The following is a 115,343-nucleotide window of genomic DNA, read 5'->3' as shown; positions in this document are numbered from 1 at the left end:
GGTGGCGACGAGCTCGTTCTGGATGACGCCGACCGCTTTGCCGGAGTCGCCCGCGATCAAGCGCCGTACCGCGAAATCGCCTAAGCGGCTTGCGAGAATCCGATCGTTGTGCGTCGGCGAGCCGCCGCGTTGGATATGACCGAGGACGGTCACCCGGCACTCGATGCCGCTCGATTCGGTGATGCGGTTGGCGATGTCTTCGCCCTTGCCCACGCCTTCGGCGACGAGGATGATGCTGTGCCGCTTGCCGCCGGCGAAGTGATGCTTCATCGAAGCCGAGATCTTGTCGAGGTCGAACGGCATCTCCGGCACGAGAATCGCTTCGGCGCCGCTCGCGAGGCCCGCGTACAACGCGATATCGCCGCAATGGCGGCCCATGACCTCTACGACGGACGAACGTTCGTGCGACGTCATCGTATCGCGCAGCTTGTTCACCGCGTCGACGACGATGCCGACCGCCGTGTCGAAGCCGATCGTGATATCGGTGAACGGGATATCGTTGTCGATCGTGCCCGGCAGCCCCATCGTCTTGATGCCCTGCAGCCGAAGCTTGTTCGCGCCTTGGTACGAACCGTCGCCGCCGATGACGACGAGGCCGTCGATGCCGCGCTTGCGCAAGTTCTCCGCGCCGATCTGCTGCCCTTCGAGCGTCATGAACTCCTTCGAACGAGCCGTCTGCAGAATCGTGCCGCCCCGCTGAATAATATCGCCGACGCTGCGCAAATCCATCTCGCGGATGTCGTCGTGAATCAACCCGTGATAGCCCCGCTGCACCGCGTACACCTTCAATCCGTGGAACAACGCGCTGCGCACGACCGCTCGAACGGCCGCGTTCATTCCCTGGGAGTCTCCTCCGCTCGTTAATACCGCTATCGATTGTACAGACATGGTCTCCGCCATCCTTCCTTACCTCTGTTTAAGATCTTGCGTCTTGAATTTGCGGCCGGTCGATGCCTTGCCGCTTGCGGATCCATACGCTGTTCGCCCAGAAGAACATCCGCGTCAACGGGCTGTTCCGCATCAGCCGCTTCGTGACGCCGGCGACGTCCTCCTGCCGCCTCACCTTCGGATCCGATAAATACAAAGCGAGCAGCCCTTCGACGATCATGCCGTGAAACCGCCGGTCGTCGAGCTCGCGTACGCGCTCCCGCGCCGTTCCGGCGATCCATTCGATGCGCTCCGCCGTCCGGCGGGCGTCGTCGAAATACTCGCAGAAGTTCAGGTCGCCCCCGATGCGATCCTCCTCCATGTCGATCAAGTAATCGAGCAGGATGTGAAGACCGCAGACGTACGGAAAATAAGCGTCTCGAGCGCGCTCCGCTTGCCCTACCGTAACGCCTTCGCCCGCCGCGACGGCGAACAAATAAAACATGCCGAGCGTGGAGCCGGTCGCCGCGGCGAACTCGTTCCAGCCGAGCTCGGGACACTTGTCCCGATGCGCCGACCACCAGCCGGTCAGCGCCGGCTCCCGGTCCTCCCGGCGAATGTGCTTATGCACCTGAAGGTCGCCGTACAGGCCGACCAGCTCCTTCACGTACGGCTTGACCGCCTCGTACGACGGCAGCGTCGCGATATTGCCGCGACATGTCTCGACGAGGCGGCGCAAATATCCGCCGTCTTCCCGCTCCGCGCGCAGCGCGTAATAATCCGACGGCGGCAGCTCCGGATCGACCGCTTCGTGCATCGCGAGATGCAGCTGGCGGAAATCCGCCGCATCCATCGACGTCGACCGATCGCACAGGTTGTCCAAATAATCGCTGATCGTCTGCAGCGCCACGATGAGCGGGATGAGCGCGCCCCGGCGCTCCGGTCGCAAGAGCGCGTAGACGGAGCCTCCTTCGCAATGGAACCGCTTCGTCGACAGACTGGCGATCGCCTGCGCGCGCAGCTCCGCGTCGGGAATCGCGGCGGCCTCCGCCGTCCATCGGTCCAGCTCCCGGGCGACTTCCGGAAGCACCTGCCGATATACTCGCAGCATGAGCGACAGCGGCCCTCGCGGCGCGGCGGCCGCCTCGCGTCTGGAATCAACCAAGCGACGTACCTCCGAAGCATTGATGCAAGCAATAGCGGGCGACGGCCGTCATCTCGGCTCGCTGCAGCCGCTCAAGCTTCCCGATCTCGGCCGCGTCGCCCCCTTGCAGGGCGCGTTCCACCGCTCGGTTGAAGGCGGACGGGTCCCAGTCGCCGCGGACGACGAACGCGCCGACGCCCTCCGCGAGCGCCGCTTCGCGGGCGATGTCCGCGTAACACGGATGCGCGCCGACGCGGCGGAACCAGTAGTCCGCGTTCCAATAATCGCCTTCCATCCGATGCATGATGCCGTGAAGCAGACTGCCCGTCGGCGTATGCAGCTCTTGCGACAACGCGTGCGAGCCGTCCAGATCGTCGTTCCACAGCAGCAGCGCGGAGCGAAGCGCCCTCGCCTCCGGCGCGTCCCCCGGGGTCAGCCGGCGGATCGCGGCGGAAACCGACTCGTCCGGCGGCCGCTTGGGCGACAGCGCCTGCGGCGGCTCCCGGTCTGCAAGCGCGGAAATCAAGCCGCGCGCTTCCTCTATGCTCATGCGTACGCCTCCGTCCGTCCGGAAAATTCTCCAACCAGTATAGCTAATGATGGGCTTTCACCGCAACGTCTTGGTTTAAACGGAAATATAAATGCAAATCGTTGATGCGGCTCGCCCGCTCCGCGATATCCCACGTCAAAGCGCAGACGATCTCGAAGTCTTCCTCGTCGTCGAGCCGCGCCTGCAGAGCGACGATTTCCCTCTCGAAAGCGAAGATGCGGTCCGGGATCGCTCCGCGCACCGTCTCCCAATAATACAGTATGGCCGACTGCTCCGCCGCGGTAAACTCGTTCCATTCCCGCCGCAGCTCCGGCGTCGGGATTCCGAGGCGAGCGTCGAACGCGAAATGCGCTTCCGGCGCGAAAGGCTCCATGGGCTCCCTCCTTCTCCGCTGATTCCGCAATCGTTGTTATCCATCATAGCACGTTCGATCGTCCGACAGAAGCGCGCTTGACGCCCTGTCACAGAACGTTATAATTGTGATATGGTATTAGTACCAACTACTAAAAATATGAAACCGTGAGGCGTGAACTTCTAATGTCCTATCCTTTAATTAAAGCCAACATGCACGAACGCAGAAGCGTGCGGAAATATACGGACGCGCCGGTCTCCGTCGAAGATATCCAAGAGATTATCGACTGCGCCCGCTACGCCCCGAGCGATACGAACTCCCAGACGTGGGAATTCGTCGTCGTGCTGAACCGCGAGAAGATCGCGCGCATCGAAGAGCTGACGTGGGAGGCGTTGAACCGCCGCGCGGCGGAAGCGACCGAGCGCGGGCTCGAGAAGGAAGCGCGCTTGCTCGTTCGTTCCTTCGGTCCTTACGCGACCGCGTTCCGGGACGCGCCGGCGCTGATCGTCTGCCTCGCCACGCCGTACGCGTCCAAGTTCCGCGAGAAAATCTTCGATCCGATCGGGCTCGTTCCCGACGAGGTATGGCGCGAGGAAGGCATCAAGTCGAGCTGCCTCGCCTCGCAAAACCTGATGCTCGCCGCGCATGCCCGCGGACTCGCCACTTGCCCGATGACCGGTCCCGTCCTGCTCGCCGAGGAGGCGCTGAAGGAATACCTCGGCATTCGCGACGAAGCGCAGGTCAACATGGTCATCGCGCTTGGGGTACCGGCGGAGACGCCCGCCAAGCTGCCGCGCAAGCCGGTGGAAGACATCCTTACGATCATCGAGTAAGACGGCAAGAAACCGCCCTGGACATTCCCGGGCGGTTTCTTTCGTGTAGGCGGCTTATGCTTCGGCAACCCCTTACCCGAACTAGGCGCAGATGGCGGTTATAGGCGGAAAATTCCGCTTCTGTCGACCGTTTAGGCGCAGATGTGCGGCTATAAGCGGAAAATCCCGCTGACGTTGACCGTTTAAGCGCAAAAGTGCGGCTATAGGCGGAAAATTCCGCTTACGTCGACCGTTTAGGCGCGGAAGTGCGGCTATAGGCGGAAAGTTCCGCTTACATCGGCAATTTAGACAGGGTCAGCTCTTGCCGCTCGCCGGCTTGCGGATCAACAATAGCCGCGTCGAGCCGGGAATGAACGTCAACCGGGACGGCGGCAGCCGGACGTCGGCGCCCGCCGCTTCGAACTCGCGAACGATGTCGTCCAAGCCCGGATACCTCTCGTGCTTTAACGTATACAGCGGATAAATCCGGACCTCGCCTCCCGGGCGCGTAACGCGGTACAGCTCCCTCAACGCGTCGCGGTGAAACTCGGTTCCGAATTGTTCTTCATATAAGAAGAGGAAATGACTGCACAACGTCAACGCGAACGCGCCGTCCTCGAACGGCAGCCGCGGCAGCGAAGCCGCCGTATACGCGCCCGATCCGGCTTCCGCCCGGTAATCCGCGATGAACCGCTCGAGCGACGCCTCCCGATTCTCCCGGTGCGCTTCCGGCGAACCGTAGAACGTCCAGTCGAACCGCTCTCTCGCCCGCTCCAGCTTCGCGGTCGACGCCGCGATCTCCTCCGCGCTCTCCGCGTAGAGCGCCTCCGCGGTTTTCGCGTAGCGCGGATCCGCGGACACGACCCGCGCGCCGCGCCGGCGCGCCTCCGCCGCGAACGACGACGCGCCGCCGGCGACGTCGAGCGTCGGCCCGCGGAAGGGCGCATCGTCCTCCAGCGCGAACATCGCCTCGTATTCCCGGAACGAACGGCATGTCACGGCTACCCCAATCTGCGGATAGAAGGCTTCCTTTTCCCCATGATTCCCTTGATTCCCTTGTTTCTCTCGGCTCATCTTCCTCATCTCTCCTCGCTCGGCTCTTCCCGGCCGCCTCCGCGACCGGCTTGACGGTATTGTAGCATACCCGTTTGCATTTAGGGCACATTTTTTGTATGATGGCGCGGAAAGGGTGATGGACGGACATGGCGACGAAAAAAGTGCAGATTTGGAAGCGCGACAAGTGGAATATGATCAACGCCGAAGTGCGGGGGCGCGAGATCGAGGTTATCGAAATCAGCGATCAATGGGGCGAGGAATCCCGGACGTTCTATAGCCGCGCGGAGCTGAAGCATTGGGTGGAGCAGCGCTTCGCGCCGGAGCGGTTCAACGGCACGGAAGAAGAACGCGCGCACATCGTCGAGCAATTCGAAGGATTGTAAACAAGCACGCATTCGATGGAAAAGGCTGCTCGATGCGCGATGACGCGCTTCGGGCAGCCTTTTTCCCGTTTTATACTCGGAAACGTCCGACCTGCTCCTGCAGCTCCGCCGCCATCTTGCTCAGATGGGTCGAAGACGACTTCATCTCCTCCATCGTCGCCAGCTGCTCCTCGGTCGCCGCCGACACGTGCTGCGTGCCGGCCGCCGCTTGCTCGGCCACTTCGGCGATCTCCCGGAAGTTGTTCAGCATCGCTTCGAACTGCCCCATGATCGCATCCAAATCCTCGGTGACGGACGCCGTGTCCGTCTCGACGCGAGCGGCCGAATCGGCGATCTCGCCGAACGCCGCCACGGACGCGTTCACGCTGTCCATCCCTTCCCGCAGCTGGCCGGTCGCGCTCGTCATCGAACGAGACGCTTCGGCGATGCCGCCGCGGATGCCTTCCACGTGGACGGCGACCTCCTTCGCGGACGCGCTCGACTGCTCGGCGAGCTTGCGCACCTCGTCGGCGACGACGGCGAAGCCGAGACCGTGCTCGCCGGCGCGAGCCGCCTCGATCGCCGCGTTCAAGGCGAGCAGGTTCGTCTGCGACGCGATGTCGGTAATGAGGCGCATGACGCTGCCGATCTTCTCCGACTTGTCGCCGAGCCCGCCGATGACGGTCGACAGTCCGTCGATGGCGCGCCCGAGCTCGTCCATCTTCGCGCGCAGCTCGTCCATGCGGCCGAGCCCGTCCCGCGATTGCTCCGCCGTCGCGACGGCGGTTTCCTTCATGCGGTGCATATTGCCGTTCATGCGCTCCGCCGCCGCCGCGATGTCGTCGGCCAGGGCGACCGCGCCGCGCACGCCTTCCGCTTGGCGCTCCGAGCCGATGGCCAGCTGCTGCGCCACCTCCGTAATCATCTCGCTCGATTGGCCCGTCTGCTCCGCGCTCGCCGTCAGCTGCTGCGAGGAAGCGGCGACCAGCTCGCTCGACGCCGCGACCTGCCGCAGCACCTCCCGCTGCGCTTCGAGCATGCTGCGGAACGAGCGGGCGAGATCGCCGAGCTCGTCCTTCGAGGCGATGTCGACGTTCACGGTCAGATCGCCCTTCGAGGCGACGTTCATCATATACTGCAGACGCTTGACCGGATAGTTGATCAATCGGGACAGCCAGAGGCCGATGGCGATCGTGATCGCGGCCGCGACGACGATGATCGTCACGATCAGCGCGATCGAGCCCGTGTACGCCTTACCGAGCTGCTCGTTCGTCCGTTCGGCTTTCGCCGCGGTCTTATCGGCCCATTGCACTAGAATCTCATTAATTTGGTTCAGCTCCGGTTCGGCGTTCTGCTTAAAATAACGGAACGCGCGGTCGGTGTTGCCCGAACGCTCCAGCTCCATATCGAGCGCTTCTTGACTCGCGGCGCGGTATTCCGCGAGAAGGCCGTCCAGCTGACGGACGAGCTCCGCCTCCTCCGCGTCCAGATGACTTGCTTTAAGATTGGCGAACGCTTCGTCGAACTTCGCGCTCCGCTCTTCCGTTTCCTTCACCATATCCTTCTGTTCGATGGGATCGTATGCCACCATAATATGGTACATATTCGCCTCGATGGCGCGCGAATGCGCGCGCAACTCGTTGATCCACTTGATCGGGAGCACCCGTTCGTCGTACATCTCCTTGACGCCCGAATACGTGACGCCCGTCTGCGCGACGCCGATCACGCCTACGACCACCGTAAACAAAACCGACGCGACGATTAGCGATAAGAGCTTATAAAACAACTTCAGGTCGGACACGAACGCCAACCGTTTCAGGACGCGCTGCAACAACGAAAGATCATCCCTTTTCCTTTATGTAATCAGGCCTCCAAGCCTAGACCTATATTACCACGGTTTTCTTGAACAGTGGTGAAAAAACGGAAAAAACGCCTCACACGACGTGTAAGGCGCTCCAAGGTTTTCCATGCGGGGGAACATCCCTCGCAATCTCGTTTCACAGCTTCGTGTGCGGCAGCACCGTCGGCTCGGTCGCGACGTCGATCAGGAGCGGCGTCCCGACGCGGGTCGGATCGAATGCCGCGGCCAGCGCGGCGCGGAACGCCGCCTCGTCGTCGGCCCGCACGCCGAACCCGCCGCACGCCGTCGCCATGGCGGCGAAATCCGGGTTGTCGAGCTTCGCCTGCGACGCGTCGAGCCCGGCGAGACGCATCCGGTTGTATTCGATCGCATACGACCCGTTGTTCAGGACGATAAGCGCGATCGGCAGCCCCAGCTTCGACGCCGTCTTGAATTCGATCAACGTCTGCTGCACGCCGCCGTCGCCGGCGACCGCGACGATCGGACGGCCCGGCGACGCCAGCGCGGCCGCGATCGCCGCCGGCAAGGCGAAGCCCAGCGTCCGCAGCGTGCCCGAGACGAGCAGCCGCTGCCCGCGGTTCTCGAACGCGCGTCCCCACCACAGCGAGTGGTCCCCCGTGTCGAGCGCGACGATCGCCTCGGGCGGAATCGCCTCCGCCAGCAGCTTCATGATCCGCGGCGGCGTCATCGGCGCCCCGGTCTGCGCCGCCTCCGACTCGAGGCGACTCATCCAGTCCATGCGCAAATCCGTTACGCGTCGCTGCCAGGCCGCCATGCGCTTCTCGTCGCGCGCGAGCGTCTTCGCGAACCCGGCGAACCGCGGCATGATGTCCGCTAGATCGCCGACGAGACCGCGGACGATGCCGTGGCCGATGCCGATGTTCTCGCGGACCGCGTCGATCTGCACGACGCGCGCGGTCGGCGGCGTATATTCGTCCGGCCACCAGGTCGCGCCGCAAATGACGACAAGGTCGCTCTCCGCCATCGCGACGCTCGCCGCCTCGCTGCCCGCGAGGCCGAAGCCGCCGACGAACAGATTGTGCCCGTTCGGGAACACGTGCTTCGCCGGCAGCGTCGTCGCCACCGCTGCGCCGAGCGCCTCGGCGAGCGCGAGCGTCTCGCGCTCGACGCCTTCCACCCCGCGCCCGAGCAGCAGCATCGGCCGCTCCGCCTCCGCGATCAAGCGGAACGTCGATTCGATGTCCTCGGCCGGCGCGAGCAGCGGCTGGTGCAGATGCGCCGTATACGGCAGCGGCGCGCCCTTCACCGGTTCGAGGAACATCTTCTTCGGAACCGACAGATGCGTGACCGCGCCGCGAACCGAGCTGAGCGTAAGGCATCGCTGCAGCATCTCCGGCAGCGCATCCGGATGCGCCAGCAGCTCGCTGAACGCGGCGAACGGAGCGACGGTCAGCTGCTGCTGCAAGTACTGCTTCGCGCTCGTGCCGATTTTCGCTTCGTCGACTTGCCCCGTAATCGCCAGCACGCCGGCATGATCGGCGTACGCGTCCGCGAGGCCGTTCATCATATTCGTGAGGCCCGGACCGCATGTGCCGAGCACGACGCCGACCCGGCCGGTCAGCTTCGCCTCGGCCGCCGCCGCGAGCGCCGCGGCGTTCTCGTCGAGGAAAGGAACATATTGGATTTTCCCATGCTTTGCTATATCATCTAAGAAGAACAAATTCGCGTCTCCGAGCACGCCGTAGATGCGTTCGACCCCCCAAGCGGACAGCTGCTCCAGGATGAATCGGCCGACCGTCAGACCGGCGTCCGGCTTCCTCGCGTCGGCGTTGACGGGTTCGTTCTGCAATCGATCGATCGTGCGTTCTAACAGCGTTGGCGCCATGCGTTCACTTTCCTTTCATGTTTTGGGTAGTGTACCCGGAAAGCGAGGTTTGAACTCCCTATGCAATCGTCCGGCGCGCTCGCGGTGTTTCTGGTCGTGTCCTTCTGCCTCGCCGCGGTCGTCATCCTCAAGCGCGAGTCGATCCCCGACCCGCTCCGCCGCCCGATCGCGATCGCGACGCTCGTCATGATCGTCGCCGCGTTCGTCATGCTGCTCGCCACATTTTTTACGATGGGTTCGGAATAAGCTATAATATGGTAACCCTTGGCGCATACTAGCCGAATGGACTTCCGCTTCGAAGGAGGCATTCGTGCGATGCGCCGATCTCGCATTCGGCTTTTCGCGTCGGTCTCGGCGCTTGCCGCGGCCGCCGCTTTATGTTTCTTACCAATACATACTTGGAGGGATACGATGGCTACGACGACGACGACAACCGCGCTTCCGAAGCGCGCCGACATGCCGGCCGAGCATCTGTGGAAATTGGAGGACTTGTATCCGTCGCAGGACGCTTGGAACAAGGAATACGAAGAAGTGAAAGGACTGCTCGGCGAAGCGGCCGCCTTCCAAGGCAAGCTGACGGACGCCGCCGCGCTGAAGAGCTGCTTCGAGCTCGAGGATCGGATTTCGCTGCTGACCGAGCGGCTTTACGTGTACTCCAACATGCGCCACCATCAGGACATGGCCGATCAAGCGTATCAAGCGCTGTCCGACAGGGCGAAGAAGCTGTCCGTCGACGTCGGCGAAGCGCTCTCGTTCGTCACGCCGGAAATTTTGTCGCTCTCCGAGGAGCAGCTGAAGGGCTTTATCGCCGATCCGACGCTCGCGCCTTATAAGCATACGCTCGAGGAGATGCTTCGCCAGAAGCCGCACGTCTTGTCCAAGGCGGAGGAAGCGCTTCTTGCGCAGGTGGGGAACATTTCGCAGGCGCCGGGGAACATTTTCGGAATGATCAACAACGCGGACATGAAGTTCCCGACCATCAAGAACGATAAAGGCGAGGACGTCGAGCTGACGCACGGCCGATACATACAGTTCTTGGAGAGCCGTAATCGCGAGGTCCGGGCGAATGCCTTCAAGGCGATGTACGCCACCTACGCCAAGCAGAAAAACACGCTCGCCGCGACGCTCGCCGCGAACGTGACGAAAAATCAATTCTACGCGAAGGCGCGCAAGTATCCGTCGGCGCTCGAAGCGTCGCTGTACGGCGACAACATTCCGAAGGACGTCTACACGAACTTGATCGCGACGATTCACGAATCGCTGCCGCTGCTGCAGCGGTACCTCGAGCTTCGCAAGAAGCTGCTCGGCGTCGACGAATTGCACATGTACGACCTGTTCACCCCGCTCGTCGAAGAGGTCGACATGGAGATCTCGTACGAGGAAGCGAAGGCGAAGGTGTTGGATTCGCTGAAGCCGCTCGGCGACGACTACTTGAAGAACCTGCAAGCAGGCTTCGAAGAGGGTTGGATCGACGTGTACGAGAACGAAGGCAAGCGATCCGGCGCATACTCGTGGGGCGCTTACGGCACGCATCCGTACGTGCTGCTCAACCATAAGGACAACTTGAACTCGATGTTCACGCTGACGCACGAGATGGGCCATGCGTTGCACTCGCATTACTCGGATACGAACCTGTCGTACCGCGACGCGCAGTACACGATCTTCCTCGCCGAGGTCGCGTCCACGCTGAACGAAGCGCTCCTCATGGACTACATGCTGAAGAAGACGACGGACCCGAAGGAGAAAATGTACCTGCTCACCTACTACGCGGACCAATTCCGCACGACGGTGTTCCGCCAGACGATGTTCGCCGAATTCGAGATGATCATTCACGACAAGTCGGAGGCGGGCGAATCGCTGACGCCGCAGGTACTCAGCGAAATCTATTACGATTTGAATAAGAAGTACCACGGCGACGGCATGGTCGTCGATCAGGATATCGAGATGGAGTGGGCGCGCATCCCGCATTTTTACACGAGCTTCTACGTGTACAAGTACGCGACGGGCTTCTCCGCGGCGACGTCGTTCGCGAAGCAAATTCTCGACGAAGGCCAGCCGGCCGTCGACCGCTACCTCGGCTTCCTGAAGAGCGGCGGCAGCGACTTCTCGATCAATATTTTGAAGAAGGCGGGCGTCGACATGTCCTCGCCGGCCCCGATCCGCGACGCGATGGAAGTGTTCCGCGGCTTGGTGGAAGAGATGGAGCAGTACGTGAAGTAAGGTTTGTTATAGTTGGAACATGAAGCCCCGCCGATGATCGCCATCGGGGGGGCTTTTTTACGTTGCGCCGGAGATGGGCGTATATCGAAAATTAAGTGCTAGATGACTGACCTAATATAAAATACACCGGCAGCAGGCTCTGTGTTTCGCATACATTTCCATTTATCTGCAAATACTGACAGCACTTAAAGCCTTTCAAAAACGGGGGCTTCTCATGTCGTGGAGAAAGTTTTACCGGATTGCGCAACGTAACAAAAGAACCAGAAACCGGGCAGCTTTCATCGTGTCCAACGCCCCCGAGCCGAGCGAACCGCTGCAACCGGAGCTGGATCAAACGCTGCGGCGCATCAAAGAGACCTTAGGCGACAGTCCGGATGTGACGGTCCGTACGTTCCCGGCGGGACGCGAGCCGCACATTCGGGTCGCAGTCGTCTACATGGAGGGGCTGACGAACCAAACGTTCGTCAACGATTTCATCGAGCGCACGTTACGGTTGGAATCGGTACGCTTCGATCCGGCGGATGCGGAAGCGCGCAAGCGACTGTACGATGAAATAGTAGACAACGCGCTGAGCGTCGGCGACTCCGATTCGGTCGCCGACTGGGATGGCATGCTGCGCCGATTGCTATCCGGCGAGATCGTCATCTTCGTCGACGGTTATCCGAGCGCGATCGCCGGCAATGTCCGAGGGGGCGAACGACGAGGCATCGCGGAGCCCAAAACGGAAGTCAACGTCCGCGGCCCGAAGGACAGCTTCAACGAGTCGCTCGCGACGAACGTCTCGCTCATCCGGCGGAGACTTAGAAGCCCGAACCTTTGGTTGGAAACGATGGGAATCGGGGCCGTTTCTGAGACCGAGGTAGCGCTCATGTATTTGAAAGGGATTGCGGAAGACGCGCTGGTCGAAGAGGTGAGAAGTCGGCTGAACGACATCCGCATCGACGCCATTATCGAATCGGGCAACGTGGAAGAGCTCATACAGGACCGGACGCTGACACCTTTCCCGACGGTGTACAACACGGAACGGCCGGACGTAGTGGTCGGGAACCTGCTGGAAGGACGGGTTGCGGTTCTCGTCGACGGAACGCCGAACACGCTAGTATTGCCGACCACGATTTCACAGTTTTTCAAAGCTGCGGAAGATTACTACCAACGGGTGGAGTTTGCCGTTTTCATGCGCTTTATCCGGTACTTCAGTTTTTTCCTGCTGCTCGTGCTGCCATCCGTCTATATCGCCGTAACGACCCATCATCAAGAGATGATTCCGACGACGCTGGCGATCAACTTACTGGCGCAGCGCGAAGGGGTGCCGTTTCCCGCTTTTATCGAAGCGCTGATCATGGAAATTACGTTCGAAATTATGCGGGAGGCCGGCACGCGCATGCCAAGGGCGATTGGGCAGGCGGTCTCGATCGTCGGGGCCATCGTGCTGGGGCAAGCGGCGGTCGAAGCGGGCATCGTGACGGCGATGATGGTCATTATCGTCGCGTTAACAGGAATCGCGAGCTTTGCGACGCCGGGTGTAACCTTGTCCAATTCAGTGCGTCTCGTCCGCTTTCCGTTGATGGTTGCGGCGGCTACCTTCGGCTTTTTTGGGGTGATTATTGCGATGATCCTGATCGTGGCGCATGTGACCGGCCTGCGATCCTTCGGCACGCCGTATTTTGCTCCATTCGCGCCGTTTCGGCTCAAACACCACAAGGACGCCCTCTGGCGCTCGACCCTAAAATCGATGCCGGCGCGATCGCGCATGTCGGATGCGTATGAGAACAGACCGTCTGCCGGCGGGAACGGAGGGGATGGCCGTGAACCGTAAGCCGCTACTTTTAGCGCTGCTCCTTTCGGCCATGCTGCTGCAGGCCGGTTGCTGGAATTACCGGGAGCTGAACGAGCTGGCCATCGTATCGGCGATGGGCGTCGATAAAACCTCGCGCGGCGAGTACCGCGCTTCGGTCCAGATCATTAACGCCAGGGAAATCGCCGGACGGAAGGCGACCGGCAATGCGATGCCCGTTACGGTGTACGCCGCGACGGGGCGAACGTTGTTCGAAGCGATCCGCAAGACGGGGAATATTGTGCCGCGTCGAATTAACGTGCAGCATATGCGAGACTTCGTGATCGGAGAAGAACTGGCTCGGGAAGGAGTCAAGGATATCTTCGATTTGATGGAGCGCGACCATGAGATGCGCCTGACGACGCGGGTGTTCATCGCTAGGGGAACCAGCGCCGAATCGATCCTCGGCACGCTGACCGCGATCGAGAGCATCCCGGCCATCGCCTTGCTCGGTAAGCTGAAAGTATCGGGTGGGGTGATGGGTGAGCATTTCGAGACGAAAGTCGACGATGTAATCCGCAGATTGCAGGTAAAGGGCGGCGGTCCCGTCATCAGCGGCGTTATGCTCGTCGGGGACGAGTCTATGAGCGAAGTGAAAGCGAATGTCGAAAGAACCGCCCTTCCGGCAGTGCTGATGATCAACGGCATGGGGCTTTTCAGGGAAGGGCAGCTAGTGGGATGGATCAAGGGCGACCCGGCGAAAGGTCTGACGTGGATCTCGAATAAAATGAAAAGCTCGATTGTCGTACTGGACTGCGAGAAGCGGGAAGGGAAGGTGGCGATCGAAATTCTCCGCTCTTCTACGGTTGTCGAAGCCAAGGTGCGAAACGATAAGCCGTCGGTCGACATCGCTGTGCGGGAGGTCGGCAACGTAGGCGAAGCGATGTGCCCGATCGACCTGAACAAATCGGCGGAAATCCGCGAGTTGGAAAAACAGTGGAGCGACGCGACGGAGCGGGCGATTCTGGCTGCAGTCAAGGAAGCGATGAAGCTCAAAACCGATACGCTCGGCTTCGGGGAAGCCGTCGAGCGGGCGGATCCGAAGGCTTGGAAGCGGATGGAACGAGATTGGGGACGGATATTCCCGACATGCGACGTTACGGTACGGGTGGAGGCGAGTATCCAGCGAACGGGAATGCGGACGAGTCCGTTTTTCTTCAAACAAAAATAATTGGAATCAACGGCGGTGGATGCGGTGGAAAAGGCGAGAATCACACCGGGACAATTGTTTGCGATTTTCTTCCTGTTCGACATGGGGACTGCGATCATACGCGTGCTGGGCATCAGAGCGGAAAAGGACGCCTGGTTGGCCGTGCTGCTTGGCTTGCCGGGCGGAATTGCCATGTTCCTAGTGTACGCTGCGCTCTACCGGATGTATCCGAGTCTCCCTCCGACCGGCTATATGCGCGCGATATTGGGCAAATGGCTCGGATGGCCGCTCGGGCTGCTGTACGTGCTCTTCTTCATTAACGGCGCGGCGCGTGACGTGCGCGAGGGGAGCGACCTGCTGGTCAGCTCGGTGTTGGATCAGACGCCGGTGATTGTGGTGGCCGCCATTCTGGTCATGTCGATCGGGTATGTTCTGTCCCAGGGCGTCGAAGTGCTGGTTAGAACGGCGCAATTCTACTTCTTCGTCATGGCCGTCGCCGGTCTGTTCGGCGGCACCCTTCTAGTGCTGGCCGGCGTGCCGGATATGAATCGGCTCTTGCCGGTATTGGGGAACGGATGGCCGCTGGTCATCACGACGACGCTGCGCCAAACGATCGAATTCCCCCATGTCGAGGCGGTGTGCTTCGCAGTGTTGTTGCCGTATTTGGATCAACCGAAGCGCGGCGTACGCGCGGGGGTCGCGGCCGTAATCGTCAGCGCACTCGTCCTTGCCGCGTCCACGGCCCTGAACATCAGCGCCCTTGGCGTAGACATTGCGACCAGGGCCACGTTTCCACTAATGTCCACGATCAGCCTGATCAACATCGGCGAATTTATTCAGCGGCTTGACGCCATCGTCGTGCTGATGCTCATTATCGGCGACTTTTTCAAGGTGGCGGTTTACTTTTATGCCGCCGTCATGTGCGCTGCGGACTTGTTTCGTATTCGGGATTATCGCAGGATCGTCTATCCGATCGGCGTCATTATTACGTTTATCGCCATGATGATCGCCGGGAATTTTCTGGAACAGATCGAGGAAGGGGATTTGCTGCTTTATACCGTTTGGTTGCTGTTCGGCGCGGGCTTTCCGATACTACTGGTCACGGTGGCCGGAATTCGAAGACGGCTTCAGGCCCGAGGTTGATTCTGGAACGACTGCCACATTCGTTTCGCAAGGCGGTAGATATACGGCCTGAAGAACGCATACAGTACGATTATAGTCATAATAACGATTTCCTGCTTCATCATATAACGGAACGGCATCGTCATGTTGTGTAACGAGGATCTCAGATCGTATTTCAGCAGCAGGTCGAGGCCGACGGCAAAGCAAGCGCTCAATGCAAAGAGGATGAGGGATAGGAACAGTATGCGCATCTGTAACGGCCTCCATTTTATCGATTCGCGGCGGTCAGCCGGCGAATGTCGATGTTATTATACGAGCCGTCCGGCGATTCCATTCGTCTCTAGATCTAGACGTTTAGGGCGGTGTCGTCCGCTTAGAACTCATCTATCGGCTCTCTTGCCCGTGCGGCAATTACCCAGCACCCCAATCGGCAAAATTACCGTCCCATCGCGCAAACCGACCGCCGGACTTTACATTCGTAACTCTCCTCAGCCCCTAGACTTGACCGAAACTGCAACCTCCGGGTGCAACATCCCGTCCATAAGGGAAAGGATTTGCACGTATAGGAGGAATGACCATGATCTTACACAAAATCGCGGCGCTCGCTCTCACAGCTGCGTTGGCGGCGAGCCTTGCCGGTTGCGGCGCGAACGGCGCCGAGCCGGCGGACGGCGAGTCGCAGCCGGCGGCACCGACCGTCACCCCGTCGCCGAACGGCGGCGAACCGACGGCTCCCTTGCAACAAGCCCGCTTCGCGCCGGCAGACGTCGACCCCCGGCTTATCGAAGCGCAGACGCGCTTCGCGTTCGACGTCTATCGCGAGCTGTCGGCGCGGGAGGCGGGCAACCGCTTCTTCTCCCCGATCAGCCTCTCGATCGCGCTCGCGATGACGATGAACGGCGCCGAGGGCGAGACGCTCGACGCGATGAAGCGCACACTGGCCCTTGACGCGCTTGAAGACGACGAAATCCAGTCCGGATACGAGGCGCTGGCCGACGTGTTGATGCGCGGCACGGACGGCATACAGGTCGCGCTCGCCAACTCTTTATGGGCCGATGAAGGCGTGCCGTTCCGCGAGGCGTTCCTTGATACGAATCGCGCCCGATACGACGCGGCCGTCGAGACGTTGGACCTGCAATCCGCGGAAGCGCCGGAGCGGATCAACGATTGGGTGCGAGAAAAGACCAATGGCAAAATCGACAAGCTGCTGGATGATCCGTTGGACGACAATTCGATCTTGCTGCTGCTGAACGCGATCTACTTCGACGCCAACTGGGCTTCCCCGTTTCGGGAGGATCGGACCGCCGTCCGTCCGTTCGACGGCCCGAACGGCGTCGTCGACGCGTCGATGATGTTCCAAGAAGAGACGCTCCCGTATTTGGACGGCGACGGCTTCCAAGCCGTCCGTCTCCCCTACGCGGGCCACGAAGCCAGCATGGTCGTCTTCGTTCCCGACGAGAACGTCGCGCTGGACGACTGGATGAAGACGATGAACGCCGCGTCGTGGACTCGACATATGAACGCGTTCACACCGACCCATGGCGTCGTCGGTCTGCCTAAGTTCCAGATGGAACAGGACTTCCCGTTGAACGACGCTCTCAAGAACCTCGGCATGGGCGTCGCGTTCGATGACAAGGCCGCCGACTTCTCGCGGATGACCGAATTGACCGGGAACAACACCGTATTTCTCAAGCAAGTCCAGCAAAAGACCTTCGTCGACGTCCAAGAGCAAGGCACCGTCGCCGCCGCGGTCACCAGCGTCGAGGTCGGCGTCGTCTCCGCTCCGGTCGTCTCGTTCGAGCTCGAGGCGAATCGACCGTTCTTCTTCGCGATCCGCGACGACCGAACCGGCGCGATCTTGTTTATGGGCGCCGTTTACGACCCGGCGACAGCCTAACGACGGAAACGAAGACCGTCCGGCAACCCAAAGCCGGACGGTTTTCCGGTTCCGACGCCACCCCCTCGCATCTCCACACCGAACTACTCAAATTTTGATCTCTTTCTCGCGAACTGCTCAACATTTGACACCATCTCGCGCTACCGCCCGCCGCAACGGAAAAAGAGGTTGCCTTCGTCAACTAGGACGCAGGGCAACCTCTTCTGGTAGAAGCCTTACTAATTCACTGTCGCGTACGAGGACGCGATCGCGCGGTTGATGCGCTGCCGCGCGCGCAGCAGTCGCGCCGGGTCCGGCGCGCCCATCCGGAACGAGATGCCTTCGTCGCCGCCGAGCTCCTCCTCCGCGATCGCGAGCGCGGCGTCCCGGCCGATCCGGGACTCGAGCAGCTCGAGCGCGCGCAAATCTTGCAGCGCCTCCCGGAACACTTCCCAGCGGATCGAATCGATCGGACCGTCCTCGCCCGGATAGACGACGAACGCGTCGCCGGAAGGGAACGCGCCGCCCGCGTCGGTCACGCGGAACGGGTCGATCTCCCGCTTGGAATATTGGGAGTACCAGAAGTTATACCCCCATTGCAGGAAGCCCGCGATCCGGAATTTGTACAGCTGAACGCCGAGCACCCGGTTACGGGAGGACGGCATCGCGAAAAACCGGTTGGCGACCCCGTCTCGGTTCTGGCTGCAGCAATAGTACGTCCAGAGCGGTTCGACGCCGCCTTCCAGGAACGGCTCGATGTGATTGTTCGCCGGCACCGGGATCGGGACGAGGCCTTGCTCGTAGAAGCTGTAGTCCGACAGCGCCTCGAAGAACGCGAAGCCGTCCAAATGCCGCATCAGCACCTGCTTCGCCGCGCGATAATGCTCCAGATTGTCCGGAATCGGTTCGTCGGATACGTGGAAGTAGACGTTCTTTTCCAGGCCGTTCTCCTTCAAATACGCCACTAACGCCGGAAGGAACTGATCCAAGAAGCGCCCGTACGACTCGCCTGCCGCTTCCGTATCCCAGCCGAAGATGCGCTTCTCTTCCCCGTCGCGCACGGCGACGATCTTCGGCGCGTGCTTCGCCCCCCACTGCGTGAACAGATGGGACATCTCGAAGTGCCGGATGCCGACCCGATGGCACGTCTCGACCCAGCGGTTCAGCCGCGAGAAGTCGAAGCGGTACTCGCCTTCGCCGGTCTCCTCGACGCCGACCAGCTGCATCGTCGGCCGTTCGCCGCCGATCGCCGTATCGAGCGGCGGCGTGAAGAGCGGCGTCAAGATCATGTTGATGCCGTGGCTGCAAGCATTGTCCAGATACGTCTCGAGCAAGCGCCAATGCGCCTCGCTGAACGCCTCGACCCCGTACCGCGTCGCGATGCAGTCGGCGTGGAACCATTCCGTATGCAGCAGCCGCTGCTCCGGCAGTTCCGCCCTGCCGACGACGAGCTCGAACGTCTCGGCGCCGAGGCGATTGCCCTCCGCGTCGGTCAAGACGATTTCGATCGGGAACGCAGCCTCCGGTCCGCTGCCCGCAAGCGCGGCGGCCTCCGCTTCCGCCAGCGCCGGCAGCGACACCGTCACCCACAGCGATCGCCATTGCTTCGGCAAGGCGCGCAGGTCGTCTCCCGCAGGAAACAGCGGGTCCGGGTACAGTCCCGGCGTCGTCCGCAAGTACCCCTCGTCCGGGTTCGAGTATGCCGGCAGATCGGAAGGCGACAGGCCGACGGCGCGGACGGCGATATAAGGCTCAAGCGGCGAAGCCGCGCGAATGCGGAGCGCCGGAAGCAGCGTTTCGGAGCGGTAGGCGACTTGGAAGCTGAACGTCTCCCCCCAAAGCGCGGAGCCTTCCCGCACCGGCGCGTCGGTCAGCGCCTCGTCGGCGAATACCTTGCTTAACGAGCTGAGACATCTGGTTTCGAACATGATTCCATCCCCTTCGAGTTCATCGGTTTCCTGCTCTCATCGTAGCAAGCCCGACTCCCCGCCACAATCCGAAAATCGTAACCGAACTATAACGATATTGACCTTCCGATTGTACGGCGCCGCTTTTCGGGTACTCATTTTCCGGCGATCATGCTACAATTTCATCACCGCATTGACCTGCGTCGAACGATGAAGGGAGCCCTCTCGAAAATGAAACAAGGCGCCTACGCCTTCCGCTACGCCGAAGCCGTTCCGTTCCTGCGGCTCGACTCGATCGGCTGGCAATATACGGACGATCCCGGCTACGGGCATCACGGCATGACGAGGCCCGACCGCGGGCACGTGATTTTCCAATACACGCTCAGCGGCGAAGGGAAGCTCCGGTACGGCGGCGACACCTGGTCCGTGCCTCCCGGCTCGGGCCTGCTGGTGACCGTGCCCGGCGATTACCGATATTATTGGGAGCAGGAATCGGGCTCCCCTTGGGAATTCTTATGGATTAACCTCGCGGGCGAAGACGCCGCCCGCCTTGCGGAGCGCATCCGCGGTCGGCACGGCCCCGTCGTCCGGCTGTCCCCCCGCTCCCGCACGATTCGAAGAGGCTGGGAGCTGTACCGGACCGTCTCGGAGGACCGGGTCACGGACGCCGTCGAGCTGTCCACGCAAGCGTACGGCTTCCTGATCTCCATGCTCGAGCCGGAAGCGGCCGACGCGCCGGCGCCCGATCTGCCGGCGCCGCTGCGCAAGGCGACCCGACTCATGAAGGAGCGGTTCCGCGAGCCGCTCGGCCTCGAGGAGATCGCCGCCCATAGCGGCGTATCCGCGGCGTACTTGTGCCGCTTGTTCCAGAGCCGGCTCGGCGTATCGCCGCTCGAATACATGCGGCGCCGGCGCGTGGAAGCGGCCGTTACGCTGCTGCGGCGCACCGACGAGAGCGTCTCGCGCATCGGCGAGCTGTGCGGCTTCGAGAGCCCCAGCTACTTCGGCAAGGTGTTCCGTCAGTACCTCGGCCTCTCCCCGCGCCAGTTCCGGAACGATACGAACGACCACCCGTACGAGACGGTGTTTTTGGAGTAGCGGCGCGCTTACGGCTCCAACGCATCGATGCGGGCGCAGATCGTCTCCTCGCTCCATTGCGGATTCGCATAACCGAACGGCGAATTCAGCGGCGGCAGCCAGCCGGCGTCGTACCCGGCGGCTTCCTTCGCGGATGCGCAGGCGGCCTCGCGGCTTTCGCCGGATTCGACGCGCTTCAGCAGCTCCAACCGGAAGCCCGCGAACGCCTTCGCCGCGGCCTCGAACGCGGCTTCTCGCTCCGGCTCCGAGCCGCCCTCGACGAAGTCGTGCGTTTCCGTCTCGAATTGATACCCTTCATACGATGCGCCTTCCATCTCGATCGCTTCGGCGAACGACCGCTTCGCCCGGTCCGTATGTCCGAGCGCTTCGGACCATAACGCATCCAAGAGGCGGTGGTACGGCGTCGGCGATGCCGCGAACGTGCGGTCGACGCGAACGAGGGCGCCTTCCGCGACGACGTATTCGTCCGTATACTCGCGCTGCCACGGCCCCGCGCCCGCCGAACCGATCAAGCCCCCGGTCAGCGCCAGCTTCCCGTCTTCCGCCGTTGCCCTCGACACGTTCGGGATGTCCGCCGTGCCCTGCACCATGCGCAGCTTTCCGTCCGCCCAAGACGATACCGTGAAAGCAGCGTGCGACGTATGCGCGCCGACCAGGAAAGACGCCCATACGATGTCGGGTCGTTCGTCTCCCGTCAGCTCCGCGACCGTCTCGAGCTTCGCTCTGCCGTAGCTCTCCTCCGGGAACTCGAAGCTTTGCACCGAATACCGACCGTCCGCGTACGCGAGGACGATGCCGTAAGCCGCTCGCCGCAGCGTCTCCTCCGTTCCCGGCACGAGGATGTCCTCGAACAGCACGGCGGCCCACTCGTTCGCCGCGCCGTCCGCGTCGAGATCCTCCCGAACGATCGTCACCGGCTCCTGTTGCGCGTCGCGCCCCGCCGCGAACGCCGTTATGCGTTCCGACGCATCGTCGGGGAGCACGCTTTCGTCGTTCAGGATCGAGGCCAACGCCTCCGGTAACGGAAGCTCCTGACGATCGCGGGACACAGCCGTTGGCCTCTCCGTCTCGGAGACCGGCGTTTCCGGCGTTTCCGGCGCTTCCTGCGCTATGGCACTCGTCTCTCCCTCCCCTTCCCATCGATCCGCCATGACGGCGGAAAGCGCCACGGCGAGCGCCCCGATGAAGACCAGTCCTTTTTTCAACAAACTAAGCACTCCTTCACTTGGTTGTCCTCATTGTAGACGCGAAACCTCGCCATAAAGTTCCTTGGTGCCGTGCCATAAGCAGAGTTGCGATTGGGGCGCCATGCCCTAATTATCGATGCGTCACGCCGCGAAAATCGTCCCGTCGCCAAATAGAAAACGCCGCCTTGCGAGTCCAGCTCGCAAAACGGCGTTGCCTTGACGGGGGATCCCCGGTTTACTTGTTCATCTGATGCACGCTGTGTCCGAGCGCGCCTTCCGCCGCTTCCATGACGATCTCGCCGAGCGTCGGATGCGCGTGAATCGTCAGCGCGATGTCTTCGAGCGTCGCGCCCATCTCGATCGCGAGGCCGAGCTCGGCGATCAGGTTGGACGCCTCCGGTCCGACGATCTGCGAGCCGACGACGACGCCCGTATCCTTGTCGGCGACGATCTTGACGTACCCATCTGGGTTGTCGAGCGCGAGCGAGCGGCCGTTCGCGCCGAACGAGAAGCGGCCGGTCAGGACGTTGAAGCCCTTCTCCTTCGCTTCCGTCTCGCTGAGGCCTACGCTTGCGATCTCCGGATCGGAGAATACGACGGCCGGGATAACCTTGTAGTCGATCACGCTGTCCATGCCCGCGATCGCTTCCGCGGCGATCTTGCCTTCGTACGACGCCTTATGCGCGAGCGCCGCGCCCGGCACGATGTCGCCGATCGCGTACACATGCTCGAGGCTCGTGCGGCATTGGTTGTCGATCTCGATCAGACCGCGGTCCGTCATCTTCACGCCGATCGACTCGAGGCCGATGTCGTTCGTGTTCGGCCGACGGCCGACCGTAACGAGCACATACTCCGCCGTCACCGACTTCTCCTCTTCGCCGACCTTGAACGTCACGGTGACGTCCTTGTCGGTCTGCTCGGACTTCTGCGCGAGCGCGCCGGTGAAGATGTCCGCGTCGAGCTTCTTGAGATTCTTCGACACGAGCTGGCTCAGCTGCTTCTCGAAGCCCGGCAAAATATGATCCGCGCCCTCGAGAATCGTCACCTTCGAGCCGAACTTCGCGAACGTCTGACCGAGCTCGACGCCGATGTAGCCGCCGCCGATGACGACCAGGCTCTTCGGAATTTCCGTCAGCGCGAGCGCCTCGTCGGAGGACAGGATGCGTCCGCCGAACGGGAACGGCTTCAGCTCGATCGGGCGGGAGCCCGTCGCGATGACGCAGTGCTTGAACTCGTACCGCGTCGTGTTGTCGTCGCCGCTCGTGACCGTCACGATGTTCGGCGCGTTGAAGAACGCTTCGCCGGAGACGATCTCGACTTTATGCCCTTTCAGCAGCGAACCGACGCCGCCCGTCAGCTTGTTGACGACGGACTGCTTCCATTCTTGCACCTTCGAGAAGTCCACCTTCACGTCCAAGGCCGTAATGCCGATGTGGTCGCTGTGCTTCGCTTGCTCGTAGCGGTGCGCCGCGGAGATAAGCGCCTTGGACGGGATACAACCCCGGTTGAGGCAGACGCCGCCGACTTCGCGGCGGTCGACGATGACGACCTTCTTGCCGAGCTGCGCGGCCCGGATCGCGGCGACGTAACCGCCGGGGCCCGCGCCGATGACGATGACGTCGACTTCCGTACTGAACGTTCCGACTACCATCTCGCGTTACACCTCCATGATCAAGAGCTCCGGATCTTCCAGGAGACGCTTGATGTGATTCATCGCGTTTTGCGCCGTAGCGCCGTCGATGAGGCGATGGTCGAAGCTGAGCGACAACGCCATCAGCTGGCCGACGACGATTTCGCCGTTCTTGACGACCGGCTTCTCCGAGATGCGGCCCGTACCGAGGATCGCCACTTCCGGGAAGTTGATGACCGGCGTGAAGAACATGCCGCCCGCCGAACCGATATTGGTGATAGAGAACGTGCTGCCCTTCATCTCGTTCGGCGCCAGCTTGCCGTCGCGTCCGCGCGTCGCGAGGTCGCGGATTTCGCCCGCGATGCTGTAGATATTCTTCCGATCGGCGTCGTGCACGACCGGTACGATGAGACCGTTGTCGGTGTCCGTCGCGATGCCGATGTTGTAGTACTTCTTGTAGACGATCTCGTTCGCCGCTTCGTCTAACGTCGAGTTGAGGATCGGGTATTCGCGAAGCGCCGCGATGAGCGCCTTGACGATGAACGGCAGGTACGTCAGCTTGACGCCGCGCTTCTCCGCCATCGCCTTCGCGCGGGCGCGAAGCTGCACGAGCGCCGTGACGTCGACTTCGTCCATGATCGTGACGTGCGGAGCCGTATACACCGACTTGACCATCGCGGCCGCGATCGCCTTGCGGATGCCCTTGAACGGCACGCGCTCTTCGACGCGTTCGCCCGCGACGACGGTCTTCGCGGCGGCTGCAGCCGCCGGTGCGCCCGCTTCCGCAGCCGCGGACGGAGCCGCTGCCGCAGGCGCCGCGCCTGGAACGAAGCCCAGGACGTCTTCCTTCGTAATGCGGCCGTGCTTGCCCGTCGCCGTAACGAAGCCGAGGTCTACGCCTTTCTCGCGCGCCAGCTTGCGTACGCTCGGCGTCGCCAAGACGGCGCCCGGAGCGACAATGTTGCCCGGCGTGCCGCCGTCAGCCACCGAACCCGGCTTCACGGCTTCCGCCGCCGCCGGAGCCGCCGCAGGGGCGACCGGTGCCGGAACGACCGGCGCGGGAGCCGCTGCGGGCGCGGGAGCCGCCGCCGGCGCTTCGCCGTGACCGCCGCCATGCGCGGAGACCGGCAGCTCGCCTTCCGCGTCGATGACCGCGAGCAGGTCGCCGACGACCGCTACGGTGCCTTCCGACACCTTCACTTCCTTAACGACGCCGGTGACCGGCGAAGGCACTTCGACGACCGCCTTGTCGTTCTGCACTTCCATCAAGATGTCGTCTTCCTTGATTGTGTCGCCGGGCTTTACGTGCCACTTCACGATTTCGCCTTCGTGGAGTCCTTCGCCGAGCTCCGGCATCCGATATTCGAACGTTGCCATACGGTTTGCGCGCCTCCTTTTCCTTAAATTAGAAGTCCAGTACTTGGTTCAAACCTTCGATGACGCGCTTCGGATTCGGCAGCCATTCGTCCTCGATCTGTCCGAAGGCGACGACCGTGTCCGGAGCCGCGACGCGGAGCACCGGCGCTTCCAGGTGGAGAATCGCTTTCTCGTTGATCTGAGCGATGATTTCCGCCGCGGCGCCCGCCGTCTTCTGCGCTTCCTGCACGACGATCGCGCGGTTCGTCTTCTTGATCGACTCGACGATGGTGTCGATGTCGATCGGCATGATCGTGCGCAGGTCGATGACCTCGACGCTCACACCGCGCGACTTCTCGATTTCTTCCGCCGCCTTAAGCGACGTGTGCACCATCGCGCCGTACGTAATGATCGTGACGTGTTTGCCTTCCTTGACGACGTTCGCCTTGCCGATCGGCACCGTGTATTCGCCTTCCGGCACTTCGGCGCGGAACGAACGGTACAGCTTCAGATGCTCCATGAAGAAGACCGGATCGTTGTCGCGGATCGCCGAAATCATAAGACCCTTCGCGTCGTAAGGATTGGATGGAATAACGACCTTGATGCCCGGCGTCTGCAGGAACAAGCCCTCGAGGCTGTCCACGTGCAGCTCCGGCGCCTTGACGCCGCCGCCGAACGGCGTGCGGAACACGATCGGCGCTTGGTACGCGCCGCCGGAACGATAGCGCATGCGCGCCGCTTGCGATACGATCTGGTCCATCGTTTCGAACACGAAGCCGATGAACTGAACTTCCGCGACCGGGCGGAAGCCCTGCACCGCGAGGCCGACGGCGAGGCCGCCGATGCCCGACTCCGCGAGCGGCGTATCGAATACGCGCGTCTCGCCGAATTCCTTCTGCAGCCCTTCCGTCGCGCGGAATACGCCCCCGACGTGGCCGACGTCTTCCCCGAACAACAATACCTTCGGATCGCGAGCGAGTTCGACTCTAAGGCCGTCGCGAATCGCTTCGATCAATGTCATGTTTGCCATGCTTATTTCTCTCCTCCCGCGCTATACAACTCGATTTGCTCGCGGATATGAACCGGAGGCTCTTCGAACATGCTCTCGAGCAAGCCCGCGATCGTCATCTTGTCGACGGACTCCGCGCGCTTGATTTGCTCCGCAACGTGCTCCTTCGCTTCTTCGATCGTCTTGTTCTCGTCTTCCTCGGACCAGAGGCCCTTGGACTCGAGGTAGCGGCGGAAGCGCACGAGCGGATCCTTCACTTCCCACTCGCCCTGTTCGTCCTTCGTCCGATACTTCGTCGGATCGTCGCCGGACATCGAGTGCGGACCGAACCGGTACGTGATCGCTTCGATCAACGTCGGACGGCCTTCCAGCGCGTGTTCGCGCGCTTCCCGCACCGCGGCCGTCACCGCGAGCACGTCCATGCCGTCGACCTGCACGCCGCGGATGCCCGCAGCGACAGCCTTCTGAGCGATCGTGCCGGCCGCCGTCTGCTTCGCGATCGGCGTCGAAATCGCGTATTGGTTGTTTTGCACGAAGAAGATCGCGGGCAGCTTGAACGCGCCGGCGAAGTTCATGCCTTCGTAGAAGTCGCCCTGCGAAGAACCGCCGTCGCCCGTGTACGTGATCGCGACGTTCTTCTTGCCCTTCAGCTTGAGGCCCATCGCCACGCCCGCCGCTTCGACGATTTGCGCGCCGATGATAATTTGCGGCATGAGGACGTGAACGTCTTCCGGAATTTGACCGCCGTGCTGGTGGCCTCTCGAATAGAGGAACGCCTGATACATCGGAAGACCGTGCCAGACGATCTGCGGCATATCGCGGTAACCCGGGCAGATGAAGTCTTCCTTCTCCAGTACGAACTCGCTCCCGATCATCGCCGCTTCCTGGCCGGATACCGGCGCGTAGAAGCCAAGGCGGCCTTGACGGTTCAGGCTAACCGCGCGCTGGTCCCAGACGCGGGTGAACGCCATGCGGCGCATCAGTTCGCGAAGCTGCTCGTCCGTAAACTTCGGCAGCATCTCTTCGTTAACGACCTTGCCTTCCGGCGATAACACTTGCAACGGCTCGATCTTGTCGAGCTTCACTTCGTAAGCGCGATTCATGGTTTTGCTGCTCACGTGGTGGTACACCTCGCTTAATAGTATATGAAACAGTTACTTGCATCAGGGAATACTGATGATGAAACAGCGTTAATAAATTATATAATACAATTTTCGAATTGGCTACTTTCCACGCGATAAAATTGATTTTTGCTGTTATAATAACAATATTGCATCCAATAATACAGATGGAACAACAGTGAAACAGAAGGGGTGATCCGCATGGCCGCGAACGACTACGCCCGCCGCACCGTGCTGAAAGAAGCGGTATTCTCGCAGGCGCTGGGCAAGGAACGAACGCTTCGGGTGTTCTTGCCGCCGGGCTACAACGAGCTGGTCTCGCACCGCATCGTCTACTGTCAGGACGGGGAGGAATGCTTCAACTTCGGACGCATCGCGACGCATGCGACCCGGCTTATTTTGGACGAAGGGTTCGAGCCGTTCCTCGTTGTCGGCGTCGACGTCGACATGCCGAACCGGACCGACGAATACGCGCCGGACGGGAGCCGTTTCGAGGCGTACAGTCGCTTTTTCCTCGAGGAGCTGATGCCGTTCGTGGAATCGCGTTACCCCGTCCGCACAGGCCCCGGGGATCGGGTGCTGGTCGGCGACTCGCTCGGCGCCACGGTCTCCTTACATCTTTCCCTACAAGTTCCTCATTCCATTCAGCGAGTGGTGGCATTGTCCGGGGCATTCCTCGGTTCCTCGTTGTCCGCGATCGAATCGACGGGGGCGGGGGAGTTGTCCTGGCTGCGGCTGTACCAGCTGATCGGCACGGAGGAGACGGCGGTGACGACGAGTCGGGGGACGTTCGATTTTCTCGAGGCGAACCGTCGGATGAGGACGTTGCTTGAGGCGAGAGGCGCGGGCGTGCATTATGTGGAAAAGGCCGGCAAGCATATTTGGGGCTTCTGGCAAGACGAACTCCCCGAAGCGCTTCGTTGGGCGCTCGGGGAGTAGCGGACTTCTATATAAGGGTCTTGTCTTCGATGTCGATCAGGCTTCTTCCCAGAAGCGGCGTACGTTGTCCATGGCGATCTTGGAAGCGGCCTTGCATTCCTCCATGCCTTCGAACTCTACGGTGATATTCCCGTCGTAGCCCGACGCCTTGACGAGCTTCACGATTTTGCGGATCGGGAGATCGCCGTGGCCGACGATCGCTCCGCGCAGGAAGTTGTCGTTCGCCGTCCGGAACCAGACGCCTTCGCCGGGATGCTCGTCGTACGGTCGGATGTAGAAGTCCTTGAAATGAATCAAGGACGCGTAAGGCAGGTTTTTCTTCACGCCGACGATCGGATCTTCGTCGACGCACAGGAAGTTGCCGATATCGAGCGTCGTCTTGAAGTTCGGACGGTCGACCGCCTGCAGCACGCGCTGTACGCGGTCGCTCGCCTGGACGCTGAAGCCGTGGTTTTCGATCGTCGTCGTGATGCCGAACTGCGCGGCGTAATCGGCGATGATCCGGCTTCCCTTAACGATCAGCGGCAAGCTCTCCTCGAACCAACGAATCGTCATGCATTCCTTCGGCAGCGTGAACGCCGTCACGTCGTGCCGCATATGCTTCACGCCCATGCGATGCACGACGTCGACGTGGCGTTTCACCCGAGCGATCTCCGCATCGAACGCCTCTTCCGTGTCCTGCACGAAGTTGGCGGGCATCGAATAGTTGGACAGCTCGATGCCGGCCGCTTTCGCCCTCTCGCGGATCGCGTCGGCGAGCTCGTGATTGTCCTCCACCGTATACCCGTACGGCACCATCTCCATATGCTCCCCGCCGTTCGCCGCGATCCAATCGACGACGTCCAAGACGGTCATCTCCCCGGACTTCAAAGCGTTCAGCAGGCTGTACGTGCTTAACCCGACTTTCATGCTTCGTCACACTCCCTATTTTGAAAATGACGCGAGATTCGCATTACAAATTCCGGTATAACGCATCGAGCAGCCGACCCGTCGGGTCGCATTTGTATTCCCAAAACATAACGCCGGCAAGCCGTTCGCGCTTGACGTAATCGCACTTCTCCCGCAGCGACTCCTCGTCGTCGTACGTGATGAACGTGCTTCCGTCGAATAAGTACGGCGCCTTCGCCTCGTCGTCCCAATAGCGGACGAAGCCGTTCTTATCGATGTACCGCTCGGCCAATTCGCCGTAGTCGGGTCCGTATCCGCCCGAGCCGGGGGTCATCTGAAGCAGTCCCCGGTTGACGTTCGGGACATCCTTCCACATGCGGGAATAAAACGCCGCGCCGATCGCCAGCTTCTCCCGCGGCACGCCCGCTCTCTCGAACAACCGAACCGACGCATCGACGCTGATGCGAAACAGATCGCCCGTAGGCGTATATAAATTCGTATGATGGCCCGTTAACGTCTGGAAGCCGCCCCGCATGTCGTACGTCATCAGCTGCACATAATCGAGGTACCGCTGCGCCTCGTTCATCTCGGTCCCGTCGACGTAATATTGATCGGCGCCCGCGGCGATCGTCAGCATGTACGCCCTGCCGTCCGACGCCGCCTTCCGGTCGAGCGCTTCGCGCATGTCCCGCAGCAGCAGCGTGAAGTTGCGCTTGTCGTCCGGAGAAGCGGCGATGCCGGCTTCGGCGTAACACGGATATTCCCAATCAAGGTCGATGCCGTCGAACGGGAACCGCCTCAGCACATCGACTGCCGACTCCGCCATCCGGCGCCGGCCGGCCTCCGTCGAAGCCGCCTCGGAGAAGCCGCCGGCGCTCCAGCCGCCGACGGAGAGCAGCATCTTGAGGGACGGGTGCTCGCGCTTCAACCGTTCGAGCTCGAGCAGATGTTCGAGATGGTCGATCCGGATTTCGTCGTCCCGGACATGACCGAACGCGACGTTCATATGCGTCAGCTTCCGCGCCGCGTCGCCCGTCAGCTCGGGCAGCGCGCGATCCCCTACGTATCCGATCAGGTAACTCATGCGCTCTTCCCTCCTTCTCCGTCCAATAAGCCCTTCCCCATCGCGCGGAGCACGAGCTGCGCGAACAGACTGTTCGACCAGGCGAACCACGACCGGGTGAACTTCGACGGATCGTCGGCGTGGAACCCTTCGTGCATGAAGCCGGTGTCGGCGTCGGTCGCTTCCAGCGCGGCGATCATCTCCAGCATCTCCGCGTCGTCGGCGGCGGTCAGCCCTTGCATCGACAACGCCATCGGCCAGATGTAATTCGGCGGCGTGTGCGGACTGCCGACGCCCTTGGCTGCGGTTCCTTCATAATAGAAAGGATTTTCCCGGCTCAGGACGAACCGCCGCGTGTTCAGATAGGTTTCGTCGTTCGCGTCGGCGTAGCCGAGATACGGGATCGAGAGCAAGCTCGGCGTCCCGGCGTCGTCCATAAGCGCGTAGTTGCCGAATCCGTCGGTCTCGTACGCGTAGATCTTCCCGTAGACCGGGTGGCGATACGTGCCGTACAGGTCGATCCCGTGACGAACGTCGTCCTCGATGCTCCTCATCTCGGCGACGAACGCTTCGTCGCGGTACACCCAGCGCGCGATGTCCTGCAGCTGCGCGAGCGAGACGGCCGCGAACATGTTCGACGGAATGTTGTAGTGGAACTCGCAGGCGTCGTCGCTCGGCCGGAAGCCGGACCAGATCATGCCGGTATAGTTGACCGGCATGCCGAGCCCGTCGTTGCGCAGCGTGTCGATCGCCGGACAGTTCCGGCGCATGAACCGGTACGGGGAACGTTCGAAGTGGCGCTGCTCCGTTTTCCAGACGTCTACGATGTTCCGCATGGCAAGTTTAAAGGATTCGTCGAAAATGTCCGTCAGGCCCGTTTCCTTCCAGTACGTATACGCGAGCCGCACCGTAAAGCAGAGCGAATCGAGCTCGAACTTCCGCTCCCACACCCACGGAGACATGTCGGTTTCGTCGTTCGCGTCCCAATGCCAGTGATTCGCGGCTTCGTTGAAGGCGTTCGCGTATGGATCGATGTTGATGTACATCGCATGGCGCCGGACGAGGCCGGCGACGAGGCGAGCCAGCTCCGGATCGTCCTTCGCGAGCGGCACGTAATGAATGAATTGCTCGACCGAGTCGCGCAGCCACATCGCGGGGATGTCGCCCGTGATGACGAACGTCGTGCCGTCGTCCATGCGCTTCGTCGTCGTCTCCAGCGTGTTCGGGAAGCAGTTGCGGAAGAGCCGCTGCAGTTTCGGGCGACCGGCTAATCTTCTCTCCGCCTCCGCCAGCGTCCGCCGAATCGCGTCCGGGAGCTCCAGGTCGGGGATGTTCGCCTTCGGCAGTCTGAATTGTTCCATGGGTTCGCGTTCCTCCTAAACCGCTGTATCCGGCGAAACGAGCTTCACCGTCTTGATTTCGAACGGGACGAACGACAGCTCGAACGCGCCTTCGTTATGCGTCAGCGCCTCGAGGTCGTCCTCCAGCAAGTTGACGACGGACGCCTTCGCGAGCGGCTGCGCCCACTGCACGCGGACCGTCTCCCGGCCGCCCGACGATTCGTAGAACCGCAGGATCGTGCCCGAGCCGTCTTCGGCCGCCTTGATCGCGTCGAGCACGACGTGTTCGGCGTCGAAGCGGATCCACGCATGCTCCGATGGCAACTCGCCTGCGTGCGCGGCGGCGCCGATCGCGACCGCCGGATGGTTCAGCTCCATCGCGCGGCGCGCGACGTGCGCGTCCCGCCAATCGCCTGCGTGCGGCAGCAGCGAATACGTGAACTCGTGCTCGCCTTGGTCTGCGTTCAAGTCCGGCCACGTCGGCGCGCGGAGCAGGCTGAGGCGCATCGTGCGGCCCTTGATGTCGTAGCCGTATTTGCAATCGTTCAGCAAGCTCACGCCGCCGTTCCGCTCGGATACGTCCGCCCACCGGTGGCCGCATACTTCGAATTGCGCTCGCTCCCAGCTCGTGTTGGTATGCGTCGGGCGCTCCAGAGCGCCGAACGGAATTTCGTACGCGGCCTTCGCGGCGACGAGGTCGACCGGGAAGGCGACCTTCAGCAGCTTGTGGCGCTCCGCCCAAGACACCTTCGTCTTGAAGTCCACCCGCCGCGAGTGGCGATACAGCACGACGTCCTGTCGGATGTCGGAGTCGTTCAGCCTCCAATGGAAGCGAAGCACGTCCTGCGTCTCGCCCCGCAACGCGACCTCCTTCGAGATCAGTTCGACGCCGCCCGCGCGCTGCGCTTCGAAGCGCGGATCGATGTCCCACGCATCCCAATACGTCGGCTTGTCGTGGAACAGCTGCAGCTCGTTCGCCTTGTCGCCCGGACGCAGCCACTCCCGCTTCGCGTCCTTGTCGTACCACCGGACGATCTCCCCGGCATCGTTGAATTCGAGCGTGTAGAAATCCGTCTCCCACGCGAGCGGGAACGCGCGATCCGCCGCGTCGTCCGCAGCCGCCGCCTCGGGCGCCGGGCGAAGCCAGATCGTCTTGTGGCCGAACGCGGGGATCGCCGGCACGTATACCGACAGCGTGCGCGATTCGCCCTCGACGCGCAGGTCGGACGCAAGACGTTCGCCTCGCGCGTCGTAAGCGGCAAGGCCGGCGAGCGCCGCGTCGCCCGCGATGTCGACGACGTCGCCGCGCGCCCAGCCGAGTCCGTTGAACACGACATAGGGCCGCCCTTCGCCGCGCGTGTCGACGCCGGCGGCAATCGCCTCGATCGACCCCTTCAGCGCTCCGTCTCCCAATGCGAACACTTCCTCGTACTCCGCCGCGGACGTGACGTACGCCTCAGGAATCGACGTACCCGGGATGATGTCGTGGAACTGGTTCAAGAGAATCAGCTTCCAGCCCGCGTCGAGCCGCTCTTTCGCTTCCCGGCCGGCCGCGCCGGCGAACCGTCCCCACAGCTCCGCTTCCCGGTACAGCGCTTCGGCCTTGCGGTTGCTGCGCTTATTGCGCGCGTGCGTCGTGTACGTGCCGCGGTGCAGCTCGAGGTACAGATCGCCGTGCCACTGCGGCAGCCGCGGCCGTCGTTTCCCTATACTATCGAAGAAGGCCGCCGCCGTGCTGAACCGGCTGACCGGCTGGCCGACCGCGAGCTCCGCGCGTCGGACGAATTCGACCATCTCGTCCGTCACGCCGCCGCCCCCGTCGCCGTGCCCGTACAGCAGCATTTGCTCCGGATGAACGTCCTTCTGTTTGTAAGACTTCCAGTGCTCGTCGACGTCCTTCGGCCGCGTATGCTCGTTCAGTCCGTGGTTGAGGTAGGCGACGACGGACGTGCCGTCGATGCCGACCCAGTCGAACAGATCGTACGGGAACGGGTTCGTGTCGTTCCAGTTCAGCTTCGTCGTCATGAAGTACGGAATGTCGGCGAGCTTCAAGATTTGCGGGAGCGACGCGCAGTACCCGAACGTATCCGGCAGCCACTCGATATTGGAACGCTTGCCGAATTCCGCTTCGTAGAACCGTTGTCCGTACAGGATTTGGCGGACGAGCGACTCGCCGCTCGGGATGTTGAGGTCCGGCTCGACCCACATGCCGCCGACGAGCTCCCAGCGACCTTCCGCGACGCGCGCCTTGATCTTTTCATACAATTCTGGGTACCGCTCCTTCGCGAACGCGTACAGCTGCGGCTGGCTCTGCGAATACGTGAACTCGGGGTATTCCTCCATTAACGTGCATACGGTAGAAAACGTCCGGCTCGTCTTGCGCACCGTCTCTCGCACCGGCCACAGCCAGGCGACGTCGATATGCGACTGCCCGACCATGTGCATGAAGCCGTCGCGCGCGTCCTCCGGCGCATCCTCGCGGACCTTCGCGAAGAGCGCCTCCTCGAACGACCGCACCCATGCGCCGTCCGTCCAGCGCTTCGGTTCGGCATACATCGCGTCCATCGCGTCATGGATCGCGCGCACAAGCCTCCCCCGCGTCAGGTCCTGCTCCGGCAGCGCCCGCAGCGCCTCGGCAAGCACGGCCACGCTGTATTTCAGGCTCCGCAGCGGCGCGTTGACGCGGACCAGCGCGGCGCGGACGCCGCGGATCGGCGGCTGGATGACGGCTTGCCGGTTCAGCGGATCGTGCGGCTCGGGGATCGGATCGTACAGTTCGATCTCGAGCTTCGGCGACGATCCGACCCGCTCCGGCGGCAGCGGCACGAACGTATGGTTCCGGTCGAGCCCGTGGTACGGCACGCCGTCGACGCGCAGCAGCCCTTCGCCGCCTCCCTCGAAGACGAGGCCGACGGGGTCGCCGGTCCATGTTGAAGGAATGTCGACGGTCTTGCTCATGAAGTACGTCGTGCCGTGCTTGCCGTCCAACGCGCCGATCGGCTGTACGCCGGCGTTCGTCTCGTCGAGCTCGTATTCGCCGGGGCGGAGATAGCGGGCTCGCTGCAGATGCCATTCCGGCAGCTCGACGACGTCCAGCCACATCTTCTCGGCTAGATCGGTTAGGAATCTATGGATTCGGATCATAGCTTCTTCTCCTCTTCCGTCACATATAGGCTGCAAGCCGTCAAATCGCGCGAGTGGCGGCCGACGAGCAGCCGGAATTCGCCGGGCTCGACGACGGGCTTCAAGTTCTTGTCGAGCAGCTGCAGATGCTCCGGTCCGACGCGGAACGTTACGGTTTGCGTCTCGCCCGGCGCAAGGCGTATCTTACGGAACCCCTTGAGCGCGATCTCGGGCCGCGTCACCGACGCCGTCACGTCCGACACGTACAGCTGGACGACTTCGTCGCCGGCGACGGCGCCGGCGTTCGTCACATCGACGCTGACCGTCGCTTCGCCGCTTGGCGCGATCCGCTCCGGCGAGACGCGGACGTTGTCGTATCGGAACTCGGTGTAGCTGAGCCCGAAGCCGAACGGATACGCCGGCTCGAGGTCCGCCTCGAGGTACCGCTTGCCCCGCGTGCGCTTCGAATGGTAGTACGCCGGCAGCTGGCCGACGCTCTTCGGAATCGTCACCGTCAGCCGTCCGGACGGGTTCGCATCGCCGAACAACAGGTCCGCGATCGCGTTGCCGCCCTCCTGGCCCGGGTACCACGCTTCAAGAATCGCGTGGACGTTCTCGTCGATCCACGGCTCCGCGATCGGACGGCCGTTGATGTAGACGACGATGACGGGCTTGCCGAGCTTATGAATTTCCTGCGCCAGCTCGAGCTGGACGCCCATCAGGTTCAGCGTCGAGCGGTCGATGCCTTCGCCGCATTCCATGTCGTTCCACGGATTATCCGACACGACCGAGGCGCCCGTCTTCAGGTCGATCGTGCCTTCGCCGAAGTCGCGCGCGCTCGACCCGCCGAGCACGAGGACGACGGCGTCCGCTTCCGCGGCGCACGCGAGCGCCGACTCGAAGCCTTCCCTGGAGTCGCCCTTAATGCGGCAGCCCGGCGCATACAGCACGCGGTCGTCTCCGAGCTTCGCGCGAACGCCGTCCAGCACGGTGACGATCTGGCCGCGCGGCTGCGGCGACGTATAATCCCCGAGCTGATTGTACGTATGGTTCGCGTTCGGGCCGATGACGGCGACTTTGCCGATTTCCTTGCGTAGCGGCAGCGCGCCGCCTTCGTTCTTCAGCAGGACGACGCCTTCCGTCGCGAGGCGTCTTGCAAGCCGCACATGCGCCTCGGAGCCGATCGAACGCTCGGCGAGGTCGGGGTCGACGTACGGACGCTCGAACAAGCCGAGCCGGAATTTCATCTCCAGCACGCGGCGGACGGCGGCGTTCAAATCGTCTTCCGACACGAGTCCTTGCTCCATCGCCGCGTTCAAGTGCTTGCGGAACATAAAGCCGGACATCTCCATATCGACGCCCGCCTTCAGCGATTGCGCCACCGCCTCTTCGCCGTTCGCCGCCGTATTATGGCCGTGGACGAGCATCTGGATCGCGCCGAAGTCGGTGATGACGAAGCCGTCGAAGCCCCATTCCTTCCGAAGCAGGTCGTTCAGCAAGTACGCGTCGGAGGTGCAGGGCACGCCGTCGATTTCGTTATACGCCGTCATGACGGAGGCGGCGCCCGCCTCGACCGCCTTCTTGAACGGGTACAGATCGATTTCGTGCAGCTCGCGTGCGCCCATATGGACGGGCGCCGCGTTGCGGCCGCCTTCCGAGCTGCCGTACGCCGCGAAGTGCTTCAGCGTCGCGACGATCGTCCGGTCGCTGTCGAGCGTATCGCCCTGCAGCCCTTTCATCGCTTGAACCGCGTACTCGCCGATCAAGTACGGATCCTCCGCGAAGCATTCCTCGGTCCGGCCCCAGCGCGGGTCGCGCACGACGTCGAGCACCGGGGAATACGTCGCCGCGCCGCCTTGACTGCGCGTCTCGAGCGCGGTCGCTTCGCACATCTCGCGGTACAGCTCGGGATTCCACGCGCTGCCGACCGACAGCGGCACCGGGAACACCGTCGCGCCGATCGCCATATGGCCGTGCGAGCACTCCTCGCCGAATAGGATCGGGATGCCGAGGCGCGAGTTTTCGATCGCATACCGTTGGATTTCGTTCGTGGCGATCGCGCCCTGCTTCGGCGACAACCCGGTTTCGAGCGTCACCTCCGTCCACGGGTCGGCGCGAAGCGCCCCGTAGAGCGAGCCGACGCCGCCCGCGGCGATGTCTTCCTTGAACGAATCCGTCACCGACACGGTGCCGTCCGCTTCCTTCTTATATGTCTTCCAGCCCATCGGCTGCACGAGCTGGCCGATCTTCTCTTCCCGCGTCATCCGGCCGAGCAAGTCGTCGACGCGATCCTGGATCGGCAGCGAGGCGTCCTTATATTTCATCGCGTGCATACAGAACCTCCTACAATAGGCGTTGTTATTTTTGTTATGTTATTATACAATAACGTTATCATAATCCCAGTCTATACCTTCGCCTCTCGACACGTCAACCGCTTTGTTATTATAGTCATTTCAATTGTTAGGTTCGTTATCATCCTATTCGAATCAGGAGAATTCTAATGCCTAAGAAAGTATCGATCCAGACGATCGCCGACCAGCTCGGTTTATCCAAATACGCCGTCTCCCGGGCGCTCAGCGGGAAGTCCGGCGTCAGCCAAGCGACGCGAGAACGGGTGCTGAAGCTCGCCGAGACGCTAGGGTACGGGTTGCCTACGCAGAAGGCGACGCCGCCCGCTTCCGGAACGGCCTCCTTCGTGCTGATCTGCATCAACCAATCGAACCGGGGCGACCCTTCCTATTGGCAGCGCGTGCTGGAGGGCATTATCGCCGGCTGCCGGGAGAAGGGATGGCAGCATGCCATCGTTTCCCAACCGCTATCGTTTCCGAAGGGTTCGGCGCTCAGCCCGCAGGAGACGATCGCGCCGCATCTGGATTGGAACGGATGCCTCGGACTCGTCGTGTTGGGCGCTTACCCGTACTCCGCGCTCCAGCTCATGGCTCGCACCGGCAAGCCCCTCGTGCTTCTCGATCATAACGAACCGATGCTGGACTGCGATGCGGTCAACCACGCCAACATCGACGCGGGCATCACCGTTGCGCACCACCTGATCGCGGCGCGGCGCTGCCGAAGCGTCGTCTACCTGGGCGACGACGGCCGGTCGACGAGCTTCTCCGAACGGCGCATCGGCGTCCGCATCGCGGCGGAGCGGTACGGCGACGAACATACGAAGCTCCGGGAATGGGAGCTCCCTTACGAGGAAGGGGAATGGTTGGAGGAAGCCCAAGCGCGCTTCGAACGATTGGCGCCGGACGATCGGCCGGACGGCTTCATCTGCGCCAACGACGACATCGCCATTCGGTGGATGCGGAAGCTGCAAGAGCTCGGCGTCTCGGTTCCGGAGCGGGCGCTCGTCATCGGCATCGACAACGTCGAAGGCGCCGCCCTCGCGTCGCCGCGGTTGACGACGGTCAACCTATGCAAGGAAGAATTAGGCGCTCGAGCCGTCGAAGCGTTGGATCGCCGGATCCAACGACCGGGCTCCCCGGCGGAACGCATCCAGCTGCGCTCCACGTTCATTCCGCGGGATTCCGCGTAACGCCGGCCCCGCATATGAAAAACCGTCAGGCCAAGCCTGACGGTTACATTGCGTTCGAGCGTATGCACCAAGCGTGCGTGAAATAGAGAAAACCAATGTTCCCTATTTGCGCTCCCTCCCCCGAATTTGCACGAATAGAGAACATAAAATTTCTCTATTTCGCTCGAAATCCCCGTTTCGAAACGCCTCAACCGCGAATAAGGAACTTTGGTGTTCCCTATTCGTCTCTTCTTGCCATGTTCGCCGAAAATAAGGAACTTCCATGTTCCCTAACAGCTGCCGAGCCTAGGAAGTTACTCTCACAGCTGCTTCCGGAAGTCGCTCGGCGACACGCCGACGACGTTCTTGAACGCTCGGTTGAACGAATTGTAGTTCGTATATCCGACCTTCTCGCTGATGTCCTGAATCGGCTGATCCGTCTCCTGCATGAGCTGCTTCGCCTTCTCGATTCGGTAGCTGATGAGAACGTCCAGAAATTTCTCGCCGATCTCGTCCTTGAAGAGCTTGCTCAAATATTTCGGATTGATGTCGAATTTATCGCTCAGATAGTTCAGCGACAAGTCCGGATTGCCGTAGTTTTCCTCGATGTACTTCCGAATTTGCAAAATCAAGCTCCGATGCCCTTTCGACTGGCGGATCGTCTGCATCTGCTCCGCAAGGTCGCGGAACACGTCCAGGCAGCGTTCCCGAAGATCGTCCACGGTCTCCCAATCCTCGAGCCGGCGCAGAAGACGATCCAACGATTCCGCCCACAGCTCTTGATATTCGCGAGACAGGTCCGCGAATTCGCGCTCGTAGTGCTGTACCAGAAGCTGCATCGTGTTCACGATTTCCTGTCGGGACAACACGGAATCGGCGATCTGCCGGAACAGCCGGTCGAAGTGCGCTTCCCACTCTTCGTCGGAGAGGCGCATCGCCTGAACGAACTGAGAGATCGTCTTGAGCAGTTCGAATAGATCGTTATTCGCCTCCGGCGCGTCGTCGCGCAGGATGACGCGGTTCATGCCGAGCGCCGCTTTGAATTCCATGGCGTATGCGGCTTCCTTGAAGGAGAATCGAAGTCCCTCGAGGTCCGAGGCCGCCAGCCCGACGCCGATCGTCACCGTAAGATTCAGATTTTGTTCCACCCAATCCTTATAACTCGAGAACAGCTTCTCCTCCAGCTCCTCGGCCTCCCGGTCGTCGGGAAGCCACACGATCGCGTAGAGCCGCCGGTCCGAAATCCACTCCGCCCATGCGTCCGTCCCTTCTTGCTGGGCCACCTCTTGGAGAACGCTGGACAAAATAAACTTCAGCAAGGACTGGTCCTGCCGGTGGTACTCTTCCGTAAATTTGCGGTACCGGTCGATCTCCACGACGGCCACCGTCCAACGGTCGCCGAGAACCGGGAGATTGAGCTTCTTCATCTCCGCCTTCCATTCGGCCTCGTCGTACCGCTTCGTCCCCTCCAGCAATTCTTGGAAAAAGTACTTCTTCTGCAAAATCAAATTATCCGCGTATTGCTGCTGGAACTGCTTCGTCTGCTGCATCATGCCCTCGAGCGTCGTATGGATGAAGCGCAGCTCGTTCCCCTGCGCTTGTCCCCCGTTCGATTTCTTCTGCGTCGCGAACGTCTCGATCAGCGTGACGATTTGCTCGATCGGCTTGTAATTCCGGCGGGTGACGTATACGACCCACGCCACGCCGATAAAGACGACCGCGATCGCGACGGCGAACCATACGCTGTAGAACTGAAGCGCGAACTTCACCACTTTGCCGTTGTTGAGGCCCGTCTGGACTTTCCAGCCGGTGTAGCTCGACGTGAACTCCGAGAAGATCTCCCCGGCCCCGGAGCCCCGGGTCCCTTCGTCGGTCGCCGCCTCGCTCCACAGCCGTTCCCCTGAAGGACCCAGCACATCCACGAACGTATATCCCGGATCGTACATCCGCGTAATCGAGCTCTTGAGCGAAGCAAGCCCGACGTTGACGACCACGAGCCCGTCCGCTTCGCTGCCCATGGGGCGGACCAGGGTGACGACGGGGACTCCCGCCTCCGAGCTGAACGCTTGGAAATTCCGCGACCCGGTCCATTTCCGCGCGTTTTGCTTCCGGCTCTCCTCGATGAACGCCGCGTCCGGGAACGCGTCGATCGGCACCGTCTTCCCGTTGCTCAGCACGGTCCCGTCATAGTAGCGAACCAAATAAATCGAATGAATCAACGGGAAGTCGATCTTCAGCTCGTCGATGACGTCGACCGCTTGAATCGCGCTGAAGACGGGATTGCCGACGCCCGGCGTGTAGTAATTTTTCAAATGTTGGTTCGTCAACATCTCGCGCAGCACTTTATAATCGATCGAGCGCAGCGAGTTGTCCAAGTACTGCACGACTTGGGACGCCAGAAATTCATTCGCCTTGAGCGCTTCCCTGCGATTTTGTTCGTTGAACGCTTGAATGAACAAGAAGAAGAGAATCGAAGTCACGATAAAAAAGACGGGCAGGTAGGACAAGAGCAACCGCCGAAACCAACTTGCATTCATCATCGAATATCCCCCGCGAATGTTTATATGAAGGCGACCACCTTATCTCGCTTCTTTCATGCTATGAACCAAGGATAACATGGATCGGGGAATAACGAAAAAACGAAACCGCCCCCGGTCATGTCTGACCGAGGAGCAGTCCCGTCGAATCCGTTTCGGCTTGCCGGAAATTTCGCCTGCGCGCTTACTTCGACTCTTTTTCGATCGCGCGCTGGTAAATCTCGAGGTATGTCTTGAGGTTCAAGCCGTCGAAGCCCTTCACGTAGGCGTCCCAATCCTTCTCGATGCTCTTGCTGCCGATGATGAATTGCGCCATATTGGATTGAACGTAGTCCTTAATCGCCGTCGTCAGCTGCGCCGCCGTCTCGGTGTCCTCCGGCAGGATAAAGACGTTCGTCGGATACACTTCCTTCGGAGCGTAAGGCGCGTACAGGTTCGTCGCCTGCGCGAGACGCGTGCCGTAGCCTTCCGCCGCCAACGGATCCTGACCTTCCGCGAACAAATCCCGGAACGTCTTGGACAAGTCGTGCGCGCCGATCTGGGACCAGCTCTCGTTGACGACGACGTTCGGATCGCGTTCCGGCAAGTTGTAATAGCTGTACTTCGCCGGCTGGCCGTCGATGTTCTTCTCGTCCGGCTCGGCCTTCTTCCAGCCTTTGCCTTCCGTCGGTCCATATTCCGCGTACAACGCGCCTTCCTCGCTAAACATGTAATCCACGATTTGAATCGCCGCGATCTGCTGCGCTTCCGTCGCTTTGTTCGTGATGGCGAATTCGAATTCGCCGACGCTTTGCGTTACCCCTGCAAGCTGCACGCCGTTCGGACCTTTGAGCGGAGCGACGATATCCCAGTGCTGGTGACGCGTGATCGTCTTGTCGTACGTGTTCACCAAGTAGCTGACCAACGCCGTCGTGATCGAACCGACGACTTCGTCGCCTTCCTTGTTGCCGAGCTGGCCGACCGCTTGATCGTTCTGCGTGAACGAAGCCGGATCGACGAGTCCTTCCGCGTACAGCTTGTGCATGTACTCGAGGCCTTGCTTCCACTCGTCCTTGTTCGCGGCGAAGTCGACCTTGCCGTCGCTCACGATAAGGTATTTGTCGTTGTCGTTATAGATGAATGCATTCATCAAGTAGGCGTCGATGTTGCCGTTCCATACGTATTTGTTCGGCGCGCCCGTGAGCGGAATTTCGTCCGCCTTGCCGTTGCCGTTCGGGTCTTGTTCCTTAAACGCTTTCAGGACCGTATACAGCTCGTCGGTCGTCGTCGGCTTCTCCAAGCCGAGCTTCTCGAGCCATTCCGTGTTGATCCAGTACTTCTGCGCGTACGTGCAATGGTAGCACTCGTTGAAGATCGGGAGCGCGTAGATGTTGCCGTCCGGCGCCGTGATCGCGTCTTTGAAATACGGCTTCTCCTCCATGATCTTCGTGAGGTTCGGACCGTGTTCCGCGATCAAGTCGTTCAGCGGAAGGAAGACGCCTTGCTTACCGTAATTTTGAAGGTCGGACGTCGTGAATTTGCCGTGGAGGAACACCTCCGGGTAGTCGCCGCTCGCGAGAAGCAGCTGTCTCCGGTCTTGCAGCGCGTCCGTCGGCGCCAAATCCCACTTCAGCTTGACATTGAATTTATTTTCGATAAATCGCGTGAACTCGTTTTCTTCCATCGGCGCTTTGCCCTGCGGCGCGAAGAACGTCATCTCTACGGGACCCGCGTTTTCGCTTGTCTCCCCGCTTCCCGTACCGTTTCCTTGCGCAGATCCTTCCGTACCGGCATTGCCGCCGCAAGCCGAGAGAACCGCGGTCGCCGCAATCACCGTCGCTAGCATCGAAACCCACTTTTTCAACGTTGACTCCTCCTTTTTCTTAAACGAAGCATCCTGCCGTGTCACCTTACTATATAGAGCCCGCCTATCGAAAGCAATGAACGTCCGTCACCTCCTTCCCATGCTTCCCGGCGGGAATGACAACCCGATTTATCCTTTCAAAGAACCGATCATGACGCCTTTGACGAAGTGCTTCTGCACGAACGGGTACATGATCAGCACCGGAATGCTCGCGACGACGATAAGCGCGTATTTCAGCACCTGCTCGAAGCCCTGGTCTCGCAGCTGTTGGCTCGTATTGGCGAGCATCTGCGGATCGGCCGCGTTCAAGATGAGCAAGTTGCGAAGCACGTACTGCAGCGGGAACAAGCTTTCGGACCGCAAGTAGATGAGTGCGTCGAAGTAGGCGTTCCAATGTCCGACCGCGTACATGAGCGTCATGACGGCGATGATCGGCGCGGACAACGGGAGCACGACGCTGACCAGGTAGCGAAGGTCGCGGCAGCCGTCCATCTGCGCGGCTTCGCCCAATTCTTCCGGGATCGAGGTCTGGAAGAACGTTCTGGCGACGATGACCTGGAATACCGCCATCGCTCCCGGAAGCCACATCGCCCAGCGGGTATCGAGCAGCTCGAGGTCCTTCACCAGCAAGTACGTCGGGATGAGACCGCCGTCGAAGAACATGGTGATCATGAGAAGGATGATGAGGAAGCCTCGGCCGTAGAACGTCTTCTTGGAGATCGGATACGCGATCATGATCGTCAGCGCGACGTTGATGATCGTGCCGAACACGGTATAGATGATCGTGTTGTAGTATCCCAACATCAGCTGCGTGCTTCGGAAGATCGAAGCGTACGCTTTGAGATTGAACTCTACCGGCAGCAGCCATACCTGTCCGGCGATGACCGCTCGCGACGAGCTGAAGGACGAACTGACGATATAGAGCAGCGGGTAGAGCACGACCAAGAGAATCAGCGTCAGAAACAAGTAGTTGAAAGCCATGAAGACGCGGTCGCCGAGCGGGTCTTTGATCCGGTTTTGACGTAATAGCATAGCTGCTCCCCCCTTACCACAAGCTGTTTTCGGAAACTCTGCGAGAGATCGAATTGACGATCACGAGCAGGATCAAGTTGATGATCGAATTGAACAAGCCGACGGCGGACGAGAAGCTGAAATTCGCTCCGATCAAGCCGACTTTGTACACATATGTCGAGATGACTTCGGAGGCGCTCGTGTTCAGCGGGTTCTGCATCAAATAAATTTTCTCGAAGCCGACGCCCATAATGCTCCCTAGACTAAGGATCAACATAATAATCGTAATCGGGACGAGCGCCGGGATGTCGATATGCCAGATCTTCCGAAGCCTCGACGCCCCGTCCATGCGGGCGGCTTCGTATAGCGACGGATCGACGCTGGCGAGCGCCGCGATATAGATGATCGAGGAGTACCCCATGCCTTGCCAGACGCCCGACCACACATAGATGGATTTGAAATATTCCGGGATGCCCATGAAGTTCGTCATCGGCAGCCCGAACAACGCGAAGAGCCGATCGACGACGCCGACGTGCGGCGACAGCATCAAGATGATGATGGACACCATGACGACCGTCGAGATGAAGTGCGGGGCGTACGTGACCATCTGCACCGTCTTCTTAAAATACCCGTTGCGCAATTCGTTCAATGCGAGCGCCAACAGAATCGGTACGGGGAAACCCGCCAACAGCGAGTAGAGGCTGATGCCGATCGTGTTTTTAATTAGCAGCCAGAAGTTCGGCGATTGGAAGAAGGTGACGAAATGCTTCAGCCCGACCCATTCGCTGCCCCAGATGCCTTGAATGACGCTGTAATTTTTGAACGCGATCTGCACGCCCGCCATCGGTATATATTTGAAGATGAGGAGGTACAAAACCGGCGGCACCACCAGCAAGTATAGCTCCCAATGCCGTTTGAAGCTCTTGACGAGGGGGCTCTCCTTCTTCCTCGCGACCCGGTTCCTTTCGTTCCGGAAGTTCGCTTGCGCTTGTATGGGTTCCGATGTTTGACTCATCCCCGTCACTCCCTTTCCCTATCCGCGGTGTTCTCTTGCGATTGTCTGAGCCGGTTGTCCGGTTGTCCGGTTGCCCGGTTGTCCTGTCGGCGGACCGGCTTGCAACGTATCGTAACGCGGGTCGGCCGCGGCGTTCAATTTGTAATTTTCCCGCACCTCTCGTTATTCCGAAAACCCTGATTCACTAGGGGATAAAGGCGTTATTCCGGTCGCTTCGCAATTTTCTCCCGGTTGCAAAAAATCCTCGAAGGGCTCATTCGCCCCTCGAGGATTCGGTGTTTCGCGTACTATTTGGAAAACAGTCGGAACGCGTGCGCGATCGGCGCCTCGTCCGCGATGCCGGATTCCGGCAGGGTCACCTTGAGGCCGCCTTGCACGGCTTCGAAGGGAATCGTCTCGTTCGTTCCGACGAGCTCGATCCGCTCCACCGGTCCCGGATACGGAATGACCTGCTGCCCTTCCGCCTTCGCTCGTTCGTTCTTATACAATCGGAAGGCGTACTTCACGTCGCCCTTGGACGTGAACGCCCACTCCCCGGTGAAGTGCGGCTCGCAGATGCGAGTGCCGTAGATGCCTTCGCCGTACGTCGCAAGCCATGCGCCCAGCTCCTTCATGCCGCGGATGGCGCCCTTCGGGAGACGACCGTCCGGCTGCGGGCCGACGTTGAGGGCGAGATTGCCGCCTTTGGCGACGACCTCGAGCAGGATGTGCGCGAGCTGTCGTCCCGTCTTGTACTTGTCTTCGAACCCGAAGGAGAACGACGTGCCGAGCGTAATGCAGCTTTCCCACGGAATGTTCATCGCGCGCTCGGGGATCGTCTGCTCCGGCGTCACGATGTTCTCGTAAGGACCGCCGACCGTCCGGTCCGCGACGAGCAGCCAAGGCTGGTGCTTGCGATTTTTCTCCACGACCTCGCCGAGGCGGATGTCCTGGCCGTAGCGGCCTGCGCGCACCCAGCCCGCGTCCAGCCACAGACAGTCGATGCGGCCGTATTTCGTCAGCAGCTCCGTAATTTGCTCATGGGTAAACTCGACGAACTTCTCCCACAGCCACGGGTATTCTTCAGGATTGTACGACGGCCCCCGCCACATATGTCGGCCTCGCTCCATCCCCGGCGCCCAATAGTACGGCGTATGCCAGTCGGCCTTGGAGAAATACGCGGAGATGGCGAGCCCCTTGTCCCGGAACGCGTCGAACAGCTGCTTGCAGATGTCGGCGTATTTATGCGTATGGAACGGCGTCTCCGGTCCCGTAATGCGATAATCGGTCGTATGCGTGTCCCACATGCAGAAGCCGTCGTGGTGCTTCGTCGTGAACAAGAAATACTTGAAGCCGTTGTCGGCCGCGAGCGACGCCCACTCCTCCGGCTGGAAGCGAATCGGGTTGAACGTCTTGTTCAGGTCGAAATACTGGCGCTTGAACTCCTCCATGTCGTCGATCCAATCGATATCGTTCCGGGACCACTCGTCTCCGTCCTGGTCGCTGAGCGCCCACGATTCGACGAGGCCGAGCTGCGAATACGGACCCCAATGCATCATCAGGCCCAGCTTCTGATCCTTGAACCACTCGAGCCGTTCGAGCAGGAGCGGATCCTCCGGCTTCACCCACTCGTCTTCTTTGCTGAAATTATGAACGCCGGTTTGGACGACTTGTTCCTCTTGCGGTTGTCCTTGCTCCGTCGTTTCGCTCATCGTCGTTCGTCCTCCTTAGAAAATAGTTACGCGTCCGGAACATCGATAGAGATGTACATCCTCACGTATATCGCTTCCCCGCGAATCGCGCAATTGACAATAATCGCGCGCTTGTCTATTTTCCGTATGCCGAAATTCGCGAGCTTCCCTAATTTCCTTCCGGCTTGTCCAGCGCCGGCTCGTCGACGAACGTTACCGCCGGACGATCGCCGGCAGCTCCGTGCAGCTCGAAGATCGCGATCTCGTTCGCGCCCGTTCGAAGCAGCGGGCCGGGCACGTATAACGTGAGCTGAGGTCCCCGATTCCAATAGCGCCCTAGGTTGAAGCCGTTGACGAAGGCGACGCCCTTCGTCCAGCCGTCCAGACGGAGGAACGTGTCCTTCGCTTCATCCGCGTGCAGGGTGCCTCGGTAGAAGGCAGGCGCCTCGCCCGTCCTTCCTTCCCCGGCTTCGAGCGGCTCGAATCGAAGACCGGACAAATCCTCGAGCGGCAGGCAATGAATCGTCCAGTCGAATAAAAACTGGAAGCCGTGGCGAACGCCCTCCGTAATGCCCTTCGGGTCCTTCAAATACGGTCCGTAATTGATCCGCCCCATATTCTCGACGAGGATCGAGAGCTTCGCGCCTCCCGCCGGCACCGCGAACGACACCGTCTTCCCGGCGTCGCCCCGCTCGAGGACGCCCTGCAGCTCGCCGTCCAAAAATACGAGCGCCCGGTCGCGCACCTCCTGCACGACCAGCTCCTGCCGCTCCCGCGGGCCCGACATCGTCGTGCTGTATAAGATGAACCCGTAATCTTGTCCCAGCTTCTCCATCGGCTCGGGGCACGCCGTTCTTATCGGCGCCGCCAGCCGGTCCGCCTGCGCGAGCAGCTCCGCGCGCTCCGTTAACGGCACGCGGCCGTACGCCTTCCGTTCGATCGGCGCCGGCAGCGGCGGGAAGCTCGCGTCCGGGACGTGCCGCGCGATCGCTTCGCGCACCGCATGAAACTTCGCCGTCGGCTCGCCGGATTCGCTCAGCGGCGAGTCGTAATCGTAGCTCGTGATCGTCGGCTCGTACCGGTCCTTCTCCTGGCAATTCGCCCCGTTGTAGAACCCGAAATTCGTCCCGCCATGAAACATGTAGAAGTTCACGGACGCGCCTTCCTCCAGCATGTCCTCGAGCACGCGGGCGGCGTCCGCCGCGTCGCGCGTATGATGCCGCTCGCCCCAATGGTCGAACCAGCCGTTCCAGAACTCCATGCACATGAGCGGCGCGTCGCCTTGGTATTCGCGCAGCTTCGCGAAGGCGTCCTTCGCCCCGGAGCCGAAGTTCACGGTCGCGAGCGCCCCCGGCACCGAGCCGCCCTGCAGCATCGCGTCCGTCGGCCCGTCCGACGTGAACAGCGGCACGTCGACGCCGCGGCGGACGAGACCTTGGCGCAAGTGCTCCAAGTAAGCGGCGTCGTTGCCGTAGCTGCCGTACTCGTTTTCGATCTGCACCATCACGATCGGACCGCCGTTCGTGCAGAGGAGCGGCGTCAGCCTCGGGAGAAGCGCGTCGTAGTATGCGTCTACCCGTTCCAGAAACTTCGGATCGGCGCAGCGCAGCCTCAGGTTCGCATCCGCGAGCAGCCACGACGGCAGTCCGCCGAATTCCCACTCGGCGCAAATGTACGGGCTCGGGCGGACGATGACGAACAGGCCGAGCTCGCCGGCGATCCGGATGAATCGCTCCAGATCGGCCATCCCGTCGAACCGGAATACGCCGGGCTTCGGCTCGTGCACATTCCACGGCACGTAAGTCTCTACCGTATTGAGGCCGCAAGCCTTCAGCTTCCGGAGCCGATCCTCCCAATACTCGGGCACGATGCGGAAATAATGGATCGCCCCGGACAGCAACCTCACCGGCCTCCCGTCGTACACGAACTGCTTGCCCCTAACTTCGAACGTCGCCATGACGCGTACCTCCTTCTGTTTTCGGACTGCAGTATACTTCGATCGCCGAAATCGTAGGACACCATCTCGACTCCTCGATCGTCAGACGGATCTTCCTGGCGGTTACGGGCGGGAAGCGGCAAATCCGCTTATACCCGACGATCGTGCCGCGCGTCAATTCCTTCCATCCCTCGCCGTCGGCGTAATCGAGCGAGAAGCGCTCGATGCGCTGCCCCGACCGAATATGCTCCATGAGCACGATATGGTCGAACGTCCGTGCTTCCGGCAGCTCGACCTCGAGCCCCGCCCGTTCCGTCCCTTCGCGCGGCCGCCAGAACGTCTCGCGGTTCGTCTCCGTCGCGCGGCTCGCCGCGTGCGCCTCGTCCGCTTCCTCCGTCGCGCGCGCTTTCGCGCCCGCCGCCAAGTTGTCGCGGAACGTCGCCCGCAGCGCGTCGCCCAGCTCCTTCAGCCGCGCCGCGTCCCGCTCGTGCACGAGACCGCGCGGATCCGGCGGCACGTTCAGCAGGAAGCTGCCGTTGCCCCCGACGGAGCCGTAATATACTCGAAGCAACTCCTCCAGCGACTTCACTTGATCGTCCTCGGCCGCGTGATAAAACCAGCCCGGCCGGATCGACGTGTTGACCTCGGCGGGATACCAGATCAGCCGGTCATGCCCGTCGATCACGTCGCGGCTCCCGAGGTCCTCGTCCATCGTGTCGACCCGCTTCGCGAATTCGCGGTCGTCCGCCTGCTGGGACCGATCTTGAATTTTCTCGTTGTCCTGCAGATGAGCGGGAACGACGCTCCATTCCGAAGCCCGCGTATGCCCCGCCTCGTTGCCGCACCACCGCACGTCCGGCCCGCACACCGAGATGACGGCCCCCGGCTGCAGCTCGCGAATGAGCGCGTAGTAGCCGTCCCAGTCGTACACCTGCCGTTTCCCGTTCGGCCCTTCCCCGCATGCGCCGTCGAACCAGACGCAGAACAAGTCTCCGTAATTCGTAAGCAGCTCTCTCAGCTGATGTTTGAAAAAGTCGTTATACGCCGGAGAATCCCCATAGCTCGGTTCATGCCGATCCCACGGCGATACGTAGATGCCGAAGCGAATCCCGCCTCTGCGGCACGCGTCGGCGACCTCCTTCACGACGTCGCCGGTCCCGTTCCGCCACGGGCTGCTCGCGACCGTATGCTTCGTGTACCGGCTCGGCCAGAGGCAGAAGCCGTCGTGATGCTTGCACGTCAAGATGAGTCCCTTCATGCCCGCGGACTTGACCGCTTCGACCCATTGGTCGGCGTTCAGCTCCGTCGGATCGAAGATCGCCGGATCCTCGCCGCCCGTCCCCCACTCCCGATCCGTGAACGTATTGACCGTGAAATGAATGAAGGCGTAAAACTCCAGTTCCTGCCAAGCGAGCTGCCTCTCCGACGGCGCCACCCGCGCCGCCGCTTCGATTGTATCGTATCGTCGCATGCGTCGATCCCTTCCTTTCCCTTCCATCATAAAAGCGCTCGATCGCGCCCGCCATCGACGAAACGTCCGAGTTTTTGACCTTTTGTGCCGAAGCGGTATGATAAGATGGAAGAATCATCGCATAAGGCTGGAATCCTATGAACTTGGACGTCGTCTTCCCGAATATGACAAGCACGCTGCAAATTACCGGCTGCCACTTCGGCTTCAAGCCGCCCGGCTGGAGCTATCCGAAGCACCATCATCACTTATACGAAGTGCTCCATTGCCGCGAAGGCGAAGTTTGCGTGTCGCTCGGCCGCGACGCGCTCGTCCTCCGTCCGGGCGACTGGCTGCTCCTTCGGGCCGGCGTCCGTCACGCGGTCGACAATCGCACGAACGGCGAAGTCGCCTTCTTTAACATTCACTTCGACCTGGACGATCACGACCTGCGGAGACGGCTCGGCGGCGCCGATTATACGTTGATCCCGTCCCCGGACGCCGCAGCGGCCGATCTTCCCGCTTACCTGACGGAGATCGAAGCGTTCATGTCGGATCGACTGCGGCGCTCTCCCGCCGATCCGACGGAGACGGAGCGGCGGCTGCCGCTCGCCTCGGATCAACGCATCCTCCTGCAAGCTTACATTCTGTTGATCGTGCACGAGATGATCCGCCGGCGAGGCGAAGCCGACCGCGGCGCCCGCTCGGAAGGCGCCAGGGACCCGACGTTCTATGAGGCGGACATGGCCCATCGGATCGAGGAACGGCTGGAGCGCCTAGCGTCCTCGGACGGCTCCATCTCGCAAATCGCCGAAGCGTTGAATGTAAGCCGCAGCCAGTGCACGAAGATTTTCACGAAAATTTACGGGATCTCGCCCCGTCAATACGTGACGCAGCTGAAGCTGTCCAAGGCGAAGGAGCTGCTCGTCGGCACGAACCGAACCGTGGAGGACATCGCGAACGAATTGGGCTTCCACTCGGCCAGCCACTTCTCGAGGCAGTTCCGCCGCGGCACGGGCATGTCCCCGAACCAGTTTCGTCCCCGCCATATGACGTGAAGAAGGGGCTGTCCTAAAAGTCTTAAATGACGAGGGGCGCTCTTTCTCTTGCAATCATGCTCTTTACGGGAGGGGGTACGGATTCCGGCCGCTCTTGAACGTCGTGTTCTCTAGATTCGATTGGAAGGGTACAACACGACGTTCAAAAGGCGGACGTAAACTCCTCCACCCGTACCCACTCCCTCGCGCTTCTGTAAATCGAACGAGCTGCCCGACGTCATGAATTCCGGTTAGAACAGCAAAAAAAAACGGAAATAACGCAAAGAAATCGAAAAAAAAGGGCTATTCCCTTAAGTAGATTTAACTACTTTCGGGACGGCCCCTTCTTGCGTCGGTCGGCGACGACGCGTTCTTCATCCGCCATACCGTTCTATGTACTGCGCCGTCAGGCGGCGCAGCTGCTCCACCTCCAGACGCTCCGTCGCCGTGAGCGTCCGCCCCGGCTGCGCCCGGCTGCCCTCCTGCCGAAACACGCCCTCCAGCGTTAGGTAGTACTTCGCATTCATCGGATACGACTGTCTTTCGATGAGCGCGGAGAGGCTTAGAAAATCGGACAGCTTCTCGGCCTCCTCGCCAAGCTCCCTCCAACGCTCCGTCAGCGTCACGTACAGCTCCGGATGGAAATTCGCCATCACGCCGCTGTAGCCGACGGCGCCCAACCGCAGCGTCTCGAGCAGCGTGGCCGAATTCGCGTTGTACAGCCGGAGCTCGCTTCCGCGGACGGCTTCCAGCTTCGCCCGCATGGTTTCCGCGTCGCAGCTCGTGTCCTTAAGGAACCGGAAGCGCCCGAATTCCGCGCAACGGCCCAGCGTCTCGGCGGACAGCACGCGCTTATACGGATAGGGACATTCGTACAGGCCGAGCGTCGCGTTCGCCGGAACGCGCGCGAGCAGCCATTCCAGCCGCTCGAGCCACGCCTCGTCGGATTCGTCCTGCCGCGCGAGACGATTCGTGATCAGCACCACCGCATCGACGCCGGTCTCGGCCATCGCCTGCAATTCCTCGACCTGATCCTCCGGCGCGTCGGAGACGTGTCCGGAGGCGATGACGGGAAAGCGGCCGGCGGCCGCGCGCTTCACGAAGGAAGCGAGCGCCGTACGCTCGGCAAGGCTGAGGAAAAACATCTCGCTCGATTGACACACTGCGAACAACCCGTGAACCCCGCGCGCCGCGTACCATTCGACCTGCCGCTCGACCGCTTCGTAATCGATTCCGTTCCGCTCGTCGAACGGCGTCACCATCGTCGGCCATACGCCGCCGTCGATTGTCTGCTTCATCGAACGCTCCCTCCCGTCATTCCGACAACGTCAGCTTCCAGAAGGCGATCCGATCCCGCTTCCACGTGTAGGTCACGTACAGCGTATCGCCCTCGGCGACGATCGCGGGGTAGGAATACTCCCCAGGCTCGTTCTCCAAGACGAACTCGTCTCCCCACGTCTCTCCGTCGTCCGTCGAGAATCGAACGACGAGCGGCGTGCGCGGGCTGTCCGTCGCGTAGCCCGCGACCGGATTGAACACGAGCGCGAGCGCGCCGCGTTCCGTAGAGGCGAGGTCGATGCCGCTGTTGTTGTTCGGCAGCGGCGTCGGGTACGCCTTGGACCATGTTCTCCCCGCGTCGTCCGAATCGCTTCGGAAGATGCGTCCTTCGGTGCTGCGGAGCAGCATATGCACCCGCCGGTCGCCGGAATGCCACAGCGTCGGCTGGATCAGTCCACGGGCGAACCAATGCTCCGCTCCTACATACGTAGATAAGTCCATCGGTACAAGCGCGCTCCGCGTCCAGGTCGCCCCGCCGTCCTCGGACCGATCGACGAACGCCTCCCAAATTTGCTTGCCCGGCGCATCCGGGTCATGGCGTTCGATCGAGGCGGGCGCGAGAATCGTCCCGTCCGGCAGCGCGATCGGCTTGTTGCGCACGGGCCCTCGGCCCCCGACGTCGCCCGGCACCAGCTCCGAGGGCGCCGTCCACGTGCGGCCGCCGTCCTCGGACCGCATCGCGCGCGTGAACCAATCCGTAATCTCATGTCCGACTTTATAGAAGAGCGTCACCCGATCGCCCTGCGCGAACAACACCGGATTCCAGTGCGCGATGCCTTCTTCGTCCGCGGCTTTGTACGGCGCGGACCAGACCCCGTCCGCGCTCCGCCGCGACATCCAGATCGCGACGTCGCTCGCCTTCTCGTGCGCGCCCGCGAACCACGCCGCCAGCGCCTCGCCGTTCGGCAGCGCGGCGACCGTCGAAGCGTGACTGCTTCGGAACGGCTGACCTTCCTCGAAAATATATTGCTTCTCGAACGTAATGTTCGTCATGAACGTGTTTCCCTCCGTGCGGCGATTCGGCCGCTATGCTCGCAGCCGCTGCCGGTATTCGTTCGGGGATGTCCCCTCGAGCTTCTTGAACGTCCGCAGGAACGTCGTTCGATTGTAGAAGCCGACGCGCTCCGAAATGTCTTGAATCGCCATGCCGCTGGTCTTCAACAGCTCCTTCGCGAGCTGGATACGCAGCTCGCTGATGTAGTCGGTCAAGTTCATGTTGTAATGTTCTTTAAACACCCTCGAGACGTACTTGACGGATACCTCCATCTTGTCTGCGATATGCTCGAGATGAAGATCGTCGGTGTAGTTTTCTTCGATGTACGCTTTGATCGTCTGCGCCAATTGGCTCGACTTCTGCGATTGCTTCGGTCCGAGATGCGTCTCGATCATGCGGTGCATATAGGAAACCAGCAGCCGCTGCCGCTCTTCCAGCTCTTGCTCGTTCGCGAACGGCCCCGAATTCGTCAACGCCGCCCGTTCGGACTCGCTCGCCAGCCGGTCGGCGTCGATGCCGCGCTCCATCGCGAACCGGGTCGCCGTATGATACATCTCGCCGATGAGCCCGTTCCGGGCGAACAGGGCATGGCCCGACTTTCGCAGCAGCTCGTCGACCGTATGCTCCACTTCCTCCTTGCTCCCGAATCGCAAAGCCTTCAAGAGCTTGTTCTCGTCCGCGTACGAATACGGAACGTCTTGGGCATCGATCGGGGACGCGGCGCAGGCGACCCGCGACGGGTCCTCGGGAGGAAGCGTCCGCAGCGCGGCCATCGCCCCGCGGTACGACTTCGCGATGCCGTCGAGACCCGCGAACGCCTGGCCGACCCCGATGCGGATATGATAATATTGCCGGTCGTATTCGAACGTTCGGATGAACTCCGCGACGCCCGACTTGAACCGCTCCGTCTCTTCGTCCGTCCGGACGTTCGCGATCGCGACGTACAGATGATCGTTCGATTCCAAGACGTGCAGCGGGGCATACTCCGACAAATACCCTTGAATCAAGTTTTTCATTTTATTTTCGATCACGATGCGCTCGACGTCCTGTACGTCCCGGAAGAACGTGTCCTTGAATTCGAACGTGATCGCACAGCATAAATACCCGTCCTTCTTAAAGTTCAATTGCGTCTGCAAGATGCGCACGAGCTCCTCGTCCCGCTTCCGATTCCGATCCGATCCGCGAACGATCTGCAGCAAGGCGTGATCCGCGTATTCGCGCGCCATCGACTGCCATTCGTCGAGATACCGGCCGCGATACGACATCCACTGCCGAATGCCGTCTCCGACCGCGTACAGATCGCTCGGGCGCTTCGGTTCGGCGTCGTCCCGCTGCTGTCGGTTGTCTTCCTCTAAATATACTTCTACGATTCTTCGGATCGGCTTATAGATTTTCAACGAAAAGAGAAGGGCGAACGCGGTACCGATGACGCATAACGCGATGCTGATGACGGTAATTAACCGAAGAATGCCTTGCGCTTGGCTTTGGAACGCCTGAAGCGGCGTAATCGCGCGATACGTCCAGCCGAACATGCCCGTCGATACCGCCGACACGATGTAGCGTTCGCCGTCGATCCGCACCTCGGCGTTCGCGACCGAACCGGCGCCGGCGGAACCGACGTCCCCGCCCCAATCGCGCGCGTTCGCGAATCGCTCGTCGGTGGTCAACACTACGTTTCCGGCGCCGTCCGTCACGACGACCTCCGTCGCTCCCTGATCCAGCACGGGCTTCAGCGCGCGCACGACGTTCGAGACGGGAACGTCCGCGACCAACACCGCGCGATTTTTGCCGGATCGATTGCGCACGAGCAGCGAGAACGCCTCCGTCGTTTGGAAACTCGTCGTGACGCGGGACGGCCCGACGATCTCGAGCGATCGGTCGGAGTCGAGCGCGGCGAGCCAATCCTCGGCATCCATGCCTTCGTACCGGCGGAATTTTTCGAAGAACGCCCGAAAGTCGTTCGCGCCTCCGCTCGTCATCGCATACGTTCCGTCGGCGTATACGAATAGCTCCTCCGTGAATTGGTTTACGTGAAACCTGGTGCGATCGATGCTCTCGAACAATTCGTGGAGGTCCGACCGGGCTTCCTCCGATGCCCAGGTCGACGTTCGCAACAGCCTCCTGACGGCGGGATCGCCGTAGAAGTTGACGCCCGCTTCGTAAATCGTCTTCCAGTAGTTCTCTACCGTGTGGCTGGAGGAGGAGAGATGCAGTTCGATTTTTTCGGTATATTCTCGCTTGAATTCGTTGACGAAGTTGACGTAACTGATCCATCCGAGCAATACGACGGGGATGATCAGCGACAAGAAGGAGAGGAGGATGTTCAGAAACATCCTGTTGACCCTGAATAAGTCGACCCAACGCTTCACGCGTCTCCCCCCTCCCCGTTATCGATCGTCTATGGATGCTACGATGCCCGCCGCAAGGCTTCGTTGTAGATCGCTTCCATCTCGTCGGCGCCCGCGTCGGTCAGCTGCTTCGCCCATGCGTCGAAGTCGCTCAACGGCTTCGTGCCGATAATGAATTTTACTACATCCTCCGTCAAAATGGACAGCTTGGACGAAATGTCCTTCAGTCGTTCCGTCTCGTCCTCCGTGAATACCGGCGCCAAGCTAGGCGCGTAGTAAGCCCCCGGGTCCGCGGCGAGCTCGTCGCCCCATCGAACCAAGTCGGGGGAGGAGCCTTGCACCATCGGGCCTTCGTCCACGTGCACCGAGAGCGCCAGCAGTCCAAGCCCGATCTCGGACATCATCGTGCGCACCGGATCGCCGGAAGCGCTGTACTTGTCGATGACCGACGGCATGATCGCGGGCTTGCCGTCCGCGATTTCGTACGTTTCCCCTTCGACGCCGTAGTTCGTCGCGAGCGTGCCTTCCGGTCCGTACATCCAATCGAACATGCGCATCAACGCTTCCGGATTTTTCGTCTTCGAGCTCACGACGTAATTGTCGACGAGCCAGCCCTTCGGGTACAGCCACCCTTTCGTTTCGCCTTTCCCGTTTTTCAAGTACGGGATCAGATCGAATTTCGCGTCCGGATCGACCTCCTGCAGCGCTTTGTTGTAGTTCACCGCGAACGAATTGTTGTCGTAATAGAAGAGCGATTTTCCCGTGCTCAGCTTTTCGTCCCAATTTTGTTTCGTGTTGATCGCGAAGTCCGGATCGAGAATTTTTTCCGCATACAGCTTGTTCAAATACGTCAGCACGTCCTTGAATTCCGGCTTGTTCTGACCGTAGAAATACTTGTTCTCTTCGTCGTCGTACGTGATGCCGTAGCCGCTGCCCATGCCGAGCGAGAACGCGTCCATGAACGACATGCCCCGCGCGGAGAACGGGTACGATTGCGGATACGCCTCCTTCATCGCTTTCAGCACGGCATACAATTCGTCGAACGTGGTCGGCGCTTTCAGGTTCAGCTCTTCCAAGACGTCGGTGCGGATCAGAAGCGCCTTGCCGCCTTGAATCTTGTAGCTCTCCGTGATCGGGAACGAGTACAGCTTGCCGTCGACGTACAGTTTTTTGATCTCCGGGTTTTCCTCGATGATTTTCGCAAAGTTCGGCATCGCGTCGAGGTAATCGGACACGGCGACGAACATGCCCGTGTTCGCGTATCTCACGACCTCCGACGCTTCCACGCCCATAATGTCCGGGATGTTGTTCGTCGATAAGAGCGCGCTCTTTTTATCCGAATAGTTGCTGCCCGGCACCGGCTCCAACTCGATCGCCACGCCGGTTCGTTTTTGAATTTCTTGCAGCACCGGCGTATCCGTCATGATCGCCTGAGCCGGGTTTTCGCCCCGCATCCAACGAACCGTCACCTCTTCCCGAGCCGGCTCCGCTTCGGCCGTTCCCGGGGCGGCGCTCGATCCGCCGTTCTCCGGCTCGCCCGTCTTCGGGGCCGTCGCGCCGCCGGAGGAGCAGGCGATCGTAAGGAAAGACATCGAGGCAATGAGACCCCACGCGATTGCCGATCTGTTCCGTATCCTTTTCAAATTCAACTTCTCCCTTCGAATGTTTGGTTTATGTCGACGCCTCCGCAGCCGGACGAATCGGGCGGAGAACAACGAACCCGTTGCGTTACCCCTTCAACGAACCGATCATGACGCCTTTGACGAAATACTTCTGGATGAACGGATATACCAAGAGGATCGGAACGACGGCGACGATGATGACGGCGTATTTAATGTTCGTCGCGGTGACGGCGCTGTAGATGCCGCCGATTTCTTGGGTTTGCCCGGACATCTCCCCGAGCACGACCATATTCCGCAGGATGATCTGCAGCGGAAACTTATCCTTGTCGTCAAGGTAAATCATGGCTCCGAAGAAGCTGTTCCAATGGCCGACGGCATAAAACAACCCCATCGTCGCCATAATCGCCTTCGACAACGGCAGCGTGATTCGGATCAGTGACACCAGCTCGTTCGCGCCGTCCATTTCGGCGGATTCGTACAGCTCGTTAGGAATGCCTTGAAAAAAGGTGCGCATGATGATCATGTTCCACACGCTGATCGCCCCGGGGAGCACGAGCGCCCACATCGTGTTCAGCATTCCGAGCTTCTGCACGAGCAAATAGGAAGGAATCAGTCCGCCGCTGAAAAACATCGTAACGACGATGAGCAGCGTGAAGAAGCCTCTGCCGTAGAAATGCGGCTTCGATAACGGATAGGCGCACATCGCCGTGCAAACGACGTTGATCGTCGTGCCCACGACCGTGTATAGAATCGTGTTCGCATACGATCGGAGGATCGACGGATCCTCGAATAGCAGACTATACGTGCTCCAATTCATCTGGATCGGCCAGAAGGCGACCTCGCCGCGCATGACCGCGTTTCCGTCGCTGACGGACACGATAAAGAGGTAGTAAATCGGATAAAACGTGACGAACACGAGCCCCAGCATGAGGGCGATATTCGCCATGTCGAACAGCTTGCTTCCCGCATCGTTGGTCTTCACGGATCGTCCCCCCTTACCACAGACTCGTTTCGCTGACTTTCTTGCTAATGTAGTTCCCTAGGGTCAGGAAGAATAACGCGACGACGGAATTAAACAGTCCGACGGCCGTCGCGTAGCTGAAGTCGGTCGATACCAGACCTCTTCGATACACATAGGTGGAGATGATGTCCGACGTATCGAAGTTCGCGCCGTTTTGCAGCAGCAGCACCTTCTCGAACGACACCGACATAATCGCCCCGATGCTGAACAGCAGCATGATGACGATCGTCGGGGCGATGCCGGGCAGCGTCACGTGCCGCATCTGCTTCCATCGGTTCGCTCCGTCGATTTTGGCCGCGTCGTACAGCTGCGGATCGATGGCGGTCAGCGCGGCCAGATAGATGATCGAACCCCAGCCGATTCCTTGCCAGATCCCCGAGCCGATGTAAATCGTTCGGAACCATTCCGGGATCATAAGGAAATGAATGTTTTCGATGCCGAAGAAACCTAACGCTTGGTTGACGAGCCCGTCGTACGACAAGAAGTTGACCAGAATGCCGCAGACGACGACGGTCGATAAGAAGTGCGGCATATACGACACGGTTTGGACGAAGCGCTTGAATTTCTCGTGACGCAGCTCGTTCAATAACAAGGCCAGCACGATCGGCGCCGGGAACGCGAACGCGATTTGATACAAGCCGATCAAGAGCGTATTGCGCAAGATTCTGTAAAAGTACGGATCGGTTAGAAACTCTTGAAAATACGCGAGTCCGACCCACTCGCTGCCGAGGATGCCGTCGAATACGCTGTAGTCCTTGAACGCGATCAGGATGCCGAACATCGGAATGTAATCGAACGTTAGGAAATACAGCAGCGGAATCGCAAACATCAAATAGTAATACTTGCTTTTCTTCAGTAGCGTCCAGGATATCCCCTTCGCCGGCTTCCGGCGGCCGGGAACGCGGCGGACGATGATCGTCTCCTTCAAGCGGTCGCCCCTCCAGTCCTTATTTGGTGTCGATCGATTGAGTTGAACGATACTCGATTCGGACGGAGCGTTCCAGTGTCAATATGGATCGCGCGATGCATTTGTCCCACGGCGCGGCCGCGATGCATTTCGCCCACGGAGGCGAATTTCCCACACCGCAGGGGGCGAAGCCGTCGACGTCTTTCGCCGACGTCCCCATTTTCGCGAAGCGCGAAAAACCCTTGCCCGTCGGGCAAGGGTCGCGATTTTCTCGTATCAGCGCAAGGTAAAGACCGCTCGGTTGCTGCCGACGACGAGGCCGGCATCGTTCTTAATCTCCTTCGGCGTTAATCGGTACATCCGTTCGATCGTCTCCCGGTTGCCGTACCCGATCTGCTCCAGGACGGAAGCGATGACGATCGGCCATTCGTCCTCGGAGCCGTCCAGCACCTTCAAGGCGACCGCGAGGCGCTCCTTCCGGAGTCCGAAGCCGTATACGCCTTTGGCGCCGCCCTTCGCGACGATGTTCGGGTCCTTCAACAGATTGGAGCAGATGAACCACGGAGCCGACACCATATCGGATTGCGCGTTCATGACCCGTCCGATCTCCGTCGCCGCCCGCCTCGATACTTCGTCCGGAAGCAGATCCGGGCACGCCAGCTTCAAGAACATCGCGGCGATGCTTCGAAGCGGCAGCGCGAACACCGGAAAGCCGCAGCCGTCCGTGCCGAGCCGAATGTCCGCTTCCTTGACGCCCGAGAACATCGAGACAGCCTGCAAAATTTCGCGCTGCGCCGGATGCGAAGGCTCCTCGTACCCCGCCGTGTCGTATCCCATCGCCTTGCACAGCGCCAATACGCCCAGATGTTTGCCGGAGCAGTTATGGTATAAGCGCCGCTTGGACTTCCCGGCCATCACGAGCGCATCCCGCGCCTGCGCGCTTAAGGGGTACGTCTCCGCGCAAACCAAGCATTCCTCCGCGACGCCGATCTTCGCGAGCATGGATTCGAGCGCTTCCACATGGGACGCTTCGGCGCGGTGCGAGGCGGTCAGCAGCGTCAGCTCCCGATCCGTCAATCCGAATGTCTCGTCGATGCCGCGCACGAACGCCGGAATCGCTTGGAACGGCTTCGCCGCCGATCGCATATAAGTGACCCAGTCCGGGTCTCCCGCGCGCAGAACGACCTTCCCGGTATCGTCGATCACGCAGACGTGACCGTAATGAATGTTTTCCAGCGTTTCGCCGCGATATTCTTCTACTAATCGTACTTCCATGTCCGGAGTCTCCCCGTTCGGCGTATTCGTTGAATCGATACTTATTTATAATCGGAATCGCCTTCGCGACGCAATGGACGAAAATCGCGGACTTCGCGATTTTCTACGAGCCTAGATTCCGACGTGCCGCGCGCATTCGCTCCGGATCGATCGGACGATCGAAGCTGCCGTTCTCGCGGACGCCCGAGCCGAAATGCACCTCGCGCACGCCGGCGGACGCGACGAAGGAACCGACGGTGTCCGGCTTCAAGCCGTGACCGGCCAAAATCGGCAAGCCCACCTCGTCCCCTAAGCGGGAGAGCCGGCGGATTCGCGGAATCGCCTCCGGCGCGGGCCGCTTCCCGCCCGAGGTCAACACGCGCTTGATCTGCGGATATAACGCCAATGTCCGCAAGGCGGCCTCCTGATCTTCGATTTCGTCGAACGCCCGGTGGAACGTCATGTCCAGGCCGCCCGCTTCCTCCAAAACTCGTTCCAGCCCCGCTCTGTCGATCTCGCCGTCTTCGGTCAACGCCCCGAAGACGAACCCGGCCGCCCCGGCTTCGCGAATGACGTTCAGGTCCCGAAGGAGCACCTTGTAATCCTCCTCGCCGTAGACGAACGATTGACTGTGAGGCCGCAGCATGACGTTCACGGGAACGCTCGCCGTTCGAACCGCGCGTTCGATCAGCCCGGCGCTCGGCGTAAGTCCGCCCTCCGCGATCCCCGTCACCAATTCGATGCGGTCCGCTCCGAATTTGCATGCCGCTTCGACGTCTCCCGCGCGGATCGCGATCACTTCGATGATCATTGCTCTCGTCCTTTCCTATCGTCCTGCCCTCGCGCTTCGCGCGGATCGTAACGGGCGCGCAGCCCGGCGGCGATATCGCGCGCGGCGGACGCGCCGGCGGGCGGCATCGGCTCCGCCTCGCCGAACGACGCCGCGAGCGAGCGCAGCCAACTCTCGGCGCCCGGGAAGCCCGGATGCAGCTCGGTCAAGCTGCCCATGACGCCGGCGCGCACGTCGAGCCCCGCGCCGCCCGCGCGGCGGTAAAACTCGCGCACGAGCTTAGCGCGCGCCGCGGCGTCGCCTTCGGCGTTGACGAACGCCTGCACCGCGTAGGCGCGCTGCCGCCGCCGCTGCGCCAGCCCGCAAAACTTGCGCCCGCCGACGCTAAGGTCGTATTCGCCGGGGCAGTACGAGCCTTCGACCTCGCCCGTGTCGAACGCGATTCCGAACGGCTCCAGCGTGCCGGCGAGCAGTCCCGCCATCAGCCGGAAGTCGGCGTTCATATCGAGCCGGCCCGGCGCCCCGCGTCGAAGGAGCGTCACGTTCACGACGCCGAGATCGAGCGGCACCGCGGCGCCGCCGGAATTGCGCACCATGACGCGGTAGCCTTCCTCCCGCTCCAGCCAATCCATCGCGGCGGCCGCGTTCGGCAGGCGGCTGTCGCGCAGTCCCAACACGAAAGCCCGCTCATGCCGCCACAGATGGACGGCCGGAACGGGCACGCGGTCTTCGCCCGCTTCGCGGCACAGCCACTCCTCGCAGGCGAACGGGTAATAAATATCTTCGGTTAAAGATAGATGCGAATGCGCTATGAACATAGAATCGAGGCCCTCTCCCCATACCGGCAGACGTAAGTGCCCCTATTGTAACGGCCAAGCGAGACGCGCGCAAGCGGGAGGCGCATACGCGTCGGCGTACGCCGCGAACGCGCGGCCAATGCGCAGCAGCGCCTCGTGCACCGCCCACGCGGACCGCCCCGACGCCACCGCCGCGACGCCGTACCGCGCCAGCGCGCTTACGCCGCAGCGAAGGCCGGCGCCGCCGAGCGTCAGCGCCGAAGCTTGAACTGCCATCGCCTCCGCCGCCCCGCGGCCCGCGAACGGCCCGAAGGCGTACAGCGCGCCGACGTGCGTGTCGCCCTCGAACGCGCCGATCGCTTGAAGCGACTGCTCGGCCGGGGCGAGCCGCACCCGCGAGGCCGCCGCGACGCGCCCCTGCGCGGTGACGAGCAGGTCGCTCTCGAACGAGCGGTAGCGGAACGCCTCGCCGTCCGCGCCGTAATGGACGCGCCCCGCGCACAGCGTGTCGAACAAGAGCAGCGTCGCGTTGTCCGCGAGCTCGACGCGCGTCCGGGACGCGAACGCCGCGTCCGCGTACAGCATCGTCGGCTGCGGCGCGTAGACGAGCGACGCGCCCGAACCGACGGCGATCGTCGTCGTCTGCTTCGCGCCGAACCGCGGGGACGGGTGCGCCTTCGCGTACGACTGCGTCGTCACGCCGACGCTGCAGCCGTCCCCGATCGACCACGTCAACGCGTAGTCGTCCCCGTCCATCAGTCCCGGCGACACGTCCATGACGGTCGCCGAGACGCCGCCGTCCGCCCCTTCGACCGGGAACGTCTTCGTCAGCTTCAGCGGCGACGTGAAATACGCGTCCGTCAACGCCGTCCGCGAGCCGCGCAGGCGGAAGTCCGCCCGCAGCTCGGATGCGACGCCGAAGCCGACGCCGACGCCGGCGGCCTTAGGCGCGTAAAGCATCCTCGTACTGATGCTCCACCCAATGCACGAGCCGATCGAGCCCTTCGCCGCTGAACAAATTCGTAAACACGTATGGCCGTTCGCCGCGCATCCGCTTCGTGTCGTCCTCCATCACCTGCAGCGAAGCGCGCACATGCGGGGCGAGGTCGATTTTGTTGATGACGAGATAGTCCGAGCGAATAATGCCCGGCCCGCCTTTGCGCGGAATTTTCTCGCCCTGCGCCACGTCGATAATATAGATGAACCGATCCACCAATTCCGGGGAAAAGGCCGCCGCCAAATTGTCCCCGCCGCTCTCGATGAAGATCATGTCGAGTTTCGGGAATCGCTCCTCCAGCTCGGAAATCGCTTCGAAATTCATCGACGCATCCTCCCGGATCGCCGTGTGCGGACAGCCGCCCGTCTCCACGCCGATAATGCGCTCCTCCGGCAGCACCTCGGTGTTCGCCAGAATGCGCGCGTCTTCCTTCGTGTAGATGTCGTTCGTAATGACCGCGATGCTGTACTTGCCGTTCAAGCTCCGAGCGAGCCGCTCCACGAGCGCCGTCTTGCCCGAGCCGACCGGCCCTCCGATGCCGATGCGCAGCGGGCGGGCGACGGCGACGTTCGTCGGCGCCCACTCGGGGTGATGGTGATGGTTTTGTCCTTGGCACATAGCGAATTCCTCCTCGAATGATCTCTTCCAGTAACGTTCCGAATGATCGACGCGGCGGGCGTACGACTCACGACATGAATAACCGACTGTATAACCCTTCGTGCCGCATCATATAGCCGTCCATCGCCGGCATCGCCGAATAATACGCCTCGGGATCGTCGTCCCGCACCGACGCCCACGCTTCGCCGACGACCGGCAGCAGCGACGCGAGCAGCGACTGCGCCTCCGTCTGGCCGATCGACATGAGCCGGAGCGCCGTGTTCGCCGCAAGCGTGGCGCACGCGTACAAATATCCCTCCGCCGCCTCGTCTTCGGAGACGCCGAGCCGATAGGCGACGTATCCGTGCACCGTCGGATGCGCCCCGGGGCACGCCTCCTCGCGGACGGCTCGCTCCAGCGGCGCCCAGTCCAGCGCCGGATGCATGGCCGCGGCGAGACGCAGCAGCCGGCGGCCCATCTTCAACGCGCCGTCGCGCGACTCGAAGGCGAAGCGCGACGCGTGCAGCCGCTCGTCGAGCGCCCAGACGCGCTCCCATTCGCCGGCCGCGGCGCCCCAGCGGTACACCGCCTTGACGGCGGCGAGGTCCATCGGCGCCCACGACTGCCGCAGCATGGCGGCAATATACGCGCCGACGTCGGCGCGCGTCGCGACGACGCCCTCCTGCACGGCCGTCTCGAGGCCGAACGAGTGGGAGAAGGCGCCGATCGGCAGCGCCGAGTCGAGCAGCTGCGCGTACGCCCAGCGGCTCAAAACAAGAAGTACCGCTGCGCCATCGGCAGCGTCTCCGCGGGCTCGCACGTCACATGCTCGCCGTCCACCCGAACTTCGTACGTCTCCGGGTTCACCTCGATGAGCGGCGTCTCGTCGTTGTGGATCATATCCGCCTTCCCCACGTCGCGGCACCGCCGCACCGGTTCCACCAGCTTCTGCAGCCCCAGCTCGCGATGCACGCCCGCGTCGTATGCCGCTTGCGAGACGAACGTGATGCTCGTGGCGTACCGCATCTTGCCGAAGGCGCCGAACATCGGCCGCCCCCACACCGGCTGCGGCGTCGGGATCGACGCGTTCGGGTCGCCCATCTGCGCCCAAGCGATGCCGCCGCCCTTCAGCACCATGTCCGGTTTCACGCCGAAGTACGCCGGACTCCACAGGACGAGGTCCGCGAACTTCCCCGGCTCGACCGAGCCGACCAGGTGCGACATGCCGTGCGCGATCGCCGGGTTGATCGTGTACTTCGCGACGTAGCGCTTGATCCGGCCGTTATCGCGGCCATCGATATCCCCCAGCGCCGTCAACGGGCCGAACTGCTTCTTCATCTTATCCGCCGTCTGCCACGTCCGAATGAGCACCTCGCCGACGCGTCCCATCGCCTGCGAGTCCGATGAAATCATGCTGAACACGCCGCGGTCGTGCAGGATGTCCTCCGCCGCGATCGTCTCCGGCCGAATCCGCGAATCCGCGAACGCCACGTCCTCGGGGATCGAAGCGTCGAGATGATGGCATACCATCAGCATGTCGAGATGCTCCTCGATCGTGTTGACCGTGAACGGGCGCGTCGGATTCGTCGAGGACGGCAGCACGTTCGGCAGCGACGCGATCTTGATAATGTCCGGGGCGTGCCCGCCGCCGGCACCTTCCGTATGGTACGTGTGAATCGTGCGTCCGCGAATCGCGGCGATCGTGTCTTCCACGAAGCCGGATTCGTTCAGCGTGTCCGTATGGATCGCCACCTGCACGTCGTACGCGTCCGCCACCCGCAGACACGCGTCGATCGCCGCCGGCGTCGTGCCCCAATCCTCGTGCAGCTTCAGCCCGATCGCGCCCGCTTCGATCTGCTCCCGCAGCGGCTCCTCGAAGGAGGCGTTGCCTTTACCTAAGAATCCTAAATTCATCGGGAACGCTTCGGCCGCCTCCAGCATCCGATGCAGATGCCACGCGCCCGGCGTCACCGTCGTCGCGTTCGTGCCCGTCGCCGGTCCCGTGCCGCCGCCGAGCATCGTCGTCACGCCCGAGGCAAGCGCCTCGTCGATCTGCTGCGGACAGATGAAGTGGATATGGCTGTCGATGCCGCCCGCGGTGACGATCTTGCCTTCGCCCGCGATAACCTCCGTCGAGGCGCCGACGACGAGGCGCGGGTCGACCCCGTCCATCATGTCGGGGTTGCCGGCCTTGCCGACGGCGACGATGCGCCCGTCGCGGATGCCGACGTCCCCTTTCACGATGCCCCAATGATCGATGACCGTCGCATTCGTAATCACGGTATCCAGCACTCCGCCCTGCGACCGCGTCGCCCGGGACGATTGCCCCATCCCGTCGCGTATCGTCTTGCCGCCGCCGAATTTGATTTCGTCGCCATAGACGGTGAAGTCTTTCTCGATGACCGCCCATAGGTCCGTGTCGGCCAGACGGACGGCATCGCCCGTCGTCGGCCCGAACATGTTCGCGTAGGCGGCGCGGCTCATCTTCGTCACGGCCCGGATCCCTCCCACGCTTCAAGCCTCGTCGCAACGTAGTCCGGCAGCGGCTCGCCGGCGATCGCCGGGCCGGCCGCGATGCCGCTCATGCCGTAAGCGAGCCGGGCCCCGCCGATCGCGACGAGCGTCACCGGCTTCTCCTCGCCCGGCTCGAACCGGACGGCCGTGCCGGACGGGATATGGAGCCGCATGCCGTACGCCTTCAGCCGATCGAACAGCAGCGCCCGGTTCACCTCGAAGAAGTGCGCATGCGAGCCGACCTGCACCGGTCGGTCGCCCGTATTCACTACCGTAATTTCCGCCTGCGTTCTGCCGGCGGCGAGCTCGACGTCGCCCGCCGCCGCGCGAATTTCCCCTGGGACCAGCATGGCTCGTTCCTCCTCATCGAATCGGGTCGTGCACCGTCACGAGCTTCGTCCCGTCCGGGAACGTCGCTTCGACCTGCACCTCGCGCACGATGTCCGGCACGCCCTCCATCACTTGCTCGCGCGTCAGCACCTTCGCGCCTAACTGCATCAGCTGCGCCACCGTCAACCCGTCCCGGGCGCCCTCTAGCAGCTCCGACGCAATGAGCGCCGTCGCCTCGGGCACGTTCAGCTTCACGCCGCGCGCCAGCCGGCGCCTCGCGACGTCGGCGGCCATCGTGACGAGCAGCTTCTCCTTTTCCCTCTCCGTCAAATGCACGTCGCTCGCCTCCTACACCGTCAAGTGTCGATGAATGATGCTTTCGTCCAGCTCCTCGATAGCGCCCTGCGCTACGATCGTGCCCTTATCGAGCACGAGGAACGCGTCGGCCGCTTCGCGGGCGAACGTCACGCTCTGCTCGACGAGGAGCACGGCGAGCCCTTTGGCGCGCAGCTCGCCGATGAGCCGGGCGATGTCCATCACGATGTTCGGCTGGATGCCCTCCGTCGGCTCGTCGAGCAGCAGCATCGCAGGCTCCGAGACGAGCGCCCGCGCGAACGCCAGCTGCTGCTGCTGCCCGCCGGAGAGATCCCCGCCGCGGCGCGAACGCATCTCGTACAGCACCGGGAACCGTTCGTAGACGGCCGCCGGCACGCCGGCGCGCCTTCGTTTCGGGTTCGCTTCGAGCCCGAGCAGCACGTTCTCCTCCACGGTCAGCTGCGGGAATATTTCGCGTCCCTGCGGCACGTACCCGATCCCGCTGCGGGCGCGCCGGGACGGCGGCTCGCCGAGCAGCTCGTCGCCGTTCCACCGAACAGAGCCGCGCTTCGCCCGGATGACGCCCATGATCGTCTTCAATAGGGTCGTCTTGCCGACCCCGTTCCTTCCCATCAAGCAGGTGACGCGGCCGGGCTCCAGCGAGAAGCCGACGTCGCGCACCACCATGCTCTCTCCGTATCCCGATTCCAAGCCGCTGACCGTCAACATCCGCCGTTCACCCCGCCATCTTTCCTAAATACACCTCGGCCACCCGCTCGTCGCGCTGTACCTCGGCCATCGTGCCTTCCGTCAGCAGCGCCCCCTCGTGCATCACCGTCACCTTCGAGGAGAATTGCCGGACGAAGTCCATATCGTGCTCGACGACGACGACGCTGCGGTTCTTGATAATCTCCTGCAGCAGCCTTCCGGTCTTCTCGGTTTCCTCGTCCGTCATGCCCGCCACCGGCTCATCCAACAGCAGCACCTGCGGATCGGCCAAGAGAATCATGCCGATTTCGAGCCACTGCTTCTCGCCGTGCGACAGCGCCCCCGCCTTCCAGGCGGTCTTGCCCGCGAGCCCGACCATCCGCAGCGCATCGTCGATCCGCTCCCGCTGCTCCTCCCCGAGCTTCGCGAACAGGAGCGAAAACACGTCCCGCTTCTGCTTCATCGCGATCTCCAAGTTCTCCCACACCGTAAGCGCGGCGAAGACGGACGGCGCCTGGAACTTCCTCCCGATGCCGCAGGAGGCGATGCCGTGCTCCTTCAGCCGGGTCAGATCGATGTCCGCTTCGCCTTGATGGAACAGCACGCTTCCGCTCTTCGGCTTCACCTTGCCGCAGATCGCGTCCAACATCGTCGTCTTGCCGGCCCCATTCGGACCGATGAGGAACCGAAGCTCCCCGTGCGCCAGCGAGAAATCCATCTCCCGCAGCGCGAGAAATCCGTCAAAGCTGACGCTCACCTTCCGACACGACAGAACGATACGGGATTCGATCATGACGCTTCCCCCTTCTTCGAATGAAGTCGACCGCCGTGCCGAACAGCCCGACGAGCCCCCGCGGCAGAAACACGACGACAATAATGAACAACGCCCCGAGGAAAAGGAGCCACCCGTCCGGATACGCTTCGCTGATCAGACTCTTGGACCCGTTCAACGCGAGCGTCCCGACGACCGCTCCGATCAAGGTGCCTCGGCCGCCGGCCGCCACCCACAACACCATCTCGATCGACGGCACGATGCCCATCATCGACGGGGAGATGATGCCGACGTGAAACACGAACAGCACGCCGGCGAGTCCCGCGAACGCGCCCGACAGCGCGAACGCGAACGACTGGAACACCGCAGGATCGTAACCGAAGAAGCGCACCCGGTTTTCCCCGTCGCGGATCGCCTCGAGGACGCGCGCGAGCCGCGTAGACACGAGCCAGCGGCACAGGACGAAGCAGCCGATCAGCACCGCCGCGGTGATGTAATACAGCGCCTTCTTCACGTTCGGGTCGGACAACGAAAATCCGAGCACGGTCTTGAACGACGTAATGCCGTTCGTACCGCCGGTATACCCTTGCTGCCCGACGAACAGCGTCACCGCGATGATGACGAGCGCCTGCGTCAGAATCGTGAAGTACACGCCGCGCACCCGGTTGCGGAACGTAAACCAGCCGAGCGCGAAGGCGAGCAGCGCCGGCAGCGCGATCGCCGCGGCCAGCGCGAAGCCGAAGCTGCCGAACGGCGCCCAGTACGCGGGCAGCTTGTCGATCCCGCTCCAGCTCATGAAGTCGGGCAGCTTCCCGCCCGTCGCTTCCAACTTCAAATACATCGCCATGCTATAAGCCCCTAATCCGAAAAAGACCCCTTGCCCCAAGCTCAAAATTCCCGTATACCCCCACAGCAGGTCCAAGCCGAGCGCCAATATCGCGAACGCCAAAAACTTGGACAGCAGGTTCAGCCGGAAATCCGACAGAAACATCGGGGCGATCAAGAGCAAGACGACGGCGACGCCGTACGCCGCGAGCAGCCACGGCTTCGGGATCGCGCGCCCGCCCGTCCTTCCCATACCCAGCATGCCGCTCCCCCCCTCTATTGTCCGTCCAGCGCCCGCGTCTTCATCGCGACGAAGCCGCGCGGGCGCCACTGCAGGAACGCTACGACGAGCGCGAATACGAGCACTTTGCCGAGCGACGCCGACGTCCACGATTCGAACAGCGTGCTCGTAATGCCGATGCCGGCGGCGCCGACGACGGTACCGATCAGCTTGCCGACGCCGCCGAGCACGACGACCATGAACGCGTCGACGATGTAATACGTGCCGAGCGACGGCCCGATCGGTCCGAGCAGCGACAGCGCGCAGCCCGCGACGCCGGCGATGCCGGCCCCGATGGCGAAGCTCGCCGCGTCGACGCGCCGCGTCGAGACGCCGAGGCAGGCGGCCATGTCGCGGTTTTGCATGACGGCCCGCATGTTGCGGCCGGCGCGCGAGCGATAGATGTAGAAATACATTGCGATCAGCACCGCGAGGACGAGCGCGATGATGAACAATCGCTTATACGTCAGGACGAGGCCCGATCCGATGTCGAGCCCGCCGTTCAGCCAGGACGGACTCGTCACCGCGACGTTCGGCGCGCCGAACACGCTGCGCGCCGCTTGCTGCAGCACCATGCCGACGCCCCATGTCGCGAGCAGGCTGTCGAGCGGTCTGCCATAGAGAAATCGGATCAGCCCGACCTCCATCAGCCAGCCGATGAACGCCGCCGCCGCGAAGGACAGCGGCAGCGCCAAGACGAAATACCAGTCGAACGACGCCTTCGGCGCGTACGCGAGGAAGGCGCGCTGCACGACGTACGCCGTATACGCGCCGATCATGATCAGCTCGCCGTGCGCCATGTTGATGACGTTCATCAGCCCGAAGGTGACGGCGAGGCCCAGCGCGACGAGCAGCAAAATCGAGCTGACGCTGATGCCGTTAAACAGCTGAAGGATCCAAACTTCCATCATTCACACTCCTTCTTGCGCGAGTTGGACAAGAAGGGCGGCGAAGATCCGCCGCCCGGCCATTATGCTTTCTTCCGCTTCCGAACGTTCGGCATCTCCTTGCGGCTCGTCACTCGCCTTCGCTCAAACCCGCCGCCCACTCGTAGCCCTTCAAGTACGGGTCCGGCTTCACCGGCTCCGGCGTGCTGTAGATTTCCTTAATCATGCCGTCCGCTTGCACTTCGCCGATTCGTACAGGCTTATAGATGTGCTGCGTCTCGCCGTCGATCGTCACGAGTCCTTCCGGCGCTTGGAACGTCAGGCCCGCCGCCGCTTCCTTCACCTTGTCGACGTCCGTCGAACCGGCCTTCTCGACCGCCGCCGCCCACAGGTACACCGCGATGTAGCCCGCTTCGGCCGGGTCGCTCGTCACGCGGTCTTCGCCGTAAGCCGCCTTGTACGCCTCGACGAACGCCTTGTTCTCCTCCGTCTCCGTCGTCTGGTAATAGTTCCATGCCGTCAGATGCCCTTCCAGCACGTCGGGCCCGATGCCGCGAACCTCTTCCTCCGCGACCGAGACGGACAACGTCGTGATGTCGTCGGCGCCGATGCCCGCATCCTTCAGTTGCTTGAAGAACGCTACGTTGCTGTCGCCGTTGAGCGTGTTGTACACGATATCCGGCTTCGCCGCTTGAATTTTGCTGATGACCGTCGAGTAGTCCGTATGGCCGAGCGGCGTATACTCTTCGCCGACGAGCGTGCCGCCCTCCGCTTCGAGCTGCGCCTTGATGATCTTGTTCGCCGTTCTCGGGAACACGTAATCCGAGCCGAGCAGGAAGAACGACTTCCCGCGGTTCTCCAGCAGCCACGTCACCGACGGCACGATCTGCTGGTTCGTCGTCGCGCCGGTGTACATAATGTTCGGCGACTGCTCCAGTCCTTCGTATTGCACCGGGTACCAGAGCAAGCCGTTCAGTTCCTCGAACACCGGCAGCATCGCCTTCCGGCTCGCCGACGTCCAGCCGCCGAACACCGTCGCCACGCCGTCGCTCGAAATGAGCTTTCTCGCCTTCTCCGCGAACGTCGGCCAGTCGGACGCGCCGTCCTCGACGACCGGTTCGATTTGTTTGCCTAATACGCCGCCCTTTTCGTTAATTTCCTTGATCGCCAACAGCTCCGAGTCATGGACCGATACTTCGCTGATCGCCATCGTCCCGCTCAGGCTGTGCAAGATGCCGACTTTAATCGTCTCCCCCGTCTCGCCGGATGTCGCAGAACCCCCGGTGCCGCTCTCCGTCGTCGTCGAAGCCCCCGTCGCGCAAGCCGTCAATACCATAGCGGCCGCAACGAACGTCGACGACAACATAGACAACCTTCTCTTCATATCTACACCACTCCCCGATGGTTTCCGAACGATTCTTCTCTGTATGTGGCGAATCGTTCGTTAGCCAAATTATAGAAGCGATCAAACCAACATGTCAATATAATTTACATCAAAAATTCATCTTTGATTAAAGATATGACACATACGTTACATAACATAAAACATTTACGTTTTCGTCATGAATTTAACATAAAAAAAGCCCGAGCGCCGAAGCGCCCGAGCTTACCCGAAGCCTATTTCCGAACAAACCTTACATTAGTCCTTGTCGACCAGATCCCGCTGCAAATACTCCTCCAGGACGTTCGTCACATGGAAAATCGTATGCCCGAGGTCGTTGATGTTTTCCACCGAATGCTCGCACTGCGGCCCGTAGGCCATGTCCTCGTCGTAGTGGGATAACCGCTGCTCGATTTCCGGCTCGGATAACCCTTCCTGCTCCTGCCGCTCCCGGATCGTATTCCGGTCCGCGTACAGGAAGATGCGGATGACCACGTCTCCGTACAGCTCCCGCAAAATGTCCGCGCCGTGGCGGTTGAGAATGAGGTAAACGCTTCCCTTCTCGAACGCGGAAGAAATATCCGCTTCCTTAATGCCGTACCGGTATCCGTCGATCGTAAGATGCTCCACGAATTGACCCGACGCCGCCGCTTCCCGGAATTCCGCCTCGCTGACGAAGTTGTAATCCTGCCCATCCTCTTCGATCGGTCGCCTGCCCCGCGTCGTATACGAGATGACCTTCCTGACGCCCAGGGTGAGGCCGACCGCGTCCGCCACGGACTTGCGTCCCGATCCGTCGGGCCCCGTAAACACGAAGATATACTTGCCGTCCGAATTCGCCATTCGCGCCACCTCCATGGTTAGTCTTTATGCGTAATTGTATCATATAATGATACGTCTAAATATTCAAAAAATTTTTTTCGTTTCGAAAAAACCGTCGATAAACCGCGCGCTCTCTGCTAAAATAAGGTTGCTATTTAACAGGATCAGCAACCAGCCGGAGAGGTGCCGACGCATGCATGATGAATACGAATTAGAAGTCGTCAAGATGAAGCAAGACCTGTCGTCCGAGCAGATGCTTAGCGTCATCTTCGAATATACGGCCAAGATCGCGAACGAACGCATTCTCGACAACGTATTGATCCTCATGGCGAACATGGGCCGCGAGATGGTCGTGGCCGACCGATGCTCGGTCTGGCTCATCGACGAGCGGACCGAAGAGCTGTTCACGACGGTCGCGCACGGCGTCAAGGAAATTCGGATCCCGCTGAGCTCCGGCCTCGTCGGCATGTCGATCTCCTCCGGCGAAGCGATCTTCATCGACGACGCCTACACCAACGTGCCGTACCGGGACGTCCTGCTGAGCGGCGCCATCGCCGTCGACAAGCGCACCGGCTACCATACGAAGGCGCTCATGGTCGTGCCGTTCCGGAACAACGAAGGGCGGATCATCGGAGCGTATCAAGCGATTAATAAGCTGACGGAAGCGGAAGTATTTTCGAACAAAGATCTCGAGTATTTGAAGCTGGCCGCCTCCTACTCCGGGAAGTCGATCGAATCCGTCATGCTGCAGCAGGAAATCGAAGAGACGCAGAAGGAAATCATCTTCACGATGGGCGAGATCGGCGAGAGCCGTTCGAAGGAGACGGGCAACCACGTCAAACGCGTCGCGGAATATTCGTACGTGCTGGCGCTCGGGATGGGCATCTCCCAAGAAGACGCCGAGAAGCTGAAGCTTGCGTCGCCGATGCACGACATCGGCAAGGTCGCGATTCCCGACGCCGTCCTGAAGAAGCCTGGCAAGCTGACGGACGAGGAATACGACATCATGAAGACGCATACGACGATCGGATACAATCTTCTGAAAAATTCGCGCCGCGAGCTGCTGAAGATCGCCGCCGTCGTCGCTTCCCAGCACCACGAGAAGTGGAACGGCCGCGGCTACCCGAACGGGCTGAAGGGCGAAGAAATCCACGTGTACGGCCGGATCACCGCGATCGCGGACGTGTTCGACGCCTTGGGCAGCGAGCGCGTATATAAGAAGGCTTGGGAGCTTGACCGCATCTTAAACTTGTTCAAGGAAGAGCGCGGCCAGCACTTCGACCCGAAGGTCGTCGACGCGTTCTTCGAGCAATTGCCCGCCATATTGAAAATACGCGACGCCTACCAGGACGCCATTCCCGAAGCGTATGCGTAAACGAAGAAGCGAGGCCTCCTTACCGGAGCGCCTCGCTTCTTCGTGCCCGGGCGTCTCGCTACTTCATCGAGATGACGCAAGCGCCGACCGTTTGCCCTTCCAACGCGAGCTCCAACGCGTCGCCGTCCGCGACCGGTCCGACGCCCGCCGGCGTGCCCGTGAAGATGACGTCGCCTTCGCCCAGTCCGTAGTTCGTCCCCAGATGATCGACCAACGCCTGCAGCGAGAAGATCATGTCGCGCGCATTGCCGCGCTGCGCCGTCTCGCCGTTCTTCATCAGCTGAAACTCGACGTCTTGGATCGCGGCCGCGCCTGGGAATCGCATCCATTCGCAGATCGGCGCCGAATGCCGGAAGCCTTTGGCCGCGAGCCAAGGCTGCCCCTTGCTCTTCAGCTCGGATTGCACGTCCCGAAGCGTGAAGTCCAGCCCGAGCGTCATCCGGTCGATCAGATCGTCGACGTTCGCCCCCGGCTCGTACGCCTTGGCGACGCGGAGCACGATCTCCGCTTCGTGATGCACTTCGCCGACGCCCGCCGGCATCGGAACGGTTCCCTCGAACGGCACGAGCGCATGCGTCGGCTTCAGAAATACGATCGGCGATTTCGGCACCTCGTTGCCGAGCTCCTTCGCGTGCAACGCGTAGTTGCGCCCGATGCAATATACGTTGTGGTATTTCATAACGTCGCGATCTCCCCTATGTACGTCGTTCGTCGTCTTCGTTCGTCTTCGTCACTCGTCGGTCGACTCGATATTCCCTTCGGCGTCGACCGAAGCTCCCACGGACAGCTTATCGAGCCGCGCCAGCAGCTCCTTCGTCCGCTCCGGCGGCATCGGCTGCGGCTGCGGCGTATCCGCGAAGTATGGCGTCAGCTTCAGGCTGCAATCGCCGCCCCCGCCGCATTCCGCCTCCAGAATCGCGGCTTCGTACGTCAGCGGATCTTTGGATTTCGTGAAGATGAAGTTGCCCAAGCTGTACGCGATCCATCCGCCGCCGTATCGCTCGAACCCTTGCAGCACGTGCGGGTGCGAGCCGACGACCAGATCCGCGCCGGCGTCGATGAACCGGCGGCCGAGATCGACCTGCTTCTCCGGATGCGGCTCCTGCGCGCGCTCCTCGCCCCAATGCGCCATGACGACGACGAGATCCGCTTCCCCGGCAGCCTTCTTGATTGCCTTGACGGGCTCAGTGTAATCGTACGTATGGGCCAGCCCGAAATTATTTTTGTCGACCTTCCACGATACGTCCGGGACGACCCGCGTGAAGCCGAACACCGCGATGCGCAGCCCGTCCTTCTCGACGTATACAGGCGCATACGCTTCTTCGATCGTCTCTCCGGCGCCGACATGCAATAGATCGCTTTCTTCGAGATGCTTCATCGTATCGCGCAGCGCGTCCGGCCCGAAGTCGAGCGTATGATTGTTCGCGAGGTTGACGAGATCGAAGCCCGCTTCCTTGAACGCGGGCAGCGCGTCCGGATCGCTGCGGAACTCGTATTGCTTCTTCCCCGGCTTCTCTCCGCCGAACGACGTGACCGACGTCTCCAAATTCGCGATCGCCAGATCCGCGCCCTGCAGCTGCCCCTTCACATGCGGATACGGATAATCGAAGCCGTTCCGCTCCAGCAGCGTACCGACGTACTCGCCGAGCAGCACGTCGCCGACGAAGGCCAGCTTCACGCGTCCGCCGTCGCCGCCCGCGCCGGGAGTCTCGGTCTCCGGCGTCTCCGTCCCGGACTCCGGCTCCGCCGCTTCTCCGTCCGCCGACGGTTCCTCAGCCGGCGCTTCGCCGTCATTGCCCGTCTCGCCCGCCGGCTCGGACGGCGCGGCCGCGTCGTCGCCCGGCGCCTCGGTCTCGCCGAGCGTCGGCCCGGCAGGGTTCTCCTGCATCGGACGCTCGTCCGCGGTTTCCCCTCCCGAGTTCGACGCCCACACGTTCCAAGCGACAACGACGCCGACGGCGATCAGCAACGCCGCGTTCAGCGCCGCGAGCTTGCGTCTTCGGGACGACGCCCGTCGGCGGCGCATCGTTTCCGTTCTTGTTCGACTCATGCCAACCTGCTCCTTCTCCCCCCATTGCATCCTGTCATTATAACATAAAAGGAGAGCGTCCGGATGGGGCGCTCTCCCTACTTGGGCAATTATTGGTTCATGTAATGACCGGTCATCTGCGGCATATTCATCGCATTCGGCGACATGCCGGCTTGGCCGGCTTGGCCGGCTTGGCCCGCTTGCATCGCTTGGTTCGAGTTCATGCGCTGCTGCATCTGACCCTGCATCCCGCCTTGCGCGCTTTGTCCGCCGTAGGCTGGCATGCCGTTCTGCATCTGGCCTGCCGTCCCTTCTTCCATCATTAGCCCTTGGTTGTTCATCGGGAGGAACGAGTGGAGCATCGTCTTCGCCGTATGATCGTGAATCGTCGGCACTTGATACGTCCCCTGCTGATTCATGAAGAGGAACGTCTCGTACGCTTGGTTGAAGCACGTGATCGCGCCGTTCATGAACATCTGGCGCAACGTCGGGTCGGTCACTTCGAGGCCGCGTTGAATGTGGCATGTCGCGGAAGCCTTATGCGCCGTGAGAAGCGCCGTAGCGATCATCGTGTCGTTGAAGCGGCCCGTGCGTTGCGGAGCGACCGGCTGCGGGTTGCGCAAGCCGTATTTCAGCCGTTCCATGTTGGCGTCCGGCTGCGCGAACGGCGCCGGCATCCCTTGACGCGCGCTGAAATCGTGAGTGTACGCCAACATATTGTCGTACGCGGCGATCGCCATATCCATCTGGCGGCGAATCATCGAGCGAAGCTGCTCGTCTTGCGCTTCTTGCTCGTACAACGCCATATGGTTGATCAAATTCATCTTCTCGGACAATATCTCCGAAACTTCCATCACTTCATGGGCACCGAATTTCACGGGTTGGTCAGCTCCTTAACGATGTATAGCGCTTAACGCGCGGCATCCATTACGGTTCCCGTTGATTGGCAAATTTATGCATCGAAATTATTGTGTATAATGAAAAAGCCGCATTCCCGGAACGGAGGTCCCCTATGGAACGTTGGAAAATGAATTTAGCCGTACTCTGGTTCGGTCAATTTCTCGTCATGTCCGGCATGTCGATGATCATGCCGTTCATCTCTTTATACGTGCAGGAAGAATTAGGCGTCTCCGACCCGGCGCAAGTCGCTTGGTGGGCGAACGCCATCTTCGCCTCCAACTTCATTACGTCGTTCATCGCGCAGCCGCTATGGGGCGGATTGGCCGATCGTTACGGCCGCAAAATCATGCTGCTGCGTTCCGGATTCGGCATGGCGATCGTCATGCTGCTCATGGGCTTCGCGACGAGCGCTTGGCAGCTGCTCGCCCTTCGCATGTTGAACGGCGTCATCTCGGGCTACGTCCCCGCCGCCACCGCGCTAATGTCCGCCTCCGCGCCGAAGGAACGGATGGGCTTCGCCATGGGCACGCTGCAGTCCGGCGCCGTCGCCGGTACGATCCTGGGCCCGTTCATCGGCGGCGTGCTCGCGGAGTGGGTCGGGTATCGGCCGATCTTCTATATTACGGGGAGCTTGCTGCTGCTCGCGAGCATCCTCGCTTGGGCCGTGGTGAAGGAAAACTTCGAGCGGGACGGCGCCTCGCGCCGAGGCGCCGCCGTCTCCCTCGGCGACAGCTTCCGCCGGTTGATCAAGGCTCCGCAAATTCCGGCCTTGTTCGCGGTGACCGTCGGCATCCAAGTTTCGATGCTTAGCTCCCTGCTGCTGATCCCGTTATTCGTGCAGGAACTGCACGGAACCGAGATGCTTGCTTTCTACGCCGGTCTCGTCGGCTCCATCACAGGCTTCGCCAATATGGCGGCTTCGCCGCTGCTCGGACGCTTCGCCGATCGCGTCGGCTACGAGAAGGTGCTGACCGTCTGCTTGATCGGCGCGGCGCTCTCCTTCATCCCGCAGGCGTTCGTCGATAACATCTGGCAGCTGATCGCGAGCAGGTTCCTGCTCGGGCTGTTCATGGGCGGCCTGCTGCCGTCGGTGAACGCGCTGCTGCGCGTCTATACGCCCGACGGCATGGAAAGCCGCGCCTTCGGCTTCAACAGCAGCTTCCTCAGCCTCGGCAACATCCTCGGACCGATGATCGGAGGCGTCTTGGCGGGCTGGATCGGCATCCGCGGCATCTTCTTCTTCGCCTGCATCATGCTTCTGACGAACGCCGCGTGGACGTGGGTTACGCTGCGGAAGAAGCGCGGCTCCTCCGCTCCCGGATAATGTCGCGGAGCGGCGGGGGAGGGGCGAGGGCTGGAATGACAACGGGTATAAATAGAAAAAGCCGCGCCGAAGCGCGGCCGCGCGGCCTTCACACGATGCGGGCGATGGACAGTCCGTCGTAAGCCGGCAGGATGACGCCTTGCAGGCGAGGATCGGTCGCGACTCGCTCGTTGAAGACGCGCATCGCGCGAACCGAAGGCGACGTCGACTCTTCTTCCACGATTCTTCCCTTCAGCAGCACGTTGTCGCCGACGATGATCGCGCCGGGGCGGCCGAGCTTTAACGCCCAGTCCAAGTAATTGGGATAGTTGCCTTTGTCCGCGTCGATGAAGAAGAAGTCGAAGGTTTTCCCCTCCGAGGCGAGCGCTTCGAGACTCGCGAGCGCCTTGCCGACGCGGTACTCGACGACGTCGCCGAAACCGGCCGCGGTTAGGTTCGCCTTCGCCAGCTCCGCATACTCGGGCTTCAGCTCCAAGGACGTCAACGTGCCGCCGGGGCGTAAGCCGCGAGCGAGACAGATGCCGCTGTAACCGGCGAGCGCGCCGATCTCGAGCGCGACGGCGGCGCCCGATGCGGCGGCGAGCAGCGTTAACAGCCGCCCGTACCCCGGCTTGACCGAGATGTCCGGCATATGTTTCTCTTTGATCGAGGCGAGCGCCCGTTCGAGATCGGGGTCTCCTTTTCCTCCAAACAGCGCTTCCGCGTATTGTTCCGCACGTTCCACGCGCATCCCTCCTTCAACCAAACTTCCGACTCCAGTATACCCTATGCCGTCTATCGATTTCGACTCGACGCCGAAGGACCTCTTCGGGAGAAGCCGCATAAGATATGCGTAAAGCCGCGGAAGGGGTACGAACAACATGAGTGTGTTAGGAATCATGACGAATGCCTCCCGAAATCCGCAGAAATACACGGTTTACGCGAAAGCGGCGGAGCGTCTCGGATTCGAAGCTACGCTGCTGTTCGATCCTAGCGAGGTGGATTTGCACCGCCGCCGGGTAGATGCGTATTGCTATCGCGGAGGCGCGTGGCGGAGGCGGCGCTGCTCGCTGCCCGATATCGTACACGATATGGGCTTCTACACGGAGCCGAACGCGATTCGTCGCGTGAAACGCATCAAGTCGAGTCGAAGCGGCATTCCGTTCACGGGGTATGCGCTCGGCCACAAATGGACGCTACACGAAAAGCTGCTGCAGACGCCATACGCGAAGTACGTGCCGGAAACCGCGCTTCTGCGGTCGCCGGACGCCGCGGTTCGGCTCGCCGCCCGCTACGGCGCCGTCATGGTAAAGCCCCGAGACGGTAAGCAGGGCAAGGGAATCGTTAAGATCAGCCGCGCTCCGGGCGAACCGAATCGGTTCCTGTGGCAGGAGCGCAACGCGATCGACGGCCCGCTCGCGCCTGCCGCTCTGGCGGAACGGCTGCGGGGGCGCTTCCGCCCGACGTCGGCCGTCGTTCAGCGGTGGATGGATATTCGAAGCCCGAGGGGCGGAGTTTACGATATCAGAGCGCTCGTCCAGAAGACGGAAGGCGACGAGTGGCTGCTGACGGAGATGGCGGTGCGCGAGAGCGGGATGGGGCGGATCGCGTCGAACGTGTCCGGCGGAGGAACGGTCCGGCGCGCGGCGGAGTTCATCGGCCGGATGTACGGCGAAGGCGAAGCGGAGCGGATCGTCGCGGAATGCCGCACCATCGCGGACGGCTTGCCGGACGCGCTGGAGGCGGTGTACGGCAGGCGGTTCGTCGAGCTGGGCATCGATCTGGCGGTCGAGAAGGGCGGCTGCGTGCGCATCATCGAAGTGAATATCAAGCCGGGAAAAAAAATCGTCCGCGCGCTATCGGGAGAGATAGCCTACGCGGACGCTCTGGTACGGCCGATTCGTTACGCCAAGTGGCTTAGTGATCGCCGTGATTGCCTTGGGAAGGGTTCGTGATGACGAATCCTTCTTCCGGCGTGTACAGGTAGTCGATGACCACGCCGTCCAGGAATTTGTCGCCGTTCTTGAGAATCACGTCGATCCCCTTGTCCGTCTCGACGACGACGTCCTCTTCGCCCGGCGTGTCCAATCCGAGCCCGTAGTGCGCGTGATCGCCGTGCGCGTGCGTCACGTAGACGCGCAGCTTCAGCTCTTTGTTTTCCTCGGACTCCATCTCTTTCAGCAACATCTTCGCTGCGTTGCGCGTAATCTTGCACTTCATGCCCGTCTACTCCTTCGACTTCCGCGGATATTTGTTCTCGATTCGATGCAAAAACCAATTCGACAAAAAAAGCGTCACCGCGATATCGTCCAGAGGGACGTACGGGAGAACGTCCGGCAGCACCCAATACAGCGCCGCCGGGACAAGCAAGAACGCCTTCTCGCGTAGCGGAATGTCGGAATCGCGCAAGTACATGATCGTCCGGGTTACAAGCCTCGCCCATGTTGAAAGCTTGAGCCACTTCTTCATCGGTGGACGAACCTCTCCTTCGCTGCCGCGAATCGAAACATGCTTATAGTGTATCAGTTGCTCTCGGCATATGCCAACAGCAGCTCGAGCAGCAGCGCGGACGTCTCGTCGTACATGCCCGGCAGCCGGTCCAGGGGCAGCGGATTCGCGCCGAAGCCGGCTTCGACCGTAAATCCGGGGCGTCCGAAGCGGTGGATGAACCAATCCTTGTAGCCCGCGTCGCTCCCCGTAAGCTTCACGGCTTCGTAGCCGCTGACGGCCGAGAGCCGCGCCGCGAGCGACTCGGACTCCGGCGGCTCCGCGCCGCGGTAATTCCAATAGATTTCGCGGCCTTGCGTATGGAGCGCGACGACGGCGTCGAACGATTTCGCTTCCGTGAATCGGGCGATCGCTTGCGCCTCGGGCTCCGTCAGCGGCGCCTCGCCCGTATAGTCGCGGGGTCCGGGCCCCGCGACGTCGCGGCGATCCCGCTCGACCTCCCAGTACGCCGGGAACTGATCGTTAAGATCGACGCCGCGCACGTTAGCCTTCCAGCCGGAGAAATCTTCGCTTCCGCCGTTCCAGGCGAGCAGGGCGGCGCGATGCGGATGATCCGCTCCGGCGCCCCGCAAGACGAGCTCGACGCCGTCGGGATTGACCATCGGCGCCGTCCAGAGCGTGACGCGGGAGAACAGCTCCGCCGCGTCGCGGCCCAAGAGCGGCGTTCCGTCCCGCAGCGCGCGCGCCGCTTCTTCGACGAACCGCATCGCGATCGGCGCCGTAATCCACTCGTTCGCGTGGAAGGCGGCGTTCGCGAAGACGCGTTTCGGCCCGCCGCCGACGCGAACCGCCTGCAGCGGCTTGCCCATGACGCTGGCGCCGATCGTCGTTACGTTCATCGTCGGGTACGCCTCTCGGAGCCGTTCGAGGTCCCGGATCATCTCCGCGTACCCGTAAGGCCGCTCGAACGATACGATGCCGCTTCCCGTTGTCATGACGTGATGACCCTCCGTTCGCGATTAGATGAATTTCGGTACTTGCCACATGACAGGCGTCACGTGGATTTGCTCGTTCAACCAGTCCTGAGCGATCCATTGGAACGTCTTCGGATCCCCGCTGCAAAAAAAACGATGCACCGGAACTTCGTTCGACGACTCGAGCTGTCCGGTGTGCGATAGCAACGTGCTGATGTCGCGGGCGGTCTGGTCCGCCGACGAGATCAGGGCGACGTCCGCGCCCATGCATTGCTTGATCCGATCGGCCAGGAACGGATAATGCGTGCAGCCGAGGATCAGTGTGTCGATCGTTTCGTTTCGGAGCGGCCGCAGCGCCTCGCAGACGACGTCCGACGCATCCTCCGAACGGAACATTCCCTTCTCGACGAGCGGCACGAGGGTCGGACAAGCGAGGCTGACGACCTTCACGCCCGGGGAGATGCGACGCAAGGCGGCAACGTACGCGCCGCTTCGAATCGTGCCTTCCGTGCCGATGACGCCGATCTGCCCGTTCTTCGTCTGCTTGATCGCCGCCCGCGCTCCCGGCGTAATGACGCCGAGCACCGGCACGGATACGTTCGTGCGGATGGCCTCGATCGCGACGGCGGTCGCCGTGTTGCACGCGATCACGATCATCTTGGGGTCGAACTGCAACAGATAATCGACGATCTGCCGCGTAAACAACGCGACTTCCTCCTTGGACCGCGGTCCATAGGGAGCTCTCGCCGTGTCGCCGAAATACAGCACTCGCTCCCGCGGAAGCTGACGCATGACTTCCTTGGCGACCGTTAACCCGCCTACGCCCGAGTCAAGTATCGCGATGGCCTGATGAGTAGACACATTGAACCGCTTCCCTCTGCTCTAAGTTGGGTTTCCTCGTTGATATCCAGAATATGTGGAAGGTTTCGAAACGGTCACTATCGGCGAGCGGAAGAGGAGGGATGGAGAACGATGTCGAATTTTAGGGAAAACAGGACAAGTTTACTATTACGCAATTCTTAATATTACTGGTACAATGAAACTAGCATTCTTAGGTTTTCCAAGCTCGGAGATGATAGATTTGGCGCAAAGGCTGCCGGTTACCCGCGATATCAAACGAGGAGACGTCTTTACGATCGACTCATCCGACGTCGTGAAAATCGATATGATTAAGGACAAGCTGTATCTCGTACATACGAAGACGGATCAGTTCTATTTGAATCTGTCTTTCGACGCCATCGAAGAATGGCTGTACGAGGACGGCTTCCGTATGCTGGACACCCACAACATCGTTAACGTCAACCAGATCGTGTCCTACGACTCGGACCGCGGGAAAATCATGCTCGGCACGCCCGATACGGACAAGGATCAAACGCTTAAGACCGCTACGGCGGCACGCATACATAAGCAGCACGTCATGAACATCATGAAGATGCTCGAAGCGCGCAGCCGCGCCCCGAACTACTGCGCGGACGGCGAGGAGCCGCTCGCGGATTTAATGAACGAATTGACGTCGGAGAACGAAAACCCGATTTTCCTTCGCTCGTACACCGCGATGCAGATCGGGGAAGAGCGCAGGCGCGCGAACGAGAAAATCAACCATCTCGCGTTCCACGACGCGCTGACGAATTTGCCGAACCGGATGCTGTTCCAGGACCGGGTCAGGGCTTGCTTCGAGCAGGCGCGCACGTACAACCGCAAGCCGGCGATTTTCTTCTTCGACCTCGACCGCTTCAAGATCATCAACGATACGTTAGGTCATCACGTCGGCGATAATATGCTGCAGGTGTTGGCCGACCGGCTCCGCACGCTCGTCCGCCCCGAGGATACGATGGCCCGCTTCTCCGGCGACGAATTCATCTGGCTCATCCCGCACGTGCTCGATCGGGCGGAGGCGGCCGCCTTCGCCCGCGAAGTGGGACGTCTCGTCAGCAAGCCGTACGATCACGAAGGTCAGGAGCTGTTCGTGACGGCCAGCATCGGCGTAAGCTTCTACCCCGAGGACGGCACGGACGCGGACACGCTCATCAAGCATGCGGATACGGCGATGTACCGCGCGAAGGAGAAGGGCGGCGACACGTTCGAGTTTTACCATCCGGACATGAACTTCCGCTCGCTCGAGCGGCTGCATCTGGAGACGCATCTGCGCAAGGCGTTGAGCCGCGATCAGATCCGCGTGCACTATCAGCCGCTCGTCGATTTGGAGAGCGGGAACATTTTCGGAATGGAAGCTCTTGTCCGATGGGAACATCCCGAGCTCGGCCTCGTCTCGCCCGGGGAGTTCGTCCCGCTCGCGGAGGAGACCGGCGTCATCGTGCCGATCGGCAACTGGGTGCTGCGCGAAGCTTGCATGCAGAACAAGCTCTGGCATGACATGGGATACGATCTGTGCGTATCGGTCAACATCTCGATGCAGCAGTTCCAGCATCCCGAATTCGTCGCCACGATCCAGGAGACGCTCGCGGAGACGGGGCTCGACCCCGCTTGGCTCGCGCTCGAAATTACCGAAAGCGTCGCGATGAGGAACGTCAGCTTCGTGATGGAGACGATCGAAGAGCTGAAGCGAATCGGCGTGTTCATCTCCATCGACGACTTCGGCACGGGGTATTCCTCCCTCAGTTATCTGAAGCGATTCCGCGTGCACACGCTGAAGATCGACCGGAGCTTCATCCGCGACGTGACGACCGACGAGGACAACGCGGCGATCGTGACCGCGCTTATCGCGATGAGCCAGCAGATGAAGATGCGGTCGCTGGCCGAAGGCGTGGAGACGACGGAGCAGCTGATGTTCTTGAAGGAACGCGGCTGCAACGAAGTGCAAGGCTATATTTACAGCAAGCCTCTGCCGGCCGAACAATTTCAGAAGCTTCTGGATAAGACGCCGATGCCGCTCGGGTAGCTGAAACCCTTAGAAGGCAATCCCCGACCGGGATTGTCTTCTTCTTGTTTCCGCGCAACCTTTCCCGGCGCCGGCGCGTCCAACACATCGGGATCGCTACCATTCGGAAATTGATTATAAGGATCTAATAGGGAGAGGAGGCTCACCATGGCTTTGCACTTCCGGCTCCCGCTTCGACGGCCGCCGGCGCCGGCGCGTTCGCGGCCCCGCGGACTTCGCGCGAACGCCCTCCGCGCCGCGCTGGCGTTGGCGCTGCTGGCGGCCGGCGTCGCCGTCTGGCTCTGGGCCACCCCGTCCGGCGCCCGGCTGCGCTACCTCGCGGCCGATACGCTCATTACGACGCAGCATCGCCATTGGGCGAAATATGTCATCGGCGAAGCCGCGCTGCGGGAACGCCTCGCCGAATACGAGCGCCGGTTCGACGCGATGGCGCGCGAATCGCTGCGTCCGGTCGTGCCGGAGCGCCCTGCGGGCGGCTCCGGAACGGGCGCGGACAAGGCCGCGGAGCCGCTCTACCGCATCGAAGACGTCTCCGGCGAAGGCTGGTCCGGCAAGCTGCTCATCGTGCCCGACCCGCTGAGCATCCGCATCGGCGTGCCGAGCGCGATCGGCCGGGGCGAGAAGGTGAGCCGCATGATGCAGCGCCTCGGCGCGGTCGCCGGCGTGAACGGCGGCGGCTTCTCGGATCCGAACTGGAGCGGCAACGGCTTTAAGCCGACCGGCATCGTCATGTCGGGGGGAGAGGTGTTTTATAACGACGCCGATCCCGAGGACGAGATCGACGTCGTCGGCTTCACCGACCGCGGCGCGTTGATCGTCGGGCAATATACGCTCTCCGAGCTGCAGCGCATGGGCGTGCGGGAAGCGGTATCGTTCCGTCCGCGCCTGATCGTGAACGGCAAGGGGTTGGTGGAGAGCGACGAGGACGGCTGGGGCCTCGCGCCCCGTACGGCCGTCGCGCAAACGGAGGACGGCACGGTGCTGTTCGCCGTCATCGACGGCCGCCAGACGCACAGCGTCGGCGCCACGCTGTACGACGTGCAGCAGCTGTTCCTCGACCGCGGGGCGGTCGTCGCGGCGAACCTCGACGGCGGCGCCTCGACCGTACTGGTCACCCGAGATGCCGAGGCGGGCTACCGCATCGTCAATCAGCCGGCGACGACGGAGGGCGAGCGGTACTTGCCGACCGCCTTCCTCGTCTTCCCGCAGCCGCAGCTCGTCCGCATCGCCAACGTCTGGGAAGGCCTCGACATGGAGCGGTTCGATCCGTCGAAATGGTGAAGAGGGCCTCCCCTTCGCTAATTCGCTTGGGGGTAGGCCCTCTTCAAAAACGATTCGATCTTCCGTTCCGCCTCCATCGTCGTCGCGGCCCGAATGACGGTCCGCTCCGCGGCGTATTCGGAAATCGTATGCTCGTAGCGCGGATCGTAATAGTACTCTAGCAATCCGCGAACGGCTTCCCGGAACTCGTCGCGCACCAGCGCCTGCCGAATGTCCCGCGCCGCCGGCGTGTGAATTTTCCGCTCGATCCGCTCGAACGCCTCCATGCATTGCGCCTTGAACCGCTCAGGCTCGTAGTCGGCGAGGATGTTCGTCACGCGCGCTTCTATCGGCAGCTCCAGAAACAGCTGCGGCGCCCGCTCCTTCGCTTCCACAAGAAACTCCGGCAGCACGGCCTTCCCGACGCGCCGGCTCTCGCCCTCCATCGCGATGAACGGGCTGCGGCGCAGCCGAATCAGCTCGTGCACGAGCAGCGAGTCGAACGTACGCTGGTTGTGCGGCTGGAGGCCGACCCCGCCGAAGATCGACCCGCGATGCGCCGCGAGCCCCTCGAGATCGAGGACGGGGTACCCTTTCGCATGAAGCGATCGGAGAATATTCGTCTTCCCCGTTCCCGTCAATCCGTTCAACACGATCAGCGGCTGCTTCAGCTCATACGACGACAACGTCTCGACGACCCATCGCCGGTAGGCGCGGAAGCCGCCTTGTATGCGGTACATCCGTCCGCCGAGGATGGAGAGGAGCGTCGACGCCGTCTTGCTCCGCATGCCGCCGCGCCAGCAGAAGAACGCCTTGCGGCCGGATACGCCCTGCAGCTCTCGAATGAACGCCGGCAGCTTCGCCGACACGATCTCGAGCCCGAGCTCCTTCGCCGCGTCTACGCTTTGCTGTTTATACGTGGTGCCGATGCGCGCCCGTTCCTCGTTATCGAACAGCGGCACGTTCACGGCGCCCGGCACGCTGCCTTCCGCGAACTCGCCGGGCGATCGAACGTCGATCGGGGTCATATCCCCTCTCCCGAGCAGCTCCACGAATTGTTCTACGGTGATGTCTTCTACCAAGGCGTTACGCTTCCTTCCCGTGCCGCACGACGATCCGTCCCGGGTGTCCGTCCGTGACGGCGCCGATCAAGGCCGCTTCCACGCCCGCTTCCCGCAGCGCCGCATGCAGCGCCTCCGCTTGGTCGCCTGCGACGGCGATCAAGAGGCCGCCGGACGTGACGGCGTCGCAAAGCACGTATCGTTCGGTCTCGCTCAGCGTCGGCGCGAAGTCGATCGACGACTCGACGTGGCGATAGTTGTTCTTCGTGCCCCCCGGGATGACGCCCTCGTCCGCGAGCTCCTTCGCCCGAGGCAGGACGGGTACCTGCGGCTGGTCGATGACGATGCCCGCGCCGCTGCCCTTCGCCATCTCGAGCGCGTGGCCGAGCAAGCCGAAGCCCGTCACGTCCGTGCAGGCGTGAACGGAGTAGCCTTCCATCGTCTCCGCCGCCCGACGATTCAGCGTCGCCATGACCGCGGTGACGCGTTCGATCTCCTCCGGCGACAGCCTGTCCCGCTTGATCGCGGTCGTCAGAATGCCGACGCCGATCGGCTTCGTCAAGATGAGCCGGTCGCCCGGCTTCGCCCCGGCGTTCGTCAGCACGCGGTCGGGGTGGATCGTCCCGGTGACCGCGAGGCCGAACTTCGGCTCGTTGTCGTCGATCGAGTGTCCGCCGACGAGCGTCGCGCCCGCCTCCCGCACCTTGTCCCCCGCGCCGCGGAGAATGTCCGCCAGCACGGAACGATCCAGCCGCTGAATCGGGAACGCGACGAGATTCAGCACCGTCGTCGGCTTGCCCCCCATCGCGTATACGTCGCTCAGCGCGTTCGCCGCCGCGACTTGTCCGAACGCGTACGGGTCGTCGACGATCGGCGTGAAGAAGTCGACCGTCTGCACGAGCGCCAGCTCGTCCGTCAATTTATAAACGCCCGCGTCGTCGCTCGTCTCGGTGCCCACGAGCAAGTTCGGGTCCCGCTCCGTCTTCGGGAGGCTCGACAATATGCCGGACAACTCCCCGGGTCCGATCTTGCAGCCGCAGCCGCCCTTGGACGACAGCGACGTCAGCTTCACGGCGTCCCGTCCTTGCGCTTGTACTTGTTCCATCCGTACTTCCGCCTCCTTATGTCATGCGAACGGCTGCAGTTCCTTCCGGATGAACGCGGTCACGAGCGGCGCGAACCGCTCGAGCAGCGCCGCCGTCCGTTCCAGGTCGTCCCGCAAGCCGTTCCGCGGCAAATCCATGTAGTCCTGCGTCAACGGCCGCCGCAGGGCGATGAGCGCCTTCAAGCCGTCCGCAAGGTCTTCCGGCAGCACGCCCTCCGTGCGCAGCACGTCGACGATATCCTCGTAGCTGCTCGCGTCGCGCATCATGAACCCGTCGATCAGAAAGCTGCCGACGTCGGTGACCGCTTCGATCGCGAGATGCAGCGCCCGCTCCTGAGCGAAATGCGTCAGCAGCGTGGACGAACCGTTCCGCTCCTCCCCCGCGCCGGCCGCGGCGCCGGACGCCAGCTCCCGCAGCGCCTTCGTCACCGTCGGCAAAAACCGAAGCCGCGCCTCGATCTGTTCTTCGTTCACGTAATACATTCGGTACTCCGTCTCCCTTCCCTATGAAGCCCGTCGCTTATGAGTCCCGCTTCTTGCGCGCCTTGCGCTTCAACACGCTCGCCGTTATGACGAACGTCGCCACGATCACCAATAAAATCAGAAAGGCCTCCGACACGTCTCGACCCACAATCATTCCTCCGTATTCTTACCCGACGGCGTTCCTCGCGGCCGATAGCAGCGCCCAGCGGCGTTCCGTCTTTCGTTTGTATTTCGGCAGCGCCCGATACACGTCCACCGCTTCGGCGTACGCCGCTTTCGCGTCGGGCTTCTTGCCCAGCGCGTCGTACAATCGGCCGAGCTTGTAATAAAACTCGCACGACGACGAATTCGCTTCCCGGAACCGCTGGAGCGCGGCGACGGCGCGTTCGGAATCCATTGGCGCGAGCGCCTCGGCGAGGCGCAGGTACGGCTCGCCGTACCGCACGCGCGGATTCATCTCGAGCGCTCTGAGAATATCCCTCTCGCCCTGTTCGAGATCGCCCGTCTTCACGCGACAAATGCCGAGGTCGCAAGTAACCTCGGCCGAATGCTCCATCGCCGGCATGATCTCTTCAAGCAAGCGGCGGGCGTCTCCCCACCGCTTCTTCTCCATATAGAGGCGCGCGGCTTCTTGCTTCGCGGATACGTCGAAGGGGCGTTCGCGGATGTCCTGCAGTACCTTCGACAGCCTGCGGCTGCGCCGAATCGGCTTCATGAAGCTGGGGAAAATTCCGATAAAACTCCGGTCCAGGAAGTATAATAGCAGCAACAGCACGAGAATGGCAACGAACGGATTGCCGAGCAGCAGCCAGAGCAGCCCGAACAACAGTCCCACTTTCATGGCAGGTCCTCCTTCTCGAACGTTGCTGCCATTATATCACAACCGGGCTCAGCCCAACCATAGATGCGACGCGTAACCGAGCATCGCGCCGAGGATGTACCAGATCGCGCTCATGGAAAATCACCTACCTTTGCAGCATTTTCCAATAGCATCTCCTAAAGGGGTCCGCTTTAGTATGGAAGAGGAAGTCGCGCGTTCGCGCGAAGGGGAGGGACTTCATGTTCGATCGAACGAAAAGGAAGGAAGTCGGCGCTTGCGCCTTGTGCGGCCGGGACGGCGTGGAGACGACGGTGCATCACTTGACGCCGAAAGAAGAAGGCGGCGCCTTCCTGCCCACGGCGAAGCTGTGCATTCCTTGCCACAAGATGATTCACGCCACCTATACGAACGCGGAGCTGGCCGATGGATTGACGACGATCGACGCGCTGCGCGCGGATCCGGGGCTGGGGCCGTTCCTGCGTTGGATTCGTAAGCAGCCGCCGAGCGTCTTGCCGAAAGTGAAAAAATCCCGCGCGCTCCGCGAACGGTAGCGCCGGGATTCTCGCGCAGGCGGGCTCTCGCCTCCTTCGCATTACTCGCGTTCTTTGTTCATGCTTCGCCGCGTCCGAATTTCGAGCACGATCGATACCGACACGACGATAATGCCGATCACCCAAAACCAAATCGGGGTTTCGTTCATGATTTCCCTCCTTTGCTTCGGTACCGCGCCGTAAACCGAGTCGGAACGAATAATTCCTCTCTCCCGAGCTCGTACAGCTCCGCGATTTGCGTCGCTCGAGGAGCCCCGACGCCGCGGGCGCCGTTCTCGATCTGCAGCAGGTAGCCCGGGGAGATGCTGAGCCTCTTGGCTGCATGCTCCAAGGACATGCCGGCCCGTTCCCTCGTCAGTTTCAGCATGCTTTCCATCGATCCGCCCGCCTTCGCGTTTTGCATTGTTTTCCCTATTTTACTCGAATTGGAGTCGGGATTTCAACGCATTTCGCGAAGTTTTTCGGGAAAATTCACATTTTGCATTGTGCAAAGTATAATGAAATCGGAGGTGGGCGCATGTACGGCGCTAGAATTCGAGAGCTTCGCAAACAACGCGGTTGGACGATGAAGCAGCTGGGGCAGCGCCTCGAGCTGGCCGAATCGACGATCTCCGGTTATGAAAACGAAATCCGCCGGCCCGACATGGACGCGCTTCTGCAATTCGCGGAGCTGTTCGACGTGTCCGTCGATTATTTGCTCGGCCGCGATCGCGTACCTTCCGCAGCTCCTTCGAGTCCCTCGCAGGCGGCTATTCTTCGCGAGAGCGCGACGCCATATTACGCGGCGATCCGGGACGGGCAGATCGAGTCGCTTACGGAGGAGGAAGCCGCGCATCTTCGCGATTCGCTGGAGATGTTCCGGCTGTGGAAGGCGAACCGTCCATCCGGCTCCGAATGAAACGCTTCGCCCGGTGAAACCGGGATTTCACCGTCCCGATCGATACGCCGAGCCGTTCGGCGATCTCCGCATCCTTCGATTCGTACCGGATCTTCATCCAGACGACCTCGCGATAAGCGGGCTTCAACCACGCGATTTGCTCCATCAGCTGCTCCGCTCCGAGTCTTCGGCACACGACCTCTTCCACGCCCTCGGCGTCCGCGCCGCAGACGCCTTCCAGCGGCTCCGGCTCCATCGGAATGCCGTTCCAGCATCTGCGCTTGCGCATCAGATCGATGGCGGCGTTCGTCGCGATCTTCGACAGCCACGCCCCGGCTCGTCGATCGTCCAGCACCGTGTCCAGATGACGATACGCCTTAAGGAACGTCTCCTGCGCAACGTCTTGGGCCAGATGCGGATCCTTCACCATCCCGTACGCTTTCCGGTACACGCGGTCGCCGTATAACGTCACGAGACGGTCGAACCGACTGCTTGCGGCTGACACATCCTTTCACTTCCGTTTCCTTCCGGTTTCCCGCACACATGCTGCGAACTTGGATTCTATGAAAATTTTACCATTGCTGACTGCTAATTGCTAGCATAAGTTACTATAAAAAAGAAAGACGCCTGCGGCTTAGAGCCGCAGGCTTCAATAGAATATATAATCAAAAAGGGGGTCATCCTTACTATAATCGACCTGTGTTAAATCCAAGTAAACGCAAGATTACAATTGCGTTACAAATTTTCACGCAAAGGACGGAGACGTGAAGCGTCGTGACTTCCTCGATCCGATTGTTTTTCGCCGCCTCGCTGGGCGACGCCGCCCGCGAGGCGTTGGAACGCGCCTGCCAAACCGTGCGGGACGCCGTGCCGTTCTCCCGTTGGACGCATCCGGCGGATTACCACGCCACCGTCAAGTTCATCGGCGACGTCGACCCGTCGCTCGTCGACGCGCTCGCGGCGCCCGTGCGGGACGCCGTCGCCGGGTTCGCCCCCTTCGAGCTGTCGCTCGGGGGCTTCGGCACGTTCGGGCGCGGCCGGGCGGCGCCCGACATTCTCTGGTGCGGCGTCGCCGGCGGCACCGACGAGCTGCGCGCGCTGCATGCGCGCGTCGACGCGGCCGCGGCGTCCTGCGGCGTCGCGCGCGATACGCGCCCGTTCCGGGCGCATATTACCGCCGCGCGCAAGTACCGCGGCGACGCGCCGTTCGCCGCGCACGCCTCGCTGCTCGCGGCGCTCCCTCCGGCGCCGTCGCCCTGGCGCGTCGAGGAGCTCGTCCTGTACCGGACGAACTTCGGGGCGCGGCCCGCGTACGAGGCGCTGCAGCGGTTCCCGCTCGGGTAACTCGGAGCGGGAGACCGCTTCGCTCCGTCGCCTCCATGCTCCGTACATCGCCCTTGTCGCCTCGCGCCGTCTTCCCTATAATGAAAAACGAGACGAAGAACGTCCCGAACCCCTCTATGGGCTGATCGGGACGTTCTTCTTTTTTATCATAGGAGGTTGATGACGACATGGCGACGGCGTTCGAAGACGCAACATCGAAATGGCTCGACGACCATCGCTCCAGGCGGTCCGGAAGCCGACTCGAGCGAATCGCGAAAGGGCTCGGACATGCGGAACGATTGTTTTTACGGAACGTCTGGCACCCGCTCCGGGGCGACTACGAGCATCTGCATCCGGAGTACGAGGTCCTCGACTGGAGAGGCCGCCCCTACTATGCGGATTTCGCCTGGCTGCCCGGGTATGCGAGTTTGCTGTTCGAGATCAAAGGCTACGGGCCCCACGTTAGGGACATGGATCGGCAAAAGTACTGCAACGAGCTGAACCGCGAGACGTTCCTGCTGACGGTCGGGTATCGCGTCGTCTCCCTCTCGTACGACGATGTGGAGCAGCGGCCCGAGCTCAGCCGCTCGATGATCCGTCTCGTGCTCGGAAATTACGACCCTGCGCGCGCCCCCGCTTCTCGCGCATTGCTTGCGGAGAAGGAGATCGTCCGGCTGGCGTTCCGGAAGGCGGAGCCGATTCGGCCCGTGGACGTCGTCCGTCACTTCGAGATCGACGCGAAAACCGCGACGAAGATGCTGCGCCAGCTTTGCGGGAAGGGGTGGCTGCGGCCGATCGCCCGGGGCTCTTCCGAACGGGTCGTCTATTACGAACTAACCCGCGGAGCGATCGAATATTTCCTCTAGGCGGGGGCCGAACCGGAAATCCTCCTACTTATCGCTGGAGTGCGCCTCTCAAACAACCACACGAGAGGGAAAACCTCCCGTCTAATTCGGCGAATGATCGCTTTTTTCGCGATCATCCCCGAATAAGAGGGAGGTTTTCCCGTCTAAGGTGCGAATTTCGACCGATTGTATGAAATAAGAGGGAGGTTTTCCCGTTCGCGGGCGTTCAGCGCACCGACGCCTTAGGCGCCGGCGAAGAACGCGCGCAGCGGTCCCTGCAGCGGCTCGTAGCCGCGCTCGTACAGCGCGCGGTACGCCGCCGCGCGCGCTTCGTCCGGCGCGATCGTGCGCGGCGCCGCGCCGTCCGCCGCGAGCCCGCCCCGCGCCGCCTCGACGGCTTGCTCGGCGTCCGCGTACAGCCCGGCGCCGACGCCGGCCGCGAGCGCCGCGCCGAGCAGCGTCGCCTCCGGCACGCCCGGCAGCGCCAGCTCGCAGCCCGTGATGTCCGCCTTCACGGACAGCCACAGCGGGTTGCGCGTTCCGCCGCCGACGACGAGCAGCCGCTCGATGGCGCCGCCCGTCAGCCGCTCCGCGCTGCGCTTCATCATCTCGAGCTGGTACGCCGTCCCCTCGAGCACCGCCTTCAGCAAGTCGGCCCGGCCGTGCGACTTCGCGAGGCCGACGAAACCGGCCCGCATATGCGAGTCCGGCAGCGGCGCTCCGCTGCCCGCCAAATACGGGAAGTACAAAATGCCCGTCGGTCCCGGCTCCGCGTCGGCGCATAACGCCAGCAGCTGCTCGTACGTTAACGCGGGGTCTCCGAGGATGTCCCGCATCCACTCGACCGAGCCGCCCGAAGACGACTGGCCGCCCATCCAGAAGTAACGCCCCGCGGCGATGTGGACGCCGAACGACAGTCCGGTCTCGAAGTCGGCCCGCGTCAGCTCGCGCGCGTCGAGCGTGCCCACCAGCGTCTCGGCCGTCCCCATCGAGTCGTACACCGCGCCCGGCCGGATCGCGCCAACGGCGAGCGCCGCCGCGACGTGGTCGTGCCCGGCGATCGCCACCTGCGTCGACGCGGTCAATCCGCCGCCGCACAGCTCCGGCAGCACGCCGCCGATCGGCGCCCCGCCCGGCACCGCCTCGGGGAACAGCCCTTCCGGCAGGCCGAAGTGCCGCACCCACTCGACGTCCCACGCCCGGCGGTCGATCCGGTACGCATACGTACGCGCCGCGAGCGAATCGTCGAACGCCATGCGGCCCGTCAGCCGGTATGCGATCCAGCTGGAAGCGGACAACCAGACGGGGTCGCCCCCGGTCAGCGCGTCCGGCGCGTGCTCGCGGATCCATAAGATTTTCGCCAGTCCGAGCTTAAAGCTTCCGTGCAGCCCCGAGCGGACGAACCGCTCGTACGGATCCGACTCCCGCTTGATCAACGCCGCCTGCGGCTCCGAGCACGTGTCGAACCAAGGCAGGAACGGCGAACGGGGCGCCCCCGTCGACCGCTCGACCACGAGCCCGCTCTCCGCCATCGACGCGATGCCGATCGACGCCACGGCGACGTCGCCGAGCGGTGCGAGCGCTTCCTTGAGCGCCGAGTATAGAGATCCCCACATTCGCTCGGGATCGTAATAGCTGATGCCGAGCCGCTCGTCCCGAAGCGTCTCCGTCGGACGGCTCACCACGCCGAGCTGGCGCCCGTCCTCCGCGAATATGCCGACCTTGCTGTTCGTCGTGCCGATATCGATGCCAACCGTTACAATCGTCAAGATGGTCCTCCCGTTCCCCGCATGCGATTCGAAGCGTCCGTCCGCCTAAGCGACTAAGCGACGAAGCGTCAAGCGACGACGATGCGGTTGCGCCCTTGCTCCTTCGCCCGATATAACGCCGCGTCGGCTTTCCGCATCACCTCGACGAGGAACTGCTTCGGGTTCTCGTCCTCGTAGCCGTCTCCGTCGACGCTGATCAATCCCATGCTGATCGTAATTTGAATGTCTCCGCGGTCCGTCGCCACGACCTGCGATTCGACGATGCGCCGAAGCTGCTCCGCCAAGCGGTACGCGTCCCGATTTTCCGTGTGCGGCAAGTAAATCGTGAATTCCTCGCCGCCGTAGCGCGCGAAGATGTCGCTCTCCCGCAGCCGCGCGCGGATGAGCGAGGACGTATGCCGGAGCACCTCGTCTCCGATATGATGCCCGTAGGTGTCGTTAATTTGCTTGAAGTGATCCACGTCGAACAAAATAAGCGAAAACGGCACGCGATACCGCTGCTCGACCGTGATCTGATACTCCAGCATCTGAAACAGATACCTTCTATTATAACATCCCGTGAGCGGATCCGTCGTGGCCAACAGCTCGAGCTTCCGATTCGCGACCGACAGTTCCTCCTGCATGAGCGTCAGCTCGCCGTTGCGCAAGGTCAAGTCTTCGTTGCGGTCGTGCAGCTCGTGCACGAGCCGGCGCCACTCCGTGACGTCCTGCAGCGTGACGATCCGCCCGACGTAAGAGCCGTTGTCGCTGTAGATCGGCGTAATTTTCACGGAGACGTGGATCGGCGATTGCTCCCGAACGAGCACCTCCGTCTGCAGAAACTTGCCCGTCTCGTGAAAATACGAGCTTAGGAAGCTGCGGCCGAAGCCGGGCTCGAGCGCGCCTTCCATGAGCGACTCGATCGGGAACGGCTGTCCGACGTTCATCGGGAAAAACCGCGTCGCCACCGCGTTCCGGTCGAGCACGTTGTGTCGGTCGTCGAGAATGACGATGCCGGTGTCCATGCTGTCCACCACCTCGCGAAGCGCGATGGAAATAATCCGGAACGCGTTGTTTTTCCGAATCGCGATGACGAAGCAAATATCGGAGAAGACGATGCCGAGCGACGTCAATCCGGTGACATGTTCCAAATCGGGGAAAAACGGCGTCGACGTATAGACGGTATCGAGCAGCGCGAGCAGCAGCATGATCGACTGTCCGAGCAAGAACAGCACGATCTGCCGCCGGAAGCCGAAATCCTTCGTCTTGAACAGCGCGCGAATCATGACGACGCTGCCGAGCAGCACGTACAACACGCTGATGCCGGCCAAATACCAGAAGACGGGACCGTACGTCCGCTCGGCCAGCCACGTCGTGGACGTCGCGGCGAACAGGCCGTGCCAAGGATTCAAGGTGACGAGCACCGCCGCGGCGAGCGCCGGCAGCCCGAGCACCAAATACCCGGCCTTCTTCATCCGGTACAGACCCTTGGTCAACATGAGCGAAAACATAAGCCAGCCGTACCCGAGGAACGAAAGTCCGACGAACGCCAAATTCACGGCGTACCATTGGTAATCCTGATCGGGCGTAATCGACAGCATGAACATGCCGTACGGCCACGTCATCATGGCGATATGGAAGGCGATATATACTTTATGCAGCTGTCGAATTTCGTTGGTGAATAAGACGTACAGAAATAGAAAAAGTAAAGCGAGGGCCGAGAGGAAATCAATCCCGTTAAACGTTTGTTCCATAGGGAGCTCCTTACGGGTAGATAGGTCTTTTTTACCAAAAGATTATATTCGCTTCGGTTCGGAGATTTCCTTTTTTTATGTGAAAATTAATAAAGGAGGGATTTTATATGTCTGTATCTTTATTCGCGCCGTTCGAGATACGGGGCGTCGAGCTCAGAAACCGGATCGTCATGTCGCCGATGTGTATGTACAGCTGCTTCGAAAAGGACGGGAAGGTTATCCCGTGGCACGTCACGCATTATGCCAGCCGGGCGGCCGGCGGCGTCGGCCTCGTCATGACCGAGGCGACCGCCGTCTTGCCCGAAGGCCGCATCTCCGACGAGGACCTCGGCATCTGGTCGGACGATCACGTCGCCGGCCTGCGTCTGGTGACGGACGCCTGCCGCGCCGCCGGCGCGAAGACCGGCATCCAGCTCGCGCACGCCGGACGCAAATCCGAGGCGGAAGGACGCGTCGTCGGGCCGTCGGCCGTCGCGTTCAACGACCGCTACCGCACGCTCGAGGCGATGACGGAGGCGGACATCGCCTCGGCGGTCGCCGCCTTCCGGGACGGCGCGCGGCGGGCGAAGGACGCCGGCTTCGACGTCGTCGAGCTGCACGCGGCGCACGGATATTTGCTGAGCGAATTCCTCTCCCCGCTCGCGAACTTCCGCACGGATCGGTACGGCGGCGACGCGGAGGGCCGCTTCCGGATGCTTGCGGAGACGATCGAAGCGGTTCGCGGCGTATGGGACGGCCCGCTGTTCCTGCGCCTGTCGCTGAACGAATACGCGGAAGGCGGCACGCCGCTCTCCGACTTCGTCGAATTCGCCCGTCGGGCCAAGGCGCTCGGCGTCGACCTCGTCGACTGCAGCTCCGGCGGCGTCGTGCCGGCGCGCGTCGACGCGTATCCCGGCTATCAAGTGCCGGCCGCGGAAGTCGTGCGCCGCGAGGCGGACATTCCCGTCGGCGCGGTCGGGCTCATCGCGGAGCCCGCATTCGCCGAGCATCTCGTCCATAGCGGCTGCGCCAACCTTGTCTTTCTCGGCCGCGCCCTGCTCCGGGATCCGTATTGGGCGCTCCACGCGGCGAAGACGCTCGGCGCAGAGGCGCCGATCCCGCAGCAGTACGCGCGGGGCTGGGCATAGTCGGTCAATAGAAAACCGCCGCCGAAGGACAGCTCCCGCTTCCCTTCGGCGGCGGTCCGTTCCGCGCCTTACGTCGGCCGATATCCGTCGTTCTTCCCGAGATCTTCGCCGTCTCGAAGGAACGTGACGTCGTTGCCGCCCGCATAATAATCGTCCTTGATCTGCTCGCGGGTTTCCGCCGCGCCCGCCTCGTCGCCCGCTTCGCCGTTCGCGACGTCGTTATAGGACGCTAGCAGCGCCTCGCCGGCAGGATTGTTGCGCTTATCTCTAGCCAAGCCGCCTTCAACTCCCTTCCTCGAATTACTTACAGATTGCCTCGCCGCCGCGATTCCGATACATGGCCGTCGGAACGCGCGGAACAACCTTGAACGAGAGGAATGACTTACGAACATGAAACACATCTATCGCGAAGGCGCCGGCGAAGACAAGCCGGTTCTGCTGCTGCTGCACGGCACCGGCGGGAACGAAGAGAGCCTGCTCGAGCTCGCCTCGTTCATCGACGCCGAAGCCGCCGTCCTCGGCGTGCGCGGCAACGTGCTGGAGAACGGCATGCCCCGGTTTTTCCGTCGGATCGCCGAAGGGCTGTTCGACGAAGCGGACCTCGCGTTCCGCACCCAAGAGCTGCACAACTTCCTGCACGACGCGTCGCTGCAATACGGCTTCGCGCGGGAGCGGGTCGTCGCCGTCGGGTATTCGAACGGCGCGAACATCGGGGGAAGTCTTCTATTTCAACACGAAGACGCGCTGCGGGCCGCCATCCTGTTCCGCCCGATGGTGCCCCGCCGCGGCGTCCCGCTGCCACGCCTGGACGGCCTGCCGGTGTTTATCGGCGCGGGCGAGAACGACCCGCTGATCCCGAAGGAGGAATCGGAGGAGCTGCGGACGCTGTTGGAAGGCGCCGGCGCCGCGGTGACGCTGCGCTGGGAGCCGTCCGACCACCACCTGACGAAGCCCGAGATCGACGCCGCCGCGGCGTGGCTGCGCTCCCTTCCCGGCGCGAGCGAATAAGCGGCTCCCGATCTGTGCGTTCGATCTCTGCCTGCGCCGTCCCGCTTCCTATATAATGGAAGCATAAGACGGTTAAGGGCGGTGGCCGACATGTTGTTTCGCAACATCTTAGTAGCCTACGACGGCTCGGAGCCGAGCCGGAGCGCGCTTCGGAAGGCGATCGAGCTCGCGACGTCGTCGCCGTTCTGCAAAATCGACGTCCTCTATGTCCGACCTACTCCGACGACGTGGCATCCGGATTTGCCGGCCGCGCCGTTGATCGAATACGAAGAGAGCCGCGCGGCCGAAATCGTCGACGGAGCGCGAGAGATGCTGCGGCCCGTGCCGAACCGGTGGCGCACGTTCATCGCCGAGGGGCGAGCCGCGAAGGCGATTCTCGCCTTCGCGGGCGAGACCGGCAGCGATCTGATCGTCATGGGCAACCGCGGACGGGGCGGATGGACGGAACTGTTCCTCGGCAGCGTCAGCCATTACGTCGTACAGCATTCGCGGGTCCCCGTGCTCGTCATGAAGCGGCCGCCGGGCGACGGCGAAGGCGTCTCCCTCCGGCAGCCGGCGAAGGAGCGGGCGTCCGACGCTCGCGAAAGACGGGAAGACCGCCTCTGAGAAGGGGCGTTTCTTCGTCGTTCCCGCCTCCGAATCGTAAAAGACCGATCCCCGAGCACCCCCGCGCCGCCCGAAGATCGGTCCCTTCGATTCCGTCTGGAGTATTCGCCCGGAAATAAAGTGCGCGGAAACCCGCCTGACTTCCCGGCGGGTCGTCTCGCCCCGACGAACAATCTCGATCGAAGAACATCGCATACGCTAAGCGTCTCCAAATCGAATACAATCGGCTAAGCATAAGACAATTTTCGCTAATGGCGTATCGGCGTCCGCTCTGTCACGCTAGGGACATAGTATAGTGCGCACCTGCGTAGGGGGACTTCGATTGGTCGGATATGCAGCTTTGATCGGCGCGGTATTGATTTGGGCGTTGTCTTATATCGTCATGAAGTCGGCGACGACGGATTACCCCCAGCTGCTCTTTCAATTCTGGAGGTACGCCGCCGTCGCCGCGGTCTATTCGATTTCATTCCACCGCGTCATACGCACGATTTCGGGCCCGCTTTGGAAAGCGAGACTGCTTTGGCTCGGCCTGGCCAATTTCGTGCACGGCTTCTTTTCGATTTATGCCGTGCAATATACGACGCCGACCCGAGTCGTCGTGATCCACAGCCTCATCATCGGCGTCGTCCCGCTGCTGCGATGGTTCCACGACCGCTGCAAGCCGGCGCGTCCCGAACGATGGGCGATCGGCATCGCGCTTCTAGCGATCTCCCTCCTGCTCGACCCGCAGGACCGATCCGTGCAGATCGGGGACGCCCTCGCGTTCGTCGGCATGCTCGGCTACGCCTACTCGGTCGTCCTTGTGAACCGTATGCTGTCGACGGATCGCGCTTCGGTCATCCAGGTGTCCTACTTGGCCGTGATGGGCTGCGCCGTCTATTTCTTCGCCGCGGCGGCGATATACGCCCTCATCCGGCCGGGCGGCTTCGCGGTGCAGGCATTGATCGGCCAACCGATGACGATCGCCGGCGTCTTATACATGGTCGTGTTCGTGTCATTGGCGGCCAACCTGCTGCAAGTCGCCGGACAGCGCAGGCTGACGCCGGTCACCGTATCGATCCTGTTCTGCTTGGAGCCCGCCGTTACCGGCGTGCTGGATTACATCCTGCTTGGCAACGCCGCTTCGTGGCGCCTCATTGCTTGCGGTCTCCTGCTGATCGCGGCGACCGTCATCGCTTCGCTTCGATACCGGACGAGAGACGCCGACGAACATGCCTTACCCGCCGCCGTCGGTCGGTCAATAACAACCGAGGCGTTACGCGTGCGTGTCGAAATGCGTAGCCGAACTTATTTCCTCGGCAATATTCGACAGACACACGTGATTTATCGCTTCCGCGCGAAGACGTACGTCGCCGCCGCGAACGACGCAAGCAGCAGGATGCCGAACCACGCCGCGGCCGCCCGCGCGTCGGAGTCGGCGGCGCCGCCGCCGACGAGCAAGCCGCGCAGCGTCTCGATCAGCGGCGTCACCGGCTGATATTCGGCGAAGGCGCGGAGCCACGAAGGCATCGTCTCCGTCGGGACGAACGCGCTGCTCACATACGGCAGGAACATAATGAAGAAGGCAAAAGCGCCGGCCGTCTCCGCGGAACCCGCCAGCAAACCGAAGAGGACGGCCAGCCAGCAGACGGCGAGGAAGAACAAGCCGAGGAACAGCGCGACGCCCAGCCATTCGGCCCAGCCCGCCGAAGGGCGGAAGCCGACGGCCAGCGCGACGAGAAACACCAAGACGGCGCCGATCCCGTTGCGCACGAGGCTGTTCGCGACATGCCCGAGCAGCAAGGAGACCGGGCGGACCGGCATCGCGCGCAGCCGTTCGTACATGCCGCCGGTCATATCGAGATTGACGCTCGTCGCCGTCATCGACGTGCCGTAGCCGACGCAGGTCACGATGATGCCGGGAACGACATAATTGACGTATTCCGTGCCGGTAGCGATCGCGCCCCCGAAGACGAAGACGAACATGAGCATCAAGATGACCGGCAGCAGGACGCCGATCGCCAACGTCTCCGGATTGCGAAGCGTGTGCCTCGTCAGCCGAAGGAACAACGTCCATCCGTCCTGCAGCGTCTGAGCCCATCCCGAAAATAACGTCGTCATCCCGCCATCTCCTTCCGCGCGTCGCCGGTCAGTCCAAGGAAGACGTCGTCCAGCGTCGGCTTCCTGATCTCTACGCCCGTCGGCTCCAGTCCGTAATCATGCAGCAGATTGAGGGCGAGCCGCAGCTCCTCGAACGAAGACCCTTCCGGCGATACGGGAACGCCGACGCCGCGCTCTTCGACGCAGCCGTTCAAGAGCCGCGCCGCGCCCGCCGCTTCCGCCTCGGATCGGAACGACAGCTCGATCCGCCCGCCGCCGACGAGCCGCTTCAGTTCTTCCGCCGTTCCCTCGGCCGCGATCCGACCGCCGTGCACGACCGCGATGCGATCGGCGAGCCGCTCCGCCTCCTCCAAATATTGCGTCGTCAAGAACACCGTCATCCCGCCGCGCGCCAGCTCGGTAATCATCTCCCACAACTGCAAGCGGCTTCGCGGATCCAATCCCGTCGTCGGCTCGTCGAGGAAGAGCACCTGCGGATCCGCGAGCAGGCTGACCGCGATGTCGAGCTTGCGCCGCATGCCGCCGGAGTACGTCTTCGCGAGGGCGTCGGCCGCCTCCGTCAAGCCGAACCGCTCGAGAAGCCGCTCCGCGCGCTCGTTCGCGGTCCGGCGATCGAGCCGATACAGGCGCCCCATCATCCGCAAGTTTTCCCGCCCCGTCAACAGCTCGTCGACGGCCGCGAATTGCCCCGTCAAGCTGACGATGCCGCGAACCTGGGCTGCCTGTCGCACGCAATCGTATCCTCCGACCGCGGCGGCGCCCGAATCCGGCTGAAGCAGCGTCGTCAGCGCGCGGACCGTCGTCGTCTTGCCGGCGCCGTTCTCCCCGAGCAGCGCAAAGATCGTGCCTCGCCGCACGACGAAGTCGATCCCGTCGAGCACGGTCCGTGGTCCATACCGTTTCTTCAACCCTTGCACGGTAATGATGGCGTCGTTCATCATCATCGTTGCCTCCTCTTTCGTTGATTGATCCGTTCAGTCAATATTAGAGTAAGGGGAAACCCTCGCTTTGTCAACGGGAATGTGGCGAATGTGCTGTGAACAATATAAGCCTTGATGTGTTGATCCAATTCAAGTGTTAGACAAACAGCGGTAGCTTCGGACTAAAAAAAATTAATATTGAAAACTAATTGCCGGGTAGTTGGATGCCGCGCCAACCGCTTATATTGCATTGGTCTTCATTATTTCGACCCACAGCCGTCACCGTACCGTCCGATGTAAGACCGACCTTTAGGCCATCGTTTCACCTTTACCCCCCGCCTGCATCAGCGTACCTTACCCGTTCTGCTCTGTCTAAAAAGCAAGTAAATGTAAAATGACCATCTAGGACTTGACGCTATTTACATTTTGCAAGGGGAACTGGTTTTGCAAAATAACCGATATTATACTAGCACCTAACACAGGTTCGACGGGAGGAAGCATATGCTGTTGGAAAATCTAATTGGAGTTGGTAGATTTGCAGAACACGACAAAACTCCCAAGAACAAATAAGAAACAACCTCGTGGTCCTTCTCGAAAAACAAGAAAAAGAAAAACACGAAAATTACCACGCGAATACTCCTCCACACAAACAATGCCACTAAGACGACTCAACGTTCGTTCCACAATTCTCTGGGGCACTGGTGTGAACCTTGAAGCTATGAGGAGTGAACTCCGGTCTAGAATAAATATTGCAGGCGCACTTTGGAGAGAGAAATGTCAAATTCAATTGGTCAATGAAAACATGGGAACACAAGTGTGCAGAAGAAACTGTATTAAAGTATTAAATTATAATCCTAATCGGGAAATGTTATCTATTATGAATCAATTGTACAGCCTTAGAAGAATAAACAATCAACCGCGTGTTTTCATTGTTTTAGCTCCGGAACTATATTTGAAGGCGGCCAGTTAGGTGCAACGACTTCGTATGGAAGTGACACTGATTATATCATAGTGATTTGGCTTACGCTTCAGGGGCTTAGGCATCAAAATATACTCGCGCACGAGATTGGCCATGCATTGTTTAACAGAAGAAGAATTGAGTCTCAAAGTCATAGCATTGATCCGGAAAATTTGATGTATCCCATTGTACCAAGGGGAGGTAACCCCATTATTACTGGCACTCAATGTGAAAGAGCCAGGGGCAGCCGTCTATTAATTTAAATAATTTCGCGTTCCAAAAAAACGAAACCGCGTCAGGCAAGGACGGGAAATAATGTCCTAGACTGCCGCGGTTTATGTCGAACTAGCGAATCCGTTGCTGCTTTGGAAAGCCTCATTTATGGGTTTTTAAAATATTGCACGTTTTCTGACGCCCATTGTGCGAAGGTTCGTGCTGGATGACCAGTTACCTGCTCGACGGTTGGAACCACTGTATACGCAGATTTTGGAGGGTTGGCATACCATCCTAAGACGAAATCGATGGCGTCCCCTGGCGCTCCCTGTTCCCGCATACGTTCGCGTGCCTGATCTTCGGTGAGCTCGACAAACCGGATATCCCTGCCGATCGCCGCGCTGAGAATCCGAACCTTATCGAACACTGTCAGTACCTCTGGACCAGTCAGGGTGTAGGTTTTTCCGGCGTGGCTATCACCGACTAATGCGGCTACCGCTACGTCAGCGATGTCGGCAACGTGGATCATAGCACTGGGTGAGTTACCGTATGGCTCCCGGACAATACCTTCCAAGCGGATAGACTCTGCCCACCCAAGCGCATTGGACATAAACTCGACAGGCTGGAGAAAGGTCCAACCGAGGGCACTGGCTTCCATGGCTCTCTCCACAGGTCCATTCTCGCCATTCCATAAAACCGTGACTCGCCGCACCCCTGCCTTTTGAGCCAGTTCAACAATCTCGGGTCCGGTTTGCAGCGGGGTGTAACCGTCACTATTGAAAGTGATCAAGTGTATACCGGTAACGCCGTTCAGCGCAGGCGCAAGAGTCTTTGGCTCTGTAAGGTCGCCATACACGACCTCCACCCCTTCGGGTAGCTTAGCCGTTGACGGGTTGCGCGTGAGTGCGCGCACATGATGGCCAGACTCAAGAAGCTGGTTGACTATCTGACGACCGACATTTCCTGTTGCTCCCGTTACTAATATTGTCATTGTTCATCCTCTTCAACGGGTACCCACTTATCCCGATTTTCTTTCATGAGGTAGATTTGTTTTTCCAACCGGACTTGCGCCTCATCCAATGCCTTTCTTTGCCGAATCACATCGTTTAGCTTGGTTTCGTATATCTGCAACAACGCTTCGCAATACTCGTCTTCTTTCTTATCGTACCTTAGATTCTCAGGGCAATGCAGAATATCTTTAATCTGGTCGGTGGTTAGACCTAAGTTAAGGTATAGTTGGATCGTATTAATAGCTTCGATAATCGAATCATCGAACTCGCGATAATTATTGTCAAGACGAGAAACAGATATTAACCCCTTTTTCTCATAATGCCGTAAGGATCGAGAACTGATCCCGGTCATTTTGGCTATTTGACTTATTTTCAAAGCTGCACCTCCCTTACTTCTAACTAATTTAAGTTCATCATAAAGTATGACACTAGTGTCAAAGTCAAGTTTTATTAGAAGTTTTTTCTCCACCGTGTGATTCATATCGAAACCCAACTCAAGCAAAGCACGCACACCCTCATAATTTTGAAAGGCAAGGGCTCGCCAAACGGCTGATGATTTCACATGATTCCGAGCGTGAAGATCCGCACCGTGGGCGATGAGCTTTTCAAATATCGCTTTATTGCCATGCGGAGCTGCCGCAGTAACTACGAGTTCCTTTTTATCGTTTAAATTATCAACGCCGTATCGGTCCAGGATGTCGGACATCTAATACTTTATTTTCGTCGAACAGAGAAGCTTGTTCACCTCGCGGCGAGCATCCGCAGCAATAGATCGACCTTGCGGTCGAGATTTCGGCTCCACCACTCCCGGTCTCCCTCCATCAGCACCCCCGAGAGGACGGTCAGCAGCAGCTCAAGCAACTCTTGAGGATCTCCCTCGACGACCGAACCGTCCGCTTGTCCCGCCGCAATCAGAGGGAACAGCTCCTTCGCGTACACCTCGGATCCCTGCCGGATCATCTTCATCGTCTTCTCCGGCGCGCCGCCGAACCGCGTAACGTGTTGAATGACGCGAAATACGTCGCTGTTCCCTTCCGTCAGCGCGAACTTCACGAACGTCTTCACCTTCTCCAGCGGAGTCAACGGCAACGCCCGGACTTCCCGGAACAGTTCGTCCGCGCCTTCCATCGCCCATGCAAGGCTCTCGTGCAGCACTTCTTCCTTGGATTCGAAATAATGATATACGAGTCCGTGGCTGACGCCCGCTTCCGCCGCGATCATGCCGATCTTCGTCAGCCGGATGCCGTTCTCGGCGAACGTCCTGAGCGCGGCCGAAATAATTTGTTGTCTCCGGTCGTTCCGGATTTTCTCCAGCTGTTCGTCGTTCATCGGTGTCATCTTCGCATCATTGCCTCCATCGTCGATACGGGCATTGTAGCACAACGTCGCGCTCCGGCGAAGGCCGTGCCATGCCTTCTGTCCGCATTACCGGCGCGCGGCCGCTCCCGGCAGCGTCCCCGAACCCGATCCGTTCTCCGCTCGCAGGCTTGCCCGGAACTGGCCGGGCGTAACCCCCGTCCACTTCTTGAATGCGTTCTGGAACGCGCTCAGCTCGGAGAAGCGGAGCAAATAGGCGACGTCCCCCACCGAATGTTCCGGCTGGCTCAAGTAGCCCTCGGCCAGCTCCTTCCGAACAGCGGCGGCAAGCCCGTTATAAGACGTTCCTTCTTCCCTCAGCTTTAGCTGGAACGATCGCGCGCTCATATGGAACGAGGCGGCCGTCTCCTGGAGCGTCGGGAAGGACGCGGGCATGCATTCCAGCATCCGCCTGAAGACCGCGTCGGACAACGTCCGGCCCTTCGTCAGCGTCTCCAACGTCCGCGCCGCGACCGATTCGAACATGTGCCGAAGTCTGGCGTCGGCGTACAAAATCGGGAGAGCCATTACGTCCTTGTGGAATCGAATCGCGTTCTCGTCCCCGCCGAACCGCGGCGCTCTCCCGAAGACGGACAAGTACGGCGCCGCTTCCCCCGGGGCCGCGTGCTCGAACGTCACTTCCCGCAAGGGGAATCGACGATTGCTCATCCCGCACATCAGCCGGTATACCGACGACGCCATGTCCTCCGCGCAATGCCGGGACATGCGTCCGATCGTTCCCAACAAGACGAACCGCAGCCGAATGTCGTCTCCCCGCGCCTCCCATTCCAGATTGAAGCCGCTGCATAGGATGTCGTTATATCGCCGGTACGCCTCGAGCGCCTCGCCGACGGTGCCGGAATGCATCATGACGTACCCCAGTACGCCGAGATCGGCCGCTTCGGTATGCAGCCCTTGATGCAACCCGAAGTACGCGTTCTCCGTGAACGCCGCCGCGGCGAGCATCAGCCGCTCCAACTCCGCGACATCGATGCGGGACTCCGGATCTCGGAGCCGTCCGGCGTCGAAAGACGCCTCCCGGCAAAACCGTTCCGAGTCGAACCCCTGCTGCTCGACCGATTTCAAAATCGGATACACCATGGAAACGGACACTCCATTGGGTTTCATGACGCATCGACTCCCCTCTCTGCGCGATTCAGCAACATTTCTGCGCGTTCCGTCATTTTCTCCATCATAGTCAAAGTCGTATGCTGAGTACAGTTCCAAGAGAGAGAGGAGTACCTGATTTGAAAAAGAAAGTTCTCGTCATCAACGGACATCCCGATCCGGAAAGCTTCTGCGCCGCTTTGGCCGGCGCTTACGTCGAGGGAGCGAATTACGCCGACGCCGACGTTCGCGTCATTCATGTCGGCCGGCTCGAGTTCGAACCGAATTTGAAATTCGGCTATCGCCGAAGAACGGAATTAGAGGAAGATTTGAAGACGGCGCAAGCGTCGATTCGCTGGGCCGACCACCTCGTCTTCGTCTATCCCTGCTGGTGGGGAGCGATGCCCGGGATCTTGAAAGGCTTTATCGATCGCGTGTTCTTGCCCGGATTCGCGTTCAAATATCGGACCGATTCCGTGTTATGGGATAAGCTGCTCGTCGGCAAGTCCGCCCGCATGATCGTTACGTCGGACACCCCTTCCTGGTACAACCGCTTGGTATATCGTCAAGCGGGTCTCGACGTGATGAGGAAGAACGTCTTGGGGTTTTGCGGCGTCAAGCCGGTTCGCGTCACCGAGATCGGTCCGGTGAAGCCGTCCTCGCCGGAGCAGCGCGCCAAGTGGCTGGAACGGACGAGGCGGCTCGGAACGCAGCGGGCGTGACTCGGGAAGGATACCTGCGAGGCGGCCGGTCTACGGCCTCCTCCTCCTCGACAACCACAGCAGCGCGATCGCGCAGCCGTTCCCCGAGAGGAACGGCAAGTACCGCAGCGGCATCAGCCATGTCGGCTCCTCGAACAGCCATAATCCGGCGATCGCCATCCCTTTCGCGACCAGAGCGCCTCCGAAGGGCGACGCCAACATAAAAAAAGCACCCTCGAAAGAGAGGGTGCCTATCCTGCTACTCCTTCACGGAGCCGAGCATGATGCCGTGAATGAAATACCGCTGCAGGAACGGGTACACGATCAGAATCGGAATCATCGATACCATGATCTTCGCCGCGTTCAGCGTTTTGTCCGACAGCTTATCCAGCAGCTCGAGATTCGTGGAATCGAGATATTCCGGCGACAGCTGCACGACGAGCTGCTGAATGTACGTCTGCAACGGATACGACTCGACGCTGCGCATGAAGATCAGCCCGTCGAAGAACGAGTTCCAGTGGCCGACGAGGCTGAACAGCGTCACGGTGGCGAGCGCGGGCAGCGACAGCGGCAGGAAGACGCGCAGCAGCATGAACCACGGGCCCGCGCCGTCGATCGTGCCCGCTTCGCTGAGCTCCTTCGGCAAGTTGCGGAAGAAGTTCATGAGCAGGACGACGTTGAACACCGGCACCGCGCCCGGCAGCACGAGCGCCCACAGCGTATTGAACATGCCCAAGGATTTCACGACAAGGTACAGCGGAATCATGCCGCCGCTGAACAGCATCGTGAACAGCAGAAACCACATGTAATAATGCCGGGTCCGGAATTCCTTCGGGCTTCGGGACAACGGGTACGCCATCAGCACGGTGAGGACGAAGTTGATCGCGCCGCCGAGCAGCACGCGCTGCACCGACACCAGGAAGGCGTTCCCGAAGTGCGGGTCGACGATGATCTTGCGGTAAGATTCCAGATTGAAGCCGACCGGCCAGAACGTCACGAATCCGCCGGCCGCGGCCGCCATGTTGCTGAACGAGATCGCGACCGTATGAATGATCGGCGCCAGCGACAGGAAGGAGACGACCGCCATGAGCGCCACGAGCGTCGCGTCCCAGGCGCGGGCGGCGAAGGTTTTATCTCTTACCATGTTCCAGCCGCACCTCCCTTCCTAGAAAATTCGATAGTTCGCGTAGCGATACGCCAAGCGGTACGAGATGATGATCAAGATGAACCCGATTACGGACTTCAGCAAGCCGACGGCCGTCGCGAAGCCGTACTGCGCTTCGACGAGCCCGACCCGATATACGTACGTGTCGATGACGTCGCCGCTCGGATATACGAGCGGATTGTACAAGTTGAAGATTTGATCGAATCCGGCGTTCAATATATTTCCGATGCTGAGCGTCGCCAGCAATATGATCGTAGGCACCAAGTTCGGGAACGTGATATAGACGATCTTCTGGAATCGCGTCGCCCCGTCGATGTCGGCGGCTTCGTACAAGGTCGGGTCGATGCCCGCCAGCGCCGCGAGGTAGACGATCGCCGCGAAGCCGAAGTCCTTCCACGTATCCGAGCCGATAATAAGCCATGGAAACCATTCGTTGCTTGCTAGGAACATAATTCTCTCGCCGCCGAACAGCCCGATAACGTTGTTGACGATGCCGTCCATGGACAGCATGTCGATCATCACTCCCGCGAGAATGACCCACGACAAGAAGTGCGGCAAATAGACGATCGTCTGCACCCACCGCTTGAACGCCGCGAGGCGAAGCTCGTTGAGCAGAATCGCGAAGGTGACCGGCACGACGAGGCCGGCGATAATTTTCCCCATGGAAATAAAGATCGTATTATAGAAAATGACCTTGCTGTCCCGAATCTGAAACAAATATTCGAAATTTTCGAGCCCGATCCACGGAGAGTTTCGAATCCCGAGGCCGATATTGAAGTCTTGGAACGCGATCAAGACGCCGAACATCGGCACGAGATGAAATACGATCAGCAGCGCCATGCCCGGCAGCAGCATGAGGTGAAAATGCTTCTGGAAGCTCTTCATCGATTGTGCCCGCCTTCCGTTTGGTAAAGAAAAGAGAAGCGCCGCCAAGTACCGGCCTCGCGTCGGCGCTCCTCTCTCCGTTCCTTCGCCTTACTTCACTTCCGCTTGCACCTCGGTCGTAATTTCGTCGCCGCCCTGCGCTTTCCACTCCGATACGAACTTATCGAAGTCGTCGAGCGGGCGGTTGCCCATGACGATCGCGTAGAAGTATTCCTCTTCCAACTTCTTCAGGTTCGCCCACTTGCGCTCCATCGTCTTCGTCGTCGTCGTGAATTCGTTGTAAAGCGAGTTCATCGGCACCTTCAGCAGCTGCGCCGGCTCGGTATACCCCCAGAAGCGGCCCCAACCGGCCAAATCTTTACGAGGCGCGGCTTCGTCGGCTTTCGCGAAGTCGTACAGCAGCTTCACTTCCGGCTTCAGCTCTTCCGGCTTGATCTTGCCCGCGAGCGCGTCGGCCAACAGGTCGGATTTGCGCTCCACCGCGTCGGCGTAGTCGAACGTGCCGTTGCCGATCGGCCAGAATTCCGTCGAAATCGTAGCGTCCAGCTTGAGCGCGTCCGGCTCGGCCTTGCGCTCCGAGCGAATGTACGTGTTGATGTACACGATCGCCGCTTCCGGATGTTTCATGCCTTTGCGAACGACCATGAATCGGCTGCTGACGGGCAGCTGCAGGTTGTTCAGCTGGCCCTTGTCGTCGTGGACGGCGTACACCTTGAAGTTCGCGTCCGGGAAGTTCGCGTACGTGTCTCTCGCGATGCCGCCCGACCACCACGGGCCGAAGAACATGCCGGCTTTGCCGGAGATCACCATCTGATCCGTATCCTTGCGGATCGCGAATTCCTTGTCGATGAGGCCGGCCGCGTACATGTCGCGGATTTTGCCGAGCGCCGCTTTCGTCTCCGGCAGAATCGAACCGTAGGCGAGATTGCCGGCGCCGTCCCGGACCCAGTTGCCCGGGTAAGCGTTGTAGGCGCCGAACAGCCCTTTGAGATTGTGGCGGCCCGCCTTCATCGGCGCGTCCAACGTGCCGGCCGTCAGGCCGATCGTGCCGTCGCCGCCCATCTTGTTGTCGACGAACGCTTTGGCGATCTTCTCGACGTCCGACACCGTCTTCGGTCCTTCGAGACCGAGCTTGTCGAGCCAGTCCTGCCGCACCCACACCATGCTGAGCGCGTCCGCCTGAACCGCGATGTTCGGAATCGCGAGCAGCTTGCCGTCGATCGTCGCTTTCTCGAGCGCCATGCCGTTCGTCGAAGCGTACAGCTCTTCGGTCAGCGGCGCCTTATACTTTTCGTATACTTCGGTCAGATCCTCCAGCTGCCCCGCGTTCGCGAGCGTCTTGAACGTCTGCTCGTCGACGAACATGACGTCCGGGATGTCGCCGCTGCCGATCGCGAGCTTCGACTTCTGTTCGTAGTCGTTGCCCGAGGCGTACCATAAAATTTCGACCTCGATATTCGCCTTCTCTTTCAAATAACGCGTATACTGGTTGTCCTCCACCGTGTCGCCTTCCGGCAGCTTGGCGTCGGCGCCCAAGTGCTTGAAGGTGGTGAACGTCGCGGGCTCCGGCATGCGGTACGGATCGATCGCCTCCGCCGCGGGCGCTTCCTCCTTCGGCTTCTCGGCCGTCTTCCCTCCCGCTTCGGCGGTCGGCGCCGGATCTCCCGACGCTCCCTCCGGATTCCCCGCGTTGTTGCCAGTGCAGGCCGTGACGATCAGGGAAAGCAGGAGCAGCAGCATCGTCATCCCCTTGAACGAACGTTGAACCATTGTGATCCTCCTTTTTTGTAATCGCTTTCTTTATACGATTTTCATTATAGTGAAAATCTGCGCCCCGAACGGCACACTGCATCCGCAATTCGCGACCAAATCATCTTCTGCGGCGCCGCGGGTGGAGGATCGGAAGACGATGTTGCACTTTATTTCGGACGATTCGTGACATGAGCCGCCGATTGCTTCCGGTACTCGCGCGGCAGCATCCCCGTCACGTCCCGGAACACGCGGCTGAAATATCGTTCGTTCGGGTAACCGGATTCGGACGCGATCCAGCCGACCGACTTATTCGTCGACAGCAGCAGCGTCTTGGCGCGCCGAATGCGCGAGTCCCGGATGTACTCCTGGAAGGTGACGCCGACGATGTCGTGGAAGCATCGGCTGAAATAGCTGCGGCTCATGCCGACCTTCTTCGCGACGTCGGGCAGTTGAATTTCGGCTCTGACGTCCTGATTGACCAGATCGACCGCCTTCGTCACGCACGCGATGACCTCGAGCGAATACGCCTGCCGGTCGGCCTTGCTCAGCACGGCGCGGCGGACGCCGCTCAGCCAGCGCGTCCAGCCCTTCCACGTATGCGGCCGATGCGCCGGATCGATGCGGAACGATTCCGGATCGAACACCTTCGCCCATTCCTCGATGGCCATGTAAAACATCTGCTCCAGCTGCGCCGCCGGCAGCCGAAGCCTCGCCGTCTCCTCCAGCAGCCGGTCGAAGACGACCGGATCCGTCATCCACGACAGCTTGCACCAGTCGAGGCCGAGCCGGATCGTCTCCTCCTTCGCGGGCGGCCGTTGCTCCGCCAGCAGCTCCGAGGGCAGTTCGCATTCGCGCGCTTCTTCGTCCCAGCCGTAATAGAGCGCATGCTCCCCGTACAAGCGCAGCCTCTGGAGCAGCTCCTTCTTCTCCGTCCCCCGCACGCCCGTCCATCGCACCCGGACAACGTCCATCGGATGACGGTCCGACGCCTCGGCCGGACTCCCTTCCGGCGCACCGCCGGCATCGACGAAGCTCCACTCCTTCTCCGCGCCGTTCGTTCGGAACGCCGCGAGCGCCGCGTCATCTTCGAAGTACCGGGCGCCGCCGCCCTCCGCGTTCTGCTGACCGGGCGGCGTCCGCTGTCCGATCCGATCGCGGATGCGCTGCAGGATGACGGCCATCTGATCCTGTTCGAGCTCCACCTTCGTGATGTAATCCAACGCGCCGAGGCGGAGCGCGTCCCGCACCAAGTCGAACTCGTGATGGAAGGTCAGCACGACCATATGTAGGTGCGGATACCGTTCCTTCGCTTCCTTCATGAGCTCGAGTCCCGACATGACCGGCATCGCCAAGTCGGTTATCAGCACGTCCACCGCATGGCGGCTCAACGTCGTCAGCGCCTCCGCCCCGTCGCTCGCTTCGCATACCACCTTCATGCCGAACGATTCCCAAGGCATGATGCGGATAAAACCTTGCCGGACCAAATAATCGTCGTCAACGACCATCACGTTCAACATTCGGTCGTCCCTCCTTCCGTTCGATCGGCAGCCGCAGCGTAATGGCCGTCCCCATGCCGAGACTGCTGGACAACTGCATGCTCGCCTCTCCCGCGAACTGCAGCTCCAGCATCCGCCGTACGTAGTGCCATCCGATGCCCATGCCCGTCTTGCTGTTATATTCGCCTTCGCCGCTCATCAACAGCTTCGCTTCTTCCTCCGTCATGCCGTATCCGTTATCCCGAACCTCGATGACGATGCCGGAGAAGCCGGCTTCTTCCCTTACGATGACCTCGATGACGCCTTGTCCGCCGCTCTTGTTCCGGAGGCCGTGGGAGATCGAATTCTCGACCAAGGGCTGCAGGATGAAGCGCGGCACGGGCAGCTCCAGCAGCTCCTTCGCCGCGTTCACCCGCACGTCGAACGTAAAGTTGTAGCGGACGCCCTGCAGCATCACATAGTTTTTAAGCGCTTCCATTTCTTCACGAATCGTTGCGGTCCGTCCTTTGCCAAGATTGTAATGCAGCAGCCGATTCAGCGCGGACACGAGCCGGTCCGTCTCGTGATGACCGTTCACCCGAGCCAACCAACGAATCGTATCCAACGTGTTGTGGATGAAATGCGGATTGATCTTGTACAACAAATTTTCGATCTCGAGCTGCTTCTTCGCCTGCGCGTTGCGGTCGACGTCGACGATCAATTCGTCGATCGTCTGCTTCATCGAAGCGAAGTCCCGATGGATTTCGGAAAATTCGACCACCTTCTGGTACGTGAAGTCGAGCGGCTCCGACATTTGCCCGTGCTTCAAGCGGCGGATGTTCCGCTGGAGCTGAAGCAGCGGCTTGTAGACCATACGCCAGATGATGTACGCCAGGAAGCAGCCGACCGTGACGGACAGCGCGGCGAGCACGGCGAATTTCGTCACCCACCGATGGATCGCTTGGTTGTAGGATTCTTCCGGCACCGCGGCGACGATGCGCCACGACTGGTTGCTCGCTTCTTCGAACAAATAATAGCCCTTCTTCTTGACCGAGCCCCCGGCGGCACGCGGAGGATGGCTCGTCCCGGTCGGAAAATCGGCCTCCTTCTCGCTGTACGCGATCCGGTCCATGCTGTCCACGAAGAAGTACGACGTATCTCGGAAAATATCGTCCGTGCTTAAGATGCGGTCCGTCAGCTTGAAGTCCGTCTCCATGTACAAATACACGTCGTCGCGGGCCGGGATGTCCACCTTGCGCACGACGGAGAGCACCTTGTTGCCGTCCAGCGGGTTGATCGACACATGCGGACCGTAATACGTGAAGTACAGCTGCTCCGCCAGCAGCGGATGCTCGAAGAAGTCGAAGTCGGCGTGCAGCGGAGCGTTGTCGAAGATCACTTCGTTCCTATCCGCCAAATAATAAAAGATGACGCCGAGCGTCGGATTCGTGAAATGAATCAAGCTGATTTCGCTTTCGATCTCCTCGCTGAGCCGCCGCTTCTCGAACATATCCGCTTCGCTCAAGTACGCGTCCAGCTTGCGGCCGATCTCGCCCTCGAAGACGAGCTGCTGCGATGCGTGGTTCAACTGGCTTAACGTGTTTTCGAAGGAGAGGCGGGTTTGATGGAGGTTGCCGGCCACCCCCTTCTCCGCTTCGTTCCGCAGCATGGAGTACATGGACGAGTGGGACATCGTTCCGATGACGACGACGGGGAACAACGAACAGAGCAGCAAGAGGAAAATGAGGCGATGCTTTAAAGTCTTCGGTATCGGCATTCGGAACCTGCTTTCCCATGGATTGGCAAGTTCAGAATAATCGTTTCTTCCCGTTTTGACAATCCCGCGCCGCGATTCCTCGACGGCGGCGGAAGCCGTAGTCCAGCAGCTTCCGCGCGTCCGTCCATCGACCGTCCTCCGTCGAACGAAGCACGATCGCGATCAGTTCGACGCCTCCGGCGCTCGCCGAAGCCGCGAGGCAATACCCCGCCGCGCTCGTGAAGCCGGTCTTCAGGCCCGTGGCCGCGGCGTCGTAGAACGGGCTGTCCGGCTGAAGCAGCAGATTGCGGTTGCGGTACCGCCCGTCCGCGCCGACCTTCCGGCCCGCGAGCTCGCGGAACCGCTCGTTCCGCATCGCCCGCCGCGCGATTCGCGCGAGGTCGGCCGCCGTGGAGACATGGTTAGGATCGTGGAGCCCGTGGGCGTTGGCGAACCGCGTGTTCGCCGCGCCGAGCTCCCGCGCCTTCCAGTTCATCAGCTCGGCGAAATAGACCATGCTGCGCTCCGCCGACAGCGTCTTCCCGCAATGCTTCCGGACAAGCTGGCGGGCGACCGTCCGCGCCGCGTCGTTGCCGGACGCCAGCATCAAAGCCTCGGCCAAGCTTCCCGCGGTCCGCGTTTCGCCCTCGAGCAGGCCGGCGGAGCTCTCGCCGTCCTCCCGCTGCCGGATCTCGTCGCCGACAACGAACGTCTCGTCGTCGGCGCAAGCCTCCAACAACAGCAGCGTCGTCATTATTTTCGTCATGCTGGCCGGGTAGACGGGTTGGTTCGCCGCCTTCGCGAACAGCGCTTCGCCGCTCTTCGCGTCGATCACGATTCCCGCCTTCGCCCGGATGTTCGGGGTCATCGGCCAATGGTAGCTCTTCGGCAGAGCAAGTCGGAGCGCGGCGTGTTTCATCATGAAGTTCCCCCTTAGGTGTCGATTCGTCTTCGATACACTTCAGTGTACATGCTCTTTCTTAAGAGGAGGTGAGGAACAGATTAAGATTTGCTTAAGGCTCAAGCGAAGTAAGACTGCTGAGAGGTTCCCTCGACAGTCTTTCCGTTGTCCCTGTTATCTTATTGCGCGCCGGCTTCCGTCGCGATGTGGAACGTAACCCCGAACTTGTCCGTGACGATGCCGTACCTAGGCGTTTAGAACGTCTCCTGAAACGGCATGTCACCTTGCCGCCTCCTTCTTGCAGCGCCTCGAAGACCCGCTTCGATGTCATTGGATCTTCGATTGTCGTTCTGTCTTCGCAACGGACATGCCGTACGGCCCCGTCGCGGCGCTCGATGGATACGATCCGGCAACCCGTTACTATCCTCACCCCAAATCTTAAGTTTGAAAAAGAATAAACGCCGGGAGGTCCCGGGCATTGGTTGACACGCCTAGCCGGCGCGTTTGCGACAGCCATTCCCCTCGGAATTTCTATCATGCTGTAGATACGGGCGGTTATCAAAGCTCGGGGAATCGGCGTTAATCGCGAGCTGTATGAACATACAGAAAAGGCAAAGCTCTAGAGCTTCGCCTATCCGTTTTATATAAGTATCGGGACGACACGATTCGAACATGCGACCCCCTGGTCCCAAACCAGGTGCTCTACCAAGCTGAGCTACGTCCCGTTATTTTAACGATTTGGAGGCGCCACCTAGAGTCGAACTAGGGATAGAGCTTTTGCAGAGCTCTGCCTTACCGCTTGGCTATGGCGCCATGGATCTAATGCGGTTGAGAGGACTCGAACCTCCACGAGCGTACGCCCACTACCCCCTCAAGATAGCGTGTCTGCCATTCCACCACAACCGCAAACGAAACAAAGTGAGCCATGAAGGACTCGAACCTTCGACACCCTGATTAAAAGTCAGGTGCTCTACCAACTGAGCTAATGGCTCATATCTCCGAAGAGAAATGGGGGATGATGGATTCGAACCACCGAACTCGTAAGAGAAGAGATTTACAGTCTCCCGCGTTTGGCCACTTCGCTAATCCCCCATGAAAGCATGGTGCCGCCGAGAGGACTTGAACCCCCAACCTACTGATTACAAGTCAGTTGCTCTACCAGTTGAGCTACAGCGGCGTTTCGTATTGCTGTAAAGATGGCGGAGCCGACGGGATTCGAACCCGCGGTCTCCTGCGTGACAGGCAGGCATGTTAGGCCTCTACACCACGGCTCCGCGATGAAGAATTGGTTGCGGGGGCAGGATTTGAACCTACGACCTTCGG

At 61.2% G+C, this 115,343-nt stretch carries 102 protein-coding genes, 7 tRNA genes and 1 pseudogene (1 of these 110 running past the window's edge); 26 read left to right on the top strand and 84 right to left on the bottom strand.

The genetic code is table 11. The features are described from left to right. The 4 genes in view from pfkA to RIN49_RS10685 are tightly spaced (at most 46 nt apart) and all read right to left on the bottom strand, a layout consistent with a single transcriptional unit that may run on beyond the window. Window positions 1–888, bottom strand: the 5' portion of a protein-coding gene (gene pfkA, locus RIN49_RS10700) for a 6-phosphofructokinase (protein ID WP_309120158.1). It extends 78 nt beyond the left edge of the window; only the first 888 of its 966 coding nucleotides appear in the window; it begins with the start codon at window positions 886–888; its stop codon lies off the left edge, out of view. Between the two features lie 28 nt (window positions 889–916). Next, entirely contained in the window at window positions 917–1,978 is a 1,062-nt protein-coding gene (locus tag RIN49_RS10695) for a tetraprenyl-beta-curcumene synthase family protein (protein WP_309120317.1), read from the bottom strand. Window positions 1,979–2,024: 46 nt separating this feature from the next. Continuing rightward, the gene (locus RIN49_RS10690) at window positions 2,025–2,561 is read right to left on the bottom strand and encodes a hypothetical protein (protein ID WP_309120157.1); all 537 of its coding nucleotides are present in this window, start codon (window positions 2,559–2,561) and stop codon (window positions 2,025–2,027) included. A gap of 43 nt (window positions 2,562–2,604) precedes the next feature. Beyond that, the gene (locus RIN49_RS10685; RefSeq protein WP_309120156.1) at window positions 2,605–2,934 is read right to left on the bottom strand and encodes a hypothetical protein; all 330 of its coding nucleotides are present in this window, start codon (window positions 2,932–2,934) and stop codon (window positions 2,605–2,607) included. Between the two features lie 164 nt (window positions 2,935–3,098). On the opposite strand from RIN49_RS10685, the gene RIN49_RS10680 reads away from it, so the two are divergent. Then, the gene (locus RIN49_RS10680; protein WP_309120155.1) at window positions 3,099–3,746 is read left to right on the top strand and encodes a nitroreductase family protein; all 648 of its coding nucleotides are present in this window, start codon (window positions 3,099–3,101) and stop codon (window positions 3,744–3,746) included. Window positions 3,747–4,040: 294 nt separating this feature from the next. On the opposite strand, the gene RIN49_RS10675 is transcribed toward RIN49_RS10680, so the two are convergent. Then, window positions 4,041–4,799, bottom strand: coding sequence for a class I SAM-dependent methyltransferase (locus RIN49_RS10675; protein ID WP_309120154.1), 759 nt, complete (start codon window positions 4,797–4,799; stop codon window positions 4,041–4,043). A gap of 128 nt (window positions 4,800–4,927) precedes the next feature. Between RIN49_RS10675 and RIN49_RS10670 the strand changes: the two genes are divergently transcribed. After that, window positions 4,928–5,164 carry a hypothetical protein gene (locus RIN49_RS10670; protein WP_138192218.1) on the top strand — a complete coding sequence of 79 codons (237 nt, stop codon included), beginning with the start codon at window positions 4,928–4,930 and terminating at the stop codon, window positions 5,162–5,164. 70 nt (window positions 5,165–5,234) lie between these two features. Here RIN49_RS10670 and RIN49_RS10665 read toward each other — a convergent pair whose 3' ends face one another. Further along, complete coding sequence (locus RIN49_RS10665; protein WP_309120153.1) at window positions 5,235–6,977, bottom strand: methyl-accepting chemotaxis protein; 1,743 nt, start codon at window positions 6,975–6,977, stop codon at window positions 5,235–5,237. Between the two features lie 163 nt (window positions 6,978–7,140). Continuing rightward, window positions 7,141–8,850 carry a thiamine pyrophosphate-binding protein gene (locus RIN49_RS10660; protein WP_309120152.1) on the bottom strand — a complete coding sequence of 570 codons (1,710 nt, stop codon included), beginning with the start codon at window positions 8,848–8,850 and terminating at the stop codon, window positions 7,141–7,143. 60 nt (window positions 8,851–8,910) lie between these two features. On the opposite strand from RIN49_RS10660, the gene RIN49_RS10655 reads away from it, so the two are divergent. From RIN49_RS10655 to RIN49_RS10635, 5 genes are all read left to right on the top strand, one after another. Beyond that, complete coding sequence (locus tag RIN49_RS10655; protein WP_309120151.1) at window positions 8,911–9,096, top strand: hypothetical protein; 186 nt, start codon at window positions 8,911–8,913, stop codon at window positions 9,094–9,096. Between the two features lie 165 nt (window positions 9,097–9,261). Next, entirely contained in the window at window positions 9,262–11,070 is a 1,809-nt protein-coding gene (pepF, locus tag RIN49_RS10650; protein ID WP_309120150.1) for an oligoendopeptidase F, read from the top strand. 283 nt (window positions 11,071–11,353) lie between these two features. Next, window positions 11,354–12,886, top strand: coding sequence for a spore germination protein (locus tag RIN49_RS10645; protein ID WP_309120149.1), 1,533 nt, complete (start codon window positions 11,354–11,356; stop codon window positions 12,884–12,886). Continuing rightward, window positions 12,876–14,075, top strand: coding sequence for a Ger(x)C family spore germination protein (locus RIN49_RS10640; RefSeq protein ID WP_309120148.1), 1,200 nt, complete (start codon window positions 12,876–12,878; stop codon window positions 14,073–14,075). The genes RIN49_RS10645 and RIN49_RS10640 overlap by 11 nt, the downstream gene beginning before the upstream one ends. A gap of 24 nt (window positions 14,076–14,099) precedes the next feature. Continuing rightward, window positions 14,100–15,197 (top strand): GerAB/ArcD/ProY family transporter, encoded by a 1,098-nt coding sequence (locus tag RIN49_RS10635; RefSeq protein WP_309120147.1) that lies wholly within the window; start codon window positions 14,100–14,102, stop codon window positions 15,195–15,197. Here the strand turns inward: RIN49_RS10635 and RIN49_RS10630 are convergent. Beyond that, window positions 15,182–15,427: a YczF family membrane protein gene (locus RIN49_RS10630; RefSeq protein WP_309120146.1), complete on the bottom strand. Its 246-nt coding sequence runs from the start codon at window positions 15,425–15,427 to the stop codon at window positions 15,182–15,184. The two genes, RIN49_RS10635 and RIN49_RS10630, sit on opposite strands and share 16 nt — an antisense overlap. Before the next feature lie 326 nt (window positions 15,428–15,753). Here RIN49_RS10630 and RIN49_RS10625 point away from each other — a divergent pair, with 326 nt between their 5' ends. Next, a complete protein-coding gene (locus RIN49_RS10625; RefSeq protein WP_309120145.1) occupies window positions 15,754–17,073 on the top strand; it encodes a serpin family protein in 1,320 nt (439 codons plus the stop codon). Between the two features lie 218 nt (window positions 17,074–17,291). Here RIN49_RS10625 and RIN49_RS10620 read toward each other — a convergent pair whose 3' ends face one another. Then, entirely contained in the window at window positions 17,292–18,980 is a 1,689-nt protein-coding gene (locus RIN49_RS10620) for a DUF4091 domain-containing protein (RefSeq protein ID WP_309120144.1), read from the bottom strand. Between the two features lie 210 nt (window positions 18,981–19,190). On the opposite strand from RIN49_RS10620, the gene RIN49_RS10615 reads away from it, so the two are divergent. Next, a complete protein-coding gene (locus tag RIN49_RS10615) occupies window positions 19,191–20,057 on the top strand; it encodes an AraC family transcriptional regulator (RefSeq protein WP_309120143.1) in 867 nt (288 codons plus the stop codon). An 8-nt stretch (window positions 20,058–20,065) separates the two neighbouring features. Here the strand turns inward: RIN49_RS10615 and RIN49_RS10610 are convergent, their stop codons facing one another. The 5 genes from RIN49_RS10610 to pdhA form a co-directional block, all read right to left on the bottom strand. Continuing rightward, window positions 20,066–21,262 (bottom strand): hypothetical protein, encoded by a 1,197-nt coding sequence (locus tag RIN49_RS10610; protein ID WP_309120142.1) that lies wholly within the window; start codon window positions 21,260–21,262, stop codon window positions 20,066–20,068. A gap of 217 nt (window positions 21,263–21,479) precedes the next feature. Further along, window positions 21,480–22,895: a dihydrolipoyl dehydrogenase gene (gene lpdA / locus RIN49_RS10605; protein ID WP_309120141.1), complete on the bottom strand. Its 1,416-nt coding sequence runs from the start codon at window positions 22,893–22,895 to the stop codon at window positions 21,480–21,482. 6 nt (window positions 22,896–22,901) lie between these two features. Next, a complete protein-coding gene (locus tag RIN49_RS10600) occupies window positions 22,902–24,251 on the bottom strand; it encodes a dihydrolipoamide acetyltransferase family protein (protein ID WP_309120140.1) in 1,350 nt (449 codons plus the stop codon). A gap of 28 nt (window positions 24,252–24,279) precedes the next feature. After that, window positions 24,280–25,260 carry an alpha-ketoacid dehydrogenase subunit beta gene (locus RIN49_RS10595; RefSeq protein WP_309120139.1) on the bottom strand — a complete coding sequence of 327 codons (981 nt, stop codon included), beginning with the start codon at window positions 25,258–25,260 and terminating at the stop codon, window positions 24,280–24,282. Window positions 25,261–25,262: 2 nt separating this feature from the next. Continuing rightward, entirely contained in the window at window positions 25,263–26,342 is a 1,080-nt protein-coding gene (gene pdhA, locus RIN49_RS10590; protein ID WP_309120316.1) for a pyruvate dehydrogenase (acetyl-transferring) E1 component subunit alpha, read from the bottom strand. Window positions 26,343–26,561: 219 nt separating this feature from the next. Between pdhA and RIN49_RS10585 the strand changes: the two genes are divergently transcribed. Then, the gene (locus RIN49_RS10585; RefSeq protein ID WP_309120138.1) at window positions 26,562–27,299 is read left to right on the top strand and encodes an alpha/beta hydrolase; all 738 of its coding nucleotides are present in this window, start codon (window positions 26,562–26,564) and stop codon (window positions 27,297–27,299) included. 36 nt (window positions 27,300–27,335) lie between these two features. On the opposite strand, the gene RIN49_RS10580 is transcribed toward RIN49_RS10585, so the two are convergent. The 5 genes from RIN49_RS10580 to RIN49_RS10560 are packed head-to-tail and all read right to left on the bottom strand — an operon-like array spanning window position 27,336 to window position 36,037. Continuing rightward, entirely contained in the window at window positions 27,336–28,208 is an 873-nt protein-coding gene (locus RIN49_RS10580; RefSeq protein WP_309120137.1) for a sugar phosphate isomerase/epimerase family protein, read from the bottom strand. A gap of 43 nt (window positions 28,209–28,251) precedes the next feature. Next, window positions 28,252–29,271 (bottom strand): glycoside hydrolase family 18 protein, encoded by a 1,020-nt coding sequence (locus RIN49_RS10575; protein WP_309120136.1) that lies wholly within the window; start codon window positions 29,269–29,271, stop codon window positions 28,252–28,254. Next, on the bottom strand, window positions 29,268–30,611 hold the full coding sequence (locus RIN49_RS10570) for a glycoside hydrolase family 125 protein (protein ID WP_309120135.1): 1,344 nt from the start codon (window positions 30,609–30,611) through the stop codon (window positions 29,268–29,270). The genes RIN49_RS10575 and RIN49_RS10570 overlap by 4 nt, the downstream gene beginning before the upstream one ends. Before the next feature lie 15 nt (window positions 30,612–30,626). Further along, window positions 30,627–33,734 (bottom strand): alpha-mannosidase, encoded by a 3,108-nt coding sequence (locus RIN49_RS10565; protein WP_309120134.1) that lies wholly within the window; start codon window positions 33,732–33,734, stop codon window positions 30,627–30,629. Continuing rightward, a complete protein-coding gene (locus tag RIN49_RS10560) occupies window positions 33,731–36,037 on the bottom strand; it encodes a glycoside hydrolase family 3 N-terminal domain-containing protein (protein WP_309120315.1) in 2,307 nt (768 codons plus the stop codon). The genes RIN49_RS10565 and RIN49_RS10560 overlap by 4 nt, the downstream gene beginning before the upstream one ends. Before the next feature lie 176 nt (window positions 36,038–36,213). Here RIN49_RS10560 and RIN49_RS10555 point away from each other — a divergent pair, with 176 nt between their 5' ends. Next, window positions 36,214–37,251, top strand: a complete 1,038-nt coding sequence (locus tag RIN49_RS10555; RefSeq protein ID WP_309120133.1) for a LacI family DNA-binding transcriptional regulator — start codon at window positions 36,214–36,216, stop codon at window positions 37,249–37,251. 299 nt (window positions 37,252–37,550) lie between these two features. Here RIN49_RS10555 and RIN49_RS10550 read toward each other — a convergent pair whose 3' ends face one another. From RIN49_RS10550 to RIN49_RS10520, 7 genes are all read right to left on the bottom strand, one after another. Next, entirely contained in the window at window positions 37,551–39,770 is a 2,220-nt protein-coding gene (locus RIN49_RS10550; protein ID WP_309120132.1) for a helix-turn-helix domain-containing protein, read from the bottom strand. 181 nt (window positions 39,771–39,951) lie between these two features. Beyond that, on the bottom strand, window positions 39,952–41,610 hold the full coding sequence (locus tag RIN49_RS10545) for a type 2 periplasmic-binding domain-containing protein (protein WP_309120131.1): 1,659 nt from the start codon (window positions 41,608–41,610) through the stop codon (window positions 39,952–39,954). Between the two features lie 129 nt (window positions 41,611–41,739). Continuing rightward, window positions 41,740–42,642, bottom strand: a complete 903-nt coding sequence (locus RIN49_RS10540) for a carbohydrate ABC transporter permease (RefSeq protein WP_309120130.1) — start codon at window positions 42,640–42,642, stop codon at window positions 41,740–41,742. A 13-nt stretch (window positions 42,643–42,655) separates the two neighbouring features. Beyond that, on the bottom strand, window positions 42,656–43,636 hold the full coding sequence (locus tag RIN49_RS10535) for an ABC transporter permease (protein ID WP_309120129.1): 981 nt from the start codon (window positions 43,634–43,636) through the stop codon (window positions 42,656–42,658). A gap of 287 nt (window positions 43,637–43,923) precedes the next feature. Further along, window positions 43,924–45,327 carry an alpha-L-fucosidase gene (locus RIN49_RS10530; protein WP_309120128.1) on the bottom strand — a complete coding sequence of 468 codons (1,404 nt, stop codon included), beginning with the start codon at window positions 45,325–45,327 and terminating at the stop codon, window positions 43,924–43,926. Window positions 45,328–45,475: 148 nt separating this feature from the next. Then, on the bottom strand, window positions 45,476–47,263 hold the full coding sequence (locus RIN49_RS10525) for a glycoside hydrolase family 35 protein (protein WP_309120127.1): 1,788 nt from the start codon (window positions 47,261–47,263) through the stop codon (window positions 45,476–45,478). Further along, complete coding sequence (locus tag RIN49_RS10520) at window positions 47,244–48,713, bottom strand: alpha-L-fucosidase (RefSeq protein WP_309120126.1); 1,470 nt, start codon at window positions 48,711–48,713, stop codon at window positions 47,244–47,246. Before RIN49_RS10520 ends, RIN49_RS10525 begins: the two co-directional genes overlap by 20 nt. A gap of 137 nt (window positions 48,714–48,850) precedes the next feature. Here RIN49_RS10520 and RIN49_RS10515 point away from each other — a divergent pair, with 137 nt between their 5' ends. Further along, window positions 48,851–49,747, top strand: coding sequence for an AraC family transcriptional regulator (locus RIN49_RS10515; protein WP_309120125.1), 897 nt, complete (start codon window positions 48,851–48,853; stop codon window positions 49,745–49,747). Window positions 49,748–50,100: 353 nt separating this feature from the next. On the opposite strand, the gene RIN49_RS10510 is transcribed toward RIN49_RS10515, so the two are convergent. The 21 genes from RIN49_RS10510 to RIN49_RS10410 form a co-directional block, all read right to left on the bottom strand. Next, window positions 50,101–51,024: a dihydrodipicolinate synthase family protein gene (locus tag RIN49_RS10510; RefSeq protein ID WP_309120124.1), complete on the bottom strand. Its 924-nt coding sequence runs from the start codon at window positions 51,022–51,024 to the stop codon at window positions 50,101–50,103. Between the two features lie 16 nt (window positions 51,025–51,040). After that, on the bottom strand, window positions 51,041–52,057 hold the full coding sequence (locus RIN49_RS10505) for a sialidase family protein (protein WP_309120123.1): 1,017 nt from the start codon (window positions 52,055–52,057) through the stop codon (window positions 51,041–51,043). Window positions 52,058–52,090: 33 nt separating this feature from the next. Then, a complete protein-coding gene (locus RIN49_RS10500; protein ID WP_309120122.1) occupies window positions 52,091–54,427 on the bottom strand; it encodes a helix-turn-helix domain-containing protein in 2,337 nt (778 codons plus the stop codon). 38 nt (window positions 54,428–54,465) lie between these two features. After that, on the bottom strand, window positions 54,466–55,998 hold the full coding sequence (locus RIN49_RS10495; RefSeq protein WP_309120121.1) for an extracellular solute-binding protein: 1,533 nt from the start codon (window positions 55,996–55,998) through the stop codon (window positions 54,466–54,468). A 136-nt stretch (window positions 55,999–56,134) separates the two neighbouring features. Continuing rightward, on the bottom strand, window positions 56,135–57,010 hold the full coding sequence (locus RIN49_RS10490) for a carbohydrate ABC transporter permease (RefSeq protein ID WP_309120120.1): 876 nt from the start codon (window positions 57,008–57,010) through the stop codon (window positions 56,135–56,137). 13 nt (window positions 57,011–57,023) lie between these two features. Then, entirely contained in the window at window positions 57,024–57,977 is a 954-nt protein-coding gene (locus tag RIN49_RS10485; RefSeq protein WP_309120119.1) for an ABC transporter permease, read from the bottom strand. 255 nt (window positions 57,978–58,232) lie between these two features. Beyond that, complete coding sequence (locus RIN49_RS10480) at window positions 58,233–59,231, bottom strand: asparaginase (protein ID WP_309120118.1); 999 nt, start codon at window positions 59,229–59,231, stop codon at window positions 58,233–58,235. 103 nt (window positions 59,232–59,334) lie between these two features. Continuing rightward, a complete protein-coding gene (locus tag RIN49_RS10475) occupies window positions 59,335–60,021 on the bottom strand; it encodes a copper homeostasis protein CutC (RefSeq protein WP_309120117.1) in 687 nt (228 codons plus the stop codon). Then, on the bottom strand, window positions 60,018–60,818 hold the full coding sequence (locus RIN49_RS10470) for a lipoate--protein ligase family protein (protein WP_309120116.1): 801 nt from the start codon (window positions 60,816–60,818) through the stop codon (window positions 60,018–60,020). Before RIN49_RS10470 ends, RIN49_RS10475 begins: the two co-directional genes overlap by 4 nt. 42 nt (window positions 60,819–60,860) lie before the next feature. Then, a complete protein-coding gene (locus tag RIN49_RS10465; protein ID WP_309120115.1) occupies window positions 60,861–61,757 on the bottom strand; it encodes an urease accessory protein UreD in 897 nt (298 codons plus the stop codon). Next, window positions 61,741–62,412 carry an urease accessory protein UreG gene (gene ureG / locus RIN49_RS10460; protein WP_309120114.1) on the bottom strand — a complete coding sequence of 224 codons (672 nt, stop codon included), beginning with the start codon at window positions 62,410–62,412 and terminating at the stop codon, window positions 61,741–61,743. The genes RIN49_RS10465 and ureG overlap by 17 nt, the downstream gene beginning before the upstream one ends. A gap of 67 nt (window positions 62,413–62,479) precedes the next feature. Beyond that, a complete protein-coding gene (locus RIN49_RS10455; RefSeq protein WP_309120113.1) occupies window positions 62,480–63,163 on the bottom strand; it encodes an urease accessory protein UreF in 684 nt (227 codons plus the stop codon). Then, the gene (gene ureC, locus RIN49_RS10450; protein WP_375295238.1) at window positions 63,160–64,875 is read right to left on the bottom strand and encodes an urease subunit alpha; all 1,716 of its coding nucleotides are present in this window, start codon (window positions 64,873–64,875) and stop codon (window positions 63,160–63,162) included. Before ureC ends, RIN49_RS10455 begins: the two co-directional genes overlap by 4 nt. A 5-nt stretch (window positions 64,876–64,880) precedes the next feature. Next, window positions 64,881–65,252 carry an urease subunit beta gene (locus tag RIN49_RS10445; protein WP_309120314.1) on the bottom strand — a complete coding sequence of 124 codons (372 nt, stop codon included), beginning with the start codon at window positions 65,250–65,252 and terminating at the stop codon, window positions 64,881–64,883. 16 nt (window positions 65,253–65,268) lie between these two features. Further along, on the bottom strand, window positions 65,269–65,571 hold the full coding sequence (locus tag RIN49_RS10440) for an urease subunit gamma (protein WP_309120111.1): 303 nt from the start codon (window positions 65,569–65,571) through the stop codon (window positions 65,269–65,271). Window positions 65,572–65,583: 12 nt separating this feature from the next. Further along, window positions 65,584–66,279 (bottom strand): urea ABC transporter ATP-binding subunit UrtE, encoded by a 696-nt coding sequence (gene urtE / locus RIN49_RS10435; RefSeq protein ID WP_309120110.1) that lies wholly within the window; start codon window positions 66,277–66,279, stop codon window positions 65,584–65,586. A gap of 7 nt (window positions 66,280–66,286) precedes the next feature. Then, the gene (urtD, locus tag RIN49_RS10430) at window positions 66,287–67,051 is read right to left on the bottom strand and encodes an urea ABC transporter ATP-binding protein UrtD (protein WP_309120109.1); all 765 of its coding nucleotides are present in this window, start codon (window positions 67,049–67,051) and stop codon (window positions 66,287–66,289) included. Beyond that, window positions 66,999–68,108, bottom strand: coding sequence for an urea ABC transporter permease subunit UrtC (gene urtC / locus RIN49_RS10425; protein ID WP_375295237.1), 1,110 nt, complete (start codon window positions 68,106–68,108; stop codon window positions 66,999–67,001). Before urtC ends, urtD begins: the two co-directional genes overlap by 53 nt. 23 nt (window positions 68,109–68,131) lie before the next feature. Next, the gene (gene urtB, locus RIN49_RS10420; RefSeq protein WP_309120108.1) at window positions 68,132–69,043 is read right to left on the bottom strand and encodes an urea ABC transporter permease subunit UrtB; all 912 of its coding nucleotides are present in this window, start codon (window positions 69,041–69,043) and stop codon (window positions 68,132–68,134) included. Window positions 69,044–69,152: 109 nt separating this feature from the next. Beyond that, window positions 69,153–70,406, bottom strand: coding sequence for an urea ABC transporter substrate-binding protein (urtA, locus tag RIN49_RS10415; RefSeq protein WP_309120107.1), 1,254 nt, complete (start codon window positions 70,404–70,406; stop codon window positions 69,153–69,155). Between the two features lie 255 nt (window positions 70,407–70,661). Continuing rightward, window positions 70,662–71,246, bottom strand: coding sequence for a guanylate kinase (locus RIN49_RS10410; RefSeq protein ID WP_309120106.1), 585 nt, complete (start codon window positions 71,244–71,246; stop codon window positions 70,662–70,664). Between the two features lie 172 nt (window positions 71,247–71,418). Between RIN49_RS10410 and RIN49_RS10405 the strand changes: the two genes are divergently transcribed. Continuing rightward, window positions 71,419–72,600 (top strand): HD domain-containing phosphohydrolase, encoded by a 1,182-nt coding sequence (locus RIN49_RS10405; protein ID WP_309120105.1) that lies wholly within the window; start codon window positions 71,419–71,421, stop codon window positions 72,598–72,600. Window positions 72,601–72,658: 58 nt separating this feature from the next. On the opposite strand, the gene RIN49_RS10400 is transcribed toward RIN49_RS10405, so the two are convergent. The 3 genes from RIN49_RS10400 to RIN49_RS10390 form a co-directional block, all read right to left on the bottom strand. Continuing rightward, on the bottom strand, window positions 72,659–73,279 hold the full coding sequence (locus tag RIN49_RS10400) for a fumarylacetoacetate hydrolase family protein (protein WP_309120104.1): 621 nt from the start codon (window positions 73,277–73,279) through the stop codon (window positions 72,659–72,661). A gap of 51 nt (window positions 73,280–73,330) precedes the next feature. Further along, window positions 73,331–74,650: a CapA family protein gene (locus RIN49_RS10395; protein WP_309120103.1), complete on the bottom strand. Its 1,320-nt coding sequence runs from the start codon at window positions 74,648–74,650 to the stop codon at window positions 73,331–73,333. Window positions 74,651–74,739: 89 nt separating this feature from the next. Further along, a complete protein-coding gene (locus tag RIN49_RS10390) occupies window positions 74,740–75,507 on the bottom strand; it encodes a spore coat protein (protein ID WP_309120102.1) in 768 nt (255 codons plus the stop codon). 134 nt (window positions 75,508–75,641) lie between these two features. Here RIN49_RS10390 and RIN49_RS10385 point away from each other — a divergent pair, with 134 nt between their 5' ends. After that, window positions 75,642–76,853, top strand: a complete 1,212-nt coding sequence (locus RIN49_RS10385; RefSeq protein ID WP_309120101.1) for an MFS transporter — start codon at window positions 75,642–75,644, stop codon at window positions 76,851–76,853. 88 nt (window positions 76,854–76,941) lie between these two features. Here RIN49_RS10385 and RIN49_RS10380 read toward each other — a convergent pair whose 3' ends face one another. Beyond that, window positions 76,942–77,583 carry an O-methyltransferase gene (locus tag RIN49_RS10380; protein ID WP_309120100.1) on the bottom strand — a complete coding sequence of 214 codons (642 nt, stop codon included), beginning with the start codon at window positions 77,581–77,583 and terminating at the stop codon, window positions 76,942–76,944. 130 nt (window positions 77,584–77,713) lie between these two features. Here RIN49_RS10380 and RIN49_RS10375 point away from each other — a divergent pair, with 130 nt between their 5' ends. Next, a complete protein-coding gene (locus RIN49_RS10375) occupies window positions 77,714–78,787 on the top strand; it encodes a YheC/YheD family endospore coat-associated protein (protein WP_309120099.1) in 1,074 nt (357 codons plus the stop codon). On the opposite strand, the gene RIN49_RS10370 is transcribed toward RIN49_RS10375, so the two are convergent. The 4 genes from RIN49_RS10370 to racE are packed head-to-tail and all read right to left on the bottom strand — an operon-like array spanning window position 78,750 to window position 81,115. Further along, the gene (locus tag RIN49_RS10370; RefSeq protein ID WP_309120098.1) at window positions 78,750–79,052 is read right to left on the bottom strand and encodes a HesB/IscA family protein; all 303 of its coding nucleotides are present in this window, start codon (window positions 79,050–79,052) and stop codon (window positions 78,750–78,752) included. The genes RIN49_RS10375 and RIN49_RS10370 overlap by 38 nt on opposite strands. A 6-nt stretch (window positions 79,053–79,058) precedes the next feature. Next, window positions 79,059–79,301, bottom strand: coding sequence for a hypothetical protein (locus RIN49_RS10365; RefSeq protein ID WP_138192327.1), 243 nt, complete (start codon window positions 79,299–79,301; stop codon window positions 79,059–79,061). Window positions 79,302–79,354: 53 nt separating this feature from the next. Further along, a complete protein-coding gene (locus RIN49_RS10360) occupies window positions 79,355–80,275 on the bottom strand; it encodes a M14 family metallopeptidase (protein ID WP_309120097.1) in 921 nt (306 codons plus the stop codon). A 24-nt stretch (window positions 80,276–80,299) separates the two neighbouring features. Then, complete coding sequence (gene racE / locus RIN49_RS10355; protein ID WP_309120096.1) at window positions 80,300–81,115, bottom strand: glutamate racemase; 816 nt, start codon at window positions 81,113–81,115, stop codon at window positions 80,300–80,302. A gap of 220 nt (window positions 81,116–81,335) precedes the next feature. Between racE and RIN49_RS10350 the strand changes: the two genes are divergently transcribed. Next, entirely contained in the window at window positions 81,336–83,153 is a 1,818-nt protein-coding gene (locus tag RIN49_RS10350) for an EAL domain-containing protein (protein WP_375295233.1), read from the top strand. 147 nt (window positions 83,154–83,300) lie between these two features. After that, the gene (locus tag RIN49_RS10345; protein WP_309120094.1) at window positions 83,301–84,434 is read left to right on the top strand and encodes a phosphodiester glycosidase family protein; all 1,134 of its coding nucleotides are present in this window, start codon (window positions 83,301–83,303) and stop codon (window positions 84,432–84,434) included. A gap of 17 nt (window positions 84,435–84,451) precedes the next feature. Here RIN49_RS10345 and mnmH read toward each other — a convergent pair whose 3' ends face one another. The 4 genes from mnmH to RIN49_RS10325 form a co-directional block, all read right to left on the bottom strand. Further along, a complete protein-coding gene (mnmH, locus tag RIN49_RS10340; RefSeq protein ID WP_309120093.1) occupies window positions 84,452–85,495 on the bottom strand; it encodes a tRNA 2-selenouridine(34) synthase MnmH in 1,044 nt (347 codons plus the stop codon). A gap of 4 nt (window positions 85,496–85,499) precedes the next feature. Further along, window positions 85,500–86,579: a selenide, water dikinase SelD gene (selD, locus tag RIN49_RS10335; RefSeq protein WP_309120092.1), complete on the bottom strand. Its 1,080-nt coding sequence runs from the start codon at window positions 86,577–86,579 to the stop codon at window positions 85,500–85,502. Between the two features lie 21 nt (window positions 86,580–86,600). Beyond that, complete coding sequence (locus RIN49_RS10330; protein WP_309120091.1) at window positions 86,601–87,062, bottom strand: DUF86 domain-containing protein; 462 nt, start codon at window positions 87,060–87,062, stop codon at window positions 86,601–86,603. Window positions 87,063–87,228: 166 nt separating this feature from the next. After that, window positions 87,229–87,903: a tetratricopeptide repeat protein gene (locus tag RIN49_RS10325; RefSeq protein WP_309120090.1), complete on the bottom strand. Its 675-nt coding sequence runs from the start codon at window positions 87,901–87,903 to the stop codon at window positions 87,229–87,231. A 218-nt stretch (window positions 87,904–88,121) separates the two neighbouring features. Here RIN49_RS10325 and RIN49_RS10320 point away from each other — a divergent pair, with 218 nt between their 5' ends. Further along, window positions 88,122–88,433 (top strand): HNH endonuclease family protein, encoded by a 312-nt coding sequence (locus RIN49_RS10320; RefSeq protein WP_309120089.1) that lies wholly within the window; start codon window positions 88,122–88,124, stop codon window positions 88,431–88,433. Window positions 88,434–88,578: 145 nt separating this feature from the next. Here the strand turns inward: RIN49_RS10320 and RIN49_RS10315 are convergent, their stop codons facing one another. Beyond that, window positions 88,579–88,809 carry a helix-turn-helix domain-containing protein gene (locus RIN49_RS10315; protein WP_309120088.1) on the bottom strand — a complete coding sequence of 77 codons (231 nt, stop codon included), beginning with the start codon at window positions 88,807–88,809 and terminating at the stop codon, window positions 88,579–88,581. 141 nt (window positions 88,810–88,950) lie between these two features. Here RIN49_RS10315 and RIN49_RS10310 point away from each other — a divergent pair, with 141 nt between their 5' ends. Next, on the top strand, window positions 88,951–89,331 hold the full coding sequence (locus RIN49_RS10310; protein WP_309120087.1) for a helix-turn-helix domain-containing protein: 381 nt from the start codon (window positions 88,951–88,953) through the stop codon (window positions 89,329–89,331). Here the strand turns inward: RIN49_RS10310 and RIN49_RS10305 are convergent. Next, a complete protein-coding gene (locus tag RIN49_RS10305; RefSeq protein ID WP_309120086.1) occupies window positions 89,246–89,815 on the bottom strand; it encodes an RNA polymerase sigma factor in 570 nt (189 codons plus the stop codon). The genes RIN49_RS10310 and RIN49_RS10305 overlap by 86 nt on opposite strands. Window positions 89,816–90,084: 269 nt before the next feature. Between RIN49_RS10305 and thpR the strand changes: the two genes are divergently transcribed. Together thpR and RIN49_RS10295 are read left to right on the top strand one after the other, a co-directional pair. Beyond that, complete coding sequence (thpR, locus tag RIN49_RS10300; protein WP_309120085.1) at window positions 90,085–90,654, top strand: RNA 2',3'-cyclic phosphodiesterase; 570 nt, start codon at window positions 90,085–90,087, stop codon at window positions 90,652–90,654. 167 nt (window positions 90,655–90,821) lie between these two features. Further along, entirely contained in the window at window positions 90,822–91,499 is a 678-nt protein-coding gene (locus RIN49_RS10295; protein ID WP_309120084.1) for a hypothetical protein, read from the top strand. 221 nt (window positions 91,500–91,720) lie between these two features. On the opposite strand, the gene RIN49_RS10290 is transcribed toward RIN49_RS10295, so the two are convergent. Further along, window positions 91,721–93,247 (bottom strand): FGGY-family carbohydrate kinase, encoded by a 1,527-nt coding sequence (locus RIN49_RS10290; RefSeq protein WP_309120083.1) that lies wholly within the window; start codon window positions 93,245–93,247, stop codon window positions 91,721–91,723. A gap of 68 nt (window positions 93,248–93,315) precedes the next feature. Continuing rightward, the gene (locus RIN49_RS10285; RefSeq protein ID WP_309120082.1) at window positions 93,316–94,980 is read right to left on the bottom strand and encodes a histidine kinase N-terminal 7TM domain-containing diguanylate cyclase; all 1,665 of its coding nucleotides are present in this window, start codon (window positions 94,978–94,980) and stop codon (window positions 93,316–93,318) included. Between the two features lie 107 nt (window positions 94,981–95,087). On the opposite strand from RIN49_RS10285, the gene namA reads away from it, so the two are divergent. After that, on the top strand, window positions 95,088–96,107 hold the full coding sequence (gene namA, locus RIN49_RS10280) for an NADPH dehydrogenase NamA (RefSeq protein WP_309120081.1): 1,020 nt from the start codon (window positions 95,088–95,090) through the stop codon (window positions 96,105–96,107). Between the two features lie 68 nt (window positions 96,108–96,175). Here namA and RIN49_RS10275 read toward each other — a convergent pair whose 3' ends face one another. Continuing rightward, window positions 96,176–96,382, bottom strand: coding sequence for a hypothetical protein (locus RIN49_RS10275; protein ID WP_309120080.1), 207 nt, complete (start codon window positions 96,380–96,382; stop codon window positions 96,176–96,178). A gap of 115 nt (window positions 96,383–96,497) precedes the next feature. On the opposite strand from RIN49_RS10275, the gene RIN49_RS10270 reads away from it, so the two are divergent. The 3 genes and pseudogenes from RIN49_RS10270 to RIN49_RS10260 all read left to right on the top strand — a co-directional run. Continuing rightward, the gene (locus RIN49_RS10270) at window positions 96,498–97,115 is read left to right on the top strand and encodes an alpha/beta hydrolase (RefSeq protein ID WP_309120079.1); all 618 of its coding nucleotides are present in this window, start codon (window positions 96,498–96,500) and stop codon (window positions 97,113–97,115) included. Window positions 97,116–97,205: 90 nt separating this feature from the next. After that, entirely contained in the window at window positions 97,206–97,721 is a 516-nt protein-coding gene (locus tag RIN49_RS10265; protein ID WP_309120078.1) for a universal stress protein, read from the top strand. A 295-nt stretch (window positions 97,722–98,016) separates the two neighbouring features. Next, window positions 98,017–98,889: pseudogene (locus tag RIN49_RS10260) on the top strand (DMT family transporter); the annotation flags it as partial. A 155-nt stretch (window positions 98,890–99,044) separates the two neighbouring features. Here RIN49_RS10260 and RIN49_RS10255 read toward each other — a convergent pair. The 6 genes from RIN49_RS10255 to RIN49_RS10225 form a co-directional block, all read right to left on the bottom strand. Next, the gene (locus RIN49_RS10255; RefSeq protein WP_309120077.1) at window positions 99,045–99,821 is read right to left on the bottom strand and encodes an ABC transporter permease; all 777 of its coding nucleotides are present in this window, start codon (window positions 99,819–99,821) and stop codon (window positions 99,045–99,047) included. Further along, entirely contained in the window at window positions 99,818–100,765 is a 948-nt protein-coding gene (locus tag RIN49_RS10250) for an ATP-binding cassette domain-containing protein (protein ID WP_309120076.1), read from the bottom strand. Before RIN49_RS10250 ends, RIN49_RS10255 begins: the two co-directional genes overlap by 4 nt. A gap of 1,313 nt (window positions 100,766–102,078) precedes the next feature. Further along, on the bottom strand, window positions 102,079–102,903 hold the full coding sequence (locus tag RIN49_RS10240; protein WP_309120075.1) for an NAD(P)H-binding protein: 825 nt from the start codon (window positions 102,901–102,903) through the stop codon (window positions 102,079–102,081). Next, entirely contained in the window at window positions 102,900–103,628 is a 729-nt protein-coding gene (locus RIN49_RS10235; RefSeq protein ID WP_309120074.1) for a MerR family transcriptional regulator, read from the bottom strand. The genes RIN49_RS10240 and RIN49_RS10235 overlap by 4 nt, the downstream gene beginning before the upstream one ends. Before the next feature lie 35 nt (window positions 103,629–103,663). Next, entirely contained in the window at window positions 103,664–104,260 is a 597-nt protein-coding gene (locus RIN49_RS10230) for a TetR/AcrR family transcriptional regulator (RefSeq protein ID WP_309120073.1), read from the bottom strand. A gap of 87 nt (window positions 104,261–104,347) precedes the next feature. Then, window positions 104,348–105,406 carry an AraC family transcriptional regulator gene (locus tag RIN49_RS10225; protein WP_309120072.1) on the bottom strand — a complete coding sequence of 353 codons (1,059 nt, stop codon included), beginning with the start codon at window positions 105,404–105,406 and terminating at the stop codon, window positions 104,348–104,350. A 119-nt stretch (window positions 105,407–105,525) separates the two neighbouring features. Here RIN49_RS10225 and RIN49_RS10220 point away from each other — a divergent pair, with 119 nt between their 5' ends. Further along, a complete protein-coding gene (locus tag RIN49_RS10220; RefSeq protein ID WP_309120071.1) occupies window positions 105,526–106,107 on the top strand; it encodes an NAD(P)H-dependent oxidoreductase in 582 nt (193 codons plus the stop codon). A gap of 30 nt (window positions 106,108–106,137) precedes the next feature. On the opposite strand, the gene RIN49_RS10215 is transcribed toward RIN49_RS10220, so the two are convergent. The 14 genes from RIN49_RS10215 to RIN49_RS10145 all read right to left on the bottom strand — a co-directional run bounded on the left by RIN49_RS10215 (window position 106,138) and on the right by RIN49_RS10145 (window position 115,294). Then, window positions 106,138–106,308, bottom strand: coding sequence for a DUF5957 family protein (locus tag RIN49_RS10215; RefSeq protein ID WP_309120070.1), 171 nt, complete (start codon window positions 106,306–106,308; stop codon window positions 106,138–106,140). Between the two features lie 37 nt (window positions 106,309–106,345). Further along, the gene (locus RIN49_RS10210; protein ID WP_309120069.1) at window positions 106,346–107,230 is read right to left on the bottom strand and encodes a carbohydrate ABC transporter permease; all 885 of its coding nucleotides are present in this window, start codon (window positions 107,228–107,230) and stop codon (window positions 106,346–106,348) included. A 21-nt stretch (window positions 107,231–107,251) separates the two neighbouring features. After that, on the bottom strand, window positions 107,252–108,136 hold the full coding sequence (locus RIN49_RS10205; protein ID WP_309120068.1) for an ABC transporter permease: 885 nt from the start codon (window positions 108,134–108,136) through the stop codon (window positions 107,252–107,254). A 90-nt stretch (window positions 108,137–108,226) separates the two neighbouring features. After that, on the bottom strand, window positions 108,227–109,906 hold the full coding sequence (locus RIN49_RS10200) for an extracellular solute-binding protein (RefSeq protein WP_309120067.1): 1,680 nt from the start codon (window positions 109,904–109,906) through the stop codon (window positions 108,227–108,229). 149 nt (window positions 109,907–110,055) lie between these two features. After that, the gene (locus tag RIN49_RS10195; RefSeq protein ID WP_309120066.1) at window positions 110,056–111,405 is read right to left on the bottom strand and encodes a helix-turn-helix domain-containing protein; all 1,350 of its coding nucleotides are present in this window, start codon (window positions 111,403–111,405) and stop codon (window positions 110,056–110,058) included. Continuing rightward, window positions 111,383–113,140, bottom strand: a complete 1,758-nt coding sequence (locus RIN49_RS10190; RefSeq protein ID WP_309120065.1) for a sensor histidine kinase — start codon at window positions 113,138–113,140, stop codon at window positions 111,383–111,385. Before RIN49_RS10190 ends, RIN49_RS10195 begins: the two co-directional genes overlap by 23 nt. A gap of 31 nt (window positions 113,141–113,171) precedes the next feature. After that, a complete protein-coding gene (locus tag RIN49_RS10185; RefSeq protein WP_309120064.1) occupies window positions 113,172–114,041 on the bottom strand; it encodes a D-alanyl-D-alanine carboxypeptidase family protein in 870 nt (289 codons plus the stop codon). A gap of 630 nt (window positions 114,042–114,671) precedes the next feature. After that, window positions 114,672–114,745: transfer RNA gene (locus RIN49_RS10175), tRNA-Pro, on the bottom strand. A gap of 14 nt (window positions 114,746–114,759) precedes the next feature. Next, window positions 114,760–114,833 (bottom strand) — tRNA-Cys (locus tag RIN49_RS10170). A gap of 10 nt (window positions 114,834–114,843) precedes the next feature. Then, window positions 114,844–114,926: transfer RNA gene (locus RIN49_RS10165), tRNA-Leu, on the bottom strand. Between the two features lie 13 nt (window positions 114,927–114,939). Next, window positions 114,940–115,012, bottom strand: a tRNA-Lys gene (locus tag RIN49_RS10160). A gap of 17 nt (window positions 115,013–115,029) precedes the next feature. Next, window positions 115,030–115,112 (bottom strand) — tRNA-Tyr (locus RIN49_RS10155). 9 nt (window positions 115,113–115,121) lie between these two features. Beyond that, window positions 115,122–115,197, bottom strand: a tRNA-Thr gene (locus tag RIN49_RS10150). A 20-nt stretch (window positions 115,198–115,217) separates the two neighbouring features. Further along, window positions 115,218–115,294, bottom strand: a tRNA-Asp gene (locus RIN49_RS10145). Window positions 115,295–115,343 lie beyond the last annotated feature (49 nt).

The organism is Paenibacillus sp. (assembly GCF_031177825.1).
In the GTDB taxonomy this organism is placed as follows: Bacteria; Bacillota; Bacilli; order Paenibacillales; family YIM-B00363; genus Paenibacillus_AE.
This window is presented reverse-complemented; position numbering and strand designations above follow the sequence as displayed.

What these genes read in the sequence shown, in the direction of transcription:
- RIN49_RS10345 (WP_309120094.1), top strand. Translation starts at nt 83,301, where the DNA reads ATGGCTTTGCACTTCCGGCTCCCGCTTCGACGGCCGCCGGCGCCGGCG.
- RIN49_RS10200 (WP_309120067.1), bottom strand. Translation starts at nt 109,906, where the DNA reads ATGGTTCAACGTTCGTTCAAGGGGATGACGATGCTGCTGCTCCTGCTT.
- RIN49_RS10465 (WP_309120115.1), bottom strand. Translation starts at nt 61,757, where the DNA reads ATGCTTTACGCGCCTAAGGCCGCCGGCGTCGGCGTCGGCTTCGGCGTC.
- RIN49_RS10240 (WP_309120075.1), bottom strand. Translation starts at nt 102,903, where the DNA reads ATGACAATATTAGTAACGGGAGCAACAGGAAATGTCGGTCGTCAGATA.
- pdhA (WP_309120316.1), bottom strand. Translation starts at nt 26,342, where the DNA reads ATGAATCGCGCTTACGAAGTGAAGCTCGACAAGATCGAGCCGTTGCAA.
- RIN49_RS10565 (WP_309120134.1), bottom strand. Translation starts at nt 33,734, where the DNA reads ATGATCCGAATCCATAGATTCCTAACCGATCTAGCCGAGAAGATGTGG.
- lpdA (WP_309120141.1), bottom strand. Translation starts at nt 22,895, where the DNA reads ATGGTAGTCGGAACGTTCAGTACGGAAGTCGACGTCATCGTCATCGGC.
- RIN49_RS10205 (WP_309120068.1), bottom strand. Translation starts at nt 108,136, where the DNA reads ATGAAGAGCTTCCAGAAGCATTTTCACCTCATGCTGCTGCCGGGCATG.
- RIN49_RS10295 (WP_309120084.1), top strand. Translation starts at nt 90,822, where the DNA reads ATGGCGACGGCGTTCGAAGACGCAACATCGAAATGGCTCGACGACCAT.
- RIN49_RS10530 (WP_309120128.1), bottom strand. Translation starts at nt 45,327, where the DNA reads ATGAGCGAAACGACGGAGCAAGGACAACCGCAAGAGGAACAAGTCGTC.
- selD (WP_309120092.1), bottom strand. Translation starts at nt 86,579, where the DNA reads ATGGAACAAGTACAAGCGCAAGGACGGGACGCCGTGAAGCTGACGTCG.
- RIN49_RS10190 (WP_309120065.1), bottom strand. Translation starts at nt 113,140, where the DNA reads ATGCCGATACCGAAGACTTTAAAGCATCGCCTCATTTTCCTCTTGCTG.
- ureG (WP_309120114.1), bottom strand. Translation starts at nt 62,412, where the DNA reads ATGTGCCAAGGACAAAACCATCACCATCACCCCGAGTGGGCGCCGACG.
- RIN49_RS10210 (WP_309120069.1), bottom strand. Translation starts at nt 107,230, where the DNA reads ATGGTAAGAGATAAAACCTTCGCCGCCCGCGCCTGGGACGCGACGCTC.
- RIN49_RS10285 (WP_309120082.1), bottom strand. Translation starts at nt 94,980, where the DNA reads ATGGAACAAACGTTTAACGGGATTGATTTCCTCTCGGCCCTCGCTTTA.
- RIN49_RS10310 (WP_309120087.1), top strand. Translation starts at nt 88,951, where the DNA reads ATGTACGGCGCTAGAATTCGAGAGCTTCGCAAACAACGCGGTTGGACG.
- RIN49_RS10215 (WP_309120070.1), bottom strand. Translation starts at nt 106,308, where the DNA reads ATGTTGGCGTCGCCCTTCGGAGGCGCTCTGGTCGCGAAAGGGATGGCG.
- RIN49_RS10580 (WP_309120137.1), bottom strand. Translation starts at nt 28,208, where the DNA reads ATGAAAGTCGGGTTAAGCACGTACAGCCTGCTGAACGCTTTGAAGTCC.
- RIN49_RS10680 (WP_309120155.1), top strand. Translation starts at nt 3,099, where the DNA reads ATGTCCTATCCTTTAATTAAAGCCAACATGCACGAACGCAGAAGCGTG.
- RIN49_RS10405 (WP_309120105.1), top strand. Translation starts at nt 71,419, where the DNA reads ATGCATGATGAATACGAATTAGAAGTCGTCAAGATGAAGCAAGACCTG.
- RIN49_RS10520 (WP_309120126.1), bottom strand. Translation starts at nt 48,713, where the DNA reads ATGCGACGATACGATACAATCGAAGCGGCGGCGCGGGTGGCGCCGTCG.
- urtB (WP_309120108.1), bottom strand. Translation starts at nt 69,043, where the DNA reads ATGGAAGTTTGGATCCTTCAGCTGTTTAACGGCATCAGCGTCAGCTCG.
- RIN49_RS10230 (WP_309120073.1), bottom strand. Translation starts at nt 104,260, where the DNA reads ATGACACCGATGAACGACGAACAGCTGGAGAAAATCCGGAACGACCGG.
- namA (WP_309120081.1), top strand. Translation starts at nt 95,088, where the DNA reads ATGTCTGTATCTTTATTCGCGCCGTTCGAGATACGGGGCGTCGAGCTC.
- RIN49_RS10255 (WP_309120077.1), bottom strand. Translation starts at nt 99,821, where the DNA reads ATGACGACGTTATTTTCGGGATGGGCTCAGACGCTGCAGGACGGATGG.
- RIN49_RS10675 (WP_309120154.1), bottom strand. Translation starts at nt 4,799, where the DNA reads ATGAGCCGAGAGAAACAAGGGAATCAAGGGAATCATGGGGAAAAGGAA.
- RIN49_RS10695 (WP_309120317.1), bottom strand. Translation starts at nt 1,978, where the DNA reads ATGCTGCGAGTATATCGGCAGGTGCTTCCGGAAGTCGCCCGGGAGCTG.
- RIN49_RS10515 (WP_309120125.1), top strand. Translation starts at nt 48,851, where the DNA reads ATGAACTTGGACGTCGTCTTCCCGAATATGACAAGCACGCTGCAAATT.
- RIN49_RS10470 (WP_309120116.1), bottom strand. Translation starts at nt 60,818, where the DNA reads ATGTTCATAGCGCATTCGCATCTATCTTTAACCGAAGATATTTATTAC.
- RIN49_RS10625 (WP_309120145.1), top strand. Translation starts at nt 15,754, where the DNA reads ATGATCTTACACAAAATCGCGGCGCTCGCTCTCACAGCTGCGTTGGCG.
- RIN49_RS10185 (WP_309120064.1), bottom strand. Translation starts at nt 114,041, where the DNA reads ATGATGAAACACGCCGCGCTCCGACTTGCTCTGCCGAAGAGCTACCAT.
- RIN49_RS10320 (WP_309120089.1), top strand. Translation starts at nt 88,122, where the DNA reads ATGTTCGATCGAACGAAAAGGAAGGAAGTCGGCGCTTGCGCCTTGTGC.
- RIN49_RS10380 (WP_309120100.1), bottom strand. Translation starts at nt 77,583, where the DNA reads ATGCGCGTGGAACGTGCGGAACAATACGCGGAAGCGCTGTTTGGAGGA.
- RIN49_RS10370 (WP_309120098.1), bottom strand. Translation starts at nt 79,052, where the DNA reads ATGAAGTGCAAGATTACGCGCAACGCAGCGAAGATGTTGCTGAAAGAG.
- RIN49_RS10585 (WP_309120138.1), top strand. Translation starts at nt 26,562, where the DNA reads ATGGCCGCGAACGACTACGCCCGCCGCACCGTGCTGAAAGAAGCGGTA.
- RIN49_RS10410 (WP_309120106.1), bottom strand. Translation starts at nt 71,246, where the DNA reads ATGGCGAATTCGGACGGCAAGTATATCTTCGTGTTTACGGGGCCCGAC.
- pepF (WP_309120150.1), top strand. Translation starts at nt 9,262, where the DNA reads ATGGCTACGACGACGACGACAACCGCGCTTCCGAAGCGCGCCGACATG.
- RIN49_RS10225 (WP_309120072.1), bottom strand. Translation starts at nt 105,406, where the DNA reads ATGAAACCCAATGGAGTGTCCGTTTCCATGGTGTATCCGATTTTGAAA.
- RIN49_RS10250 (WP_309120076.1), bottom strand. Translation starts at nt 100,765, where the DNA reads ATGATGATGAACGACGCCATCATTACCGTGCAAGGGTTGAAGAAACGG.
- RIN49_RS10620 (WP_309120144.1), bottom strand. Translation starts at nt 18,980, where the DNA reads ATGTTCGAAACCAGATGTCTCAGCTCGTTAAGCAAGGTATTCGCCGAC.
- RIN49_RS10495 (WP_309120121.1), bottom strand. Translation starts at nt 55,998, where the DNA reads ATGTCTTTCCTTACGATCGCCTGCTCCTCCGGCGGCGCGACGGCCCCG.
- RIN49_RS10475 (WP_309120117.1), bottom strand. Translation starts at nt 60,021, where the DNA reads ATGATCATCGAAGTGATCGCGATCCGCGCGGGAGACGTCGAAGCGGCA.
- urtD (WP_309120109.1), bottom strand. Translation starts at nt 67,051, where the DNA reads ATGATCGAATCCCGTATCGTTCTGTCGTGTCGGAAGGTGAGCGTCAGC.
- RIN49_RS10615 (WP_309120143.1), top strand. Translation starts at nt 19,191, where the DNA reads ATGAAACAAGGCGCCTACGCCTTCCGCTACGCCGAAGCCGTTCCGTTC.
- RIN49_RS10670 (WP_138192218.1), top strand. Translation starts at nt 4,928, where the DNA reads ATGGCGACGAAAAAAGTGCAGATTTGGAAGCGCGACAAGTGGAATATG.
- RIN49_RS10510 (WP_309120124.1), bottom strand. Translation starts at nt 51,024, where the DNA reads ATGAAGCAGACAATCGACGGCGGCGTATGGCCGACGATGGTGACGCCG.
- RIN49_RS10540 (WP_309120130.1), bottom strand. Translation starts at nt 42,642, where the DNA reads ATGCTATTACGTCAAAACCGGATCAAAGACCCGCTCGGCGACCGCGTC.
- RIN49_RS10395 (WP_309120103.1), bottom strand. Translation starts at nt 74,650, where the DNA reads ATGAGTCGAACAAGAACGGAAACGATGCGCCGCCGACGGGCGTCGTCC.
- RIN49_RS10560 (WP_309120315.1), bottom strand. Translation starts at nt 36,037, where the DNA reads ATGAAATATAAGGACGCCTCGCTGCCGATCCAGGATCGCGTCGACGAC.
- RIN49_RS10595 (WP_309120139.1), bottom strand. Translation starts at nt 25,260, where the DNA reads ATGGCAAACATGACATTGATCGAAGCGATTCGCGACGGCCTTAGAGTC.
- RIN49_RS10505 (WP_309120123.1), bottom strand. Translation starts at nt 52,057, where the DNA reads ATGACGAACATTACGTTCGAGAAGCAATATATTTTCGAGGAAGGTCAG.
- RIN49_RS10385 (WP_309120101.1), top strand. Translation starts at nt 75,642, where the DNA reads ATGGAACGTTGGAAAATGAATTTAGCCGTACTCTGGTTCGGTCAATTT.
- RIN49_RS10235 (WP_309120074.1), bottom strand. Translation starts at nt 103,628, where the DNA reads ATGTCCGACATCCTGGACCGATACGGCGTTGATAATTTAAACGATAAA.
- RIN49_RS10480 (WP_309120118.1), bottom strand. Translation starts at nt 59,231, where the DNA reads ATGGAAGTACGATTAGTAGAAGAATATCGCGGCGAAACGCTGGAAAAC.
- RIN49_RS10195 (WP_309120066.1), bottom strand. Translation starts at nt 111,405, where the DNA reads ATGTTGAACGTGATGGTCGTTGACGACGATTATTTGGTCCGGCAAGGT.
- RIN49_RS10525 (WP_309120127.1), bottom strand. Translation starts at nt 47,263, where the DNA reads ATGGCGACGTTCGAAGTTAGGGGCAAGCAGTTCGTGTACGACGGGAGG.
- urtC (WP_375295237.1), bottom strand. Translation starts at nt 68,108, where the DNA reads ATGGGAAGGACGGGCGGGCGCGCGATCCCGAAGCCGTGGCTGCTCGCG.
- RIN49_RS10660 (WP_309120152.1), bottom strand. Translation starts at nt 8,850, where the DNA reads ATGGCGCCAACGCTGTTAGAACGCACGATCGATCGATTGCAGAACGAA.
- RIN49_RS10690 (WP_309120157.1), bottom strand. Translation starts at nt 2,561, where the DNA reads ATGAGCATAGAGGAAGCGCGCGGCTTGATTTCCGCGCTTGCAGACCGG.
- RIN49_RS10550 (WP_309120132.1), bottom strand. Translation starts at nt 39,770, where the DNA reads ATGATGAATGCAAGTTGGTTTCGGCGGTTGCTCTTGTCCTACCTGCCC.
- RIN49_RS10270 (WP_309120079.1), top strand. Translation starts at nt 96,498, where the DNA reads ATGAAACACATCTATCGCGAAGGCGCCGGCGAAGACAAGCCGGTTCTG.
- RIN49_RS10535 (WP_309120129.1), bottom strand. Translation starts at nt 43,636, where the DNA reads ATGAGTCAAACATCGGAACCCATACAAGCGCAAGCGAACTTCCGGAAC.
- RIN49_RS10265 (WP_309120078.1), top strand. Translation starts at nt 97,206, where the DNA reads ATGTTGTTTCGCAACATCTTAGTAGCCTACGACGGCTCGGAGCCGAGC.
- urtA (WP_309120107.1), bottom strand. Translation starts at nt 70,406, where the DNA reads ATGAAGAGAAGGTTGTCTATGTTGTCGTCGACGTTCGTTGCGGCCGCT.
- RIN49_RS10570 (WP_309120135.1), bottom strand. Translation starts at nt 30,611, where the DNA reads ATGGAACAATTCAGACTGCCGAAGGCGAACATCCCCGACCTGGAGCTC.
- ureC (WP_375295238.1), bottom strand. Translation starts at nt 64,875, where the DNA reads ATGAGCCGCGCCGCCTACGCGAACATGTTCGGGCCGACGACGGGCGAT.
- RIN49_RS10685 (WP_309120156.1), bottom strand. Translation starts at nt 2,934, where the DNA reads ATGGAGCCTTTCGCGCCGGAAGCGCATTTCGCGTTCGACGCTCGCCTC.
- RIN49_RS10375 (WP_309120099.1), top strand. Translation starts at nt 77,714, where the DNA reads ATGAGTGTGTTAGGAATCATGACGAATGCCTCCCGAAATCCGCAGAAA.
- RIN49_RS10400 (WP_309120104.1), bottom strand. Translation starts at nt 73,279, where the DNA reads ATGAAATACCACAACGTATATTGCATCGGGCGCAACTACGCGTTGCAC.
- RIN49_RS10315 (WP_309120088.1), bottom strand. Translation starts at nt 88,809, where the DNA reads ATGGAAAGCATGCTGAAACTGACGAGGGAACGGGCCGGCATGTCCTTG.
- RIN49_RS10360 (WP_309120097.1), bottom strand. Translation starts at nt 80,275, where the DNA reads ATGACAACGGGAAGCGGCATCGTATCGTTCGAGCGGCCTTACGGGTAC.
- urtE (WP_309120110.1), bottom strand. Translation starts at nt 66,279, where the DNA reads ATGTTGACGGTCAGCGGCTTGGAATCGGGATACGGAGAGAGCATGGTG.
- RIN49_RS10575 (WP_309120136.1), bottom strand. Translation starts at nt 29,271, where the DNA reads ATGAGTTACCTGATCGGATACGTAGGGGATCGCGCGCTGCCCGAGCTG.
- RIN49_RS10600 (WP_309120140.1), bottom strand. Translation starts at nt 24,251, where the DNA reads ATGGCAACGTTCGAATATCGGATGCCGGAGCTCGGCGAAGGACTCCAC.
- RIN49_RS10630 (WP_309120146.1), bottom strand. Translation starts at nt 15,427, where the DNA reads ATGCGCATACTGTTCCTATCCCTCATCCTCTTTGCATTGAGCGCTTGC.
- RIN49_RS10655 (WP_309120151.1), top strand. Translation starts at nt 8,911, where the DNA reads ATGCAATCGTCCGGCGCGCTCGCGGTGTTTCTGGTCGTGTCCTTCTGC.
- RIN49_RS10555 (WP_309120133.1), top strand. Translation starts at nt 36,214, where the DNA reads ATGCCTAAGAAAGTATCGATCCAGACGATCGCCGACCAGCTCGGTTTA.
- RIN49_RS10325 (WP_309120090.1), bottom strand. Translation starts at nt 87,903, where the DNA reads ATGAAAGTGGGACTGTTGTTCGGGCTGCTCTGGCTGCTGCTCGGCAAT.
- RIN49_RS10365 (WP_138192327.1), bottom strand. Translation starts at nt 79,301, where the DNA reads ATGAAGAAGTGGCTCAAGCTTTCAACATGGGCGAGGCTTGTAACCCGG.
- RIN49_RS10330 (WP_309120091.1), bottom strand. Translation starts at nt 87,062, where the DNA reads ATGTATTACGTGAACGAAGAACAGATCGAGGCGCGGCTTCGGTTTTTG.